Raw genomic sequence first — 80,776 nt, 5'->3', positions numbered from 1 at the left:
TAAATCCTGGTACGGTACTTCATTTAAAACACTCCATCTCTTCCTAAAGATTAAAGTGTTGCGCCGACCAGTTGAGGTCGCCACATTTTATTTCAATTGAGTGAGATTGCCAAGCTTCAGTAGCAATGCCTGGAAACCGCAACGAGAAAAATACCTTTATCGTCAAGCATGCAAAATTCGATCAGCGGCAACAGCCGCGGAGGTCCGATTGTCGACACCCATTTTTTGAAAGACCTGCTCAAGATGCTTGTTAACAGTGCGAGGGCTCAGACCCAGAATCGCGCTAATATCACGGTTGCTCTTGCCAAGCGTCAACCAATATAGAACTTCGGATTCACGGCTGGTGAGTGACAATAGCCGTCCTAAAATCTGTTCATTGGTTTCGTTTTTGCCCTGAGTAAATTTGACGAGGATTTCATTCGAACTTGAAATACCTACATAGCGAAAATCATAGTGATCGATGATCAATGGTGCGATTTGCGACACGGGTTTTCGCGCGCAATTTAGCAACCAAGCCTGCAGCACTTCATAGTCTGCCGCAGACATATCGAACGCGGCCATGGCCATTTTGGACCCCCAGCGCAAAGTACCGTTTGCATCAAACGCCAGCAAAGAGCGGCCGGATAAATCATGTGCATCCCGGGCACTTTGGATTAGCTTAGAATTTACGATGTGGATGCCTATCCGCGCCACCAATTCATCAACGACAACCGGCTTGGTGATGTAATCCACCCCCCCCGCAGTGAGCCCACGCAAGACATCATCAGGTTCGGTCAGGCCGGTCATGAAAATGACTGGGGCGGGTGTAGGATGGTTCCCCTGTTTCAGTTTTCGACAAGTTTCAAACCCATCCATGCGGGGCATGATTGCATCCATAAGAATGACATCGGGATTTACCCGCGCGGTCAGTTCTATCGCGGTTTGACCATCGCGCGCGACGATGACGGACATGCCGTCCTCTTCCAATGCGGCTGAAACCATCATCAGGGAATCCGGATCGTCATCGACAACCAGCGCGATATTCTGTTCCGTTGCATAAGGTTCACCCATTGATGTCCACCTCAAGTTGTCGTGCCATGCCATTCAGATCAAAGGACGCAAGTTGGGCTTTGAGGGTCGCGAGCAGTTGGGTTGGGCAAGCATTTGTGTCTTCAAGTTCACTGAGAAATTGGCGCAGCGCTGACGCTTGGCCAGACAGTGCAAGTTCAACAATGAAAGTTGCGTGTTCTGCCGAAAGTTCGGATGGCTGATCTTGAACTTCGACAACAGCATTTCGCAGTTTGAGTTCCAGTTTCAAAAGTTCAGCCGTGCGGATCACAAGATCATCAAGATTGTAGGGTTTCGCGATGAATGCGTCATAAAGTACCAACTGTTCCGTCGGCATCTTCGCGTCCTTCGCGTGCCCCGAAATCATGATGATCGGGACCCCGACCAAGACGCCATCTCGTAGGTGGCGCGCAAGCGACCAGCCATCCCGACCCGGCATATCAATATCCAAAATGAAGAGGTCCGGTGTGAAATCTGCCAGCATCTCAAGCGCAATTTCGGCATTTGAGGCCGTAACAACCGCGAAACCAAGCGGCTCAAATACATGGCTGACCAAAGCCAAATGATGCAAATCATCATCGACCACCATGATCGAGCGACGCGCCCCGTGATAGCCGATCACAGGGAGCGATCGCGCGTCGCGGGCGATGCTATCTTCATGAATGCTGTCATGTGCAACAGAGGGCAACATCAACTTGACGCGGAACGTGCTGCCTTGCCCGACGCGGCTTTCCACCTCAATGTCACCGCCTAAGATTTCAACAAGCAGCTTTGTGATCGTCAATCCGAGCCCCGAGCCGCGCGCGCCGTTGTGATTGGCGCGTTCAAACGGACGCCATATGCGGGGTAAGAACTGAGGATCGATGCCGACGCCTGTATCCGTTACTTCGATCAGTGCAATTTCATTGCGGTAGGTTACCCGTAAATGAACCGTGCCCTGTTCAGTATATCGCAACGCATTGGACAACAGATTGATCAGAATTTGCCTTAAACGCTTTTCGTCAAAGGCAATCCACGTCGGAAAATTGCCGCGGGTTTCGACCTCGAAGGCGATACCTTTGCTGCGGGCCTCTTCCTCAAAAATCGAGGCGACCTGTTTGAGAAACATGCGCAGACTGATCCGGTCGCGCATGATCTCAAGGCGGCCAGCTTCGATCCGAGAAATGTCCAGCAACCCCTCAATCAAGCCTGCAAGATGCTCGCTGCTGCGCCGGATCGTTGTCACTGAATCCTTGCGATGTGACTGAATTTTCGGATCTCTCTCCAGTATTTGGGCAAAGCCGTAGATTGCATTCAAAGGAGTTCGCAACTCATGACTGAGGCCGGTCATGTAACGAGTTTTTGCGAGATTTGCTGCTTCGGCTTTGTCTTTGGCAGCTTGCAGCGCGATGTCCGTGCGTTCGTGTGCGCGAATTTCACGCAGCAAGCGGTCGGTTTGTCGGTTGGTTTCTGAGCGGGCGCCACGGTGGCTTTCGTTGACCAAGAGGAACATCCAGACTGAAATTCCGATGATGATCAGGACAATCCCGAAGATCACCGTAAGAACGGCTACAAAATTTTCAGATCCCTCAAGCGAGCGTATCAAGAGTAAAAATGCGCCGAAACAGCCACCAACGAGACTGGTGTAGACCACGAACCGTGAGAGGCGGGAGACCAAAAACGTGACGATTTCGGGAGAGAACAGTCGGTTCAGCATTGCTCGGAAGGTGTTTTCAAAGCGCGCATGCGGTTTGCAGGCGTCCTGACAATTGCCGTCCAAGGTACAACATAATGAACAAATGGCACCGGTATGAAAAGGACAGTGGGTCATGTCTTCGGCGTCAAAACGGTAATCGCAGACCGAACAGCTTTGCAGCCCGTTTGGCGCGTCCGGGGCCGTTGGGCGGGCCAAATAGTATTTCCCGCCTGTGCCATAAGCGATCAGCGGGGCAAAAATGAAGGCGGACCCGAGTGCGATGATCGTTGAAAATGCCTGCGCCAATGGCCCTGCCGCGCCTGATACGGCCACAAGTGATAAGATACAGGCAAGACCCATCGCGCCAATGCCAACCGGATTGAAATCATAAAGATGCGCGCGGCGAAATTCTATTCCCTTTGGGCTAAGACCCAACGGCTTGTTGACCACCAAATCAGCCACCAATGCGCCGATCCAGGCTACGGCGACATGGGAATATAGCCGCAGCACCTGCTCCAACCCCTCAAACACACCCAATACCATCAACATCAAAGCGATGCCCACGTTGAAAACCAGCCAAACCACCCGTCCGGGATGGCTGTGTGTCAGGCGCGAGAAGAAGTTCGACCATGCGATGGACCCCGCATAGGCATTGGTCACATTGATCTTGAGTTGTGAGAGCACAATGAACAAGCCGGTTAGGATTAGCACTATCGCCGGTGATCCCAAGACCTGGTCAAAGGCTGTAAAATACATCAACGTCGGATCGCCGGCATCCGCCAGCGGGACCCCTTCGCGCACCGCCAATGTGACCAGATACGACCCGGCGAGCATCTTTAATACACCGATTACCGACCAGCCAGGCCCGGCTATGACCAATGCTGTCCACCAGTTTCGGTGGTCTTGGGCAGTCTTCGGCTCCGGCAGGAAGCGCAGGAAATCCACCTGTTCTCCGATTTGTGCGACCAGCGAGAAGATAACGCCGGAGGCTGCACCGAACATCAACAGTGTTGACGCTCTCTTGCCCGCCTCCGTTCCTTCAAAGCCTACCCAAGCGTCGATATCATAGCCCACGAAGGCCAACAAAGCGAACGGCAGAATATGCAGAACAACCCAAAGTGGTTGGGTCCATGTCTGGAACGACGAAATTTTTGAAAACCCGTTCACGACCAACGGGATCACGACTAAAGAACTGACGACATAGCCCCAGAAAATGGGCAATCCGAACAAGAAATCGAGCGCAAGCGCTAGGATTGCCGCCTCAAGTGCGAAGAAAATGAACGTGAATGAAGCGTAGATCAGTGATGTGATCGTTGATCCGATGTAGCCAAATCCGGCCCCGCGCGTCAGCAAATCGATGTCGACGCCATATCGCGCCGCATAATAGCAAATTGGTAAACCTGTCAGGAACAGCAGTGCACCGACAAACATAATCGCGGCGATGGCGATATCAAAGCCGTAGGTAATTGTGACTGCGCCGCCAATTGCCTCAAGCGCCAGAAACGAGATTGATCCGATGGCAGTATTGGCGACGCGCGCATAGCTCCAACGCCGCGCCCTGCGGGCTGTAAAGCGCAAGGCGAAGTCTTCCATCGTTTCATTTGCGACCCAACGGTTATACGTCCGTTTCTCGCTGGTCGCCTTTAGTGCGGTCACCATTGCAACATATCCCCTATCGAACCCACAACAGGCACAAGTCACAGCAAACGCTGCTAGAATCGTGCTTGCGGCTTTGTGAACCTCGGTTGGTCTGAAATCATAAGGGACAAAATGCGCAGGCATATACGTCAATCGACGTATATCCGCCTACGACTATTCCGCTGATCCTGACAGAGCGAGCGAAACATAGAATCGCCCAATCTTTTAGCATCCAAAAAGGAATTGACATGTCCGACAAACCCTCATCGAAGGACCCAATGGCTGTTAGCCGACGCGCCATGATGGCCGGAAGCGCTGCATTCGGGGCCGCACTATTTGCACCATCTGGTCTGCGTGCGCAGGCGTACCCAACCGCAGAGGTCAACACGACCGGCCTTGCCGTCACCGATGACACTGTCACAATTGGTATCCTACATTCTGTAACTGGAACGATGGCAATCTCTGAAACGGGATCGGTTCAGGCGGAAAAGCTGGCGATTAGCCAGATTAACGAAATGGGCGGCGTTCTGGGCCGTCAGATTGAGATCATCCAGGAGGACGGCGCGTCTGACTGGCCGACCTTTGCCGAGAAAGCGCGTAAGCTTTTGGTCAGTGACAAGGTTGCATCCGTTATGGGGTGCTGGACCTCTGCCAGTCGCAAAGCCGTTCTTCCGGTCTTTGAGCAGCACAACGGGTTCCTGTACTACCCGACCTTCTATGAGGGCCTTGAGCAAAGCCCCAACGTTATCTACACAGGCCAGGAGGCCACGCAGCAAATTATCGCAGGGCTTGATTGGGTCAAGGAAACCAAAGGGGCAAACAGCTTCTATTTGCTGGGGTCCGATTACATCTGGCCACGCACATCCAACAAGATCGCCCGCAAGCACATCGAGGAATTCCTTGGCGGTGAAGTCGTTGGCGAAGATTACTATCCCCTTGGTCACACGCAGTTTAACTCGGTCATCAACAAGATCCGCCTGCGCAAGCCTGACGTGATTTATGCCATCGTTGTGGGGGGCTCGAACGTTGCCTTCTACAAACAGCTCAAGGCGGCTGGTATCGACATGACGGCAGAAGATCCCATCTTGCTGACCATCTCGGTCACTGAGGACGAAATCCGCGGCATTGGTGGCGAGAATATGGAAGGCGCGTATGCCTGCATGAAGTACTTCCAGTCTCTCGATAACCCGAACAACGTCGCATTTGTTGCTGCCTTTAAAGAGATGTGGGGCGAAGACATCGTCATTGGCGACGTGACGCAGGCCGCCTATCTGGGTCCATGGCTGTGGAAAGCCGCTGTCGAAAAGGCCGGGTCATTCGATGTGGACCGGGTCCGCGAGGCACAGATCGGCATCGAACTGACCAATGCACCCGAAGGCTATGTAAAGGTCCATGAAAACCACCACCTTTGGTCTAAGACACGTGTTGGTTTGGCGCTCGCCGATGGCCAATACGAAGTGGTGTTTGAAACCGCCGAACTCGTAGAACCTGATCCGTTCCCCGAAGGCTACCAGTAGGCGTCAAACGCAGGGGTGCCCCGTTACTTCCACGGACAGGGCACTCAACGTCTCACCATTCACCTAACAAAAGGAAGCCGCATGTTTTCTGACTATTCCATGTCCGAACTGGGCGCGATCTTCGCCATGCAAGGTTTTGCAGGTCTGATCTTGTTTTCCGTCTTCGTCCTGATGGCTTTAGGGCTCGCGATTATTTTCGGGCAGATGGGCGTCATCAACATGGCCCATGGGGAATTCATGATCTTGGGGGCATATGTCACCTACCTCGTGTCAAATCTCTTTGCGGCTTATCTTCCGGGGCTGTTTGGGGCCTATTTTTTTGTGGCGATGATCCTCGCCTTCTTTGCCTCGGGGGCTTTGGGGTTGTTCGTTGAATGGTCGATTATACGCCATCTTTACAAAAGACCGCTGGATACACTGCTGGCCACGTGGGGCCTAAGCCTGATCTTGCAGCAAACCTACCGCAGCGTGTTCGGCGCACGCGAAGTCGGTGTGTCGATCCCTGATTGGATGATGGGATCACTGCCTGTCACAGACCTGATCGAAATTCCGATTAATGGTATTTTCGTGATGATTCTGGCCGTCAGTATTTCGCTTGCGGTCTATATCATGATGTTTCGGTCCAATTGGGGCAAGCAAGTGCGGGCCATTAACCAAAACAGGGTCATGGCCGGGGCCGTGGGCATCAACACCGAATGGACCGACAGGCTGACCTTTGGCATTGGCTGCGGCGTGGCTGGTGTTGCCGGATCCGCCTTTACAATGATCGGTTCCACTGGGCCGACCGCAGGACAACTTTACATCGTAGACACGTTCCTTGTCGTCGTCTTTGGCGGCGCAGGTAGCATTCTGGGTACAATCGCCTCGGCCTTCTCGATCTCACAGGCACAGTCGATCATGGAATTCTTCCTATCAGGCTCAATGGCCAAGGTCCTGACGCTGCTGGTGGTCGTGGGCATCCTGATGATCCGCCCGCAAGGCCTCTTCTCCCCCAAGCTTCGCAAATAAGGATCAATGACGATGACCTTCCAAAAGACTCCTCTGTTCGCGCGGAACGAAGCGATTGGCTTCATTGTACTTGCCGCCTTGATTTTCTTGATCCTGCCTGCGTTGCTGGACAACTTCCGCCTGAACCTTTTCGGCAAATATCTGACCTATGCCTTCGTGGCGGTCGGTTTGGTGCTGTGCTGGGGGGCCGGTGGTATCCTCAGCCTTGGTCAAGGCGTGTTTTTCGGATTGGGTGGATACTGCATGGCCATGTTCCTCAAACTTGAGGCCTCGACCCCCGAAAATACGGCAATCCAATCCACACCTGGCATCCCAGACTTTATGGACTGGAACCAATTGTCCGAGCTTCCCAACTGGTGGGGCCCGTTTTACAGCCTGCCCTTCACGATGCTGGCGGTTGTCATGGTCCCCGTCATCTTTGCGTTCATTATCGGCGTTGCAATGTTTCGCCGTCGGGTTGGTGGTGTCTATTTTGCGATCATCACGCAGGCCTTTGCCGCAATCCTGACGATCCTAATTATTGGCCAACAGGGCTACACAGGAGGCGTGAACGGGATCACCGATTTACGCACCCTCAATGGCTGGGATATCCGCACGGATGAGGCGAAAGAGACCCTTTACTACGTGAACGGTCTACTGCTGTTCGTGGTTCTTTTCGTCGCCCATTTCGTGCGTAAATCCAAGCTGGGGCGCATCCTGATTGCGATGCGCGACCAAGAAGACCGCGTGCGGTTTTCGGGCTATGATGTCGCCAGCTTCAAGATCTTCATTTTCTGCCTTGGTGCGGCGTTTGCAGGGATCGGCGGCGCTATGTTCACGCTGCAAGTCGGGTTCATGTCGCCAACCCTTGTTGGGATCGTACCCTCCATCGAAATGGTCATTTTCTGCGCAGTGGGGGGGCGTCTGTCGATCATTGGCGCAGTCTATGGCGCGCTTTTGGTAAATTGGGCGAAGACCAGCTTTTCCGAAAGCTTTCCTGAACTTTGGCTGTTTGGCCTTGGCGGGCTGTTCATCGCGGTCGTGATGCTGTTCCCCAACGGGCTTGCCGGCATCTGGTCCGAGCAGATTATGCCCCACATCAGCCGCCTTTGGGCTGCGCGAAAAGGCAGTAAAGTCAAGAGCGTAGCCGCTGAAAAAGAAGGAACAGTCTGATGGCAACGCAAGAACGATTTGTCTTGAAAGTCGAAGGGTTGACAGTGTCGTTTGATGGTTTCAAGGCCGTTGATGACCTCAGTTTTTATGTTGAACCCAATGAATGCCGGGTCATCATCGGCCCAAACGGGGCGGGCAAGACGACCGTGCTGGATCTGATCTGTGGGCGTACCCAAGCCACAACCGGATCAGTTGAATTCAAAGGCAAAGAGCTTTTGAAAATGCGCGAAGACCAGATTGTCCATGCCGGGGTTGGTCGCAAATTTCAAACGCCGTCTGTCTATGAGGACCTGAGCGTTTTTGAAAACCTCGAGATCAGCTATCCCAAAGGATACAGTGTTTTTGGCGCACTTGCCTTCCGGCGCGACAAAGCCGTGACAAGGCGCATTCAAGAGATCGCCGAAACGATCTTTCTCGAGGAGATGCTCGCTGAAAAGGCGGCATTCCTCAGCCATGGCCAAAAGCAGTGGCTGGAAATCGGGATGCTGCTTATCCAGGATCCTGAACTTTTGATGCTGGATGAACCCGTCGCGGGCATGTCCGTGTCTGAACGAAAAAAGACAGCCGAACTGTTGAACCGGATCATCCAAGACCGGTCCGTCATCGTGATCGAACACGACATGGGATTCGTTGAAGACATCGCCACCCGCGTCAATGTTTTGCATCAGGGCAAAATGCTGTCCGAGGGGTCGATGGCCCACGTCAAAGCCGACCCAAAAGTCATTGAAGTCTATTTGGGTCACTGAAGGAGCCATCACATGCTGAACGTACAAAATTTACGCGCCGCTTACGGGGAATCCGAAGTGCTACACGGTCTGGATATGACCGTTTCTAAGGGTGAAATCGTGGCGATCATGGGCCGCAACGGGATGGGTAAAACGACCCTGATGAAAACGCTCATGGGAATTGTGTCTGAGAAGTCGGGCGCAGTGGATGTCGATGGCGACACCGTCACTGGGCTGAAATCGCACCAACGGGTTGCCAAAGGCATCGCTTATGTGCCGCAAGGTCGGATGATTTTTTCCTCGATGACGGTTCAGGAAAATGTGGAAACCGGTCTGACTGTTACTGGCCAATCTAAGGTGCCGGAAGATATCTATGAACTTTTCCCAGTGCTACTGGAAATGAAGTCGCGCCGGGGCGGGAACCTGTCAGGTGGGCAGCAACAGCAGTTGGCGATTGCCCGCGCGCTGGCATCCAACCCCAAGGTGTTGCTGCTGGATGAACCCACAGAAGGGATCCAGCCATCAATCATTCGCGAAATGGCTCGCACGTTGCGCAAAATTCGAGACCAAAAGGGCCTGACGATCATTGTGTCAGAACAGGTCCTCAGCTTCGCGCTGGATGTAGCTGACCGCGTGATGGTCATCGAAAACGGCACCTTCGTGCACGACAGCCCGCGCGACGGCATCGACGAGGTGAAAGTCTCAAAATTTCTCTCAGTTTAGATCAAAGCAAGAAAGGATCGCATCATGGCCGATACACTGATTTCTGTAGACCTTACCGAAAACCCGCATACCAACGAAAACATTCACAATCGCTGGCACCCCGACATCCCGATCAACATCTGGGTCGAACCGGGCGATGATTTCAAGATTGAGACGTATGACTGGACCGGTGGGCAAATCAAGAATGACGACGACGCCAGCGATGTACGCGATGTTGAATTGGAGCAGGTGCACTACCTGTCTGGTCCTATCGGCGTAAAAGGGGCCGAACCGGGTGATTTGATGGTTGTCGAAATCCTCGACATCGGCGCAAAGGAAGAAATGCAGTGGGGCTTTAACGGCTTCTTTTCTAAACAAAACGGCGGTGGTTTCCTGACAGAACACTTCCCAGAGGCGCAGAAATCCATCTGGGACTTCGACGGCATGTTTACCAAGTCACGCCACGTGCCCGGCGTGAAATACGCGGGCCAAATCCATCCCGGCCTAATCGGCTGTCTGCCCGACCGTAAGATGCTGGACATGTGGAACACCCGTGAAACTGCGCTGTTCAACACCGAACCGGACCGGACGCCGCCGCTGGCTGCACTGCCCAACACCCAAAGTGCGCATATGGGCGCCATGAAGGGAGAAGCACGCGACGCTGCCGCCACCGAGGCCGCCCGCACTGTGCCGCCGCGTGAACATGGCGGCAATTGCGATATCAAGGATCTCAGCCGTGGTGCGACATGCTATTTCCCAGTCTATGTTGACGGCGGCGGGCTTTCGATGGGCGATCTGCATTTCAGTCAGGGCGACGGCGAAATCACCTTTTGTGGTGCCATCGAAATGGCAGGTTGGCTGCATATCCGCGTAAAGCTGATCAAAGATGGCATGAGTAAATATGGGATCAAGAACCCGATTTTCAAACCTTCGCCGATGAATCCGAATTACAACGATTACCTTATTTTTGAAGGCATTTCTGTCGATGAGGGGGGCGGGCAGCACTATCTGGATGTGCATGTTGCCTATCGTCAGGCCTGCCTGAACGCGATCGAGTACCTCAAGAAGTTTGGCTACTCAGGCGCACAAGCCTACACGATTTTGGGCACTGCACCGGTTCAAGGGCATATCTCGGGCGTGGTGGATATTCCGAACGCCTGCGCCACGCTTTGGATCCCGAACGAGATATTCGAATGGGATATGATGCCCAATGCAAATGGGCCGACCAAGTGGCTTGATGGCACTGTCGATGTGCCGCTCGCGCCCGATCTATGATATCAGAGCTGGCCTCGATCTGGGGCTGGCACTCCTTTTGGTTTAAGGATTTTCCCATGCCTGTTTATGAATACAAATGCAAAGATTGCGGCCCCTTCGAAGCGATCGAACGGATGGTGCGCTACGCTGAACCTACAGATTGTCCGACTTGTGGGACGCAGGCTCCAAGGGTCATGCTGACGGCACCGAACGTGTCGTTCGTTAGCCAAAGTGTCCGCATCGGTCATACCACCAATGAGCGCAGCGCCGACAACCCAAAGCGCACCAGTACACATGGGCCAGGTTGCGGTTGCTGTAGCGGCGGCACCAAGAAAAACAGCAAGACGTTGCACCGCCCGGATGGCTCAAAGAGCTTTCCAACGAAGCGACCCTGGATGATTTCTCACTAATTATAACATTTGGGTGTCTTAGCATGAGCTGAAGATCATCCAGAGTTTGAAAACTTAATAGCAACAAAAGAAAAAGATAATTAGCCCGATTTGGCATCAAAGGCGTTCGCAAAGCGGTCGTTTGTCTGTGGCTAAGTCAAGGATTTTTGGTTCAGTGTCTTCCGGGTCCGTGGTTCGTCTATGGTTGCCGCCCGTAGTGCAAGAACTCTTTACCTTGATTGACGCGTGATCGAGTGCGGTCTTCTATAAGGCCTTTATGTGCGACCCTAAGCTACAGAGTCTGGCCGAGGAAGCGACCAAGACCTGGAAATGGGCGGAGGCCTGTCTGGACGTCGACTATGATAGCTTTCTTCCATACAGTCGGGTGTGCCCAGGGCCGCTCGATCCCGATCCCGAACTCCAAGCAGAACTGGCAAAGCTGCAAGAGGGACAGGACGCTCTCGAATCTGAGTATGATGAGGAGACGTGGAGAGAGGAACTTCAGGAAGAAGAGCAGAAGATCTGGGACCCTAGGCAGAAGGTGTAATGACATGCTCTGCAGGCGGTGGAATGGCTTGCGCGATCATTCAGCGGCGATTGTCTGGGATGCCGATGGTAGCGACGTGAATCGCTGTCGCTCTGCTACGGCATAACGCATGATGTCAGGCGGGTTTAGTTGCTCTGGCGTTCCCAGCAGCTTCGCGGACCAGTGTCTTGAGTTCAGGTTTACACCGCTGAGCGCTGAAAGCGGTATGGCAAGAAACAGACTTGCTCCAATTGGCGAAAGCCATGGTGTCACAATACCTTGGGCAATTCCTGCAACAAGTAATATGCCGATAGTTGTCTCAAACAGGTGAAACTTTGTCATCACAGCCAGAGAGTATTGGCCGCCATGCCGCTGCTGGGGGGACCAGGTTTCTTTATACCCTAACGCCTTGCGCGCCACAGAGATCGATTGCTGCACCATGAGGATCGGCGCGTAGGCGACAGACATCAGAATTTCTGTCACCACAGACGTGATAAACTGACAGGTTCCGCCGACATCGCGCATTGGAATGCCGGTCCGGTGCGCCATCGCGGCCCCCATGAGTTTCGGCGCCAGAAGCATGGCATATATGAACACCAGGATCGCGAGCCCGTGCCCGCTGCTGACCTCTGGCCAGCGAACCTGCGGGTCAAGACCGCTGAAATAGCCGATCGCATTCGTGTCGGTGCCGTCGCTAAATAAAGCCCAGACAATTAATAGCAACAGCCACGCAGGTGACATCAAATAGCTCATCACGCCGCAGATCAGGTGGAACCGTGACACCGCATGAAGGCCACGTGTCCCGATCAGGCGTAAATGTTGCAAGTTACCTTGGCACCAGCGTCTGTCACGTAAAACAAAGTCGATCAAAGTCGCGGGCGTTTCTTCATAGCTGCCGTGAATGTTTGGCAGGAACCGCACGGACCAACCGGCACGCCGCAGCAACCCGGCCTCGACGAAGTCGTGCGACAGGATGAGGTTTGCTGCACCGCGCCGGGAATTCAGCCGGGGCAAGCCCGCACAGGCGGCAAATGCTGCAGTTCGAATAATGGCGTTGTGACCCCAAAAGTTGCCTTCGCGGCCCGTCCATTTTGCAAGGCCTTCAGCCAAGGCGGCACCATAGATGCGCGTTGCAAATTGCTGCATGCGTCCAAACGCTGTTTGCGCGCCGATGAGCATCGGGAACGATTGGATTAGCCCTGCGCCTGGATCTCGCGCCAATGCATCTGCCAACGCGACAATCGCAGACCCGCTCATCAAACTGTCGGCGTCCAGGACCAGCATCGCGGGATAGGCACCGCCATAGTGTTCGATCCACTCAGTCAGATTGCCCACCTTACAGTCAATGTTGTCGGGTCTGCGCCGATAATAAACCTTGCCGGGAAAGGATGACCTGAGGATTTGGAATGCGAGAAGCTCCTGCTTTGCGGTTGCTTCGTCGCGTGTGTCCGACAGCACAAACAATGAGAAGGCGTGCGCTGATTTCTCATTTTGCAGGGCTGCCAACATTGCGGCTGCATTGCCGAAGACATCGGATGTGACCTCGTTGTAGATCGGAACCAAGAGAGCCACGTCCAAGGATTGGGCGGGTCCTGTCGCGGAATAACTGGGGCGTGGGCGCAATAGTGTTGTGAAACCCGCCACGGCGGTGCTGACAGACAGTGATATCCAGAAAAATGTAAAGGCAATCAGACCGACCACGACACATTCGAACAGTACAAACCCATTGATCGCGAACCAATTGGTAAATGCGGCCAGCAGCCCCAATGTGGCGATCACGGCAGGTACAAAGACGGCCAGCCGCCAGAAATGCGTATGCGGGTGCGGTTGTGTCGCCGGTGCCGACCGATCAACAAATAGCCGGTCCAGACTCTGGATCGGTCGCGGTAAAGGGTGTGAGGCGGGCATTTGGCCCGCATTTTGCAATGTAGCTATGCAATCCATCGATACAGCCAAACCTCACTAATCGGCATGTCATCCTTTACAAGCTGCGCACGCAGTTCGATGCGGGTCGCGTCTTGGGGGGACAAATGAAACGCAAGCCGCACACCACCCGTGCTTGGATTGCGCTGCACTATTCCTTCCGAAATTGTGCCAGCGTTCGCTGTGACCACTGGTTGAATTGCCGAGATGTCCTCGCCAAACAGGGCGTGGGCGGCAAAATCAATCGCCACCAACGTGTTGATCTGATTGAACGCCTTGCCAATCCGCGTGTTCGACACATGTGGCAGATCAGGAAGCCCCGTGGCTTCGTGTCCCCAATCCATCGCGTAGCCAAAGCTGTATTCGGAGCCTGCCAACATCGGCTCTGCTGGACGCCAGTACGCGACCGTGTTGTCATAGATTTCCTTGTCGGACGGGATTTCGACGAGTTCAACGGCGCCCGGCCCCCAGTCCCCGTGAGGGGTAATCCAAAGCGACGGGCGGTTTTCGTAAACCGCTTGCAAGTCACCGAATTTTTCAGGATCGCGGGTGCGTTGCATTAGACCAAATCCGCGCGGGTTTTGATCGGTAAAGTCGCTGATTTCCACCACTTTTGGGTTGGCAAGAGGGCGCCAAATCCGTTCGCCGCCGCCATTCCAGATCAACAACCCGTCACTGTCGTGCACGCTGGTGCGGAAATCATCGAAACGATGGCGATTGGTTTCGTCAAAAAGGAACATCGACGTCATCGCGCCAAGTCCAACATGGGTCAGATCGACCCGCGGAAATAGCGTAGCCGACACGTCAACGCGGGTCGGATCGCCTGCCGTTATCTTGAACGAAAAGGCCCCTGTGGTTGAGGGCGAATTAAGCAATGCGTGAACCGTAAACGTGGTATCGCCAATCCCTGCCGCCTCAACCCAAAAATCCGTAAAGTCGGGGAATTCCTCACCATCAGGACTGCCCGTGCGAAGGGCAAGACCGCGCGCCGAAAGCCCGTACCCTTCACCCCTCGCGATCGCCCTAAAATAGCTGGCACCTTGGAAAACAATGAATTCATCAAAGTGATCAGGAGTGTTTATCGTGGTTCGCAACCGGAACCCGGAATAGCCCATGGTGTCGTTGACCGGCAGTTCAGGAAGGTCGCCCCGGATTTCGAACAGGGACAGATCATAGCCAAGCGTTTTGGCGATGCCGTCCTCTACGATATTGATGGTGGCGGGGCGCGTTGTGTAAAGACCCGCAGTAAACAGATCCATCCGAAGCGGACGATCTTCGTCGGTCCAGATGCCATGCTGCGGATCAAATTGAATTTTGTTGAAATCCTCAAACGACAATTCGCGCCAAGGCGCAGGGATCAACGGCTTTGGTTCATATTTCTGCTGCGCCAACGTCCGGGCCTGTTCCAGCAACAAATCGGTGCTGAACGGTGCCTCTGCCGTGATCAGGGTTTCTGCGGCCCAGACCGGGGTGACCGACGTTGCCGCCATGCCAGCCAAAAGGGCGCGTCTCGAAATCATCATAAATGGTCAACTTTCTTCGTGTTTGGAGACTCGGGTTTTTGCAGCGTTAATCACGTACATCAAAAGACCGACGCAAATGAGGTATTGGAGGTGATGGGCTAAAGGTTGAGCGCGCTATCAAACACATAGTGGACGCAGGCCGCTGAAACAAAACCATGCCCCGCAAAACGGCAAGGAATTGCTGACGAATTTTGGCGTTTGAGCGATTATTCGTTGGCCGTATTTTGCCTACGGTCATTTCACGCTGACCGAGAAAGAGACACACGAGAATGCGCAGATCGATACCGCCAAAACGCGTAATGCCAAGTAAATGAACGCGTCGCGGCGTGCCGGCGCAGGCTTGCGAACCTGCTGCAGGTTTCGTGTCACACCAAGCATTTATGCGGTCCAAGGCCGCAAAATTCGCCTCGCGCCCAGAGAGCGGGTTTTTGCCAGTCAGCGTTATTTCTTGCCTAACGATTAAGCGCCGGGTGCCGCACGGGCAAAAGTGTCCATGCCGCTGCATATGATTACCATCACTTACGGGCGTCTTACACATCTGGTCAGGGCAGATCACAAGAGATATTCCACAGGTCTTCGTAGGATATGAAAGGCAGCTCTTCCTGTCGCCGATAGACACGCCACAATCCGGAATCGCGGACCGCTTTGAAGTGTTGGTCCATGTAGGGGCCATAAATATCCTCCATCAACTTGGTCGTCGAATCGGCAATCGGACGTCCTGGGATCATGATCACATCCACACCGTCCAGAAGTTCGTCGGGTGAAAAGTGGAAATCGGCGTCAAAGTTGCGCCCGTCATGCATCCATGCAGTTCCCCCTTGTGGTGGTTCTAGGCCCGCAAGCGATGTCAGCGGGCTAACGAAATCCATGACCAGAACTTTTGACGGTGGCGGGTTCAGCGACGCAAGCAGCGCCACCCCTCTTTCAAGAGATTCCGCGTAGTTGGTGTAGAATTTGAATTGCCCTGGATCGAGGGTATTGATGACACGTATGTCCTGACCATTTGGCGTATCCAGCGAAACGCCAGCGCCTGTCGCCACCATGGTGGCATGCAGCCCTAACGCGGCGGTCGATGCCATACCGATGGGTATCATCAGCACAATGATCACAAGCGCAGCACCCCGCGTCGCCATATCGACACCGTAGGACAGGTCGTGTCGCCATTGACGCGATAGATGTTCGGCAGCGACGACGCCACCGGCAAGCAGTGTGATGACCCCCCGAACCTGAAAATTTTGGATCAGCAGCGCATATCCCGCGCAGGCACAGAACCCGTAGAACAGAAAATCCGTGAAGCGGCCCCTTTGCCAAAGGGCCAGCGCCGCCAAGCAGCCGAACATGATGTATTCGCCAGACGTCTCAAGTAAGGACACCACATAATCTCGCAGGGGCAGCACCGCGCTGACGCTCGACGCTACCAACAAATCCTCGATGTGCATCCGCGTGCCGCCCCAGAACACCTCAATCACTGCACCTGACACGCCGACAATAACGAGGGTCGCAGCCGCCCAGCGTCGTTGGACGGGCTGCAGCAGCATCAAAACCAGAAAGCCCAAGGCAACCACGCCATACGTCGCCTTTGTGTAGACAAGCATCAGCGTCAGCGCGGTCGCCGCCCCGGTATCAAGCGTGAACTGATAGCGCACGGGTCGTTCGGGCCGCAGGTGCATGATCAACAGCAGACCAACCAACGCCCAGCCGACCCGGTTATAGAACATCGCGAACGAGATATTCATCACGATCTCGCCGGTGTTCATCGGTGTGGTCATCAGCAACAGTAGGAATATGGCCCACGGGACGGCGATCAGTGGCCTGACCCGCGTGCGCAGGATGTGGATCATGATCGGTGCTGTTATTATCGTAAGGGCGGACAGCCCGACCGGCATGGCTAAGCCAAGATTACCAGTGATCCAATAGCCAAAAGCCGGGATGTAGAACGACATTGGCCCCAAAGCGGTGTGAAAATCGCGGTTCGGCACTTGGCCTTCGACGACCCGGTAGGCGCCATCCAAGAATATCAGAAGGTCGTTGAAATATCTGGACGTCGCGGTCGCACCGGGCAGGATTAGCAACGCGCAACAGATCAGTGTGGTCAAGACGACTGCGATGACGATGGGTGAGCGTAGGTGCTGGGCGTGTGACATGCGCGGACCTCTAAAGTTTCAGGCGTTTGAAAACAGGCTCGGTCAGTGCGCCGATGTTACGCCTGATTTTGTGGAAAGCGCCGATCTGGCGGGGATATCGGCCCCAACCGCTTAGGCCCCTCATACCGTGGCTTCCCGGAATATAAGGCGCTGGTCGAGCCAGAATTTGATGATGTAACCAAGGCTTAGTCCCAGAATTGCTCCGGTATATTTGGCGAAATCTGTCTGCCAGATTGCAAAAAAGCCCAATTCGAACGCCCAGAAGACAAGCGTCGTCAGCACACTGAAAAAGCCCGACAGGGTGATGCGATGCGCCTCTGCGGTGTGGGTGGAGTAGGGTTCACGGAACGTCCAGGTCTTGTCGATCACGTATTTGACGATGAAGCCGACAATGGTGCCCACGATGATCGAGGCTATCAGTGGGGCCGCCAGTACGCCGATCACGGTCAATTGCTGTCCCGCCAGATTGGCGGCCACCGACACAACCGCCGAGATCGCGTAGCGCAAGAAGGGGTGGCCGTCCGAAACCGACCGCATCAAAGATCGCGGCGCGGCTACCATGACGCGGCCACGAAGACGGCCAGAATCGCCAGACCGCTAAGTCTGCTCATCGGGTCCTTGATCGCGAAGACGACCGGATCGTCCTGCATCTGGCGGCGCTGCGCGAGGATGAGAGCGCGTCCGATCCAATAGGTTAGGATCGGACAGGCCAGAAGAAGAAGTTCGGGGCGTGTATAAAGTACGCTGACGGAGAAGCCCGACACATAAAGCGCCAGCACGGTGACCGCATTGAAACCGGCCGCAGCAGACAGCGCCGCCAGCATGGTAAGATCCGCGTTTTCATAATCCCGATTGGCTGGCGACGGCAGTTGAGAATCGATGCGCGCCGCAATCTCTACAAAGCGCTTCATCAATGCCAATGAGACGAATATCGACAGGGAGAAAACCATAAGCCATGTGGACAGACCGATACCGAGCGCGACGGCCCCGCCGAACATACGAATAGTATATAGGCCGGCCAGGGCCAGAACATCGACAAGAAGAATTCGCTTGAGGTGAAAGGTGTAGAATGTAGTCAGTAGAAAATAACCTGCCAAAACTCCGGCAAATGCGGGTGAGATTGACAGTGACACAAGTGCTGCCAGTGCGAGTAATATGGGTACCGCAATGACCGCATGGATCAGAGGTATGTCGCCCTTGGCAAGGGGGCGATCCTTTTTGCTGCGGTGGCCCCGGTCGTCGGCAAGATCGACAAGATCGTTCAGGATGTAGCAGGCAGAGGCCGCAAAACAGAACGACAGCGCCGCAAGTGTCGCGGTGAGAAGGCTGACGACGTCGAACATATGGGCAGCGAGCATGGGCAGGAACACCAATGCGTTTTTGGCGTATTGATGGACCCGCAGCTGTTTTTTCCAACTTGTCAGTGAGGGGCGTTCGTGGTCCAAAATCTGAGCGTTGGGGGCCATGTCGCGCAGTTTGGCTGTCACTGATCGCGACGTGCGTATTGCGATCGGTTGTCGTGCGACCTTCCAAACCGGCAGGTCTGCCCCGTCATTGCCAATATAGTCGAATTTGCCCAAGCCAAAATTATCGACAAGGCATTGGGCCTTTGCCGCTCCTGACAGATTGAGGGACGGCGTCGTGGCGAAGACGCCGTCAAAAATGCCCAGATGTACGGCGATCGCGTTGACAAACCGTTCGTGCGACGCTGAGGCAAGGTAGATCGGACGCCCGCTATCACGCGCCTTATAGAGAATGGCAAGAACAGCGTCGTCATATGGCAAAGTTTCAGCCCCGCAATCAGCATCGTCGCAAAGGAAGTGTTTGAGTGCGGCCTTGCCGGTTTTTAGCGCGCGCATCATGCCAAAGACAGCGGCAGGGTCTGACCCGAGGCGTCGGAACGCGGCTTCTATCAGCAGATCAGACCGCAAGAGCGTGCCATCAAGATCGACAACAAGCGGTACGGACACATCCATGTTCAGATCGTTCACCGAGGCGTATTCGGTCGCGTTGTCGCGCCGCCTGTCAGGGCGACGATTCGCATCTATGATGGCAGCAGACGTGCCCTGTTGGGGGCTATTTTTTGCTTTAGAAATCATAACTTGTCCCGTCCTTGGTTACAGTTATTCTTTACTGGCCCGGCATTGGTGCGGATGCAGCGAAGGGTCTGTCTTGACCCAAAATTGGGGCACCGAAGACTATGGGAGCCTGAAATTCTGCTTTGCGGTTCATGTAACGTGCCAACTTGGCGATCACATTGGTTTCCGCCGCGAACAAACCCCCTGCGCAGGTGCAGAAATTAGATTGGCGGTACAATCATCCCGATACGAGCCTGTTTGTTGAAGAGCGTCCAGTCTGGCGGAAATGTGCCAAATTGCGCGGTGCACCGGCGAAAAACAGCAAGTTTTCGTCGCCTGAGTTACTCTTCCTAGGATGTCGGCTTCAAATCAGGTTCGCATTGGTTGAGCGGGCGACAGTATCCCGCGCCAACACGACGCGTCTGGCAAAACTGATATGGGATCATCGACCCGGATCGAACCATGATGCTTTGCTTGAGCCCATCACGATGGCAGGGGTTCTGTTGCCGTGATTAATGAAAGGTAAGGAAATAACAGTGCAACCACGCATGCAGTTAAAGCGTTTCATGGTCTGGCCGCGTCGCCGGATTGTCGGGATTATAGGTGCTGTTCTGGCCTTCGCTGCCGCCATCGGCACAGGCGGGTATTTTGTCGGTCCTGCGCTGATTCCGGGCAAGCTTGTCCAGACGCAGCTTAATGAGCAGATCGGGCGCTGGACCGGGGGTGAATACAGATTGGGCGACAATACCAAGATCGCCGTTGCACCAGGGTTTCGCGTTATTGTGTCTGATCCGGCGTTTGTGTCGGTCGCGGATGAAACCGCGAGGCCGATTATGACGGCTGACAGTATTGTCGCACCACTTAGGATCGTGCCCCTGCTGTTTGGGCGGATCGAAATCGCAAACCTTGTCCTGTTGCATCCTGGCATTGATCTACGCGGACAGGCCGGCGATTTTGTTGAAAATGTAAACCCGCAAGCCCAAAGCGCGACACCGGCCGGACAACGACGTCCGCCAAGTGCTGTGACGCTGATCAACGGCACCGTGCGTTTTGATGGCGCGACAGGTGTTGATGAAATATCGGGCCTTGATCTGCGTCTGGCTAGCGATGTGTCTTCGGATGCGGATGCCATTCAAGGCGGCTTGATCGTTGGTGGGCGACACCTGAAGGTTGACCTGCTGCTCGATGACTTGGCCGCATTGGTTTCGGACGCCGGAACGCGGGGAAGCGTGAACCTTCGTATCGGGCCGCGATACGATGGTGAACAAGACGATGTCGCCACGTCTGATGGCGGCATGTCTTATGAGACAACAGATATTTTGCAGCAACTTTCTGGCGTTATCGGCCAATCCAGATATAGATTTGGTTCAATGGCAGCCGAGGGGACATTTTCTATCACCCTGCACTCCGTCGACATTTCAGATGCGACATTCTCGCTTGGTGGCATGGAAATGAACGGTCATTTGCGCGCCGAAGCCGATGACCGACAGGCCATTTCTCGGTTACTGGGGGTGCCGGATTTAATGAGCGTTGCGATCGTAAGTGCCACTGAAATGGGTGCGGGTCACTGGGTCGATACACCTGTAGATATGACGTGGCTTAACGGTCTTGACCTCGATGTCGAAATGTTCGGCGAAGATATGGCGTTTGGGAATTCGGTGCTTGATGCCGCAGCGATGTCGCTGGTCGTCGGTGATGGCACCGCGACGCTCGATCTGGCCGGAACCACAGAAGGGCTTGGCGATGTGGCGGCTGAGCTCGTGCTTGATTATGCCGATAGTGAAGGGGTCGTCATGGCGGCGTCCGGACGCGTAGATGATGTTTCCGTCGACAAGCTCACGCAGATTTTCGCAGCGATTGGGCCACCGCCACTGATTGGCACCGCCCAATTTCCCGAGGGGACGATGAACGGTGCGTTCGATTTGAACGCCAACGGTCACACGCTTGGCCAATTGGTGGACAGCTTGGAGGGATCGGCGACCACGCGGCTTACGGATGGGAGCCTCGCCGGTACCGATCTGGTCGCCACGTTGGAAACGCTGTTCAGAGGGCGCGAATTCATGACCGAAGAGGACGGGCCGTTGATCCCGGCGGCCGGGCGGACGCAGTTTGATCAGTTGGACGCGCGGATCGATTTTGCATCCGGAGCTGCCAACGTATCTGGGGTCCACATCGCGGGTGAGGGGTTCGGGATCAATATGTTGGGTGATGTAGAATTGGTAGAAGGCCGGATGAATGTCGGGGGGCATGCTGTGCTGTTGTCGCTGCCGGGCATGGAGGTTGTGGCCGGCGACACCCTTGTTGACCTGCCGTTTGGCGTGGGAGGCACTGTGTTCGCGCCTGTCGTTGCCGCAGGTGTGCCGACCGTGACCGCGCAAGTCGATGCATATGCAGAAGATTGATCGAGACCCGGCAGACATGTTTATGCGGGGCCGTCGCGGGGCCGGGACGAACCCGACACAGATGAACGTGGCCAGTCGGACGCGAGCGCCGTGGCACAGCCCATTGATTGCGGCTTGTGTGTTGTGCTTCTGGATAATCTATTACGGGTATTGCATTTTTCCGGGCCTTGGCGGAATGCTGAATGCTGGCGATTCAGCCAAATTCCAGACCCTTGGTCACACCTCAATTCTTGTGCATGGGCCGGGTTATCCGCTGATCCTGATGCTGGGGTCAGCCGTGCGCACCCTTTCCCTTCCGTGGGAGCCTTGGTGGGTCATGACCTTTCTAATGGCGTCGGTTCCTGGTGCGGTCGCGAATACAATGACGTTTCTGATCGTCGGTCGGCTGACACGGAGCGTGGTCTTTGGTTTGGCCGCCGCGATGTTGTTGGGCAGCGCCGGTCTGATGGCAGTGCAATCTACCGAGGCTGAGGTATATCCGCTTGCGCTCGCCTTCATCCTGTCGACGGGGTTTCTGCTGTTGCGGTTTATCGAGACAAAGCAGCAGGGCTATTTCATCACGGCCTGTGGCGTTTATGCGCTGTCGTTCGGCAACCACCTGATGATGATCATGATGGTGCCGGTTTTCCTATGGGTCACGGCAGCGCATTTTCGCATTTTGTTGCGGCCTAAGACCATCGTAACTGTGCTGTTGTTGATCATGGCAGGGGCCAGTCAGTACCTTTATCTGGCGTGGGTCACGCATATGCCGACCACCGCATACTCCGAATACCTGCCATTGCCGCCCACGACGTCGGACCTGTTAAGCTACATTGCAGGTACTTATTTTAGTGATCTCTACGGGTCCGGTCTTGCATCCACCCAGACCACCGAAGTATTGCTCAACACCCTCAGCTTTGCACATCCACGGCTGTCTGCGCCGATTATCATTGCGGGTATTCTTGCCTTCGCATCCGGGTGGTGGCGTCGCGACGCTGGGTGGACCGGACCTGCGCTGATCCTTGGTATCGGGTTGGCCTTTATGCCGTTCATTCTGTGGTACGGTGCCTATGACATCCGCGCCTTTCACCTGCCGGTGCTCGGGCCGCTGCTGATCGGGTCGATTGGCGCCGTCGGCTGGTTCCTTGCGCGCTGGCCAAAGGCGCGCCTGTCGGTCGGGATGATCTTATTGGCGTTTGGCGTGTTGCGTGCGGGCGAAATGGCGGGATATCTGTCCGCGCGCGAACCGGTTTTCGACGGTCTGGTAGAAACACTTGAGGTCATCGTTCCGCAGTCACCCGTTGATAATCCGGTCGTGTCGATGACCTACGATATGCGCATGGCGACGCTGTACCACGAACTGCTCAACGAGGTACCACAACCGGCCAGTTATCGTGTGACGTGGCGTACCGCAGACGAGATTGCGAAGCGTGATCCAGTGGGTGGCCTGGTCGTTCCAACCGACGGCGGGCAGTTTTTACAATGGATCGAATATCGTCATCCGAACCTTTTTTGCCGCACCCGTCCGGTTGAACAGCAGACCGGAACCCGTTGGCCCGCCTACGGATTTTTGTGTGAAGAGAGGGCCTTCCCGCTCGCGCCCGATTAACCAGCAGATCAATTTCCCCGATCAACAGAATGAAAGGAACTGGGTTGTTCGTCAGATGCAGAGGCCATCTCAAATTCAAAAGATGCCTAAAATAGGCGATAAATTGCTTTATTTTTGGATAAATATAGGTCAAATACGGCTTATTCCGATCTCGAGCTTTGCCTTGCAACCCATGGACTGGAGCAAACGTTCCAACTCCGACGTGGGAGGGCTGGCTGCCAATGTTCAAGAATTTTGTGATTTTTCTGACACTTCTGACGTCACTGGCTACATGCGATTATCAATCGCCTGCGGTGTCACGCAGCGATGGTGGCGTGTCAACCGATCCGCTGGTGCGGGTGTCTTCTATGGGTGAAAACGCCATGGCATCCCAAACCAACTTGTTGGTCGGTACGGCACAGGTCGTGACCCAATTGACCGGTGCGAACTCAATTAATGCGACAGCAGACAAATGGAACGTCCATGGGATCGATCTGGGCCACATGTTCATGCATAACGACGCTCTGTTTATGATGTTTGGTGACACCTACGGTCTGGACGGCGGGGATTGGCGCAGCAATGTTATCGCGCGGATTGCTGACCCGGACCCGCGAAACGGCTTTTCCTTCGCGTCGATGATCGAAGCAGATGGCGGCACCGCAAGCGAACTGGTGCGTGCGGCCCGCGTGCCGGGCTTTGAATGGACGGTGATCCCGACCAACGCCATCTCTGTCGCGAACAGGATGGTCATGCACTATATGTCCGTGCGGATGTGGGGCGACGATGACCGTTGGTTCGTCCGCCACTCGGGCCTTGCGTCGTCGGATGATCATGGCCAGACGTGGACTAGATCAAATACGGCCGTGTGGCCCGCAGGAACCGGATTTGAACAGGTCGCCTATGTCGAACGTGGCGGCGTTATCTACGTCTTTGGCATTCCGCAGGGTCGGTTCGGTGCCGCAAAGCTGGGGCGTGTCGCGACCGAGGCGATGTTTTATCCCGCCGCCTACGAATATTGGGATGGGGGCAACTGGGTCTCGAACATTCGCGACGCCGCCAACGTGGTGCCCGCGGCCATAGGCGAGCTGTCGGTCGCCTGAAGCGGGGCGCATCAGCGCTTTTTGATGATGTATTATGACCCCACCCAGCGGGCCGTTGTTCTGCGCACAGCACTGGCGCTGACCGGCCCATGGGGCGATATGCAGGTCGTGGCAGACAGCCGCGATTACCCGGGGCTTTATGCGCCCTATATCGTGCCCGGCACCGACGCCGATGGTGAACTTTACTTTACGATGTCGCGGTGGAAGCCGATCTATAACGTGTTCCTGATGAAGGCGCAGCTTGGGCCCGAAACACACACCATACAGGCAAGCGCGACAGCCGAACCGCCAACATCCACACAATGACTGGATCAGATATCTTTATGCGAAAACGGATATCCCATCGCAGGCAACTACCCCATGGGCCAAGGGTGTCACGCTGGCCAAGCGGGCAGTGGGCGCAAATCCAGTCTACACTCGGCAGTGTTTTGCCCAATCGTTTTGCAACATTTCACAGCGGTATTTAATGCCTTCCAAGGGTATTTACTGATTGGAAGTAAGGCCAAAACTTTCTTGTTAAATGCTTTTTGATAATCTGTTTATTTGAATTATTTACAGCATGTTGCGGCATATTGTATTGTTCTCGTGCGACCCGCAAACCCCAAAGAAGGCGTCGCGCCGCCCCATCAAAACGCATCGACTGGCCGGACCACCCAACGCATGTCTGAACCTGCAACCATGCGATTGTCCTATGCGTGCTGGCAGGCTTTCGCCACCTCCAGCCGCACAACTTGGCCATGCCTGCCAAAACTCTTAACTTTGTCTGGCAAGAGAGAGTCTCTGAAGTCGTTTCCGTTCTGTAATAGAGGTTCCTTCGCTGTCTAACATTTAGGAGCAGGTTATGAGACCAGTAGAAAATCCAAGGCGAAGACACGCTTTGACGTTGGCCGTTGGCGTCGCGATCACAATTTTACCCGTCACGGCGCAGGCCTATGTCGGCCCCGGCGCGGGCCTGACGGCGATCGGCACGATGGTCGCACTTCTCGCAGCGCTGATCCTCGCGGTCGTCGGTTTCGTGTGGTATCCGATCAAGCGTTTGATGCGGGCAGGTAAGGCATCAGTTAAGGTGCCCGAAAGTACCGAGACCCGGAAATGAGTGTCGTGGCCCTGATGCTGGGCCTGATTGCGTTTATATCGGTTCTGCGTATCCTTAAAGCCGCCCAGGTCGCGGGTGAAGTCATCGAGACCACGCAGGGCGCGATCGGTGTGATGCTCAACACCGACGTGTCCGACGCAGAAAAAGAGACGCAGGTGCGCCGCGCGTCCCTGCAACTGCTGGGCAAGTTCTTTTGGATCGCCTCAATCGGCATCGCGGCAATTGCGGCGTCTGCCGTGTTGGTCTGGGGCGGTGCTGCATTGGGACTCTACGCGCTGGACCGAGCGATAGCGATTGCAATGGGCTGGCCGTTCATCCTCGCATCATCAGGCGTTGCCATAGTTTTGTGGCTTGGTTTGGACCGACTGAACAGCGAACAAACGTCTGATGACACAGTACAACGTGAAGAAGTTCCCTACAGCGGCCTCGATATTGCGCTACACGATTTCGCCTTCGCGTCACCGCGTCGTCAGCGCGCCCTTGGGGATTTCGAAACTGCCGTGTTCAGGCGCCGCATCGATATGGATCATGTAAAGCGTCCGGTGTTTGTCACGTCGCTGCCGCGTGCGGGCACGACAATCATGCTCGAGGTTCTGGCAGGTTTGCCGCAATTCGCCTCGGCCACGTACAGGCACATGCCATTCACCCTGTCGCCGCTTCTGTGGGGCGGACTGTCGGGTGCATTCCGCAAATCCGGCGAAAAGTCAGAACGTGCGCATGGCGACGGCATAGACGTGGGCTTTGATAGCCCGGAAGCTTTCGAGGAAATGCTGTGGATGGCGTTTTGGCCGGACCACTACGGCAAAGACCTGATCACCCCTTGGGCATCACAGGACAGAAATCCTGAATTCGAAGCATTCTTTCGCACCCATATCGCTAAGATCGTGGTGACCAAACCGGGCGCCACGCGCTATATTTCCAAGAATAACGCCAACATCGCACGGCTCGGTTTGATCGAACAGCTATTTCCGGATGCGTCGATCATCGTCCCGATCCGCAACCCGCGTGCGCAGGTGCAATCGCTGCTTCGCCAACATCAACGCTTCGGCGATCTTCATGCCCGCGAACCGTTTGCGCGACGCTATATGGAAGGCATCGGGCATCTTGAGTTCGGCAAAGCCCTGCGGCCTATCGCGTTCGACATGGCGTCACCTGATCGTTCATTGGCGGACACGCCGGAATTCTGGCTAACCTATTGGATCACAGCATATGAACATGTTCTGGCCACAGCAGGCCCTGCTGTCGTCTTCGTTGATCATGACGCAATGTGCGCCGATCCTGAAGGGTTTCTCCCGCACCTCGCGGACGCGCTGCACCTTGATGACGCAGGCGATCTGATGGCGATGTCTGCGACCCTGCGCGCACCCGGTCCGGTCCCTGATGTGCAGGGTGTTCCGACTGAATTGTTGCGCCGTGCGGACGATTTGCACGCGCAAATGCGGGACCGTGCTCTTGCGGGTGCCACATTATCGAAACAAGGATATGCCAAGTGAAAAAGTCACCATCGGAGCGCCTTTTGTTTGGCGGCTTCGTCATTTCCGCCGTCTTTATTGCCATGATCTATGGCATAGCATCAGCATGGTGGGGTTGGTTTCCCGCGCCGCAGGTCGGCCTGGCCCATCGCACATGGCTTGACGTTTCGACCAACTGGAAAAACGATCTAGGGCTTGAACCGACACGCCATTTGGTCCCGCCCAACGATACCGGCGATGTGTCGCCAGATCGGGGCTATTACCTTGCCCCCGGTGCCACCCAGCAGCCGGGCTATATCCTGATTGCGGGCCTTAGCGATGATCAGGCGACATCCGAACACGTGGTACGGATGTTTGGCGCCAATGGCGATGAGGTTCACCGCTGGCCGATCAAATATGACGAATTCGACCCTGACATTCCGCCACAGAATGTGATGCTGCACGGGATGGAGGTGTTCGAGGACGGATCGGTTGTCACCACCTTTGATACCGGCAATGCGATTGCGCGGGTCGATGCGTGCGGCGAAACGATGTGGAGCGTGCGAGGCGGATTTCACCATACGATCACTCGCAGCGGTGACGGCGGAATTTGGACGTGGGAGGGCGAAGATCTGGTGCGACTTGACGAGGATACCGGCGCAAAGACGGTCTCTCTCAATCTGCGAAATGATATCATCGCGGCCAATGATGGCGAACAACGTGCAATCTTCGACATGCGCACCAACGAACCCCAGGAGGCCGACGGCGTGCTAAGCTATCTGGACGATCCGTTCCATCCCAATGACGTCGAAATGCTGCGCCCTGAAATGGCCGGTGCATTCCCGATGTTCGAGGCAGGGGATTTGATGTTCAGCCTGCGCGAATTGAACTTGGTTGCTGTTGTCGATCCGCAAACCGGCATTCTGCGGTGGTGGCAGCATGGCCCTTGGCTGAAACAACACGACCCGGATTTCCATGCCGACGGCACAATCACGATATTCGACAACGCGACCGGCACGGGTCGGTCGCGGATCAGGCGGATCGACCCGCAAGATGGCGCCATGACGGTCGAATTCGCCGGCAGCGATGACGTCCCGTTTTATACGTGGCGACGCGGCAAACATCAGTATCTGCCAAATGGCAACGTGCTGCTGACCAATGCCGAACACGGCAAGGTGCTGGAAATCGATCCCCAAGGGCGCGTCGTCTGGTCCCGCGATATGGTTTGGGATGAAACGCATAACCTGATCATCACCGAAGCGCGCTACGTATCTGAAACGTTTTTCGACGCGGGCTTACCAACATGTTCGGTTGTCGCGGATGTGCAATAGTCCCATTCGCTGAAAGCCCCAATAGCGGGTCTGCGACAATTGCTGTCATAAACAGTGATTGAGAATGCCGTCAGCCAAGGCATCGGGTTGATCTCGGAGAGTCAGAGACTGTCGCATTAATTTGATCACCGCGAGATTTCACGTGGCGGCGGCTGCGATGATGCGACTAGATTGAAGAGGCTTTCGACAAAACGGATTTCGCCTGTGACAGCGGGTGGTTTGCCGTGCACATGCCCATGCTTGTTGGTCCGTATTGCTTCAATCCCGCGCAGGGCCGCCTTTGCCAAAGACAGGGATTTGAAGCCGCGCAAAGGAGTGATCAACTTCTTGAGTGCTGCGTGATCGTATTGTTTTCCCATTTTCGATTTATGTGAATAATACCTTTCCCGGTATGGCACGCAAGGACGGCCTGTACCGGGCCCTGCGCGCGCCAGACCTTGGTTGTGTATTGAACCGGTAAGTCTGAATGTTAAAAAATTACGCTTACCGGACCTTAGGGCAGGTGAGTTCAATGGAGCAGCAATTCAACAACTGCAGCGAACGTCTACAATGTAGGCCGGCATCGCAGCATCTCTGGTGACCGTGATCCGATCGCCCAATCTTGATCGACGGGCGGACTGTGATGCCGATCACGACTACGCTGCGGTACGAAGCAAACCGCTCCGCGGCGCTAGTATTAGTTTTTTGACCAGCGGATAATGCGTCGACAAAAAACGCAAGTCGAGGTTTGAGCATCCTCCCGGATGCTTTTGTTCGTTTTAAACCCCTTAATTACCGCTTTCTGTGCGCGAATCTCAGAATCCGTCAGTCGTGAATTGGCTTTGTCTTTGGTGGCCATCCCAAGAATGCCCGCCAAGTTGCCGTGAAGATCAGAAACCAAACGGTTTTCACCTGCGTCCGGTGTCAGAACGATCTTCTCGACCATGGATTGAACCACATCAGCGGCCTCAGCGCGGTGCTCAGTCTTTCAGCTTTCAAACATACGTTCGATCCTGTTGCGCCTTTTATACCGGCGCTTGTCACACTTGATGACCTTTTTACGGGACTTTCTGCCCGGGATGCAGGGCTGTGTTCCCTTTTTTATCAGGGCATTCCGAAACCAATTAGCATCATGGCCACGATCTGCCCGCAGCCAGTTTGCAGCGGGAAGATTACCCAATAGGGCGGCCGCGCCAGTATAATAGCTCACTTGACCTGCGGTTATAATGAAATGAATTGGGCGACCTTTGGTGTCAGTGATTGTATGAAATTTGGTGTTCATTCCACCTTTTGTGAGCCCGATTAGGCGAGCAGCCCCCCCTTTTTCAACCGTAGGCTCGAAGCCGTACGGTGAGCCTTGAGGTAGGTCGCATCAATTGAGATTGTCGTGTTGTCAGGTGCCTCAGAAACTAAGCCAGCCATAATGTTGGTGAAAACACCCATATCACTCCAACGCTTCCACCTATTGTATAGTGTCTTGGGATGGCCATAAGCCGCAGGCGCATCACGCCATCTTAGCCCATTGATATTTATTAAAATAATACCACTCAAAATCCGCCTGTCATCAACTCGCGCTCGTCCTCTTGCTTTTGATCATTAACGTGTCTGAACACATAGAAGTCTCTGCTGCGGTTTTTACAAAAGGTAAATTAGCTTGTCACGTGCATGCCATCCGGCGGGCATAGATGAACCTTGGACAAAACATCCGGATGATTATTAATGACCGTTCCGACCATCACATGCTGTGCTGCCTACAGTCCCCTCGGCTTCAGGACACAATTTCAAATATCCCTTCTCAGCGAGAAGATAGCGTCCTTTGCCAAACTTAAAACCACAGGAGTATTTCTACAATGCTAAGACGCATATTCAAAGTTATTGCTGTTGCTTCGATCACGTTGATCGCAGTGCCTGCTGTAGCTCAGGACGACAGCCGACCGGATTTGGTCATCGCGGTCAACAATCTGCCTGGAAGCCTCGAAGGGATCGAGGAAATGGGCAATGTTGCCGTGCGCATCACTTATTCGATGTTTGACAGCCTGATCCGCCGTGATTTTCTGGCCGATGGGTCGGGCACCGCGTCGAAATTGGTGCCGGGTCTTGCTGAAAGCTGGACCCGCATCGACGATCGCACACTGGAATTGAAGCTGCGCGAAGGCGTAAAGTTTCATGACGGGTCTGAACTGACCTCGGACGATGTGGCGTTCAGCTTTGTTGCCGGGCGCGGGCGCGGCTATGACCCGTTGATCGGTACCGCCAAGCGGTTCATGGACAGCATCAGCCACGTCGTTCCTGTCGACAAATACACAGTCCGCGTCGTTTCAAAAGAGCCCGACGTGCTGTTGGAACAGCGCCTGGCGGGCTATGCGTTTTGGATTGTTGAGAATAAGACCTATCTGCGCGAAGGCAAAGATGCTTTTGCCCGCAATCCGGTCGGTACTGGCCCCTACAAAATGGACGAATGGGTCGAAGGCGAATACATCCGCTTGTCAAGCCACGATGATTATTTCGGCGGCAAACCCACAGCCAAAACCGTGACCTTTGTGCAGGTTCCCGAAGTGTCGGCGCGGATCGCGGGGTTAGTGTCAGGCGAATATGATATCTCTGTCAATATCCCGCCGGATCAAATTCCGACAATCGAACGGTATGACGACCTGAAAGTTGAACAGATCGTTTTGGACAATACGCATATGTTGGTTTTCTACCCGAACGGACCGTTGGAAGACAAGCGCGTGCGCCAGGCTCTGGCAATGTCGATCGACCGTGATTTGTTGCGCCGCGCGCTTTGGGCGGACAAGAATTACACTCCAAACGGTCACCAATTGCCGTCATACGAGATGTATATCGAAGATTACCCCGATTTCGAATTCAACCCCGAAAAGGCAAAAGATCTGTTGGCCGAAGCAGGATACGATGGCGAAGAAATCGTCTATAAATTCCCGCTCAACTATTACCTGCTGTCAACCGAAGCCGCCCAGGCGATGCAGCAAATGTGGCAGTCCGTTGGTCTCAACGTCAAGCTTGAGCCGGTCGAAAATTGGGGTCAAGTCACCGATGCGGATGCTCAGGTGAACATTCGCCCTTGGTCGAACACCCACCGCATCCCCGACCCCTTGGGCAGCTTTGTGCCACAATGGGGTGAGTTTTCCGACGTGCAGAACAATCAACAAGACGACGCCCGGTCATGGGATGCCCCCGAGGCCTTCAATGACGCGCAAAATGTCATCATCACCGAAACTGATTGGGAAAAGCGCAAAGCGGCCTATCGCGAGGCGTTGGACATCTGGATGGACGAAACGCCGGGTACGATGTTGTACAACCCGCTGGAAACCTACGCTGTGCGCGATGGTGTAACTTGGCAGCCATATGGCCTCTATTACATGGATCTGCGCCCTTACAACCTAAAATTCGCCGAATAAGGCGTATCAGGGCGGCCCTCGTTCGGGGGGCGCCCAACTTATTTCCGAGAGGCGTCATGGTTTTACGTATCACATCATTGGAAGTAACCATTGACCGAAAAAAAGGCAGTCCTGTGCTCCCGGTGCGCGGTGTGTCTTTTGCGGTTGAAGCGGGTCAAACGCTGGCGCTTGTCGGCGAATCTGGTTGCGGTAAATCCATGACCTGCCTTGCTATTGCGGGCCTTCTGCCCAGGCGCGGATGCGTCAGCGCCGGTCGCGTGGTTCTGGACGGAGCGGACCTTGCAGCACTCCCCACAGCAGAGGCGGCGAAACTGCGCCGCCGTCATGTTGCTAGCGTCTTTCAGGACGCAACAGGAGGTCTCAACCCTGTGCGCAGCATCGGGTGGCAGGTGGCGGAAGCCGTGCGCCTGCGCCAAGGGGCGACGCGCGCTGAGGCGGGTCGCGAAGCCGTACGCCTGCTGGGACGTGTCGGTCTGCCCAATCCGGAGCTCCGCGCAAAGGAATTTCCACACCAGTTTTCCGGCGGCATGAACCAGCGTGCGATGATCGCACTGGCTGTGGCTGGCAATCCCAGACTGCTTGTCGCCGACGAGGCGACCACCGCGCTTGACGTGACCGTGCAGGCGCAGATCATCGATCTGATCGCTGATCTGCGCGACAGCCTTGGCATGGCAGTACTTTTCGTAACGCATGATCTTGGGCTGGTGGCGCAAAGTGCGGACCACGTAGCCGTCATGTATGCAGGCCGCGTGGTCGAGACCGCCAAGGTGTCTGATCTTTTTGCCGCGCCGCGACACCCCTATGCGAACGGGCTGCTAAAAGCCTTGCCTCATCTTGCACCCGCCGGGGGGCGCATGGCGACGATCGAAGGCACCGTGCCTGCGATTGATGCGCTTCCGCCCGCGGGATGTGCCTTCGCGGCAAGGTGCAACCGCGCCTCAGAGGCTTGTCGCACCTCGGATCCCGAACTTCGGGGCAACGTGGCCTGTCACAACCCTGTCCCACTGCCTGTAAATCAAACGGTGAACCGCTACGAGAACGAGAAGATCATGGCATGATTGCCGTCTTGTGCCGCGCCAGGGCCCAGAGTGCCCACTTCTCTTTCAAACCTCTCGCGATGGCAGATCGCGCCGCATCAAAGCGCCAAGGAGAATACGTTGAGCTATCTTGAAGCCACAGATCTGGTGAGATCTTACGAACAAAGCAGTCGGGGACTGTTTCGCAAGCCGCACAAGTTCCGGGCACTTGATGGTGTGTCACTGAAACTGGAGAAAGGCACGACGCTTGGCATTGTCGGAGAGTCCGGTTGCGGGAAGTCCACGCTCGCCCGAGTTCTGTTGGGCCTGCTTGATGCCGATGGGGGCTGTGTCACCCTCAACGGACAGCCGACCCTAAACCTGCCGGACACGCAATGGCGCGCGCTGCGGCGGAGTATGCAATTGGTCTATCAAGACGCGGGGGGCGCGCTTGATCCGCGGCTTCGCGTAAGGGACCAGATCGAAGAACCACTACACATTCATAATCTTCCACTTGACGCCGTAGAGCGCATTCTTGTGTCGGTTGGTCTTTTTAGCGCTTTGGCGGATCGCTATCCGCACGAGCTGTCCGGAGGGCAGTTGCAACGCGTGGTGATTGCCCGCGCCTTGGTTCTCGATCCCGAGCTTCTTGTGCTGGACGAACCGGTCTCGGCGCTTGACGTGTCGATACAAGCGCAGATCGTCAACCTGCTGATGGATTTACAGCGGGATCGCGGTCTCACTTACCTGTTCGTCAGTCATGATCTGGGCGTGGTGCGTCAGATCTCGACCCGTGTGGCCGTCATGTATCTGGGCCGCATCGTAGAAGAGGCGCCGCGCGCCGCGCTCTTTGCTAACCCTTTACATCCATACACGCGCATCCTGATTGATGCCGTCCCAAAGCCGGACCCATCGCTGCGGCGCACGACCCGGATCGAAATTGGTGCTCCGCCCAACCCAGCCGATCCACCATCAGGTTGCAGCTTTCATCCGCGATGTCCGTTGGCCACCGCGCGATGTACCGTAGAACCTCCAGCCTTGCGTGATTTTGGTGACCGCCGCGTAGCCTGCCATTTAATCAAGGAGACTGTCTGATGTTCTGGTTCCTGACGAAATCACTGCGCGCGGTCATTACGCTCTTGCTCGTGGTCACGTTTGTCTTCTTCGTCCTGCGCCTGTCTGGTGACCCGACCTACATGCTATTGCCCGATGACATCGACGAGGCGACGCGCACATTCTACCGGCAGCTTTGGGGCTTGGATAAACCGATATTCGTTCAGTATTTGAACTACCTTGGCGCTTTGCTGCAAGGCGATTTCGGGATTTCCTTCCGCAACAATCAGGACGCCTTCCAACTGGTTTGGGACCGCGTTCCCAAAACGGCCCTTCTGACGGGAACGTCGCTGGTGATCTCGTTGGTGATCGGCATTCCGCTTGGCATCGTCGCAGCGCTTTACCGCGACAGCTGGATTGACCGCGCCGTGATGGCTGCGTCGGTGTTTGGCTTCTCCATGCCGAACTTCTTTCTTGGTATCCTGCTTATCCTGATTTTTTCGCTGAACCTGCGTGTCCTGCCCTCCTCCGGGTCTGGGACGTGGAGGCACCTGATCATGCCCGCTTCTACGCTTGGCATCAGCTTTGCCGCGCAATTCGCCCGTTACACCCGGTCGTCGATGATCGATGTGCTGAACAAATCCTACATGCGGACCGCGCAGTCCAAAGGGGCCGGTACAGCGCGCCGTGTGAACTTGCATGCGCTGCCCAACGCCGCCATTCCTGTGATCACGATCCTTGGTTTAAAGGTTGGTGAATTGCTCGGCGGTGCGGTCATCACCGAGACAGTATTTGCTTGGCCCGGTCTGGGCAGGCTGTTGACCAGTGCCGTGGCATCGCGTGATCTGGCCGTGGTGCAATGCATTATGATCCTTTTGGCCATAACCATGGTTGTGGCCAACATGCTGACAGATCTTACCTATGGCTGGCTTGATCCACGCGTGCGTGTCGGCGCGAAGGCAGGTTCACGATGACTGATACAACGCTCGTTCGGCGCCGATGCCATGCCTTAATCCGTTGGTTTTCCGAAACGCCCCTGACGGTCACTTTGGCTGCATCCTTCATGGTTCTGATGCTGTTTGTGATGCTGTTTGCACAGATCATTCAGCCCTACGCGTTTGACCACATCGACCTCATGAACCGCATTTCCCCACCCGTACCGCTACAAGGCAGCACGTTGATGCATCCGGCGGGCACCGACACCCTTGGGCGCGACCTTTTCTCGCGACTGCTTGTCGGGGCGCAAACCTCGATGCTACTTGCGCTTCTGGGGACATGTCTGGGGGCTATTCTTGGCATCACGCTGGGATTTTTAGCGGCGCACAAGGGACGGTTGTGGGACGAGGCCATCATGGGATTGGTGGATTTTCAAGCCGCGATGCCCTGGTTCATCGTCGCGCTCGCAGTGCTGGCATTTCTTGGCAATTCGATGGTGATGTTCATTGCCATCATGGCCCTTTATGGCTGGGAAACCTACGCGCGTATCACGCGTGGCTTGGTTCTCTCGGCACGAGAACAGGGCTATGCACTGGCGGTGCGTGGATTGGGCGCACGACCTCGCTGGATCTACTTGCGCCATATCTTGCCCAATATTTCTGGTCCGCTGCTTGTGCAGCTTACCGTGAATTTCCCGTCGACAATCCTGTTCGAAACTTCGCTCAGTTTTCTGGGGCTTGGTATCCGCCCGCCCATGACATCTCTTGGCCAGATGCTGGGCGAAGGTCGCGACTACCTGATCAGTGCGTGGTGGCTGGCGGTGGTCCCCGGCGTCATGATCTTCCTCATAACGCTGTCCATGTCGATCCTTGGCGACTGGCTACGCTCTAAACTTGACCCTTCATTGGAGAACTGACATGCCCATAGTTGCAGGCTGCGGCCTGAATCTGACGTCCATTACACCCGGAGACCTTAACGGCGCCGCGAACCTGATGGCCCGCTGGGCCGAGATCGGCTGTTCCCATGTCGAGATCAGCGCACGCCGGCTTGATATCATTGTTGGAGGGCAACTTAACATGCCCGCGGTGCGCCGTTTGGCCGGCATTATCGATCAGCACGGCATGGCGCCTGTGCTGCATGCTCCGCATGGAATCAATCTGATGGATCGCGCGCGGCGCGACATGCATAAGGCTGCAGCGGAAGCCTCGATCGAGTTCTGCCGGATAACTGGTTGCGCCTCGATGGTCCTGCATTCGGGTCATGTGTCGGCGCAGGAATGGGTGGTTCAGCGCGATGTTTTGCTTGCTGAGGAACAGAACCAGCTTCGTCGGCTGGGGGACCTGGCCGAAAAGGCTGGTGTCAACATTGCCGTCGAGAACCTGATCGCTAGCCCGTTGAACGCGGATCGTATCATCTATGGCGCCGATCCGCGTGCTCTGGCCACGCAGCTTGCTGCCGTCGATCACCCGCGTGTCGGGGCCTGTCTTGATTTTGGGCATGCCTTCCTTTCGTCCTCGATGCTTGGCTTTGATTTCATCGACGCTTGCGCAACGCTCAGCCCGCAGGTCTGGCATCTTCATCTGCACGATAATTTCGGCGACCCCAGCGGTGGAGCCGGTATTGGCGATAGCGGCGACGCGGCCGTCATGGGACAAGGTGATATGCATGCGCCCATATTTTGGGGTGCGATCCCTTGGGCCGAGCTTTTGCCCAGGATGCAGTTTCGTCAAGGCACCTTTGGCATGATCGAATTGAACGGGCGTTACAACGCCTATGCAGAGGGCGTCTTGCAATCAGCCCGCAACGTCGCCGCGCATCTTGACGGCGCGCCGCTGGTCAACCCCTGGGAACAATCCGTATGACCCATATCGTTTCAACAGGCTTCAACACCGGCATCGCCGATGGCGACCTTGGTCGCGTCGCAACTCGCCTTGCCCATATGGTTGAGATCGGCTGTACGGGCGCTGAAATCACCGCTGTCGGACTGGATGCCGTCGTGGACTGCCGTTTGATCCTTGATCGGGTGGCGGGTTTGCGCAAGATCATCAGCACGCATGACCTGAACTATTCGATGCACGCACCCATTGCTATCAATCTGATGGATGAGACCCACGCCGACATCATGGCGCGAGCAGCAACCGTGTCGATGGAGCTTGCGGCAGAGATCGGAGCCGGCGTAGTGGTCCTCCATCCAGGGCGGGTGTCCCCCCAGAATTGGGTCAATCGGCAGGACCAACTTTTGCAGTTCGAACTTGAGCAGCTTGGGCCCGTTGCCGACCGGGCGGCAGAGCTTGGCGTCCAGATCGCCTATGAGAACATCTCGCCAAATCCGCGTGTGATTGCGGGTCAGGAAACCTCCTATTCTCTGGACCCACGTGCCCTCGCGGATCAGCTTGAGCGGTTGAAACATCCTGCCGTCATGGCCTGTCTTGATATCAGCCACGCACAGCAGGGTGCCGGGCTTTGGGGCTTTGACATGCTCGAGGCTTGCAAGGTACTTGGCCCATGGATCGGGCATATCCACTTTTCTGATTCAACCGGTCTGCCCGCGACATTTCCCACTGGGTCGGGCAACGAGCAACAGTTCTTTGGTGTCGGGGATATGCACGCCCCTCAAGGGTTTGGCCGAACCGATTTCGCAGCGCTTGCGGCGAGTCTGCAGCTCCGCGAAGGCACGCGGGTGGTAATCGAACTCAAGTCCAATTTCCTCGCCCATGCCGAACAGCAGACGCTGGCGGCGGCTCAAAGCTTTGCCGATGCCGTGAACGAGGCCCGCGCATGACACAGGTTGACCGCGTTGTAATTGTGGTGTTTGACGCCCTGCGCCCAGACATGATCGCAGGCCGCATGCCCCATCTGGAGTCCTTCGCCTCGCAAAGTCTGTGGTTTCGTGAAGCGAGGTCGGTCTTTCCGTCGATGACACGGGTGGCCACCACATCGTTTGCCACAGGCGGCTGGCCGGCGCAGCACGGCATTATCAACAATAGCTTTCATTTGCCGCATGTCATGCAGGGCATGCCCGTCGACACCTCGAACTTCGATCATCTCACCCGGCTGAAAACATCGCAGGGACAGGTCGTCACGATGGCAAGCCTTGGTCACGCGCTGGCCGCTGCGGGCAAGCGGATGGGTGCCGTGCATTGCGGGACAGCAGGCGCGGCGTATCTGGTCAATCATGATGTGGCAGCACATGGTCACTGGACCTTTTCGATACATGGTGAAGCCAGCACGCAAACGCCCGGTGCCGTGCAGCGCGCAGTGGCCTTGCATGGGGCACTTCCCGACCCTAAGATTTCGAAATTCACCACGCTGGACTATGCCGAAAGCGTGTTTATCGATATGGCCCTCGCCGAAGACGGACCGGATGTTGCGCTGATGTGGTTGCCGGAACCGGACACCACGTGGCACAAGTTTGGCCTTGGATCGGGCGAGGCGAGGCGTGTCATGGCCGCTGCAGACAAAGTTTTTGCCAATGTGCTCGACGCAGTCCAATCGCGAGGTGGGCGCACGGCGGTCATTGCAATGTCGGATCATGGCCAAATCACCATGACCAAGCGCAGCGATATTTGCGCAGAAATGCTGGCCGATGGTCTGCCAGCCCATCACCACCCAGGGAAAGAGCACAGATTGGCGCTGACCCAAGGCAATATGGGTGAGCTGCGCAGCCTTGACGGCGACAAATGCCTGATCGCTGATGCCTGCGACTGGTTGATGTCACGGGACGACATTGGCATGGTCTTTGCACGGGATGACATGGCTGACGCCCTTCCCGGCACCTTGCCTATGTCTCTGGTTCAGCACGGGCATGACCGCTCCCCAGAGCTGTTCTTTCTGATGCGGTCGTCAGAGGAAGCTGACCATTGGGGGCTGCCGGGTAGCGGCGGATTGATGGCCGGTGTGGAATTGGGCTGTGGGATGCATGGCGGGCTGAACCGTTATGAAATGAACACGACCCTGATCGTGAACACACCAGACGGGCGACGGGGTCTCGACGCGATGCCTGTTGGACTTGTCGATATCGCGCCAACGGTCTGTGACCTGCTCGATACGAAAATGATTGCGGCTGGTCATCCGCTGCCATTGTTTGAACCTGCCACGAGCCACGTTGTTCCTGAGGTATTTCGCGATGGTCGTGGCCCATTCATGCAAGAGTTGCGCCGGCACAATGTTGACGGACGTGTCTATCTGGACAACGGCGCGAGGGTGACTGAATGACGCTGGCTCGATAACGAGTCGGCGCCAGAACATTCGGAGACGTCTAATGCGCCAACCCTTGTTTTCGATCGTGAGGCTTGGGCAAGTTTCGTACAGGCCTTTGCCACCTGTGCGCCCGCATCCAGCATTGCGAAATGCAAAACTCTAAATGGCGCGCTTATCGGCAAGCGTGCGCAAATGCCCTGAAAGGCTTTCTGATGACAGCAATCATATTTGATCTTGACGGCACGCTCATTGATAGCGTGCCCGATGTCCATAAAGCAGCATCTGAGATGCTTGCAGAAACAGGGCACTCGGCGCTTGGCATTGCCAAAATCCGTAGTTTCATCGGCAATGGTGTGCCTGCGCTGATCACCAAAATAATGCAAGAGATTGACGAGGACCACGAGGATCGTGCGCGTCACGCCGTTCTGGAAAAGTGCTTTATGCGCCATTACATGGCTGCGCCCGCCGTTCTCAGTACACCATTCGACAATGTGCGTGCGACATTAGATTATTTGTCTGCAAACGGGTTCAGACTCGCAGTGTGTACAAACAAACCCGTGGCGATTGCCAAGCAAATACTTCACGACCTGAATATGGACTCTTATTTCGCTGTTGTAATCGGGGGAGACAGCTTGACCGTCCGGAAGCCTGACCCGGCACCATTGCACGCAGCAATTGACCAAGCATGCGCAAGCAGGGCGATTTATGTTGGCGATAGCGAGGTCGACAGTGAAACAGCGCAGCATGCGGACGTTCCGTTCATGTTGTTTACCGAAGGGTATCGGCGCGCTTCGATCAACGAAATACAGCATCAAGCGGCATTCTCGGACTTTTCTCAGCTGCCTGGACTGGTTCAGATAATAGGCGAAAAGGCGTCTGGCAATCGGATTGAAAGCACGACCGCCCGCAGGTCATGAGGAGCATTTTCGGACAATCTTCCATTCTTTTCATCGTGGTAGCCAGCCGCGATGACCGTAATAGGCTCTGTCAGAGGGAACTCTGTTGTGAAGGGTAGGGTGGCGATCTAGCGTTGTATTATGATAAAACGTTCGCCTTTCCGTTACTTCAAAGCCAGCCCAGAGATAATCCGCCTTGCGGTGATGCTTTACGTCAGATTTCCGCTGTCGCTTCGGAATGTTGAAGATCTTCTGCATGAACGCGGCATCGATGTAAGCCATGAAACTATCCGGTTTTGGTGGAACAAATTTGGCCCAATGTTTGTGCCGCTGAAATTCGCAGGAAGCATGTTAATCGGCTGCGGTGTTATTCGAACTGGCGATGGCATCTTGATGAGGCTTTTGTAAAGATTAACGGTGAACGGCATTACCTATGGCGGGCGGTTGATCACGAAGGTGAGGTGCTGGAAAGCATTGTCACTAAGCGCCGGGATAAGGTCGCAGCCCTTAAATTTATGAAGAAAGCGATGAAACGGTATGGATCACCGGAAGTCATCGTGACCGACAAATTGCGTTCATATGGTGCCGCGATGAAAGTTATCGGGAATGTGGCCAAACAGGAGACTGTGCGCTGGAAAATAATTGAGCCGAGAATTCTCACTTACCTTTTCGTCGAATGCGAAGTTTGCAGAAATTTGTTTCCGTCCATGCATCCGTTTTTAACCACTTCAATCAGGAGCGCAGCCTTTCCCGAAGAGATCATTTCAAGATGAACCGCACCGCTGCACTTGCTGAGTGGCGCGGTCTTTGCGCGGCATAAAGGACAGCTTCACTGGCCTGGTAGAGACTGGTTCCAATTTGTCTGACAGCACTCTCAAATGGGTTCAGGAAACCGGTATCGATTGGCATGACATCGCGCTTGGAAAGCGCCAGCAGAACTGCTTCATAGAAAGCTTCAACGGCAACCCGAGTCGGAGTACCGCTTTTGAGGTGGTTCCACTTTCCATCAATGCGCGCAGTGCTTGATATTCTGGCAGACTGTGCCAAGTTTTGTGCGCCATTGCTTCTTTGTGCGCCATTGCTTCCTAGCATAACATTATAAGAGTAAGAATTAATATCATACCTTTTTTAGTCTTTGCGAAAAGCTAACATAAGGAGCCGAGAGTTCTTTGGGGACACCACGCTATGAGCAATAAAACCACACCAACCGTCTTTGACGGTCACAATGATGTTTTATCAAAACTGCACCGGGCAGGCGGCGTTTCGGCGAATAAGAGTTTCGTGAACGGGCGGGACGGGGCCATTGACTTGGTTTCCGCCAAAGCGGGTGGCTTTGCCGGTGGATTTTTTGCGGTCTATATTCCGTCGCCCGTTGATCTTGAAGACAAATTCGACCAAATGACCCAGCCACCTTATGACCTACCGCTTCCGGACCTCATTGATTGGGAGGATGCGTTTCCCGTTGTTATGGCCCAAGCCGCGATCCTGTTTGACCTTGAAAAACGCGGTGCGCTCGTCGTTTGCCGCACAGCCGCCGACATTCGTGCCGCAATGGCTGCGGACAAGATGGCCGCAGTTTTCCATATCGAAGGGGCTGAGGCTATTGATGCCGACCTGCACACGCTTGAGGTTCTGTATCAAGCGGGGCTTCGCTCCCTTGGACCTGTCTGGAGTCGTTCAACAATCTTTGGCCATGGCGTACCGTTCCGCTATCCAAGTAACCCTGATATTGGCGAGGGGCTGACGGATCACGGGGTCAGGCTGATCAAGCGCTGTGACTCATTGGGAATTATGGTGGACTTGTCGCATCTAAATGAAGCAGGGTTCTGGGACGTTGCGCGCTATTCGTCCAAGCCGCTGGTGGCTACGCACTCAAATGCGCATGCGATTTGCCCACACAGCCGCAACCTGACCGACAAACAACTTGCCGCCATACGTGAGAGCAATGGCATGGTGGGGCTCAATTTCGCGGCCGCTTTCCTTCGGGAAGACGGGCGCATGTTACCAGATGTGCCGCTCGAACAAATGCTGCGGCATCTCGATTATTTGATCGAGCATCTGGGGGAAGATCGGGTCGGATTAGGCTCGGACTATGACGGGGCTGTTGTTCCGGAGGAGTTAACCTCCTGTGCGGAGCTTCCCAAACTAAGACAGGCAATGGCGCAACACGGCTACGATGATGCCTTGATCGCCATGCTTTGCCACGAGAATTGGCTGCGTGTGCTCGAAATAACATGGGGGGAATAACCCTCCAATTTGCGCGCAGACATTAATGAAACGGACCAGGAGAGGTTTAATTGTGAATACATTTAACAGACTGCTTACAACTGCGGCGATTGGAATCGCTGTGAGCGTTACATACTTCCCGGCCTTCGCCGAGACACCGGCCAACATGTTGGTCATTGCGCACCGCATCGATGACGTCACAACCATCGACCCTGCGGAAAGCTTTGAATTTGCGGGCTCTGACATCAGCCGCAACGTTTATAACCGTTTAGTATACCTTGACCCGATGGATTTGGCTGCTGGGTACAAACCTGATTTGGCCGAAAGCTGGGACGTCAGCGAAGACGGAAAAACCGTCACTTTCACAATGCGTGAGGGCGTGGAATTCCAGTCGGGCAACCCTGTGCGGGCCGAAGATGCGGCGTTCTCCTTGCAACGCGCTGTGATCCTGAACAAAACACCCGCGTTCATCCTGGGACAGTTTGGTTTTACGCCCGAAAACGTGGCCGAAATGATCAAAGCTGACGGCAACAAGCTGATGATCACGACGGATAAAAAATACGCCACATCCTTTGTTTTGAACTGTTTGACCGCCACAATCGGTGGCATCGTCGACAAAGAAACCGTCATGGCAAACGCGGTGGATGGCGACATGGGCAACACATGGCTCAAAACCAACACCGCAGGTTCTGGCCCATATAAACTGGACAGTTGGAAGCCAAACGAGAGCGTTACCTTGTCCTCGAATCCTGATTATTATCGCGGCGCCCCAGCCATGGAGCGGGTGATTGTACGTCATGTGACCGAGAGTGCGTCACAGCGGTTGCTCCTAGAGCGCGGTGACATCGATATCGCGCGCAACCTGAACCCCGAAGATATCGCTGGTGCTTCCGACGAGGCGGGCATCAAGATTGAAGACGAGCTTAAAGGCCGTCTGATGTATATGGCTTTGAATGGCAAACACCCGGTTCTTTCCAAGCCCGAAGTACGCCAAGCCTTTAAATATCTGGTCGATTATGAAGGTATGCAAAACAGCTTCCTTAAGGGGCAGTATACGATCCACCAAAACTTCCTTCCCGCAACCTATCTTGGGGCGTCGGATGAAAATCCGTTCTCTTATAACATCGAAAAGGCCAAGGAACTTTTAGCTGCGGCTGGTGTTGAAGGTCTTGAAATCGAGATCGGTGTGCGTGAAGCGCAAGAGCGTATCGAAATTGGGCAATCTTTCCAAAATGCGGCCGCGCTGGTTGGAATCAAGGTCAACATCACGGTTGGTACGTCGAAGCAAATCCTCGCGCGGTATCGTGCCCGCGATCTTGATGTGTATCTGGGCGCATGGGGGCCGGATTATCCGGATCCACAAACCAATGCGGGCACATTTGCCTATAACCCTGACAATACAGACGAGGCTAATGCGACGGGTTATCTTGCTTGGCGCACAGGCTGGGATGCCGGTGGTTTGAGCGAAAAGGTTGATGCCGCAGTGACCGAAGTTGATCGCGATAAGCGTATTGCGATGTATCAGGAAATTCAGGCAGAGTTCCGCGATATTTCGCCCTTTGTGATCATGTTCCAACAGATCGAGCAATCGGCAATGCGTGACAACGTGATGAATTTCACGACCGGGCAGGCAGTGACTTCTGCGGCTTACTGGCCGGTTACGAAGTAAATGGCTCAAGCTGAATACACAACCGAGAGGCGCCCCAAACGGGCGCCCCTTTGGCCAACTCTTGTGGCCGTTCTGCGGACACTTGGCTCCATCGCCGTGACGCTGCTCGGGCTTTTGTTTGTCACGTTTGTCATTGGGCGCATCATGCCCATCGATCCGGTGCTGGCCATCGTGGGCGAGCGTGCGTCGAAATCGACCTATGATGCCGTCTACTATCAGTTGGGCCTCGATAAACCCATGCTGGTGCAATTTCTCTATTATTTATGGGACGTGATCCATCTGGATTTTGGGACATCCCTGCTGAATGCCCGACCTGTGTCTGAAGACATTGCGCGCGTTTTCCCCGCCACGTTGGAGTTGGCGACGCTGGGTATTATCCTTGGCGTTGTGCTCGGCGTGCCGCTGGGCGTTCTGGCGGCTGTTCGTAAAGGCTCTTGGATCGACCAAGTTGCCCGTGTTCTCGCACTTGTTGGCTATTCCATGCCGATTTTCTGGCTCGGCCTCATGGGACTTTTGTTGTTCTATGGCATCTTGGGATGGGTCGGAGGCCCCGGCCGTGTCGGGATTTTCTACGTCGATGTGGTTCCACGCGTCACGGGCATGCTCCTTATCGACAGCCTGTTTGCCCGCAACTTGGACGTTTTTAAGGATGCCTTCAGCCATATCATCCTACCAGCCTCTCTTTTGGGGTATTACTCGCTGGCCTATATCAGTCGCATGACACGCTCGTTTATGTTGGAACAACTCAGTGCCGAGTATATTACCACGGCACGCGTTAAGGGCATGTCCGAGTGGGACGTGGTGTGGAAACACGCGTTTAAAAATATTCGCGTTCAGCTGATTACGGTTATCGCCTTAAGTTACGCGGGCCTTCTTGAGGGGTCTGTCCTGACTGAAATTATCTTCAGTTGGCCGGGGATAGGCAGCTATATCACCACCGCGCTTTTGAGTGCGGATATGAATGCGGTGCTGGGGGGGACGGTTGTGGTTGGGTTGGTTTTCATCTTGCTGAACATCTTCGCTGATCTTCTTTATAAAGTTTTTGATCCGAGGGCGAAATAGATGGCTGAAGCACAATCCCTACGCGCGTGGCTCCTCGCGGAAACGCCCACCTCGCGCCACCACGCCAAAATGTCGGCGATTTATCACGGGTGGTTGTCGTTCCGCTCAAATACGATGGCCATGATTGGGCTGGGAATTCTGGTGCTGTTGGTGCTCATTGCTGCAGCGGCACCAGTGATCGCGCCGCATGATCCGTTTGTTCAGGACCTTGGCAACCGACTGGCGCCTTTATGGTCGGACGGGCACGTGTTTGGCACCGACAGCCTTGGGCGCGACATCCTCTCTCGGCTGATCTATGGCGCACGTATCACGCTGTATATCGTCGCGCTGGTGGCGCTTATTGCACCGATTGTCGGGCTGCTTGTGGGGACGGTTTCTGGCTATGTCGGTGGCTGGACGGATACCGTTTTGATGCGGATTACAGATATTTTTCTGGCCTTCCCACGCTTGGTTCTGGCTTTGGCCTTTGTCGCCGCGCTTGGCGCAGGTATTGAGAACGCGGTATTGGCAATCTCGCTCACGGCATGGCCCCCCTATGCGCGTATCGCGCGGGCCGAAACCCTGACCATTCGTTCCTCTGACTACATTAGTGCGATTCAGTTGCAGGGGGCAGGGGCGCTCAGGATTATCACCAAACATATTTGGCCGCTGTGTATTTCTTCGCTGATTGTCCGTGTAACGCTGGATATGGCGGGCATAATTTTGGCTGCCGCTGGCCTTGGATTTCTCGGACTTGGCGCACAACCTCCAAGCCCTGAGTGGGGCGCGATGATCTCCGAAGGTCGCCGTTTCATCCTCGATTATTGGTGGATTGCGACGGTTCCGGGTTTGGCTATTTTCACGGTGTCTCTCGCGTTCAACCTTTTAGGCGACGGGCTGCGCGATGTGCTGGACCCCAAGGCAGGTGAATGATGGAACCCCTACTTGATGTTGAAAACCTTTGGGTGAAATTCCCGTCCCGCCATGGTGTCTTTGATGCGGTGCGGGGAGTCTCTTTCACGCTGGGCCGCGAGCGACTTGGTATTGTGGGCGAAAGCGGGTCCGGCAAATCCATGACCGGACGCGCCATTCTCCGACTGATCCGCTCCCCCGGAATTGTCGAAGCGGATCATATTCGCCTTGAAGGCGTTGACCTGCTGAAAAAAACCGAAAAAGAAATGCGCGCCGTGCGAGGGCAACGCATCAGTATGGTGATGCAGGATCCAAAATTCTCGCTCAATCCGGTGCTGACCATTGGGGATCAAATTATGGAGTCCTATCGGTTGCATAATTCGGTCACAAAAAAGGCCGCCTATAAAAAATCTATCGAGATGTTGGTGGCCGTTTCAATCCGCGATCCCGACCGCGTTATGCGCGCCTATCCGCATGAAATGTCAGGCGGCATGGGGCAGCGCATTATGATTGCCATGATGTTGATCCCAAACCCCGAAATTTTGATTGCGGATGAGCCGACCTCCGCCTTGGATGTTTCAGTTCAACGGCAAGTTCTTGATATCATGGACAAGTTGGTAAAAGAGCGTGGCATGGGGTTGATTTTTATCAGCCACGATTTGAATCTTGTGGCGGACTTTTGTGATCGCGTTTTGATCATGTATGCTGGACGCGTTGTTGAGGTTTGTGACGCGGACAAATTGCACGAAGCCAAGCACCCCTATACCCGTGGGTTGCTGAATTCGCTGCCGCGCCTCGATGCGCCGCGCGACCGGTTGGATGTGTTGGAACGGGATCCGGAATGGTCCCGCGCCTCAAGTGTGAGTGGCCGGATATGAAGATGCTTGAGGTGAATGACCTGAACGTTTGGTTCGGGATGGGCCGCGACCGTGTTGACGCGGTTCTCGGGGCGACATTCAATGTGGAAAAGGCCGAAAGCTTTGGGCTTGTCGGCGAAAGCGGGTCGGGGAAATCGACCATTTTACGCGCCCTGACCGGCCTTGCCCCCCATTGGTCAGGTAGCCTCTCGGTCGATGGGCACCCCATTGGCAAAAAGCGACCAAAGTCCTTTTTTAAAACTGTTCAAATGGTGTTTCAGGATCCTTATGCATCGCTGCACCCACGGCATTCTGTCGATCAGGTCTTGGGGGAAACGCTGCAGTTGCACGGTTTTTCCGACATCGATAATCGGGTTGTGAAACTGCTGGACGACGTTGGTTTAGGGCAGAAATTTCGATTCCGCTATCCGCATCAACTGTCTGGTGGTCAGCGCCAACGCGTGGCAATCGCGCGGGCGTTAGCTCCGGAACCTGAGTTGCTTTTACTTGATGAGCCGACATCAGCGCTGGACGTTTCTGTGCAGGCAGAAATCCTAAACCTGCTCGCGGATTTACGCGAGGATCGCGGGCTGACATACCTCATGGTGTCGCACGATCTATCTGTGGTGAGCCACATGTGCGACCGATTGGCCGTGATGAAAGATGGCGCATTAGTAGAAGTTTTGGATGTGGATGCCCTTCGACATATGAAGGCGAGCCATCCCTATTCACAGCAGCTTCTAAATGCGTCAATTTGACGTAGATATTGGTGATACAATTGAGGTGCGCTAAGCGCTGGGCCACAGTTTATCCACGATCGAAGAACCCCAAGTGCTCCTGTTGATCGCCATAATTGATGACGGTCTATCTATATCATTATGCGGGTTTTGTCGTTTTTGCATCTCCAATAGCTTACTGCGAAACTCAAGCTCGTGATGCTTCGCCTCCGCATTCCAGTTCACAACAACAGTGTCGATGATTTGGTGTAGCTCGTCGCTCGCACGGCCCGTCACAGCCTCATCTGACAGGGTTGCCGCAAGATCATCTATATGCGCCCTGTAGAGGGAGGGGAGGCCGCTGGGAGCGTGACGGGTTCAGGTTTCCAGGTTTGGGCTGCTCTGCTGGGGCATCAGCGTCGTCGTTGAAGGTGTGGAACACCACCACAGGATTGCAGATTTTGAACGCTTGTCGATTGCGTGGCTGAAAAAACAGTTTGGCGATGATGTCATTCACGCCCGCGCTGACCTCGATGAAGAGGCTTATCACATCCACGCTGTGGTAATGTTGCGGGTGCGTGTTGATATGACACGCAAGGATAAGAAGACCGAGGAGAAGAAAGTTATCGCGACACGTTTGATGCTGCAGCCATCGAAGTTCGATGTGATTGAAGACTACGAGCACGCTCAAGATAGCGTCAGCGCATGGTTTACTGAGATCGGACTTGATCGCGGAGAGAAGCACAAAGAGGCCTTCCGCGAAGCTGTCGCTAAGGGCGACATGCAGCCCCCAAAACGTATGCATAACAAGACGCGAGAATGGCGATGCAAGAAAGACCGTGAGCTCGCAAAGCGTGAACGTGATTTGAAAATCCGCTCAGCTGCCGTCGAAGAAAAACTCACAGAGGCCGACGCTATTATCGAAATCACCGAAGCGATTGGGCAAGGTGTGGTGGATCCCACCGCAACGGAGGCGGGGGCCACGATTAGACCGGTGAAAGGGCGCGAGAAGGATGAGGCGTTCTTACGGGCGCAGCGATATGCACAGCGCTCGCCCAAAGGTGCCTTCCGCGTTGGCGAGGCCTTTCGAGGTGGATATTCCAGCGGAATCAGCTGTCATCGTCGTCATGTCCTATGCTTGCCCTAGAGGGCTTTGTGCCGCTCTGTATCCGTCCAGGCCTTTGGCGAAGGTGGTGCTTGTTTCACACAAAAACGGGGATATTCATAAGACAAGCGGCATAAAAGCCGTGAAAGTTAATTGCAGAGAGGAGGCCAGAACTAAAACGCATTAGGCCAGATTTTCCGCCTATTTTTCATGTAATTTTATTAATATCGTTACAAGCTACATTTAAGTAATGCCCCGACGAAACTGCAACTGTAATTGCAAAGAGGGCTAAAAAATGATTGCACAAATCAGAAATATCACAAGCGCAGGGCTGCTGGCTCTGCTGGGAACCACCACCTTGGCCGCGGCCGATGTGAGCGTTGAATTTTGGCACAGCTTTAGTGGCGCTTCTGGCGAAGCCTTGGACCAGATCATCGAAAATTTCGAAGCTCAAAACCCAGACATTAAAATCGACGCACAGGAGATCGGCAACTACAACGACATCGTCACAAAGCTCCAAGCCGCGATCCCTGCAAAGCGTGCGCCTGATGCGGTGATCATGGAAGTCACGCGGTATGGTTTGTTCGCGGACCGTGGTGTGTTAAAAGATTTAACCCCGTATGTTGACGCAGATCCACTCAAAAACGAGCTATTCGATTTTGCCCGTGAGGTCGGTGTCTATGAAGGCAAAAACTACATTGTGCCCTTCAACTCTTCGACACCTGTTTTGTATTTCAACAAGGCGATTTTCGAAAAGGCTGGCTTGGACGAAAACACCCCTCTGAATACATATGACGATCTGTTGGCTGCCGCTCAACAAATCACAGAAACTCTTGGCGCAGAAGGCATTTCTGGCATTGCAGCCCCTGGACAATTTGCACGTTGGGGCTTGGTCATGGACAATGACAGCGACCTGATCGATAGCGTTTCTGGCGACATTTTGCTCGATGCGCCCAACACGATTGAAGCCTATGAATTCATGGCGTCGCTGGTGCATGAATACAAGGTTGCATCTCCCGATGGTGTGACCAAAGAAAACAATGGCCGCGACGCATTTTTGGCTGGCAAAGTTGGCATGATGATCAACTCGACTGGCAACTACGGGCGTTCAACGTCGGCTTTGGGTGACGATCTGGCTGTCGTGCCAATGCCGTGCAACAAAGTGTGCGCTGTGCCAATCGGCGGGGCTGGGATCGGCATTTTGTCGACATCTGAACAGGAAGTTCAAGACGCAGCCTACAAGTTCATCAGCTTTGCAGCCTCCCCCGAGTCCAATGCTTTGTGGTTCTCTACAACGGGTTACATGCCGATCAACAAAAAAACAGCAGAACAGCCCCTTGCGATCGAAGCGCTCGCTGAAAAACCCGGCATTAATGTGGCAATCAATCAGCTTGATGTCGCGCGCGGACGTCCGCGTCCTCCGGTTGTGACTTGGATGCGCGCATCTGAATATGATCGGTGGCAAGCCATGGCGCTGGGTCAACGCGAAGTGCCCGAAGTCTTGACCGAGTTCGCCGAGCGCACCCGTGCGGAAGCTGAACGTCTTAAAAAGTAAGCTTTATTTCAATCCCCTAGCGAGGCCCTGATTCATCGGGGCCTCGCTTCACTATTTGGAAGGCCACTTTATGCTGCGCCGTATGACGCCCTATCTTTTCGTGCTGCCGCTTCTCGGGTTTATCGCGGTGTTCACGTATATTCCGATTGTTCAAAGTCTGAACCTCAGTGTTCGCGAATGGGATTTCCTGTCGCCAACCAAGCCTTACGTCGGGTTGGATAATTACAGATTGCTGTTGGACAGCCGTGAGTTTTGGAATGCCTTGCGGGTGACGGCTGTCTTTGCCGTTATATCTGTGCCCCTGCGTTTGATTTTGGCCCTTTTCCTTGCAAGTCAGCTTCTGCGTGAGACGCTCGTATCACGCCTTATGCGCGGCGCGCTGTTCTTACCCTGGGTGACATCGACAGTTGCCATCGGTGTGGTCTTTTCTTGGGTCTTCTCGACGGATTACGGCATGATGAATGCGCTGTTGTCGAATTTTGGTTTGCCGAAAGTGGCATGGCTGCAAGAGCCGCAGGTCGCGCTTTGGGTTTTGATTTTCGTCAATACGTGGAAGCAGCTTGGCTACGACATCATCATTTACATCGCGGGCCTACAAGCGATTGCGCCGGAGCTTTATGACGCTGCGGCTGTTGATGGGGGGCGTAAGGCCCATGTCTTTCGCCGCATTACAATGCCGCTTGTGATGCCCACGACGTATTTCTTGTTGATGATTTCAGTGATCGAAGCCTTTCAAGTGTTCACCATCGTCGACGTCATGACCAAAGGCGGTCCAGCTGGGGCGACGGATATGTTGGTGAATATGCTGTACCGCGTGGGTTTCACCTTGTTCGACATCGGGGTCGGCTCCGCCTTGGCTGTGTTGCTGTTCGTCTTCCTCATCATTCTAGCGGTGATTAAATCCCGCGTTATTGGCCGAAAGGTACATTATGAAGCCTGAGAATCCACTGTTGGCCCTATTGGCGCTTGCCGCTGGGGTGCTCTTTCTATCGCCTGTTTTGTATTCAATATGGATGTCGTTTCAGACGGCAGATGGGTATTATACGGGCAATATAGATTTTACTTTTCGCAACTATGAGATGGCAATCGGGCAGTATAATTTTGCGCGCTATTTGGTGAATTCTGTGATTGTATCAGGGCTTGTGACGCTCATTGGTTTGGCCGTTGCAACCTCTGCCGCGTTTGCGTTTGCGCGCTATACATTTGCAGGCAGCAACCTGCTGTTTGGGGCTGTTGTGGCCACATTGATGATCCCAAGCCACATCACTTTGATCCCCAATTACCTAACGCTGGCCAAGGCGGGCTTGCTTGACACCTATGCGGGGTTGATCTTGCCTGCGGTGTCCAACGGGTTTGCGGCCTTTTTTCTGCGTCAATACATTCGCGGCATACCACGCGCATTGGATGAAGCGGCGTACATGGACGGCGCATCGCCTTTGAAGGTGTTGTGGCGGGTGATCATCCCGCTCGCGAAACCCGCAATCCTGTCGATGGGCCTCTATATTTTCATCACGGAATGGAACAACTACATTTGGCCGCTGGTCGCGATTGGGCGCGAAGATCTCTACACGCTGCAAATCGGATTAGCGCGTTTGTACCGCGTCAATCCGGGCGAAGATATTATCGACTGGCCCCTCGTTATGGCCGCGTCAACCATCACAATTTTACCCGTTCTTATTGGCTTCATCTTTGTTGAACGCCACTTGATACGCGGGATGATGATGGGCGCTGTGAAATGATGGGCCCTATAAAAAGATGAGCATGAGGACTAAATTTATGACACGCATTGCATCCCACCGTGGCGGCACATTGGACTATGGCGACAGCACGCCTTTTGGGTTTAGAGCAACAGCGGCCCTGCCGTTGGAAGAGGTCGAATTCGACCTGCACCCAAGCCGTGATGGCGCAATCATGGTGCACCACGACGCGACCCTTGATCGAACAACAGACGGCAGCGGCGCTCTGGCCCATCTCACAGAGGCCGACATTCGCGCGGCAAGCATCAACTATGGCGTTGATCAACATCCCATTTCACTCAAAGAGCTTTGCGCCATTTATCAGCACAGCACTGTAAGTTTTCGGTGTGAATTCAAGCCAGATCAAAACGGCGCACCTTACCCCAATTTTGTGCCAAAAGTGATCGAAGAATTGTCACGCAACGCCATGTTAGAGCGCACAGGGTTCTCGTCTTTTTTGATTGCCAATCTTGACGAAATCAAGCGTCACACATCACGCCCCTGTCTGTGGCTTGTCAGCCCAGCCGTGCAAAAGCAGCTGGGGATCTCTACGGTGGTTGAGGTGGCTAAACGCCATGGCATCCCTGAGATCGGATTGAATATCGATCACGCCAATGAAGCTCTCATGCAGCAGGTCACTGACGCCGGATTGGGCTTTGGCTGCTGGGCCGCACATACGCAAACGCAGATCACAAAAGCGCTGTCGATGCAGGTCAAAGTGTTCACAACAGACCGCCCCAATCTGGCCATAGCACTGCGCAACACATTCATCCAAGAGGCAGCATCATGAGCGCAATCACGTTAAAAGACATCCGTAAATCATATGCGGGCGGGCCGCAGGTTTTGCATGGCGTGTCTATGGATATCGAGCATGGCGAATTCATCGTTATTGTCGGGCCTTCGGGCTGCGGGAAATCCACGTTGCTGCGGCTTTTGGCAGGGCTTGACCCTTGCGAGCAAGGCGAGTTGCTGATCGATGGCGTCCGGGCCAATGACCTGCCGCCGCAAGATCGCGATATCGGAATGATTTTTCAAAACTACGCGCTGTATCCGCATATGACGGTTTTGGACAATATCGCTTTTGGCTTGGAATTGCGAAAAGTGCCAAAAGCAGAACGCTTGAGGCGCGCCCGTGCTGTGGCTGAAACCTTGCAGCTTACGCCGTATCTTGCCCGCAAACCTGGAGCGCTTTCTGGCGGCCAACGCCAACGCGTTGCAATGGGGAGAGCGATGGCGCGTGAATGTTCGACGTTTTTAATGGATGAGCCTTTGTCGAATCTCGACAATGCCTTGCGGGTTGCCATGCGCACCGAGATCAAAGACCTGCACCGCCAGCTCGGCGCCACGATAATCTTTGTGACCCACGACCAAACCGAAGCGCTGTCATTGGCAGACCGTGTTGCGGTGATGAAAGACGGGCATTTGCAGCAATTCGATACACCGGCCATGATCTATGACCAGCCGGTCAATCGCTTTGTCGCAGGCTTTTTAGGCGCGCCAGCCATGAATTTTGTGCCTGCAGACTGTATCACCGCTTGGACTGGGCCGCGTGATGTTGATGTCGGGTTTCGCCCTGAAGCTCTAGGTTTACACCGCGCCCCCGTCAGCGGGCCTTCGCTTGCAGCACGCGTCGCACTGACTGAGATGACAGGGGCGAGCTTTATCGTGCATTGCGAAAGCGAGGCCGGCCGATTATCTGCAGTGGTCGCCCGTGGCGACGACTTGCCGCAAGAAGGCGAAGAAATATGGTTGTCACTGGACACTTCGCAAGCTCTTTGCTTTGATGCTATAACAGGGATCAGACTGGATCTTCCAATAGCACAGCGCCAGAAGGTCCTCACACCACATGTGAAAGAGACAATTTGATGCGCAGCTGCCGCGAAACTTTCCTATGACTGAAAACCCTAATTCTCCCACTGACCTCGCTCAGCTGATCACGCAGCATTTTGGAAAATTAACGGATGCCGACACGCGTCTGCTTAAGGTTTTTACGAGTGATCCAATCCGTAGTGCTTTTGAAAACAGCACCGAAGTGTCAGCGCGCGCAGGGGTGCATCCTGCATCAGCCGTGCGTCTTGCGCGGCGATTGGGGTTTGCGGGCTATCCTGAGTTTCGAACTTTTTTACAGACCTGCCTTATGGAAGGCCAAGGTGAATTTGCAGAACCGACAGCGAGGATTGCCGCCCGCATTGCACGGGCGGGAGACGGCGGATTGCTCTCTTCACTCATCGCCAGCGAAATGTCTGCACTGGAGCATTTACGCGACGCCGTGACGGATGCGCAGATCCGCCTGTTCTCCGAAGCTCTTTTGAACGCGAGACGTATTTTTACCATCGGGACGAGCCACGGAACGGCGCTGGCCAAATTGATTTCAATGCGGTTGCGGCGCTCTGGCTATGACGCGATTGATCTGGGCAACGCAGAGCAGCAACAAGTCGAGTGGATCTATACGTTGGAGTCTCGTGATGTGTTGTTTTTGACCTGTTTTCGCGGCACTGCGAACAAACTTAGGCACTTAACAGACCTCGCCGCCGAGCGCGGTGCAACCTGCCTTATCCTATGTGATGTTGAGGAAAATCATCTGAAAACCGAGCAAAACCTTCAAATTTGCGTGTCTCGCGGTGGCGCAGGAGAGTCGCAGTCTTTGGTTGTGCCTATGACGATTGCCAACACCATTATTCTTGATTTGGCAAGCATTGATGCCGGGAGAACCATGCGGTCTTTAAATGCTTTTAAGCGGTTGAGAGAAGGCCTTAATCGCGTGATAAAATAACGCTGTTGTGCTCCATAAATGCTGACGGCTTCAATGACAACGAAAGTCAGGAGGTCACCCGCACTGATTTTTTTGATCAAATAGCACAGATGAGGCAAGGTAGATTACGACAATAGCGCCCTCCCTCAACCAACACTAATTCAATAACATTATCAATGGCTTGGGTTTTATCACTCAGGCCTTTTTTGCGTTTTACGCTCAAACTTAGCGACAATAGCTTAGCCAGTGCGCCATGAAGGTGGACGGACAGCTTGCCGTCTGGCTCCGTTGGCGTGAGTACAATCAGATCAACCAGCCCGCGCAGGGTGTCTTTGGGGGGCTTTAAAAATTCGTATCGAGGTGACAGGCAAACAAAACCACACAGGCCCAACACCGATGGAAGAGCGCCGTGATGCCGTTTTAGGGGCTAGCCTACATCATTGTTAAAGTTAAAGAACTCGCCGATACCGCCAGCGATATGCTGTATACATCGGTCGCGCGCGTAGGCGTGTCGCCCAATTCTCCTAATATTGTTCCAGAATCAGCTGTATTATTTGCAAAATTGCGCGCGCCAGAACCTAATATGTTGACGTGGTCTGAAGCCCAGCTGCGGGCCGCTTTGCCTGATTTGGCAGCAAAAGCGCAGGTTGAGGCAGAAATCGTCGCCGTAGATCGCCGTCCGGCTGGTAAATTCGATCCACGTTTGATCGCATTGTCACAAGCCGCAGCTGATGATTTTGGCTATGCTAAAATGCAACTTGATACGATTGCAGGCCATGATGCTGTGGATGTCAATGCGGTGTTGCCGGGCTGGTGATTGCAGTGCCAACGGTGAATTGGGTCATTCACCGCAATGGTGAATACACATCTCCTGAAGACCTTAGGGCAGGAGCGATGTTCTTTTTGACATGATCCGCCGTATTGATTTTGCGGGTGGATCCCTTGATGCAGCGGTAGGTGCGATATGATCGAATTAGTAACTGACACTTTGATGGAACAGACCGTTGTTGCAGCTGGGTTTGCTATCAAAGACACCGTGGCTGGGCCTGAAGCGCTGGCATCGCCAAGTTATATGGCGCTTGAAAACCGCTCAATCGTGACGCCGCATGCTTTTATCAAGCGGATACATCCCGAAATGGCAGAGGGCATAAATCATGCCAGCGCGATGCAAACGGCAACACAAGCAGGGGCTATTGGCGTTGGGCCAAAGGTGCTGTGGAGTGATGTCGAGACAGGCTCTATTGCAATGGAGCGCTTGAGTGATGGTTGGATTGCAGCCCGTCAAAGTGACTTGAAATCTGACGCGATTGTGGGGGTTGCGCTTGGTGCAGTTAAGGCATTTCACGGCACAGACACATTGCCTGTTCGGTATGATGCGTTCGCGCGGATTGACGATTTGATCGCAGCACATGACACATATGGTGTGGCGTTGCCTGACGATATTATATGGCTGCGCCGGATGATTGGCTTGGCCCAAGATGCATTGGTTCAAGATGCAGTCTTGGTGACATGCCGCAATGATGGATCTGCGTCCAATTTGATGGAACAAACCATTGAGACAGTTTTGCGCGATGCCCCATTGTTTAAGGGCGGTGCTGATATGGTTTACGGCCCTGTTTCTGGCGGAATTTCAAATGAAAACTGGCGAGTGAAAGATACTAAAGGCACTGGGGACTGGTTCGTCAAGATCCCAGGAAACGGGACAGAAATGTTTGTCGACCGTGCCACGGCATTGGATGCATCGCAAAAGGCCGCTGGCGCAGGGCTCGGGTCACGAGTTTACGATGATCTTGCCTGTCGAGGGATCGAGATCAACGACTTTTTGCCAAACCGGCGTCCATCTGCCAACAGTGATTTTGCCAACCTTGATTTGTGCAAAGCGGCGGTTGGAGCGTATAAGACCTTGCATGGTTTGCCAGCATTGGAGCTGACAAAAACAGTGTTTGGCATGATAGATGAGCATCTGTGCCAAGTGCATGATCTGGGCGCGCCGATGTACAAAGACGCCGCATGGATTTTGCTGAATGCCGATTTGGCACGTGACGCGGTGCATGCATCTGGGCTAGATTTGCTGACATCGTTTAATGATCCGATGCCTGGTAACTTCACGATTGATAATGCGGGTACAGTTATGTTGATCGACTATGAATATGCCTCGATGAATGACCGGTGTTATGATCTGGGCATTTGGTTTGGTGAGATGTTTTTCAGTCGCGACCGTGAACTTGAATTGATCGAAGAATACTTTGGTGAAATGCGCGATGATATTGTGTCGCGAGTGACGGTCCACAAGGCAATGGCGGATGTGAAATGGTGTTTGTGGTCAATGGTGCAGCTTAAAATGTCGCGTCTGAATTTTGATTTTTATAAATACGGGATGTGGAAAAAAGTGCGCGCGCGCTCGATCATGGAACACCCAAAATGGGCGACACATTTGCGGAGGCTGTGATGGCTGCTTATGGAGCTACTGCGCAAGGCGAACGGTTTTCATTTCGATCTTTGGCGCATGTATTAGCTGTTGCGACACCTGAAAAGTCAGGGGATCAGCTTGCAGGGATCGCTGCACAAAGTGCTATTGAGAGGGTCGCTGCGCGACGTGTTTTAATGGACTTACCACTCAAAACTTTTTTGAGTGAAGTGGTGATCCCCTACGAAATCGATGATGTCACGCGGTTGATCATTGACAGTCACGACCACGTTGCCTTTGCGCCATTTTCATCCATGACTGTGGGCGATTTGCGCGATTGGTTGCTGTCGGATGCAGCAACATCCCAAAGCCTATCTGCGGCTAGTGCGGGATTTACACCTGAAATGATCGCGGCTGTGTCCAAGTTGATGCGTAACCAAGATTTGATCAGAGTGGCGCGCAGGGCAGAAGTTGTCACAGCTTTTCGCAGCACCGTAGGGCAAAAAGGCACGCTAACGACGCGACTGCAACCCAACCATCCCGCAGATGATCTTAAAGGCATTGCTGTCGGAGTGTTGGATGGGCTGTTGTTTGGCGCTGGGGATGCGGTGATCGGGATCAACCCTGCGTCTGATAATTTGAGTAATTGCGCCGATCTTTTGAAAATGTTGGATGATATCCGTGCGGGACTTGAAATTCCGACCCAAACTTGCGTGCTAACCCATGTCACCAATGCGCTTGATTTGCTTTCAACTGGAGCACCAGTGGATTTGATATTTCAATCGATTGCAGGAAGCCAAGGCGCGAATGACGGCTTTGGTGTGACATTGTCGATTTTGCAAGAGGCCTATGACGCAGGGCTGGCCGCCCGGCGCGGCACTGTTGGGCAAAACGTTATGTATTTCGAAACCGGGCAGGGGGCCGCCCTGTCTGCAGATGCGCATCACGGTGTTGACCAGCAAACGCTTGAGGCGCGCGCATATGCTGTGGCGCGGACTTATGACCCGATGATTGTGAATACAGTGGTTGGTTTTATCGGGCCTGAATATTTGTACGATAGTAAACAAATCATCCGTGCGGGTCTGGAAGATCACTTTTGCGGTAAACTTTTAGGCCTGCCGATGGGGGTGGATGTTTGCTATACTAATCACGTGCATGCAGACCAAGACGACATGGATACATTGGCAACTTTGCTGGTCAGCGCAGGGGTGAATTTCTTGATTTCAGTGCCCGGCGGTGATGATGCAATGCTTGGGTATCAAAGTCTCGCATTTGAAGATATCGCCTACCTGCGCGACATTTCAGGGATGCGCCCCGCGCCAGAATTTGAGGCATGGTTGGACAGATCAGGTTTGAGCAGCAAACAGGGGGCTGCCTTGTCAAATCCGTCAGAACTTTTGTTAAAAATGGGGTTTTAAAATATGGATAAGGCCTTAGAGAGCCGTTTAGCTGCTCTGCTTGCGATGACACCGTCACGGGTGCGATTGGATGCCAAAGCAGGCGTGCTGCCTTTGAAAAACCTACTGGCTTTTCAAGAAGACCATGCTGCTGCACGTGATGCCATTTATACGCCTTTGGACAGCGCAGCTTTGCAAGGCGCGCTGCAAGCTGAATTTGGGCTAACGGTTCACTGTCTGAGCAGCCGCGCTAAGGATCGCGCAGAGTATTTGAAACGGCCTGATCTGGGACGTGCTGTCGCGCAAGGGGCGCAGCTGGAGGCCTGCGCCGCGCCGCTTGCAATTGTTGTCGCGGATGGGCTGTCACCACTGGCTGCAATGAGCCATAGTCTGCCGCTTATCGGCGCTCTGCGCGACTGTATTCCTGCGATGCAAAAAGCGCCTGTGTATTTGGTTGAACAGGGGCGTGTTGCTATTGGTGATGCCATTGGGCAGGCCGTAGACGCACAAATGGTGCTGGTCCTCATTGGCGAGCGACCAGGATTAACGGTATCTGACAGTTTAGGGGCTTACCTGACATGGGCACCTAAAATTGGTACCCGCGATAGTGCGCGTAATTGTGTTTCCAATATTCATGCCAATGGTGGGCTGTCTTATAACGTAGCCGCGGCGCGCATTCGTTGGTTGATAGAAATGGCACAAAAACTGCAAACTACGGGTGTGGATCTCAAAGATAAAAGCCCCATGGCACCACAGTTGGCAGAAGGCTGAAGAAACAAAGTCACCTGTAAAATAGAGCACTCGCTGGGTTTGGGTGATTTATATACCTCGATATTTGAGTGTCGTATACAAAGGCAATTATTTATCGATTCGAGCTCCCGAAAGCAACAAATACTATACTTTGCCCCCCTGTTCGCAGGAGGTTTTTTGTTGTTCAGGGTGCCCTTTGGTCCCAAGGCTCAAGGCCAAAATGCTTGCCAGAGCGCCATGAAACGCCAATTGCGGCTGCATACGCTTGCCGTCCGTTGGCTTTGGCGTGACTGTGATTTTATCAATCAGCCCACGGATCTCATCACGGGCCTCAATAGCACTGTTTGGGTCGCCAAGCTCTGAAATAAGGGACTTGATGCGCTCATCACAGATGTCAGAAGATCAGACTTGCGATCTTAATAAAATCATGATTATCTCAATTTTGATACAATCTAAATGTTCGCCGTTTTTTTGTGCGACTTTAGCGGTAGAGCAATGTTCAGATGGGCGCACAGTGGACGATACCAAATTCAATTTTAAAGATATCGGCGCACGTCTCAAGGCGCATCGTCTTGGTCGAGGTCTTGCGCCAGAGGAGCTTGCTGTGAGGTTGAATATCTCGCGCGCTGCGCTTTACCGAGCGGAAAAGGGCGAGATTGCCAAAATCGACATGCTCTCGGCTATCGCCAATGAGCTTCATGTCTCACTTCCGAGTCTAATGGGTGTTGGGATTGAATATGTCGACAACGCTGTGGGCTTTTTTGAACGCATGCGTCAGGTCGAAGAGGATTGCGATCAGATTATTGGCCTGTTTAGTCCGATTTCCTATCTGGTGACGACTAAGCAGTATGATGTGATTCTCAAAGATGTCCTTTGTGAAGCTGTTCAGGGGGCTGAGGGTCAGGATGTTGATGCTATTTTGAATATATTGAAGCAAAGAAAGGAGCGTTTTGCCAAAAGGCGCCCGCTTTTGGCTTCGATTATTTCGGATGCTGATATCCGTAAGTTTCTTAAAGAGGGGCTAGAAGGCGCTGCCGAGTTGTCCGACGAAGTCCGCGAGCAGCGTCGAAAAATGGCCCTGTTTGAGGTGCGTCATATCGTTGAAATGTTGCGCGCACCTGACATTGGTGTGCAGATCGGTGTGGCGCGCGAGCCGATCCCGTCAACTTCGTTTCAAATTGTCCGGCAGGGCGGGCGTTCGGTTTTGACGATCAGTCCGTTCCGCCTTGGGCATAATCCAAATATCCGTGTCGGCGTCGGCCTTATCACCTCTGCGCCCGAGGCGCTTGATCTGCATCAAGGGATCGCCAACCGGCTTTGGTCGACATCTCTTAAGGGGCGTGAGGCAGCCGCCTATATCGAGGAATTGATCGCGCGCGAGAGGCTTTCGGGGGGCTAGGGTTGCCTAAATATTGATCAGTTTGGGCCGTTCTTTGAGTGATTTTAGAATCCGTCTCATTTTTTAGACTTTTCGTATTGACGGCACTGCGACTTTCAGGAGTTTATGTTTCCTATAAAGAAACTCAACAACGGGGAATGCTTCATGGCTCATTCTAAATCTCTTTTCTCTGCTGCCTTTTTGGCAGGTCTTACCTTCGCGGTCCCAACTTTTGCGCAAGATTACGTGGCGCGTATTGGCCATCTCGAAAGCGCGCAACAAAGCCGCCACATCTTTCTTGAAAAAGTTGCCGAACTTGTGTCTGAGCGCACAAATGGCGATGTGGAATTTCAACTTTTCCCGCAGGGTCAGCTTGGTGGGCAGCGTCAGATGAACGAAGGTGTTCAGCTTGGCACGCTTGAAGCCACTGTTGCACCGGCTGCGTTTTTGGGCGGATTTAACCCGCTCGTGTCTGTGCTGGATATCCCTTACCTGATCCCCGAAGACTCAGATGCGGCGGCGGCACTGCGCGACGGTCCGTTTGGCGAAGCGCTGCTTGACAGTTTTTCCGACAAAGGCATGGTGGCGATTGATCTGTGGCCCAATGGTAAAAAACAATTCACCTCGAACGAGCCGCTCGACACGCTTGCGGATTTTGCGGGTCAGAAATTCCGCGTGATGGACAGCTCGATCTTGATCGAACAGTTCAACGCTTTGGGCGCCTCTGCTATCGCGTTGCCGTTTGGCGAGCTTTACACATCGTTGCAAACTGGCGTTGTCGATGGGGAAGAAAACCCGCTCGATACCATCAAGGCGATGAAATTCTATGAAGTTCAAAAGAACATCGTGGTGTCTGACCACGGCGCAATGGAAGACGTGATCCTGTTCAACCCGATGTTTTGGGACAGCCTGCCTGACGATTACAAAACCATCGTGAAAGACGCGTTCGCTGAGGTGATCCCCGACTTAACCGCGCATAAAGCCGCCGCCGTTGAAGCTGCTCTTGCGACCATCGAAGAGTCCGGTTCGAATGTACGTGTCGCAGACTCAGATGAGCGCGCAAAATTCCGCGCTGTGATGTTCGGTCCAGCGTCTGAGGCCTATGTCAGCAAAACTGGTGACGCAGGCCAAAAACTGCTCGACATCTACATTGAAGCGCGCGACGCACTCTAAAAACTTTGAGACCCAGTGTCCCCTTCTGGGTCCTTATCGCTCTGCAGTTTTGGTTTTGGCCAAACTGCGGAGCCCCTTGTTTCAGATGACCGAAAGCCCATCCTATGAAAGCTCTGACAGCGCTCCGTGCGGTCGAAAGAACCGTTCTCATCGCCCTTTTCCTGGTCATGGTGTGCCTTTACACTGGCTCGGTCGTAACCCGCGAAATCGGCGGCACATTCGCAAGCCGCTTTGCATGGATCGAAGAGGCGGTACGCATCATGAATCTGTTCTTGGTGTTTTTAGCGCTGGGACTTGCGCTTGAGCGGGGCAAACATGTGGGTATCACCAATATGCGTGGAAAATTGCCCGCGCCTGTGTTGAGCGTTCTGTTGAAATTCATCGATCTCGTGGGTCTTGTCATGTGTTTTTATGTGGCTTGGCTGGCGCTTGATTTGGTGCAGTTTGTGCTCAAAACAGGCCAAAGATCCCCGACCCTTGGGGTGCCGATGGGCTATATTTATCTCGCGCCTGTGTGTGGTTTTTTGCTGTTGGGGCTGCGTTATGGCTTGAGCCTTGTCGGCGTCATTGATCGCTATCAGGAGGTCGCAGAATGATCCTTGCTCTTGTCCTTATTCTTGCGGTCGTTTTGCTGGTCGCTGGTTTTGAAATGCTGCTGGTATTGGGCCTTCCCGCGTTGGCCTACAAAGAAGCCTTTTACCCTCGATTGCCTGACGCGGCTGTCGTCCAAAAGATTGTTGGTGGCATCGACCACTCGACGCTTTTGGCAATCCCGTTCTTTATTTTCGCTGCCAATCTTATGGGATCTGGCCAGATCGCGCGTCAATTGATTGGCGTGGTCAAGGCGCTGGTGGGGCACACCAAAGGTGGCATGGGCCATGTTGTGGTTGGCGGCAGCATGGCTTTTGGTGCGGTTTCTGGCTCGGCACCTGCAACTGTCGCAGCGATGGGCCGCATGGTGTATCCTGAGCTACGCAAAGCAGGGTATTCGGATCGTTTTAGCCTAGGGCTTTTGGTGTCTTCTGCTGAAACTGCGCTGTTGATCCCGCCGTCCATCACGTTGATTGTCTATGGTTGGATCACGGGCACATCGATCGCCAAACTTTTTGCAGGTGGTCTTGCTGTTGGTTTGTTTCTTGGATTGGCGTTTTCGGTCTATGTGCGCATTCAGGCGGCACGAGACGGTGTGACGCATGATCCGCGGATGCCTTGGCCGGATCGGTTGCGCACCATGTGGGACGCCAAATGGGCGCTCGGCATGCCAGTGATCATTCTGGGCGGTATTTATTCAGGTATTATTACTCCGACAGAAGCCGCCGCTGTCAGCGTGGTCTATGCGATCTTGGTCGAGATGTTTGTGTTTCGCGCTTTGGATTTGAAAGGCCTTGCCAAGATCACCGAAGAGAGCGCCGTGAACACCTCGATCATCTTTGTGCTTTTGGCCATGGGCGGCTTGATCGCCTTCTTTGTCACACTGGCCCAAGTTCCCAATGAAATCATAGCGTTCTTGGATGCCTCTGGCGCGGGCAAGATCACCTTCCTGATCGTGGTGAATATCCTGTTCTTCATTGCCGGCATGTTTATCGATCCCAATTCGACGCTTTTGGTTTTGGTCCCGCCGCTTTACCCGGTGGCCATGAGCTTTGGCATCGACCCGGTGCATTTCGGGATGCTGGTGACGCTCAATGTCAGCCTTGGTATGATCACGCCGCCCTTTGGACTTGATATTTTCGTCGCCTCATCGACGCTGAATAAACCGGTCGAGGATATCATACGCGGCGTTTGGCCGTTTGTGCTGGTGAACCTCATCGTACTCTTGCTTGTCACGTATATCCCGCAAATCTCCCTCTTCATTCCCAAGCTGATCTACGGCTGATCGAAGGTAGACCTATGACCCATCTCCCAAACGTTATCTCTGTCCCTGTACCACAGGGGCTGCGGCCACGCTGTTGTGAAGCCACATGTCGCGTAGTCTCGAACACGCCTGTGAATGGCGAATATCGCTTGCTGACTTTGGAGGCCCCAACTGAAGTGCTCGACTGTCAGCCGGGGCAGTTCTTTCAACTGTTGTGCCCCGCGCCACTCGGCGAGCAGCCCTTCCTGCGCCGCCCGATGAGCATCTATGGGTATGACAAGGCGGCGGGGCGTTTGGAGTTTCTTTACAAGGTCACAGGCGCGGGCACACGGGGGCTTGCCACGCTTGACGCGGGCGATGCTTTTAATGTTCTGGGGCCTTTGGGACAGGGGTTCTCGATGCCTGATGCGTGGCAACACTTGATGCTGGTCGCGCGCGGAGTGGGGCTTGCCACGCTCGCGCCCTTGGCCCGCATGGCCCAAGAAAAGGGCCGCAAAATGACAGCGATCTGCTCGGCGCGCCGACCTGAATTGGCGATGTCCGTTGCGCTGTTTGAAAGCTATGGCGCCGAAGTCGTCGTTGTACATGACCAAGATGGAAGTTCCACACCCGAAGCTTTGCGTCCGTTTATCGAAGCGCGCATTGAGGCGGGGCAGGTGAATGCGTTTTACACCTGTGGATCATCGCGGCTTTTGCGTCTGTTGCAAGACCTCGGCGCGCGCCATGACATTCCCGGTGAAATTGCCATGGAACAACAAATGGCCTGCGGGCTTGGCATGTGTCAGGCCTGCGTGCGCAGTTTTCGCGTAGGTGAACGGGTCATTCAACGTCGCGTTTGCCGCGAGGGGCCTGTCTTTTCTATTTCGGAGGCCATGTGATGAAAGACCTGAACACTGTGGATTTGAGCGCTCGTATCGGCGCGCTCACTTTTAAAAATCCGATCATGCCCGCCTCTGGGACCTTCTCGGAGGACCTCGCGGATGTGTTTGATCTTGATGTGTTGGGCGCGCATGTTCTCAAGACCATCATGCGTGGCACCCGTGCGGGAAATCCGACGCCGCGAGTGTGCGATATGCCGTCTGGAATGTTGAACGCCATAGGTATTCCGTCCAAAGGCATCGACTATTTCCGTGATGAGATGTTGCCGTTTTGGGCGGGGTTCAAAGCCCCGCTTGTGGTGTCCATTTCGGCGCATTCCTATGATGAATTTGCCCGTCTGTGTGCAGAGGTCAGCCTTGAAGGGGTGGCCGCGATTGAGGCGAATATTTCCTGTCCAAACATTGAAGCCAACGGCAATGCTTTTGCCATGCGGCCAGACACGACCCATGAGGTTATCACCCGTTTGCGGGCTGAAACGAATCTGCCACTTTGGGCGAAACTCACGCCAAACACGGGCGAGCCAGCCGAGGTGGCACGCGCAGCAGAGGCGGCAGGTGCCGATGCGGTTGTTGTCGCCAACACGATGCTTGGCATGTCCATTGATATCGAAAACCGTCGCCCGCGACTTGGCAATGTGATGGGGGGGATGTCGGGGCCTGCGATCAAACCCATCGCCCTGCGCATGACCTATCAATGCGCCAATGCGGTGGATATTCCTGTCATTGGCTGCGGCGGTATTTCAACCCGTGACGATGTGCTCGAATTTCTTATGGCGGGGGCGCGAGCGGTGCAAATTGGCACTGCCACGTTCCAGTCGCCCACGGTTATGGCGTGTTTGATCACCGAGCTTGGCGACTGGATGACGGAGCATAGCATCCGATCGCTTGATGAGATCATCGGTGCGATTGAGGCTCCGCAAGTCGGGGTGTTTGAATGAAACATCACAGCACAGAACGTGCAAAAAACACTGAGCGCGCGAAAGACAGCGCATCGGACATGGCTGCGCAGATGTTCGAGGATATTCGCGTGCTGTCGCAAGATGAGGCGGGCGTGAGCCGTCCGGCATTTTCCGCCAAGGAAAGCGAAACGCTTGACTATCTCGCGGCGCGTGCCCGCGACGAAGGGCTTTGCGTCACGGAAGATGCGGGTAAGAACCTATGGTTTTGCTTGTCTGAACATCAGGCGGCCGAAAGTTATACGGTGATCGGTAGTCATGTGGATAGCGTTCCGATGGGGGGCAATTACGATGGGCTTGCGGGAGTGATTGCAGGCCTTATGGTTCTGATTGAAGCTTGCCGAGGCCGCCGCCAGTTGAATAAAGCGGTCAAAGTTCTGGCCATGCGCGGCGAAGAAAGTGCATGGTTCGGGGCCTGTTATTTGGGCTCGAAGATGTTGACAGGCAGTTTGCCTGAGGGCGAATTCAATGCCGCGCACAAAGGCGATGGACGCGCTTTAAATGCGCATTTGGCGGGGCTTGGCATCGACATCGCCCCGATCGCGGCACAAAGCCCGATCTTTGATCTGAGCGGGATCGACGCCTACCTTGAATTACACATCGAACAGGGGCCGCTTTTGGTCGAGCGCAATCTGCCTGCCGCCGTGGTGACGGGAATTCGCGGAAATTTCCGCTATCGTGACATTCATTGCATCGGTCAGGCGGGGCATTCGGGCGCGGTGCCGCGGGCCTATCGCCACGATCCCGTTCTGGCCTTTGCCGAATTGATGCACCGTTTGGACGGCACATGGCAGCACTTGTTGAACACGGGTCAAGACCTTGTTCTGACCTCTGGGGTTGTGGGCACGGACCCCAATCGCCATGCCATTGCGCGTATTCCCGATGAGATTGGTTTCTCGCTGGATGTGCGGTCTCAAGATGCCGACACGTTGGAGCAGATGCGTGAATATTTAACTGACGAGATGGATGACATCGCGCGCAGTCGTGGTGTGACCTTTGAGGTCGGTGCGCCAGTGGCGGTTGCCCCCGCTTTAATGGATCCGACACTGGTCGATGTACTCACGCAGGTGATGGATCAGGTGACAGGGGAAGGGTTTAAAATGGCATCTGGCGGAGGGCATGATGCGGCGATCTTTGCGCAGGCGGGCGTGCCATCGGGCATGATCTTTGTGCGCAACCGCAACGGATCGCACAATCCCGACGAAGCGATGGAGATTGCGGATTTTATGGTGGGTGTTGATATTCTTTCCACCTATATGGAGGCTGCATCATGAAGGAGCCTTTATCCATGTCTCTAAGCGCGCAGACCCGACGGGAGATCGCCCAGATCACCGCGCTTGCTTTGCTTGATATACATGCGGTGGAGGTGGCCAAAGATCGTCCATTTATCCTGTCATCTGGCGTGGCAAGCCCGGTCTATATCGATGTGCGCAAAGTGATCTCTTATCCGGCAGTGCGCGAGAAATTGATGGGGTTTGCGACGGATGTGATCGATGCCAATGTTGGGCGCGATCAGATTGATGCCATCGCAGGCGCGGAGACGGCGGGTATTCCGTTTGCTGCATGGATCGCCTTTGAAACCGGATTACCGATGCAATATGTGCGCAAGCGCGCGCAAGGTTTTGGGCCGCAGGCGCATATCGAAGGCGTTTGGGAACCCGGGCAGCGGGTGTTGCTGGTGGAAGATTTGACCACGGATGGGGCCTCTAAGTTAAGGTTCTGCCAAGCTTTACGCGCGGCGGGATTGGTGGTCAAAGATGTGTTCATGCTGTTCCAGTATGATATTTTCGCCGAGACAGGCGCGGCTATGGATCGCGCGGGCATTCGCCTGCATGAGCTTTGCACATGGGCGGATATTCTGGATGTCGCCGTCGCTCATAACCGTTTTACCAAGCAAGAGCGCGACATCATAGCCGCGTTTCTAAAAGACCCTTTGGGCTGGTCCACCGATCATGGTGGCGCGCGCAGCCTGACATTTTAACCTAAGGAGACACTCATGTTTACTTTTCTTCTCGATCTGTTGACAGAAAAAGGCCGTGGCATTCACGCCTATGCGGCCGTGGCCAAAGCCGCTTTTGAACGCGCTGTGTCCGAGCCCGAACATGCCGCAGCCTTTTACGTTCTCGCGACCAGTGCGGAAAATTTCGTAGATTTGCACGAACGCCAACCACTTTCCAGCAAGGCGCTTGGGCAAAATTTCGAAGCCTTTCGCGCCGATGTCGAAGCCTTTGAAGCGGCATCTACGGGCAGCGCCGAGCAACGCCTGTCCGTGTTGACCGAAGTCGTTACATCAAACGTGCAACGAACGCGCTAAGAGTGTGTTGACACATGCCGAGCGCTGAAATGTGCTCGGCGCGCGGCCTGTATCGAGCCAGTAACAAACGACAGGTTCCACGCAAGCTTATCCTGACGGCAAGTGGATGAGGCTGGCCACGCTGGGGCTAGGCTTTTAGTTAGCTAGGGCAGGCACCCTAGGGGCTTAAAGCAGACTCTAGCTGCGGTGATGTCCAATGTCTCCTAAGGGCCGTGAGCAACGGTGCCTCTAACGAACCCGGCGCGTGGTGTTCTGCGCCGCCGAAAGTCGGCTGTGAGTCCGCAATGCCCATTTTTTTCGTGCAAGACATGTCTGCAGTCCTTAAACATTTGTTCGAAACACAGCCTTACGGAAAGGCTTTTTTATCGCGAATGGAGCGTTAAATGAACTCGACTCTGAATATGCTCGCCTTAGCAATTAGTCTCTATGCAACGTCAGCTTTGGCGCAAACGACTGAACAGAAAACTAGATTTGATCAGCTTGTTGCGCTGTATGCGGATGCGGGCGTGGTGCAGGTACCGGAAATGGTTGATTGCACTTTGTCAGATGGCGAGCAGACGCTCTGTATCAGCATCACCACTGGTCCTGCCCCGTCAAACCATGTGACAGGGCCCTATTGTCCAAGCACCATCGAAAGCCCGCCCGAGGAGGGGGGGACGTGGTTCTTGAATGATGAAGTCGTCGTCGCTGACGGTGAATTCATCAGAGACCTTGCGATCCTTTTCAACGATGACGTTTGGCAAATGTATGATGTCGACACCGGGGATGTCATTCTTGTCGACGGTGAGTTGGGCTGCGCTGTCGCGGGAGATCCGAACAGTGCTTCGGACTATGTGAATTACTGCGTTGAGTGCGAGGTGAGCTATCTGGATGAAAACACCTCAGAAACCTATGTCATTCCGCTGATACCTGTTGCGTTTGAGGGTGAGGCTGCGCGCATTGGTCCGTCGCCAGGCGTGGGGTTAGCGTTTAATGGGGTAAAGCTGGATGCGCCCGCACCGCTGGAGTTGATCGAAGGCAACCACACTTTGGGTTTGATGGACGCATGTGTGGGCCACGTAAACCCTTATACCGGCTATCATTATCATGGGCTGATCGGGTGCGAACCGCAGGTTGAGGCTGCGGTCCCAGACCACGAACCACAGGTGGCTGTGGCAATGGATGGATACGATATTTATGCGGCGCTTGATGGATCATCAAAGGATTCTGATCTGGATTCGTGCAATGGACATTTCGTGTACGGACTGGGGTATCACTACCACACCGATGTTGCAGGAAATAACCAGTTTATTGGATGCTTTGCTGCGCAATACGGTTGTGCTTTGTCTGATTCGAGTGCGGTGTGTGATGCGTCGGTGGAGGAGCGTCGCAGTGGACCACCACCAAGCGACTGAGGGCGTTCTTTCGTGGCGTCAGTGATTCAAACTGATCTTGGGAAAGGCCACATTGTCCGGCCTTATGTATCAAACGCACCAATAACATGCCGTATAAAAACAAGGCTGTGAATCCATAATACGGCATGGAATACACGATATCCGGACTGATTAAAAAGCGCGGCGAGATAGCAGGCCAGCACAAGGTCGCGCTGAAGGACGAGCATGTGGTGCAGGACTTTGGGCCGCATGGGTGTTTGTGGCGGCTGGCGCCCGATATGTCGAACTACTGGCGGATTTCATCGGGGTTTTCGATGATGTTACTAATGAAACAGATCATCTGGTGCTCAATGTCGATCCTGATGCTGGCTATCTCGAGGGCCGAAGACTCGCGCAACTTCAGCGGTGTGAAGGCTCACGCGGCTTGATCTATTCATCTGTTCGAGCGTTTGCAGGCGCAGGCAACCACACATCGCGCGAACCGAAAATAACGGGCGGTGATCGGCGAAAAACGCATACCTCTCTCATCGACCGGCAGGTGATGTTTATATCACCGAGTGGGATGCATCCTTTGCGAAGTACGCGCGCGTCATTGTTCTGGGACCAATGACGGACAATTCGCGCCCCTTTTTTTAGGATATCGCGCTTCTCGGAGACGCGGGCTCATTCTTTCTTCAACCGCCTGATCCCCAATCACTCTGAAACCGCCTCAACTGAATATCCTCGATCCACACTTGTGCGACCGCGTCACGCTTGACCTCATCTGTAAATCCAATGCCTGACATGACTGGTTTCCTGCTTCAAAAATTACCAAGCAAGGCGGCTCAAACCCTAGCGGATATTTAGCGTTCATTTTGTGAAGCTAGAGAGTGAAAGTGCCTAATTTTTGCACAAACCTAACGCGGCAGGGCAATGTGTATCGCAAACCGAGGGATTCTAATTGATCGACCACTGGTATACCGACAGCATACCAGTATGACACACACACCTCCTTCCCCTAAAGAATCGGTTCACAAACTGATCCTTGACGCCATTTTAAGCGGCGATATTGATGTGAAAGACCAGATCTCAGAGCGCGGCATTGCTGAGCGCTTTTCGGTTGGTCGCACGAAGGTCCGTGAGGCGCTGCGCGATCTGATCAACGATGGTATTTTGTCTGCCGAGCCCGCGCGCGGCACGTTTATTCGCGAGCTGACGCTCACTGAAATGCGCGAAATTTATGAGGTGCGTTATGCACTTGAAAGCATGGCGGCGCACCTTGCGGCAAAACACGGCCCACTGCCCGAACTTGCTGCCTACGCTGAGCGGTTCGAGGACATGCGCAGCAATACAGCCAATTACGACCTAAAAGAAATCGACGAATACGGTGCAGAGTTTCACACCGAAATTTTCCGGTCTGCGCGCAATGAAAAATTGCTGCAAATCTACCAACCTGTGCGCTTGCGCTTGGCAACGGCACTGACACTGCCGCGATACTACGAGCCGGATTGGGTGTTGAAAGCACTCGATGAGCACATCGATATTTTAAAGGCGATCACGGACCGTGACAGCATGTTGGCCCAATCGCGTCTTGTTGAGCATATGGCCAAAGGCTTTGAGACCCGCATGCGGATCTTTGATCGCTTGGATGGATACAGTCTGCCGCCCCTTAGTACCAAAGGCATGACGTAGTCCAAAACCCTTATTCCCCAGCGCCTTAGAGGGCGCATGTACTCGCTAAATCTCTCTCACTCATTCGAAAGGAAGACAAATGGATATGACTAAAAAGCTATCTCGTTGCGCCGGACAGATCACCGGTGCCGCATTGGCGCTTGTCGCGGCTCAGGCTGTTGCAACCACTGCCGCGGCGGAAACCACACTGGAAAGTGTTATTGCGGCTGACGTCGTGATGTGTGGATCAAACGGCGGTCGCGCTGGTTTTTCTGCGCTGGACAGCAAGGGCGAATGGCAAGGCTTGGACGTTGACATGTGTCGCGCCATCGCAGCCTCTGTTTTGGGCGATGCCACTAAAATTCAGATGGTGAAGACAAGCAGCCAAACGCGGTTTACCGCGTTGCAAACAGGCGAGATCGACGTGCTTTTGCGCAACGCAACATGGACGTTGAGCCGCGACAGTAAACTGGCGCTCGATTTCGTTGCACCAACTTTCTACGATGGTCAGGGCTTTATGGTCAATGCAGCCGCTGGCGTGAGCGCGATCGAAGACCTTGACGGGGCGACTGTATGTTTGCTGCCAGGATCCACATCTGAATTGGTCGCCGAAGAAGTCTTTACAGGACGCGGATTGGAATACACGCCTGTCGTCATTCAAAGCTCAAGCGAGTTGGATGCAGCGTTTTTCAACGGACGTTGTGATGTGAACATTCAATCCACGTCCGGTTTGGCTGCGAAGCGTGCGACCGTTGCGGAAAACCCTGCTGATTGGGTGATTTTGGACGAAATCGTCGGCAAAGATCCAATGGGCCCTGTTGTGCGCCAAGACGACCCGCAGTGGAAAGACATCGTGGCATGGACCGCCTATGCGATGATGGAAGCCGAAGAATTGGGCGTCACATCTGAGAACGTCACCGCATTGCGCGACGAGGGCAACACCAAATATGCGCGTTTCCTTGGTGTCGATGGCGACTTGGGTGAGCTTTTGGGCCTGAAAAACGACTGGGTTTACAATGTTGTGTCCCAAGTCGGGAACTACGGCGAAATGTTCGAGCGCAACTTGGGGCAAGAGTCTCCGTTGAAACTTGCGCGTGGGCTGAACGCTCAATGGGTTGATGGCGGTCTGCTCTACGCGCCGCCCTTTAAATAAGCTGTAAGTGTCAGGATGCCGATGACCTATTCTAATGCGAAAACCACAGGTGAAAGCCTGCCGCGACGCAAGCCGCCCAAGATGCAAGGCCTGTCCTTGAACGGGTTTTGGAACGACCAGCGGTTTCGCAATTTTGCGGCTCAGGCGATTGTCATTGCACTGGTCATCGGCTTCTTCGTTTATATCTTTGGCAATGCCCAACGGGCCTTGTCAGATCAAGGGATCAAGACCGGTTTTGGGTTCTTGATGGACAGCGCAGGATTCGCGATCGGGGAATCTCCGATCCCGTTTTCGGCCTCTGATACCTTTTTACGCGCTTACGGCGTTGGCATCTTGAACACTTTGAAAGTGTCATTTGCGGCCATTGTGCTGGCCAGTATCATTGGTGTTTTGCTTGGGGTTGCGCGGTTGTCGCGCAATGTCATGCTGAACCGATTTGCCTCTGTCTATGTCGAGGTGTTTCGCAACACGCCGCAACTGTTGCAGATCGTGTTTTGGTACATGTTGGCGGTACAACTGCCCGGACCGAAACAAGCGTTTAGCCTTGACGGTATCGCTTTCTTAAGCAACCGCGGTCTGGCCATTCCTGGCCCCGGCGAGGGATCAGGATTTGGATTTGCTTTGATCGGCTTAGTGATTGCGGCAGGACTTGTTGTGTTGCTGCGCCGCCATCTTGAAAAACGCCTGCGCCAAACAGGTCAAAAGTTTAACGGTCTGCCCCTGTCCATTGCGATCATGGTGATTGTGCCCGCCGTGATTTGGACGGTGTTCGGAACGCCCAGCCAAATCGAAATTCCAGCCTTGCGCGGTTTTAACATTCGCGGCGGATTGCAATTGTCGCCTGAGTTCTTGGCGCTGTTTTTAGGACTGTCTCTTTATATCGCGGCCTTTATCGCAGAAATAGTTCGTGCCGGTATTGCCTCGGTGAACCAAGGTCAGATCGAAGCTGCCACCGCCATGGGGATCAAAAACTCTGACGTTTTATGGCGTGTTGTACTGCCGCAAGCGATGCGGGTTATCGTGCCGCCCTCAACCGCGCAATATGTCAGCTTGCTGAAAAACAGCTCGCTTGGGGTGATGATTGGCTACCCCGAGCTGTTCAATCTGAACAACACAATTTTGACGGCAAGCGGCAACACGGTCGAGGCGATTATCATCATGATGGCGATCTATCTTAGCCTGACCACCACCATTGCGGTGATCATGAATTGGTACAATCGATCCGTTCAGTTGAAGGAACGCTAGACATGACATCGCATCGATTGATTTCAAATGCGCAAACAGGGGCTAGTGCGGCACGTCCAGCGCCAGTGGCCACATCAGGACTGGTCCATTGGGCACGTCAAAACCTGTTTGATGGCATTCACAACACGATCTTTACCTTGCTGTGCTGTGCTTTGCTGATCGCTACTGTACCGGATCTGTTTCGCTGGGCCATTTGGGATGCCGCTTGGACGTCTGCAAACGGGGCTGATGCGTGCAAGGCCACAACGGGTGCGTGCTGGGCCATTGTGCAAGAAAAATACCGCCTGATGCTGTTTGGTACATATCCGTATGAGCAACATTGGCGCGGGGCGCTGGTGGTGCTGATTTTGGGCGTCATGTCTATTGTCAGTGGCTTTCGCGTGTTTTGGACCAAATGGCTGCTTGTGGCGTGGTGCGTTGCTTGGGTGGCTATTTTCGTGCTGCAACTTGGTGGGGTGTTTGGCCTTGTGCCGACGCCGACCCATTTGTGGGGTGGTCTGCCGCTGACCTTGTTGATCTTTTTTAGCACAGTGATCGGCGGGCTGCCTGTGGCGATTTTGCTGGCACTGGGACGTCAATCCAACTTGCCGATCATCAAGGCGCTTTGCATCGGCTTTGTCGAAATGGTGCGCGGCGTGCCCTTGGTGACGGTGCTGTTTATGGCGGCTTTGATCTTTCCGCTGTTTGTGCCAGAAGCTATGACGCCTGATAAATTCGTGCGCGCACTGATCGGGATGCTGATGTTTTTTGCTGCCTATGCTGCGGACATCTTTCGAGGCGGGCTGCAAGCGATCCCACGTGGTCAATATGAGGCGGCTGAGGCCTTGGGGCTGCCCTATTGGCAAAAGACCACGCGGATCATTTTGCCCCAGACCCTGCGCATCGTTTTGCCAGCTTTGATGAACGACATCATTCGCGCGTTTAAAAACACCACTTTCATCGCCATCATCGGACTGTTCGACATTCTTGGCGCTACGAAATCCGCATTGGAAGACCCTACATGGGTCAGCTACGGCACAGAGGCTTACCTCTTTGTGATCGCTCTGTATTTTGTCGTCTGTTTCAGCATGTCGAAATACAGCGCGTCGCTTGAGCGTGATCTGAACAAAGGAAACACAAGATGACAAACGCATCTGACAGCGCGACCATCGAGCTGCGCAATGTGAACAAGTGGTATGGTGATTTTCACGTGCTGCGCGATATCAATATGCAGGTTGGGCGTGGTGAAAAGGTCGTAATCTGTGGGCCCTCTGGGTCGGGAAAATCTACGCTGATCCGCTGTATTAACCGTCTTGAAGAACATCAAGAAGGTGACATTATCGTCAACGGTGTTGAGCTGACACAGAACGTCAAAAACATCGACGAAGTGCGTCGTCACGTGGGTATGGTGTTCCAGAACTTCAATTTATTTCCACATCTGACTGTGTTGGACAATCTGGTGCTTGCCCCCAATTTGGTCAATGCAGTGCCCAGAAAAGACGCTGAAAATTTGGCGATGGAGCTTTTGGAGCGCGTGCGTATCCCCGAACAGGCTAACAAATTCCCCGGTCAGCTATCTGGCGGGCAACAACAACGTGTGGCCATCGCACGCTCGTTGATGATGAAACCTGAGGTGATGTTGTTTGACGAACCCACGTCTGCGCTCGACCCTGAAATGATCAGCGAAGTTTTGGATGTTATGGGCGAATTGGCCGATGAGGGTATGACGATGATTTGCGTCACCCATGAAATGGGCTTTGCCAAACAGGTCGCAGATTTGGTCGTTTTCATGGCTGACGGCGAAGTGATCGAAGCAGCCCCCCCCACTGAGTTCTTCACCAACGCGCAAAATCCGCGTACTCAACAGTTCCTAAAGCAAATTTTGTCCCACTGAGGCCAGCCCTAAAAAGTGAATAAGCATACCATGAATTTTGAGACATTCCGCGCAGGATTTCCCGCACTCGCCGATCAGACCTATTTGTCTATCGCGGATAAAATGATCCTGAATGACACTGTGCGCGGCGCGATAGATATCTATCTGGATCGTCTCGCGTCGGCTTCCGTTGGGCGACTGGGGCACGAAGCCTTTGTTGAGGAGGCTCGAAGCAATTTTGCGCAACTGGTCAATGCTGATCCGAAAAACATCGCGGTGACGCGCAATGTGTCAGACGGGATCAATTGTATCGCGTGGTCCTTTGAGGATGTGCAGGGAAAAAACGTGGTGCTAAGCACTGATGTCGAGCATCCCAACAATATCTATCCTTGGTTACGCCAAAAAAACCGCGGGCTAGAACTGCGTCTTGTGCCCGCGACACCACAAGGCCAGCTTGATACAGAGGCGATGATCGCGGCGATGGATGACGATACGATTATCATGACCTGTCCGTCCGTTTCCTTTGCACCGGGTTATCGCAGTGACCTTGATCGTCTGGGGGCTGCGTGTCGCAAGCGCGATGTGTTTTTCCTTGTGGATGGCGTTCAATCGGCTGGTATTTTACAGCACGATTTTTCCCAAGAACCGATTGACGGCTTCGCGACCTCTGCCTCTAAGGGGTTGTTGGGGTCTTACGGCATCGGATTTTTGTATGTTTCTGACCAGTGGTTTGACCGCCTGACGCCCGCATATTTGTCGCGCCCTGCGGTGTATCAAGATTCCGAAGATCATTCGACTATGGGCAGTTTTGAATACCAGATTCAGCCAAATGCACGGCGTTATGAAGTTGGCAGCTATAACCTTGCAGGGGCTTATGCTGTTGCCACGTCTTTAAGGTTGTTGCTTGATCTTGGTCCAGCATCCATCGAGTCCCATGTCTTGGGGTTGGCGTCAGAGCTGCGTCGTGGTGTGCAGGACACTATGTTTGGCCCGCGTGTCACGATATCGGATGATCCGGATAGGCTGTCGCATATCGTCACCATCGGTACGCTCGATGCAGGCGGGCATGACACCTCCACCTGTGCAGATATCATGGGGTTGTCCGCAATGATGAAGGATCACCAGATCAACCATGCCATCAGGCGGGGGCAAATCCGTATGGCGGTCCATGCCTTTAACAATGGTGCGGATATCTCGAAAACGCTCGACGCCGTTGCGCAGTATCGACCCTCATCTGGCTAAATGCGTATCAACGCCTCTAAACGATCGCCCCAAAAAAGGAAGCCAAAATGACTGTTTCAGTTGCCCTCATCGGGTTCGGCGCAATTGCTCAAGACCTTCTGATCAAAGTGCAGTCTGATCCGCATTTGAGGGTCAAACAAATATTGGTGCGGGCCACGGCGTGCGACAGCACACAGGCAAAGATCGATCTGCAGACCGAGGTCATCACCTCGGTCGATGCTTTGGATGATGATATTGATTTTGTGCTCGAATGCGCAGGACACGGCGCGCTCAAAGACTATGGCGCGGCTGTTTTGGCCCGTGGGTTTGATCTTGGCATCCTGTCCGCAGGGGCCTTGTCTGACGACGCACTTGTTGCCGAGTTAAATAGCGCCACAGCGCAGTCAAAAGCGAAAGTGATTGTCGTGCCTGGGGCGATCGGTGGAATCGATGCGCTTTCAGCTGTCGAGAGCGGCGGCTTGACGTCAGTGTGCTACACAGGTCGCAAAGCTCCGATCAGTTGGAAGGGCACGCCCGCTGATGTGGTTTGCGATCTTGATACTTTGACAGAGCCCTGCGAGATTTTTTCCGGCACGGCACGAGAAGCGGCCCAAGCCTTTCCCAAGAATGCGAATGTTGTCGCGACTGTTGCGCTTGCGGGGCTAGGTTTTGATGACACAACAGTGCGTTTGTTCGCAGACCCTGCGGTGACGCGCAACACCCACCGCGTTCAAGCTGTTGGTGATAATGTGTCTTTTGACTTTGAAACCAGCTCAGGGACTTTGCCGCACAACCCGCGCACATCAGCTTTGACGTCACAAAGCGCGTATCGCGCGTTGAAGCTTAGAGCTTATCCTTTTTCAACATAACTTAGTGATCTCTTGCGCTGCCTGATCCCAAAACAAGAAAACCCCCGATGCACAAACATCGGGGGCTCTATTTTTATATGCCTTCGAAAAGGCCATTCGCTGTCGGATCAAAAGACCTAGAGCATGCCTTCGCGTTGAGCTTTTTTACGAGCCAACTTGCGAGCACGGCGGACGGCTTCGGCTTTCTCGCGCGCTTTTTTGACGGAGGGTTTCTCGAAATGTTGCTTGAGCTTCATTTCACGGAAAACGCCTTCGCGCTGAAGTTTTTTCTTCAGGGCACGGAGAGCTTGATCGACATTGTTGTCGCGAACGCTAACCTGCATGTGGTGTCACCACCTTCCTAGTTAGAATTGCATGAATTGCAGGAGATCGCCCTATAGCAAAGGCGCGCTAGCTTGTCTACCATGTGAACAGGCCCAATAGGAGAGATCCAATGCAAAGTACCGCTTACCCCGATCCAACCCGTGAAAAACTGGTGCAAGCCGCGATTCCACATGTGGTTTTCGATGGCTGGGGGCCTGAGACCTTCCAAGCGGCTGTGACTGATTCGGGTGTGCCTGCGCAAATGGCGCGTGTGGCGGCCCCGCGTGGATCGGTTGATTTGGCTGCGGCCTATCACAAAGGCGGCGATCGCTTGATGATCGAGGCGCTGCAAACGGCCGACCTGAGCGACATGCGGTTTCGCGATAAAATTGCCCATGCCGTTTGGTTGCGCATCGAGGCGGTTGATCGCGAAGTCGTGCGACGCGGTATGTCGCTGTTTTCCTTGCCGCATTATGCGCCCGAAGGTGTGCGTTTGGTTTGGGAAACAACGGACGCGATTTGGAACACGTTGGGTGACACGTCCATGGATGTGAATTGGTATACAAAGCGCGCGACTTTGTCGGCTGTGTTCACCTCGACCATTTTGTTTTGGCTGGGCGATGACAGCGAAGGTTTCGCAGATACCAAGGCGTTTTTAGACCGCCGCATTGATGATGTGATGTCGTTCGAGAAAGCCAAAGCAGGCGTGCGTGACAACAAGACACTGTCTGCGCTGTTTGCTCTGCCCAACGCCATTTTGGGCACGATCAAGGCGCCCGCAGCTGTGCGCCGCGATGACATCCCCGGCACACAGGCACCCAGCACACAGGCACCCAGCACGCAGGCAGGAGACCAATAATGTCTTTGCCACCCAAGATACCCACAGTGATGCGCGCAATTGAAATAACCGAAGCCGGTGCGCCTGAGGTCTTGCAGCTTTGCGAACGCCCTGTGCCCGCACCAAAAGCGGGCGAAATCATTATTAAGGTCGCCTACGCTGGCGTGAACCGCCCCGATGCCTTGCAACGCGCAGGCCTGTACAATCCGCCCGCAGGTGCATCAGATTTGCCGGGGCTTGAATGCGCGGGCGAGGTGGTGGCTATTGGTTCGGATGTGACCGAGTGGCGCGTTGGGGATCAGGTCTGTGCCTTGCTGCCCGGTGGTGGCTATGCCGAATATGTGGCGACACCTGCGGTGCATGCCTTGCCTGTGCCCAAGGGGCTAAGCTTGCGTGAGGCGGCCTGCTTGCCAGAGACGTTTTTCACCGTTTGGAGCAATGTGTTCATGCGTGGCGGCTTGCAGGCAGATGAGACATTCTTGGTGCATGGCGGATCATCAGGGATCGGCACAACGGCAATCCAGCTGGCGCGGGCTTTTGGCGCGCGCGTGTTTGCGACCGCAGGCTCTGCCGAGAAATGCGCGGCCTGCGTGAACCTTGGGGCCGAGCGGGCGATCAATTATCACGATGAGGACTTCGTTGAGGTTTTGCAAGCTGAGGGCGGTGCCGATTTGATCTTGGATATGGTCGGCGGTTCGTATTTTCCGCGTAATCTCAAAGCCCTTGGTCTGGACGGGCGTTTGGTCAATATCGCGTTCTTGACTGGCGCTAAGGCCGAGATCAATCTCATGCAGGTTATGGTCAAGCGGCTGACGCTGACCGGATCAAACCTGCGCCCGCAATCAATCAAAGCCAAAGCGACCATCGCCCAAGAACTGTTGTCGCGGGTCTGGCCCTTGATTGAAGCAGGGCAGGTGGCCCCTGTGATGCATTCCGAATTCGCCTTTGAAGACGCGGCAAGCGCGCATCGGTTGATGGAAACCAATGCTCATATCGGCAAGATCGTTTTACGCGTGGCGTAACATGACGGGTGCGCGCGTTAGTCGATTTTGTCCAGCCGCGCTTTGTCCAAGGTGCAATCGCGAATGGTGTCTTGGCCGCAGGTCCGCGGCTCTAAATCTTTGGACAGGCAAATGCGCACCTCTTGGATGCGCTGATCTTTACAGGTTACGGTAATCTCGTCTCTGTTCAGTCCAGCATTGGCTTGCATAAACGCTTGCTCGATCACTGAGGCGGGCAGCAGCACGTCTTTTTTCAGGGCCTTAAAAGCAGCGGGGCGGGTGATGGACTCAAAAGCTTTCCGCGCGGTGTCCAAATACTCTTGCGCAGGCAAGCCCGCACAACGCCCGTGTTTTTTCCACTGATACCAAGCGGCGCCATCTGTGCCCATGATGTCTTCCATCGCCTCAGTCTGACGTCGACTTGGATCGCGCTCGGGCGTGTTGCAGTAAGACGGCCAGCCGCGTTCATATTGCGGCCAAAGTCCGTGCATCACCCAGCCAAGCTGTCGGTCGCATTGCGGGGAATTTCTGTCATCGCCTTCCAGCGCACACCACGTGGGGGACCATGACAAAGCCAAGACGTAATAGTCAAAATCGCCAGCACGTTCGCCATCCGCAAAAGCGGCTGCGGTGCTCATAAAGCCAGCAAGCGCTAGACCGGTAACAATTGCTTTACGCATTTTCTCTTTCCTCTGACAACGATCCACAGTATACAGGCCTCAAGTTCCCCCCACAATGTGAACCGTCCCTTTCGGGAAAGCCCTTTCAGGCGACGGAGAAGTTGTATCTGGGGCCTATCGTATTCAAGGTATTCAAGGAGAGTATCCATGGCAAAACCTATTATGGCAAAAGCCACAGCTGTTTGGCTCGTCGACAACACGACACTCAGCTTTGTTCAGATCGCGGCCTTTTGTGGTCTGCACGAACTGGAAGTCCAAGGCATCGCAGATGGCGATGTTGCGACTGGCGTGAAAGGCTTTGATCCGATTGCCAACAACCAGCTGACCCAAGACGAAATCTCAGTGGCCGAGGCCGACCCAATGGCGCGTCTCAAGCTCAAGCACAATCCAGCGTCTGAAGGCGAAGAAAAACGTCGTGGTCCGCGTTACACGCCTTTGTCCAAACGCCAAGATCGCCCGAACTCAATCCTGTGGTTGGTGAAATTCCACCCTGAATTGGCTGACGCGCAGATCACCAAACTTGTTGGCACAACCAAGCCAACGATCCAAGCGATCCGCGAGCGCACACACTGGAACATCAACAACATGCAGCCGATTGATCCGGTTGCTTTGGGCCTGTGTAAGCAATCCGAATTGGATGCCGCTGTGCAAAAAGCCGCTGCCAAACGCGCGGCCGAAGGCAACGCGATGTCTGATGACGAGCGCCGCAAATTGCTGTCCACAGAACAGACCTTGGGCATGGACGCAGAGCCACGCATCCCAACAGCGATTTCTGGCTTGGAAGCCTTCACTTTGGGTGACAACGTGGAAGAAGAAAAAGAAGCGCCTCTGCCAGACGCAGACAGCTTCTTCAACTTGCCAGATGGCGATGACGACAAAGACTAAGACGACAAAGACGAAACGCTTTGACCGATTGAACCCCGAGGCCCGCCAAATTGGTGGGCCTTTTGCGTTTTGGAATGATGTTGCATTGGATTTTGCAGCCGAAGTTCGCAGGCATCACGTCCATTCGAATACCTCTATCAAGCCAAATTTGTTAGAAATTTCACCAAACCAGTCCTGAACACGCTGTGCGGTGAATGACTGCATTCCGCGGCGATCTCAACTGGTCGACGCAACACACTGTGCGAACTTCTCTGCTGGCGTCTGATATTGCAAGGTCTTGCGAGG

The 80,776-nt window shown here is 54.3% G+C and carries 69 protein-coding genes and 5 pseudogenes; 61 read left to right on the top strand and 13 right to left on the bottom strand.

Features of this window, described 5'->3' with window-relative positions; translation table 11 throughout:
- Positions 1–162 precede the first annotated feature (162 nt).
- Together WNY38_RS15785 and WNY38_RS15780 are read right to left on the bottom strand one after the other, a co-directional pair.
- Positions 163–1,050 carry a DNA-binding response regulator gene (locus tag WNY38_RS15785; protein WP_342858317.1) on the bottom strand — a complete coding sequence of 296 codons (888 nt, stop codon included), beginning with the start codon at positions 1,048–1,050 and terminating at the stop codon, positions 163–165.
- Positions 1,043–4,381 (bottom strand): ATP-binding protein, encoded by a 3,339-nt coding sequence (locus WNY38_RS15780; protein ID WP_342858316.1) that lies wholly within the window; start codon positions 4,379–4,381, stop codon positions 1,043–1,045. The genes WNY38_RS15785 and WNY38_RS15780 overlap by 8 nt, the downstream gene beginning before the upstream one ends.
- Before the next feature lie 227 nt (positions 4,382–4,608).
- Between WNY38_RS15780 and urtA the strand changes: the two genes are divergently transcribed.
- From urtA to WNY38_RS15745, 7 genes are all read left to right on the top strand, one after another.
- On the top strand, positions 4,609–5,877 hold the full coding sequence (urtA, locus tag WNY38_RS15775; protein ID WP_342858315.1) for an urea ABC transporter substrate-binding protein: 1,269 nt from the start codon (positions 4,609–4,611) through the stop codon (positions 5,875–5,877).
- An 81-nt stretch (positions 5,878–5,958) separates the two neighbouring features.
- On the top strand, positions 5,959–6,885 hold the full coding sequence (urtB, locus tag WNY38_RS15770; protein WP_342858314.1) for an urea ABC transporter permease subunit UrtB: 927 nt from the start codon (positions 5,959–5,961) through the stop codon (positions 6,883–6,885).
- Between the two features lie 12 nt (positions 6,886–6,897).
- Positions 6,898–8,037, top strand: a complete 1,140-nt coding sequence (gene urtC, locus WNY38_RS15765; RefSeq protein WP_342858313.1) for an urea ABC transporter permease subunit UrtC — start codon at positions 6,898–6,900, stop codon at positions 8,035–8,037.
- Entirely contained in the window at positions 8,037–8,783 is a 747-nt protein-coding gene (gene urtD, locus WNY38_RS15760; protein WP_342858311.1) for an urea ABC transporter ATP-binding protein UrtD, read from the top strand. The genes urtC and urtD overlap by 1 nt, the downstream gene beginning before the upstream one ends.
- Before the next feature lie 12 nt (positions 8,784–8,795).
- Positions 8,796–9,485: an urea ABC transporter ATP-binding subunit UrtE gene (gene urtE / locus WNY38_RS15755; RefSeq protein WP_342858310.1), complete on the top strand. Its 690-nt coding sequence runs from the start codon at positions 8,796–8,798 to the stop codon at positions 9,483–9,485.
- A gap of 24 nt (positions 9,486–9,509) precedes the next feature.
- Entirely contained in the window at positions 9,510–10,739 is a 1,230-nt protein-coding gene (gene fmdA / locus WNY38_RS15750) for a formamidase (protein ID WP_342858309.1), read from the top strand.
- A gap of 56 nt (positions 10,740–10,795) precedes the next feature.
- Positions 10,796–11,128, top strand: coding sequence for a zinc ribbon domain-containing protein (locus tag WNY38_RS15745; protein ID WP_342858308.1), 333 nt, complete (start codon positions 10,796–10,798; stop codon positions 11,126–11,128).
- Between the two features lie 562 nt (positions 11,129–11,690).
- Here WNY38_RS15745 and mdoH read toward each other — a convergent pair.
- From mdoH to WNY38_RS15720, 5 genes are all read right to left on the bottom strand, one after another.
- A complete protein-coding gene (gene mdoH / locus WNY38_RS15740) occupies positions 11,691–13,577 on the bottom strand; it encodes a glucans biosynthesis glucosyltransferase MdoH (RefSeq protein WP_342858307.1) in 1,887 nt (628 codons plus the stop codon).
- Positions 13,565–15,079 (bottom strand): glucan biosynthesis protein G, encoded by a 1,515-nt coding sequence (locus WNY38_RS15735; protein ID WP_342858306.1) that lies wholly within the window; start codon positions 15,077–15,079, stop codon positions 13,565–13,567. Before WNY38_RS15735 ends, mdoH begins: the two co-directional genes overlap by 13 nt.
- A 542-nt stretch (positions 15,080–15,621) precedes the next feature.
- On the bottom strand, positions 15,622–17,175 hold the full coding sequence (locus WNY38_RS15730; RefSeq protein WP_342858305.1) for a hypothetical protein: 1,554 nt from the start codon (positions 17,173–17,175) through the stop codon (positions 15,622–15,624).
- 168 nt (positions 17,176–17,343) lie between these two features.
- Positions 17,344–17,730, bottom strand: a complete 387-nt coding sequence (locus tag WNY38_RS15725) for a GtrA family protein (RefSeq protein WP_342858304.1) — start codon at positions 17,728–17,730, stop codon at positions 17,344–17,346.
- Between the two features lie 47 nt (positions 17,731–17,777).
- On the bottom strand, positions 17,778–19,322 hold the full coding sequence (locus tag WNY38_RS15720) for a UbiA family prenyltransferase (protein WP_342858303.1): 1,545 nt from the start codon (positions 19,320–19,322) through the stop codon (positions 17,778–17,780).
- A gap of 515 nt (positions 19,323–19,837) precedes the next feature.
- Here WNY38_RS15720 and WNY38_RS15715 point away from each other — a divergent pair.
- From WNY38_RS15715 to WNY38_RS15690, 6 genes and pseudogenes are all read left to right on the top strand, one after another.
- Positions 19,838–21,703, top strand: coding sequence for an AsmA-like C-terminal region-containing protein (locus tag WNY38_RS15715; RefSeq protein WP_342858302.1), 1,866 nt, complete (start codon positions 19,838–19,840; stop codon positions 21,701–21,703).
- Positions 21,704–21,878: 175 nt separating this feature from the next.
- Positions 21,879–23,291 (top strand): DUF2723 domain-containing protein, encoded by a 1,413-nt coding sequence (locus tag WNY38_RS15710; RefSeq protein WP_342858301.1) that lies wholly within the window; start codon positions 21,879–21,881, stop codon positions 23,289–23,291.
- 221 nt (positions 23,292–23,512) lie between these two features.
- Positions 23,513–24,676: pseudogene (locus WNY38_RS15705) on the top strand (DUF4185 domain-containing protein).
- A 535-nt stretch (positions 24,677–25,211) separates the two neighbouring features.
- On the top strand, positions 25,212–25,466 hold the full coding sequence (locus WNY38_RS15700; RefSeq protein ID WP_342858300.1) for a hypothetical protein: 255 nt from the start codon (positions 25,212–25,214) through the stop codon (positions 25,464–25,466).
- Positions 25,463–26,959 (top strand): sulfotransferase, encoded by a 1,497-nt coding sequence (locus WNY38_RS15695; protein ID WP_342858299.1) that lies wholly within the window; start codon positions 25,463–25,465, stop codon positions 26,957–26,959. Before WNY38_RS15700 ends, WNY38_RS15695 begins: the two co-directional genes overlap by 4 nt.
- Complete coding sequence (locus tag WNY38_RS15690; RefSeq protein WP_342858298.1) at positions 26,956–28,248, top strand: arylsulfotransferase family protein; 1,293 nt, start codon at positions 26,956–26,958, stop codon at positions 28,246–28,248. Before WNY38_RS15695 ends, WNY38_RS15690 begins: the two co-directional genes overlap by 4 nt.
- Before the next feature lie 125 nt (positions 28,249–28,373).
- On the opposite strand, the gene WNY38_RS15685 is transcribed toward WNY38_RS15690, so the two are convergent.
- Positions 28,374–28,607 (bottom strand): hypothetical protein, encoded by a 234-nt coding sequence (locus WNY38_RS15685; protein ID WP_342858297.1) that lies wholly within the window; start codon positions 28,605–28,607, stop codon positions 28,374–28,376.
- Positions 28,608–29,224: 617 nt separating this feature from the next.
- Positions 29,225–29,817, bottom strand: a pseudogene (locus tag WNY38_RS15680) (IS5 family transposase); the annotation flags it as partial.
- Between the two features lie 260 nt (positions 29,818–30,077).
- Between WNY38_RS15680 and WNY38_RS15675 the strand changes: the two are divergent.
- The 10 genes and pseudogenes from WNY38_RS15675 to WNY38_RS15630 all read left to right on the top strand — a co-directional run bounded on the left by WNY38_RS15675 (position 30,078) and on the right by WNY38_RS15630 (position 40,564).
- Entirely contained in the window at positions 30,078–31,643 is a 1,566-nt protein-coding gene (locus WNY38_RS15675; protein WP_342858296.1) for an ABC transporter substrate-binding protein, read from the top strand.
- A 56-nt stretch (positions 31,644–31,699) separates the two neighbouring features.
- Positions 31,700–32,701, top strand: coding sequence for an ABC transporter ATP-binding protein (locus WNY38_RS15670; RefSeq protein ID WP_342858295.1), 1,002 nt, complete (start codon positions 31,700–31,702; stop codon positions 32,699–32,701).
- Positions 32,702–32,800: 99 nt separating this feature from the next.
- Complete coding sequence (locus tag WNY38_RS15665) at positions 32,801–33,754, top strand: oligopeptide/dipeptide ABC transporter ATP-binding protein (RefSeq protein WP_342858294.1); 954 nt, start codon at positions 32,801–32,803, stop codon at positions 33,752–33,754.
- Entirely contained in the window at positions 33,754–34,686 is a 933-nt protein-coding gene (locus WNY38_RS15660; RefSeq protein ID WP_342858293.1) for an ABC transporter permease, read from the top strand. The genes WNY38_RS15665 and WNY38_RS15660 overlap by 1 nt, the downstream gene beginning before the upstream one ends.
- Positions 34,683–35,564: an ABC transporter permease gene (locus WNY38_RS15655; protein WP_342858292.1), complete on the top strand. Its 882-nt coding sequence runs from the start codon at positions 34,683–34,685 to the stop codon at positions 35,562–35,564. Before WNY38_RS15660 ends, WNY38_RS15655 begins: the two co-directional genes overlap by 4 nt.
- A 1-nt stretch (position 35,565) precedes the next feature.
- Positions 35,566–36,510 carry a sugar phosphate isomerase/epimerase family protein gene (locus WNY38_RS15650; protein ID WP_342858291.1) on the top strand — a complete coding sequence of 315 codons (945 nt, stop codon included), beginning with the start codon at positions 35,566–35,568 and terminating at the stop codon, positions 36,508–36,510.
- A complete protein-coding gene (locus WNY38_RS15645; protein ID WP_342858290.1) occupies positions 36,507–37,430 on the top strand; it encodes a sugar phosphate isomerase/epimerase family protein in 924 nt (307 codons plus the stop codon). Before WNY38_RS15650 ends, WNY38_RS15645 begins: the two co-directional genes overlap by 4 nt.
- Entirely contained in the window at positions 37,427–38,863 is a 1,437-nt protein-coding gene (locus WNY38_RS15640) for an alkaline phosphatase family protein (RefSeq protein ID WP_342858289.1), read from the top strand. The genes WNY38_RS15645 and WNY38_RS15640 overlap by 4 nt, the downstream gene beginning before the upstream one ends.
- Before the next feature lie 197 nt (positions 38,864–39,060).
- A complete protein-coding gene (gph, locus tag WNY38_RS15635) occupies positions 39,061–39,765 on the top strand; it encodes a phosphoglycolate phosphatase (RefSeq protein WP_342858288.1) in 705 nt (234 codons plus the stop codon).
- Positions 39,766–39,885: 120 nt separating this feature from the next.
- Positions 39,886–40,564 (top strand): annotated as a pseudogene (locus tag WNY38_RS15630) (IS6 family transposase).
- Here WNY38_RS15630 and WNY38_RS15625 read toward each other — a convergent pair.
- Positions 40,504–40,791, bottom strand: a complete 288-nt coding sequence (locus tag WNY38_RS15625) for a hypothetical protein (RefSeq protein ID WP_342858321.1) — start codon at positions 40,789–40,791, stop codon at positions 40,504–40,506. The pseudogene WNY38_RS15630 and the gene WNY38_RS15625 sit on opposite strands and share 61 nt — an antisense overlap.
- Before the next feature lie 138 nt (positions 40,792–40,929).
- Here WNY38_RS15625 and WNY38_RS15620 point away from each other — a divergent pair, with 138 nt between their 5' ends.
- The 28 genes and pseudogenes from WNY38_RS15620 to WNY38_RS15485 form a co-directional block, all read left to right on the top strand.
- Positions 40,930–41,991, top strand: coding sequence for a membrane dipeptidase (locus WNY38_RS15620; RefSeq protein ID WP_342858287.1), 1,062 nt, complete (start codon positions 40,930–40,932; stop codon positions 41,989–41,991).
- A 52-nt stretch (positions 41,992–42,043) separates the two neighbouring features.
- Positions 42,044–43,639 (top strand): ABC transporter substrate-binding protein, encoded by a 1,596-nt coding sequence (locus tag WNY38_RS15615; protein WP_342858286.1) that lies wholly within the window; start codon positions 42,044–42,046, stop codon positions 43,637–43,639.
- Positions 43,640–44,701, top strand: a complete 1,062-nt coding sequence (locus WNY38_RS15610; protein WP_342858285.1) for an ABC transporter permease — start codon at positions 43,640–43,642, stop codon at positions 44,699–44,701. It begins immediately after the preceding gene.
- Complete coding sequence (locus tag WNY38_RS15605) at positions 44,702–45,613, top strand: ABC transporter permease (protein ID WP_342858284.1); 912 nt, start codon at positions 44,702–44,704, stop codon at positions 45,611–45,613.
- Positions 45,613–46,470, top strand: coding sequence for an ABC transporter ATP-binding protein (locus tag WNY38_RS15600; RefSeq protein ID WP_342858320.1), 858 nt, complete (start codon positions 45,613–45,615; stop codon positions 46,468–46,470). Before WNY38_RS15605 ends, WNY38_RS15600 begins: the two co-directional genes overlap by 1 nt.
- Positions 46,467–47,207 (top strand): ABC transporter ATP-binding protein, encoded by a 741-nt coding sequence (locus WNY38_RS15595; RefSeq protein WP_342858283.1) that lies wholly within the window; start codon positions 46,467–46,469, stop codon positions 47,205–47,207. Before WNY38_RS15600 ends, WNY38_RS15595 begins: the two co-directional genes overlap by 4 nt.
- Positions 47,208–47,598: 391 nt before the next feature.
- Complete coding sequence (locus WNY38_RS15590) at positions 47,599–48,312, top strand: hypothetical protein (RefSeq protein WP_342858282.1); 714 nt, start codon at positions 47,599–47,601, stop codon at positions 48,310–48,312.
- A gap of 253 nt (positions 48,313–48,565) precedes the next feature.
- Positions 48,566–49,825, top strand: coding sequence for an ABC transporter substrate-binding protein (locus WNY38_RS15585; protein WP_342858281.1), 1,260 nt, complete (start codon positions 48,566–48,568; stop codon positions 49,823–49,825).
- 70 nt (positions 49,826–49,895) lie between these two features.
- Entirely contained in the window at positions 49,896–50,765 is an 870-nt protein-coding gene (locus WNY38_RS15580) for a sugar ABC transporter permease (RefSeq protein ID WP_342858280.1), read from the top strand.
- Complete coding sequence (locus WNY38_RS15575) at positions 50,755–51,564, top strand: carbohydrate ABC transporter permease (protein WP_342858279.1); 810 nt, start codon at positions 50,755–50,757, stop codon at positions 51,562–51,564. The genes WNY38_RS15580 and WNY38_RS15575 overlap by 11 nt, the downstream gene beginning before the upstream one ends.
- Positions 51,565–51,601: 37 nt before the next feature.
- Positions 51,602–52,351 carry a glycerophosphodiester phosphodiesterase family protein gene (locus WNY38_RS15570; protein ID WP_342858278.1) on the top strand — a complete coding sequence of 250 codons (750 nt, stop codon included), beginning with the start codon at positions 51,602–51,604 and terminating at the stop codon, positions 52,349–52,351.
- The gene (locus WNY38_RS15565; protein ID WP_342858277.1) at positions 52,348–53,427 is read left to right on the top strand and encodes an ABC transporter ATP-binding protein; all 1,080 of its coding nucleotides are present in this window, start codon (positions 52,348–52,350) and stop codon (positions 53,425–53,427) included. The genes WNY38_RS15570 and WNY38_RS15565 overlap by 4 nt, the downstream gene beginning before the upstream one ends.
- Before the next feature lie 25 nt (positions 53,428–53,452).
- The gene (locus tag WNY38_RS15560; protein ID WP_342858276.1) at positions 53,453–54,334 is read left to right on the top strand and encodes a MurR/RpiR family transcriptional regulator; all 882 of its coding nucleotides are present in this window, start codon (positions 53,453–53,455) and stop codon (positions 54,332–54,334) included.
- Positions 54,335–54,791: 457 nt separating this feature from the next.
- Positions 54,792–55,130, top strand: a complete 339-nt coding sequence (locus WNY38_RS15555; RefSeq protein WP_342858275.1) for a hypothetical protein — start codon at positions 54,792–54,794, stop codon at positions 55,128–55,130.
- Positions 55,131–55,277: 147 nt separating this feature from the next.
- Entirely contained in the window at positions 55,278–56,762 is a 1,485-nt protein-coding gene (locus tag WNY38_RS15550) for a phosphotransferase (RefSeq protein ID WP_342858274.1), read from the top strand.
- Positions 56,762–58,138, top strand: coding sequence for an ethanolamine ammonia-lyase subunit EutB (locus WNY38_RS15545; protein ID WP_342858319.1), 1,377 nt, complete (start codon positions 56,762–56,764; stop codon positions 58,136–58,138). The genes WNY38_RS15550 and WNY38_RS15545 overlap by 1 nt, the downstream gene beginning before the upstream one ends.
- 3 nt (positions 58,139–58,141) lie before the next feature.
- Positions 58,142–58,888, top strand: coding sequence for an ethanolamine ammonia-lyase subunit EutC (eutC, locus tag WNY38_RS15540; protein WP_342858273.1), 747 nt, complete (start codon positions 58,142–58,144; stop codon positions 58,886–58,888).
- Positions 58,889–59,381: 493 nt separating this feature from the next.
- Positions 59,382–60,266, top strand: coding sequence for a helix-turn-helix transcriptional regulator (locus WNY38_RS15535; protein ID WP_342858272.1), 885 nt, complete (start codon positions 59,382–59,384; stop codon positions 60,264–60,266).
- A gap of 144 nt (positions 60,267–60,410) precedes the next feature.
- Positions 60,411–61,418, top strand: a complete 1,008-nt coding sequence (locus tag WNY38_RS15530) for a TRAP transporter substrate-binding protein (protein ID WP_342858271.1) — start codon at positions 60,411–60,413, stop codon at positions 61,416–61,418.
- Between the two features lie 104 nt (positions 61,419–61,522).
- A complete protein-coding gene (locus tag WNY38_RS15525; protein WP_342858270.1) occupies positions 61,523–62,014 on the top strand; it encodes a TRAP transporter small permease subunit in 492 nt (163 codons plus the stop codon).
- Positions 62,011–63,294: a TRAP transporter large permease gene (locus tag WNY38_RS15520; protein WP_342858269.1), complete on the top strand. Its 1,284-nt coding sequence runs from the start codon at positions 62,011–62,013 to the stop codon at positions 63,292–63,294. The genes WNY38_RS15525 and WNY38_RS15520 overlap by 4 nt, the downstream gene beginning before the upstream one ends.
- Positions 63,295–63,308: 14 nt before the next feature.
- Positions 63,309–64,151, top strand: a complete 843-nt coding sequence (locus WNY38_RS15515) for a dihydroorotate dehydrogenase electron transfer subunit (protein WP_342858268.1) — start codon at positions 63,309–63,311, stop codon at positions 64,149–64,151.
- Positions 64,151–65,089: a dihydroorotate dehydrogenase gene (locus tag WNY38_RS15510; RefSeq protein ID WP_342858267.1), complete on the top strand. Its 939-nt coding sequence runs from the start codon at positions 64,151–64,153 to the stop codon at positions 65,087–65,089. Before WNY38_RS15515 ends, WNY38_RS15510 begins: the two co-directional genes overlap by 1 nt.
- A complete protein-coding gene (locus WNY38_RS15505; protein WP_342858266.1) occupies positions 65,086–66,381 on the top strand; it encodes a Zn-dependent hydrolase in 1,296 nt (431 codons plus the stop codon). Before WNY38_RS15510 ends, WNY38_RS15505 begins: the two co-directional genes overlap by 4 nt.
- Positions 66,378–67,088: an orotate phosphoribosyltransferase gene (locus WNY38_RS15500; protein WP_342858265.1), complete on the top strand. Its 711-nt coding sequence runs from the start codon at positions 66,378–66,380 to the stop codon at positions 67,086–67,088. Before WNY38_RS15505 ends, WNY38_RS15500 begins: the two co-directional genes overlap by 4 nt.
- A gap of 15 nt (positions 67,089–67,103) precedes the next feature.
- On the top strand, positions 67,104–67,421 hold the full coding sequence (locus WNY38_RS15495) for a hypothetical protein (RefSeq protein ID WP_342858264.1): 318 nt from the start codon (positions 67,104–67,106) through the stop codon (positions 67,419–67,421).
- Between the two features lie 383 nt (positions 67,422–67,804).
- Positions 67,805–68,815 carry a YHYH protein gene (locus WNY38_RS15490; protein ID WP_342858263.1) on the top strand — a complete coding sequence of 337 codons (1,011 nt, stop codon included), beginning with the start codon at positions 67,805–67,807 and terminating at the stop codon, positions 68,813–68,815.
- Positions 68,816–69,065: 250 nt separating this feature from the next.
- Positions 69,066–69,260 (top strand): annotated as a pseudogene (locus tag WNY38_RS15485) (RES domain-containing protein); the annotation flags it as partial.
- On the opposite strand, the pseudogene WNY38_RS15480 reads toward WNY38_RS15485, so the two are convergent.
- A pseudogene (locus tag WNY38_RS15480) lies at positions 69,244–69,579 on the bottom strand (hypothetical protein); the annotation flags it as partial. The pseudogenes WNY38_RS15485 and WNY38_RS15480 sit on opposite strands and share 17 nt — an antisense overlap.
- A 190-nt stretch (positions 69,580–69,769) precedes the next feature.
- Here WNY38_RS15480 and WNY38_RS15475 point away from each other — a divergent pair.
- The 7 genes from WNY38_RS15475 to WNY38_RS15445 all read left to right on the top strand — a co-directional run bounded on the left by WNY38_RS15475 (position 69,770) and on the right by WNY38_RS15445 (position 76,784).
- The gene (locus WNY38_RS15475) at positions 69,770–70,465 is read left to right on the top strand and encodes a GntR family transcriptional regulator (protein ID WP_342858262.1); all 696 of its coding nucleotides are present in this window, start codon (positions 69,770–69,772) and stop codon (positions 70,463–70,465) included.
- Between the two features lie 79 nt (positions 70,466–70,544).
- A complete protein-coding gene (locus WNY38_RS15470; RefSeq protein ID WP_342858261.1) occupies positions 70,545–71,597 on the top strand; it encodes an amino acid ABC transporter substrate-binding protein in 1,053 nt (350 codons plus the stop codon).
- A 21-nt stretch (positions 71,598–71,618) separates the two neighbouring features.
- Positions 71,619–72,842 carry an ABC transporter permease subunit gene (locus WNY38_RS15465; protein WP_342858260.1) on the top strand — a complete coding sequence of 408 codons (1,224 nt, stop codon included), beginning with the start codon at positions 71,619–71,621 and terminating at the stop codon, positions 72,840–72,842.
- Between the two features lie 2 nt (positions 72,843–72,844).
- Complete coding sequence (locus WNY38_RS15460; RefSeq protein ID WP_342858259.1) at positions 72,845–73,966, top strand: amino acid ABC transporter permease; 1,122 nt, start codon at positions 72,845–72,847, stop codon at positions 73,964–73,966.
- Positions 73,963–74,715, top strand: coding sequence for an amino acid ABC transporter ATP-binding protein (locus WNY38_RS15455; RefSeq protein WP_342858258.1), 753 nt, complete (start codon positions 73,963–73,965; stop codon positions 74,713–74,715). Before WNY38_RS15460 ends, WNY38_RS15455 begins: the two co-directional genes overlap by 4 nt.
- Before the next feature lie 30 nt (positions 74,716–74,745).
- Complete coding sequence (locus WNY38_RS15450; RefSeq protein WP_342858257.1) at positions 74,746–75,936, top strand: aminotransferase class V-fold PLP-dependent enzyme; 1,191 nt, start codon at positions 74,746–74,748, stop codon at positions 75,934–75,936.
- Between the two features lie 47 nt (positions 75,937–75,983).
- Positions 75,984–76,784: an aspartate dehydrogenase gene (locus WNY38_RS15445; RefSeq protein ID WP_342858256.1), complete on the top strand. Its 801-nt coding sequence runs from the start codon at positions 75,984–75,986 to the stop codon at positions 76,782–76,784.
- A 116-nt stretch (positions 76,785–76,900) separates the two neighbouring features.
- Here WNY38_RS15445 and rpsU read toward each other — a convergent pair whose 3' ends face one another.
- Complete coding sequence (gene rpsU / locus WNY38_RS15440) at positions 76,901–77,107, bottom strand: 30S ribosomal protein S21 (RefSeq protein WP_058263026.1); 207 nt, start codon at positions 77,105–77,107, stop codon at positions 76,901–76,903.
- Between the two features lie 110 nt (positions 77,108–77,217).
- Between rpsU and WNY38_RS15435 the strand changes: the two genes are divergently transcribed.
- The gene (locus tag WNY38_RS15435) at positions 77,218–77,946 is read left to right on the top strand and encodes a COQ9 family protein (protein WP_342858255.1); all 729 of its coding nucleotides are present in this window, start codon (positions 77,218–77,220) and stop codon (positions 77,944–77,946) included.
- A 17-nt stretch (positions 77,947–77,963) separates the two neighbouring features.
- Positions 77,964–78,947, top strand: a complete 984-nt coding sequence (locus WNY38_RS15430) for an NAD(P)H-quinone oxidoreductase (RefSeq protein ID WP_342858318.1) — start codon at positions 77,964–77,966, stop codon at positions 78,945–78,947.
- A 17-nt stretch (positions 78,948–78,964) separates the two neighbouring features.
- Here WNY38_RS15430 and WNY38_RS15425 read toward each other — a convergent pair whose 3' ends face one another.
- Positions 78,965–79,606: a ribonuclease T2 gene (locus tag WNY38_RS15425; RefSeq protein ID WP_342858254.1), complete on the bottom strand. Its 642-nt coding sequence runs from the start codon at positions 79,604–79,606 to the stop codon at positions 78,965–78,967.
- Positions 79,607–79,753: 147 nt separating this feature from the next.
- Between WNY38_RS15425 and WNY38_RS15420 the strand changes: the two genes are divergently transcribed.
- Entirely contained in the window at positions 79,754–80,491 is a 738-nt protein-coding gene (locus WNY38_RS15420) for a DUF1013 domain-containing protein (protein ID WP_342858253.1), read from the top strand.
- Positions 80,492–80,776: the final 285 nt, after the last annotated feature.

It is taken from the genome of Pacificibacter sp. AS14 (assembly GCF_038899935.1).
GTDB lineage: Bacteria > Pseudomonadota > Alphaproteobacteria > Rhodobacterales > Rhodobacteraceae > Celeribacter.
This window is presented reverse-complemented; position numbering and strand designations above follow the sequence as displayed.

Excerpts from the sequence above, each read along its gene's own strand:
- WNY38_RS15785 (WP_342858317.1), bottom strand. The coding sequence starts at position 1,050 with ATGGGTGAACCTTATGCAACGGAACAGAATATCGCGCTGGTTGTCGAT.
- WNY38_RS15780 (WP_342858316.1), bottom strand. The coding sequence starts at position 4,381 with ATGGTGACCGCACTAAAGGCGACCAGCGAGAAACGGACGTATAACCGT.
- urtA (WP_342858315.1), top strand. The coding sequence starts at position 4,609 with ATGTCCGACAAACCCTCATCGAAGGACCCAATGGCTGTTAGCCGACGC.
- urtB (WP_342858314.1), top strand. The coding sequence starts at position 5,959 with ATGTTTTCTGACTATTCCATGTCCGAACTGGGCGCGATCTTCGCCATG.
- urtC (WP_342858313.1), top strand. The coding sequence starts at position 6,898 with ATGACCTTCCAAAAGACTCCTCTGTTCGCGCGGAACGAAGCGATTGGC.
- urtD (WP_342858311.1), top strand. The coding sequence starts at position 8,037 with ATGGCAACGCAAGAACGATTTGTCTTGAAAGTCGAAGGGTTGACAGTG.
- urtE (WP_342858310.1), top strand. The coding sequence starts at position 8,796 with ATGCTGAACGTACAAAATTTACGCGCCGCTTACGGGGAATCCGAAGTG.
- fmdA (WP_342858309.1), top strand. The coding sequence starts at position 9,510 with ATGGCCGATACACTGATTTCTGTAGACCTTACCGAAAACCCGCATACC.
- WNY38_RS15745 (WP_342858308.1), top strand. The coding sequence starts at position 10,796 with ATGCCTGTTTATGAATACAAATGCAAAGATTGCGGCCCCTTCGAAGCG.
- mdoH (WP_342858307.1), bottom strand. The coding sequence starts at position 13,577 with ATGGATTGCATAGCTACATTGCAAAATGCGGGCCAAATGCCCGCCTCA.
- WNY38_RS15735 (WP_342858306.1), bottom strand. The coding sequence starts at position 15,079 with ATGATGATTTCGAGACGCGCCCTTTTGGCTGGCATGGCGGCAACGTCG.
- WNY38_RS15720 (WP_342858303.1), bottom strand. The coding sequence starts at position 19,322 with ATGATTTCTAAAGCAAAAAATAGCCCCCAACAGGGCACGTCTGCTGCC.
- WNY38_RS15710 (WP_342858301.1), top strand. The coding sequence starts at position 21,879 with ATGCTGAATGCTGGCGATTCAGCCAAATTCCAGACCCTTGGTCACACC.
- WNY38_RS15700 (WP_342858300.1), top strand. The coding sequence starts at position 25,212 with ATGAGACCAGTAGAAAATCCAAGGCGAAGACACGCTTTGACGTTGGCC.
- WNY38_RS15695 (WP_342858299.1), top strand. The coding sequence starts at position 25,463 with ATGAGTGTCGTGGCCCTGATGCTGGGCCTGATTGCGTTTATATCGGTT.
- WNY38_RS15685 (WP_342858297.1), bottom strand. The coding sequence starts at position 28,607 with ATGGGAAAACAATACGATCACGCAGCACTCAAGAAGTTGATCACTCCT.
- WNY38_RS15675 (WP_342858296.1), top strand. The coding sequence starts at position 30,078 with ATGCTAAGACGCATATTCAAAGTTATTGCTGTTGCTTCGATCACGTTG.
- WNY38_RS15670 (WP_342858295.1), top strand. The coding sequence starts at position 31,700 with ATGGTTTTACGTATCACATCATTGGAAGTAACCATTGACCGAAAAAAA.
- WNY38_RS15660 (WP_342858293.1), top strand. The coding sequence starts at position 33,754 with ATGTTCTGGTTCCTGACGAAATCACTGCGCGCGGTCATTACGCTCTTG.
- WNY38_RS15655 (WP_342858292.1), top strand. The coding sequence starts at position 34,683 with ATGACTGATACAACGCTCGTTCGGCGCCGATGCCATGCCTTAATCCGT.
- WNY38_RS15650 (WP_342858291.1), top strand. The coding sequence starts at position 35,566 with ATGCCCATAGTTGCAGGCTGCGGCCTGAATCTGACGTCCATTACACCC.
- WNY38_RS15645 (WP_342858290.1), top strand. The coding sequence starts at position 36,507 with ATGACCCATATCGTTTCAACAGGCTTCAACACCGGCATCGCCGATGGC.
- WNY38_RS15640 (WP_342858289.1), top strand. The coding sequence starts at position 37,427 with ATGACACAGGTTGACCGCGTTGTAATTGTGGTGTTTGACGCCCTGCGC.
- gph (WP_342858288.1), top strand. The coding sequence starts at position 39,061 with ATGACAGCAATCATATTTGATCTTGACGGCACGCTCATTGATAGCGTG.
- WNY38_RS15620 (WP_342858287.1), top strand. The coding sequence starts at position 40,930 with ATGAGCAATAAAACCACACCAACCGTCTTTGACGGTCACAATGATGTT.
- WNY38_RS15610 (WP_342858285.1), top strand. The coding sequence starts at position 43,640 with ATGGCTCAAGCTGAATACACAACCGAGAGGCGCCCCAAACGGGCGCCC.
- WNY38_RS15605 (WP_342858284.1), top strand. The coding sequence starts at position 44,702 with ATGGCTGAAGCACAATCCCTACGCGCGTGGCTCCTCGCGGAAACGCCC.
- WNY38_RS15600 (WP_342858320.1), top strand. The coding sequence starts at position 45,613 with ATGGAACCCCTACTTGATGTTGAAAACCTTTGGGTGAAATTCCCGTCC.
- WNY38_RS15595 (WP_342858283.1), top strand. The coding sequence starts at position 46,467 with ATGAAGATGCTTGAGGTGAATGACCTGAACGTTTGGTTCGGGATGGGC.
- WNY38_RS15585 (WP_342858281.1), top strand. The coding sequence starts at position 48,566 with ATGATTGCACAAATCAGAAATATCACAAGCGCAGGGCTGCTGGCTCTG.
- WNY38_RS15580 (WP_342858280.1), top strand. The coding sequence starts at position 49,896 with ATGCTGCGCCGTATGACGCCCTATCTTTTCGTGCTGCCGCTTCTCGGG.
- WNY38_RS15575 (WP_342858279.1), top strand. The coding sequence starts at position 50,755 with ATGAAGCCTGAGAATCCACTGTTGGCCCTATTGGCGCTTGCCGCTGGG.
- WNY38_RS15570 (WP_342858278.1), top strand. The coding sequence starts at position 51,602 with ATGACACGCATTGCATCCCACCGTGGCGGCACATTGGACTATGGCGAC.
- WNY38_RS15565 (WP_342858277.1), top strand. The coding sequence starts at position 52,348 with ATGAGCGCAATCACGTTAAAAGACATCCGTAAATCATATGCGGGCGGG.
- WNY38_RS15560 (WP_342858276.1), top strand. The coding sequence starts at position 53,453 with ATGACTGAAAACCCTAATTCTCCCACTGACCTCGCTCAGCTGATCACG.
- WNY38_RS15555 (WP_342858275.1), top strand. The coding sequence starts at position 54,792 with ATGCTGTATACATCGGTCGCGCGCGTAGGCGTGTCGCCCAATTCTCCT.
- WNY38_RS15550 (WP_342858274.1), top strand. The coding sequence starts at position 55,278 with ATGATCGAATTAGTAACTGACACTTTGATGGAACAGACCGTTGTTGCA.
- WNY38_RS15545 (WP_342858319.1), top strand. The coding sequence starts at position 56,762 with ATGGCTGCTTATGGAGCTACTGCGCAAGGCGAACGGTTTTCATTTCGA.
- eutC (WP_342858273.1), top strand. The coding sequence starts at position 58,142 with ATGGATAAGGCCTTAGAGAGCCGTTTAGCTGCTCTGCTTGCGATGACA.
- WNY38_RS15530 (WP_342858271.1), top strand. The coding sequence starts at position 60,411 with ATGGCTCATTCTAAATCTCTTTTCTCTGCTGCCTTTTTGGCAGGTCTT.
- WNY38_RS15525 (WP_342858270.1), top strand. The coding sequence starts at position 61,523 with ATGAAAGCTCTGACAGCGCTCCGTGCGGTCGAAAGAACCGTTCTCATC.
- WNY38_RS15520 (WP_342858269.1), top strand. The coding sequence starts at position 62,011 with ATGATCCTTGCTCTTGTCCTTATTCTTGCGGTCGTTTTGCTGGTCGCT.
- WNY38_RS15515 (WP_342858268.1), top strand. The coding sequence starts at position 63,309 with ATGACCCATCTCCCAAACGTTATCTCTGTCCCTGTACCACAGGGGCTG.
- WNY38_RS15510 (WP_342858267.1), top strand. The coding sequence starts at position 64,151 with ATGAAAGACCTGAACACTGTGGATTTGAGCGCTCGTATCGGCGCGCTC.
- WNY38_RS15505 (WP_342858266.1), top strand. The coding sequence starts at position 65,086 with ATGAAACATCACAGCACAGAACGTGCAAAAAACACTGAGCGCGCGAAA.
- WNY38_RS15500 (WP_342858265.1), top strand. The coding sequence starts at position 66,378 with ATGAAGGAGCCTTTATCCATGTCTCTAAGCGCGCAGACCCGACGGGAG.
- WNY38_RS15495 (WP_342858264.1), top strand. The coding sequence starts at position 67,104 with ATGTTTACTTTTCTTCTCGATCTGTTGACAGAAAAAGGCCGTGGCATT.
- WNY38_RS15490 (WP_342858263.1), top strand. The coding sequence starts at position 67,805 with ATGAACTCGACTCTGAATATGCTCGCCTTAGCAATTAGTCTCTATGCA.
- WNY38_RS15475 (WP_342858262.1), top strand. The coding sequence starts at position 69,770 with ATGACACACACACCTCCTTCCCCTAAAGAATCGGTTCACAAACTGATC.
- WNY38_RS15470 (WP_342858261.1), top strand. The coding sequence starts at position 70,545 with ATGGATATGACTAAAAAGCTATCTCGTTGCGCCGGACAGATCACCGGT.
- WNY38_RS15465 (WP_342858260.1), top strand. The coding sequence starts at position 71,619 with ATGACCTATTCTAATGCGAAAACCACAGGTGAAAGCCTGCCGCGACGC.
- WNY38_RS15460 (WP_342858259.1), top strand. The coding sequence starts at position 72,845 with ATGACATCGCATCGATTGATTTCAAATGCGCAAACAGGGGCTAGTGCG.
- WNY38_RS15455 (WP_342858258.1), top strand. The coding sequence starts at position 73,963 with ATGACAAACGCATCTGACAGCGCGACCATCGAGCTGCGCAATGTGAAC.
- WNY38_RS15450 (WP_342858257.1), top strand. The coding sequence starts at position 74,746 with ATGAATTTTGAGACATTCCGCGCAGGATTTCCCGCACTCGCCGATCAG.
- WNY38_RS15445 (WP_342858256.1), top strand. The coding sequence starts at position 75,984 with ATGACTGTTTCAGTTGCCCTCATCGGGTTCGGCGCAATTGCTCAAGAC.
- rpsU (WP_058263026.1), bottom strand. The coding sequence starts at position 77,107 with ATGCAGGTTAGCGTTCGCGACAACAATGTCGATCAAGCTCTCCGTGCC.
- WNY38_RS15435 (WP_342858255.1), top strand. The coding sequence starts at position 77,218 with ATGCAAAGTACCGCTTACCCCGATCCAACCCGTGAAAAACTGGTGCAA.
- WNY38_RS15425 (WP_342858254.1), bottom strand. The coding sequence starts at position 79,606 with ATGCGTAAAGCAATTGTTACCGGTCTAGCGCTTGCTGGCTTTATGAGC.
- WNY38_RS15420 (WP_342858253.1), top strand. The coding sequence starts at position 79,754 with ATGGCAAAACCTATTATGGCAAAAGCCACAGCTGTTTGGCTCGTCGAC.